98 protein-coding genes and 1 pseudogene (1 of these 99 running past the window's edge) are annotated in these 115,343 nt (G+C 71.2%); 66 read left to right on the top strand and 33 right to left on the bottom strand.

Annotated elements, in window-relative coordinates:
* From IH26_RS0120685 to IH26_RS0120545, 29 genes are all read left to right on the top strand, one after another.
* Positions 1–932, top strand: the 3' portion of a protein-coding gene (locus IH26_RS0120685; RefSeq protein ID WP_030437872.1) for an MBL fold metallo-hydrolase. The gene continues 661 nt to the left of window position 1, outside the view; 932 of the gene's 1,593 nt are visible here — the last part of the coding sequence; the start codon falls outside the window, past its left edge; the stop codon is at positions 930–932.
* Positions 933–1,177: 245 nt separating this feature from the next.
* A complete protein-coding gene (locus IH26_RS0120680; protein ID WP_169789786.1) occupies positions 1,178–2,275 on the top strand; it encodes a glycerate kinase family protein in 1,098 nt (365 codons plus the stop codon).
* Positions 2,276–2,365: 90 nt separating this feature from the next.
* Positions 2,366–3,280: an isocitrate lyase/phosphoenolpyruvate mutase family protein gene (locus IH26_RS0120675; protein WP_084598961.1), complete on the top strand. Its 915-nt coding sequence runs from the start codon at positions 2,366–2,368 to the stop codon at positions 3,278–3,280.
* Between the two features lie 11 nt (positions 3,281–3,291).
* Positions 3,292–4,800 carry a condensation domain-containing protein gene (locus IH26_RS0120670; protein ID WP_030437869.1) on the top strand — a complete coding sequence of 503 codons (1,509 nt, stop codon included), beginning with the start codon at positions 3,292–3,294 and terminating at the stop codon, positions 4,798–4,800.
* A complete protein-coding gene (locus IH26_RS0120665) occupies positions 4,794–5,483 on the top strand; it encodes a CDP-alcohol phosphatidyltransferase family protein (protein ID WP_030437868.1) in 690 nt (229 codons plus the stop codon). The genes IH26_RS0120670 and IH26_RS0120665 overlap by 7 nt, the downstream gene beginning before the upstream one ends.
* Entirely contained in the window at positions 5,480–6,703 is a 1,224-nt protein-coding gene (locus tag IH26_RS0120660; protein ID WP_030437867.1) for a pyridoxal phosphate-dependent aminotransferase, read from the top strand. Before IH26_RS0120665 ends, IH26_RS0120660 begins: the two co-directional genes overlap by 4 nt.
* Positions 6,703–7,449 carry a phosphocholine cytidylyltransferase family protein gene (locus tag IH26_RS0120655; RefSeq protein WP_030437866.1) on the top strand — a complete coding sequence of 249 codons (747 nt, stop codon included), beginning with the start codon at positions 6,703–6,705 and terminating at the stop codon, positions 7,447–7,449. The genes IH26_RS0120660 and IH26_RS0120655 overlap by 1 nt, the downstream gene beginning before the upstream one ends.
* Positions 7,436–8,173, top strand: a complete 738-nt coding sequence (locus IH26_RS55990; protein WP_051808340.1) for a thioesterase II family protein — start codon at positions 7,436–7,438, stop codon at positions 8,171–8,173. Before IH26_RS0120655 ends, IH26_RS55990 begins: the two co-directional genes overlap by 14 nt.
* 8 nt (positions 8,174–8,181) lie before the next feature.
* Positions 8,182–9,036, top strand: coding sequence for a TauD/TfdA family dioxygenase (locus IH26_RS0120645; RefSeq protein ID WP_245665340.1), 855 nt, complete (start codon positions 8,182–8,184; stop codon positions 9,034–9,036).
* The gene (locus IH26_RS0120640) at positions 9,033–10,163 is read left to right on the top strand and encodes an Ldh family oxidoreductase (protein ID WP_030437863.1); all 1,131 of its coding nucleotides are present in this window, start codon (positions 9,033–9,035) and stop codon (positions 10,161–10,163) included. Before IH26_RS0120645 ends, IH26_RS0120640 begins: the two co-directional genes overlap by 4 nt.
* Positions 10,160–11,275 (top strand): phosphonopyruvate decarboxylase, encoded by a 1,116-nt coding sequence (aepY, locus tag IH26_RS0120635; protein ID WP_051808339.1) that lies wholly within the window; start codon positions 10,160–10,162, stop codon positions 11,273–11,275. Before IH26_RS0120640 ends, aepY begins: the two co-directional genes overlap by 4 nt.
* Entirely contained in the window at positions 11,272–12,405 is a 1,134-nt protein-coding gene (locus IH26_RS53740; protein ID WP_051808338.1) for a phosphonoacetaldehyde reductase, read from the top strand. Before aepY ends, IH26_RS53740 begins: the two co-directional genes overlap by 4 nt.
* A 5-nt stretch (positions 12,406–12,410) precedes the next feature.
* A complete protein-coding gene (locus tag IH26_RS0120625) occupies positions 12,411–13,490 on the top strand; it encodes a pyridoxal-phosphate-dependent aminotransferase family protein (RefSeq protein WP_030437860.1) in 1,080 nt (359 codons plus the stop codon).
* Positions 13,487–14,389, top strand: a complete 903-nt coding sequence (locus IH26_RS55985) for a histidine phosphatase family protein (RefSeq protein WP_051808336.1) — start codon at positions 13,487–13,489, stop codon at positions 14,387–14,389. Before IH26_RS0120625 ends, IH26_RS55985 begins: the two co-directional genes overlap by 4 nt.
* Before the next feature lie 16 nt (positions 14,390–14,405).
* Complete coding sequence (locus IH26_RS0120615; protein WP_051808335.1) at positions 14,406–15,968, top strand: AMP-binding protein; 1,563 nt, start codon at positions 14,406–14,408, stop codon at positions 15,966–15,968.
* Positions 15,969–15,988: 20 nt separating this feature from the next.
* Positions 15,989–17,185 carry an ATP-grasp domain-containing protein gene (locus IH26_RS55980; RefSeq protein WP_169789784.1) on the top strand — a complete coding sequence of 399 codons (1,197 nt, stop codon included), beginning with the start codon at positions 15,989–15,991 and terminating at the stop codon, positions 17,183–17,185.
* Complete coding sequence (locus IH26_RS0120605; protein WP_157437288.1) at positions 17,182–18,243, top strand: GNAT family N-acetyltransferase; 1,062 nt, start codon at positions 17,182–17,184, stop codon at positions 18,241–18,243. Before IH26_RS55980 ends, IH26_RS0120605 begins: the two co-directional genes overlap by 4 nt.
* Positions 18,240–19,487, top strand: a complete 1,248-nt coding sequence (locus IH26_RS0120600; protein WP_030437855.1) for an MFS transporter — start codon at positions 18,240–18,242, stop codon at positions 19,485–19,487. Before IH26_RS0120605 ends, IH26_RS0120600 begins: the two co-directional genes overlap by 4 nt.
* A 125-nt stretch (positions 19,488–19,612) precedes the next feature.
* Positions 19,613–20,053 (top strand): GNAT family N-acetyltransferase, encoded by a 441-nt coding sequence (locus IH26_RS0120595; protein WP_030437854.1) that lies wholly within the window; start codon positions 19,613–19,615, stop codon positions 20,051–20,053.
* 190 nt (positions 20,054–20,243) lie between these two features.
* Positions 20,244–21,305 carry a 3-deoxy-7-phosphoheptulonate synthase gene (gene aroF / locus IH26_RS0120590; protein ID WP_030437853.1) on the top strand — a complete coding sequence of 354 codons (1,062 nt, stop codon included), beginning with the start codon at positions 20,244–20,246 and terminating at the stop codon, positions 21,303–21,305.
* A gap of 627 nt (positions 21,306–21,932) precedes the next feature.
* Positions 21,933–22,922, top strand: coding sequence for a ParB/RepB/Spo0J family partition protein (locus IH26_RS0120585; RefSeq protein WP_211268714.1), 990 nt, complete (start codon positions 21,933–21,935; stop codon positions 22,920–22,922).
* 297 nt (positions 22,923–23,219) lie between these two features.
* On the top strand, positions 23,220–25,682 hold the full coding sequence (locus IH26_RS0120580) for a helix-turn-helix transcriptional regulator (protein ID WP_030437851.1): 2,463 nt from the start codon (positions 23,220–23,222) through the stop codon (positions 25,680–25,682).
* 164 nt (positions 25,683–25,846) lie between these two features.
* Complete coding sequence (gene dpgA, locus IH26_RS0120575) at positions 25,847–26,950, top strand: 3,5-dihydroxyphenylacetyl-CoA synthase DpgA (protein ID WP_030437850.1); 1,104 nt, start codon at positions 25,847–25,849, stop codon at positions 26,948–26,950.
* A complete protein-coding gene (gene dpgB, locus IH26_RS0120570; protein WP_030437849.1) occupies positions 26,944–27,612 on the top strand; it encodes an enoyl-CoA-hydratase DpgB in 669 nt (222 codons plus the stop codon). Before dpgA ends, dpgB begins: the two co-directional genes overlap by 7 nt.
* On the top strand, positions 27,576–28,910 hold the full coding sequence (gene dpgC / locus IH26_RS0120565) for a (3,5-dihydroxyphenyl)acetyl-CoA 1,2-dioxygenase DpgC (protein WP_211268713.1): 1,335 nt from the start codon (positions 27,576–27,578) through the stop codon (positions 28,908–28,910). The genes dpgB and dpgC overlap by 37 nt, the downstream gene beginning before the upstream one ends.
* A complete protein-coding gene (dpgD, locus tag IH26_RS0120560) occupies positions 28,907–29,704 on the top strand; it encodes an enoyl-CoA-hydratase DpgD (RefSeq protein WP_030437847.1) in 798 nt (265 codons plus the stop codon). Before dpgC ends, dpgD begins: the two co-directional genes overlap by 4 nt.
* Positions 29,705–29,744: 40 nt before the next feature.
* Positions 29,745–31,103: a cation:proton antiporter gene (locus IH26_RS0120555; RefSeq protein ID WP_030437846.1), complete on the top strand. Its 1,359-nt coding sequence runs from the start codon at positions 29,745–29,747 to the stop codon at positions 31,101–31,103.
* Entirely contained in the window at positions 31,100–32,422 is a 1,323-nt protein-coding gene (locus IH26_RS0120550; protein WP_051808333.1) for an aminotransferase-like domain-containing protein, read from the top strand. The genes IH26_RS0120555 and IH26_RS0120550 overlap by 4 nt, the downstream gene beginning before the upstream one ends.
* Before the next feature lie 2 nt (positions 32,423–32,424).
* Positions 32,425–33,300, top strand: a complete 876-nt coding sequence (locus IH26_RS0120545) for a prephenate dehydrogenase (RefSeq protein ID WP_051808332.1) — start codon at positions 32,425–32,427, stop codon at positions 33,298–33,300.
* On the opposite strand, the gene IH26_RS0120540 is transcribed toward IH26_RS0120545, so the two are convergent.
* Positions 33,275–34,831, bottom strand: coding sequence for an MBL fold metallo-hydrolase (locus IH26_RS0120540; RefSeq protein ID WP_030437843.1), 1,557 nt, complete (start codon positions 34,829–34,831; stop codon positions 33,275–33,277). The genes IH26_RS0120545 and IH26_RS0120540 overlap by 26 nt on opposite strands.
* Before the next feature lie 60 nt (positions 34,832–34,891).
* Entirely contained in the window at positions 34,892–35,176 is a 285-nt protein-coding gene (locus tag IH26_RS0120535; protein WP_030437842.1) for a chorismate mutase, read from the bottom strand.
* Between the two features lie 267 nt (positions 35,177–35,443).
* Between IH26_RS0120535 and hppD the strand changes: the two genes are divergently transcribed.
* The 3 genes from hppD to IH26_RS0120520 are packed head-to-tail and all read left to right on the top strand — an operon-like array spanning position 35,444 to position 38,345.
* Positions 35,444–36,499 (top strand): 4-hydroxyphenylpyruvate dioxygenase, encoded by a 1,056-nt coding sequence (hppD, locus tag IH26_RS0120530; RefSeq protein WP_030437841.1) that lies wholly within the window; start codon positions 35,444–35,446, stop codon positions 36,497–36,499.
* Complete coding sequence (locus IH26_RS0120525; RefSeq protein WP_030437840.1) at positions 36,496–37,596, top strand: alpha-hydroxy acid oxidase; 1,101 nt, start codon at positions 36,496–36,498, stop codon at positions 37,594–37,596. The genes hppD and IH26_RS0120525 overlap by 4 nt, the downstream gene beginning before the upstream one ends.
* Positions 37,593–38,345, top strand: coding sequence for a thioesterase II family protein (locus IH26_RS0120520; RefSeq protein ID WP_051808331.1), 753 nt, complete (start codon positions 37,593–37,595; stop codon positions 38,343–38,345). The genes IH26_RS0120525 and IH26_RS0120520 overlap by 4 nt, the downstream gene beginning before the upstream one ends.
* Positions 38,346–38,373: 28 nt before the next feature.
* On the opposite strand, the gene IH26_RS0120515 is transcribed toward IH26_RS0120520, so the two are convergent.
* Entirely contained in the window at positions 38,374–39,603 is a 1,230-nt protein-coding gene (locus tag IH26_RS0120515) for a pyridoxal phosphate-dependent aminotransferase (RefSeq protein WP_245665329.1), read from the bottom strand.
* Between the two features lie 450 nt (positions 39,604–40,053).
* Here IH26_RS0120515 and vanA point away from each other — a divergent pair, with 450 nt between their 5' ends.
* From vanA to IH26_RS0120500, 3 genes are all read left to right on the top strand, one after another.
* Positions 40,054–41,085, top strand: coding sequence for a D-alanine--(R)-lactate ligase (gene vanA / locus IH26_RS0120510; RefSeq protein ID WP_030437837.1), 1,032 nt, complete (start codon positions 40,054–40,056; stop codon positions 41,083–41,085).
* 466 nt (positions 41,086–41,551) lie between these two features.
* The gene (locus tag IH26_RS0120505) at positions 41,552–42,763 is read left to right on the top strand and encodes an AI-2E family transporter (protein WP_084598956.1); all 1,212 of its coding nucleotides are present in this window, start codon (positions 41,552–41,554) and stop codon (positions 42,761–42,763) included.
* A gap of 451 nt (positions 42,764–43,214) precedes the next feature.
* Complete coding sequence (locus tag IH26_RS0120500) at positions 43,215–45,386, top strand: RICIN domain-containing protein (protein WP_030437835.1); 2,172 nt, start codon at positions 43,215–43,217, stop codon at positions 45,384–45,386.
* A gap of 35 nt (positions 45,387–45,421) precedes the next feature.
* Here IH26_RS0120500 and IH26_RS0120495 read toward each other — a convergent pair whose 3' ends face one another.
* Positions 45,422–45,916 carry a beta-class carbonic anhydrase gene (locus tag IH26_RS0120495; RefSeq protein WP_030437834.1) on the bottom strand — a complete coding sequence of 165 codons (495 nt, stop codon included), beginning with the start codon at positions 45,914–45,916 and terminating at the stop codon, positions 45,422–45,424.
* Between the two features lie 156 nt (positions 45,917–46,072).
* On the opposite strand from IH26_RS0120495, the gene IH26_RS0120490 reads away from it, so the two are divergent.
* Positions 46,073–47,125, top strand: coding sequence for an LLM class flavin-dependent oxidoreductase (locus IH26_RS0120490; RefSeq protein WP_030437833.1), 1,053 nt, complete (start codon positions 46,073–46,075; stop codon positions 47,123–47,125).
* Here the strand turns inward: IH26_RS0120490 and IH26_RS0120485 are convergent.
* Together IH26_RS0120485 and IH26_RS0120480 are read right to left on the bottom strand one after the other, a co-directional pair.
* Positions 47,068–47,472 carry a 4Fe-4S dicluster domain-containing protein gene (locus IH26_RS0120485; RefSeq protein WP_084598955.1) on the bottom strand — a complete coding sequence of 135 codons (405 nt, stop codon included), beginning with the start codon at positions 47,470–47,472 and terminating at the stop codon, positions 47,068–47,070. The two genes, IH26_RS0120490 and IH26_RS0120485, sit on opposite strands and share 58 nt — an antisense overlap.
* Positions 47,469–49,064, bottom strand: a complete 1,596-nt coding sequence (locus IH26_RS0120480; protein WP_030437831.1) for an FAD-dependent oxidoreductase — start codon at positions 49,062–49,064, stop codon at positions 47,469–47,471. The genes IH26_RS0120485 and IH26_RS0120480 overlap by 4 nt, the downstream gene beginning before the upstream one ends.
* Positions 49,065–49,347: 283 nt before the next feature.
* Here IH26_RS0120480 and IH26_RS0120475 point away from each other — a divergent pair, with 283 nt between their 5' ends.
* From IH26_RS0120475 to IH26_RS0120460, 5 genes are all read left to right on the top strand, one after another.
* Positions 49,348–50,298 carry a TauD/TfdA dioxygenase family protein gene (locus IH26_RS0120475; protein WP_030437830.1) on the top strand — a complete coding sequence of 317 codons (951 nt, stop codon included), beginning with the start codon at positions 49,348–49,350 and terminating at the stop codon, positions 50,296–50,298.
* On the top strand, positions 50,291–50,596 hold the full coding sequence (locus tag IH26_RS64540) for an ATP-binding cassette domain-containing protein (protein WP_084598954.1): 306 nt from the start codon (positions 50,291–50,293) through the stop codon (positions 50,594–50,596). Before IH26_RS0120475 ends, IH26_RS64540 begins: the two co-directional genes overlap by 8 nt.
* Positions 50,593–50,877 (top strand): hypothetical protein, encoded by a 285-nt coding sequence (locus IH26_RS0120470; RefSeq protein ID WP_030437829.1) that lies wholly within the window; start codon positions 50,593–50,595, stop codon positions 50,875–50,877. Before IH26_RS64540 ends, IH26_RS0120470 begins: the two co-directional genes overlap by 4 nt.
* Positions 50,878–50,880: 3 nt before the next feature.
* Positions 50,881–51,513, top strand: coding sequence for an MFS transporter (locus IH26_RS0120465; RefSeq protein ID WP_157437287.1), 633 nt, complete (start codon positions 50,881–50,883; stop codon positions 51,511–51,513).
* 83 nt (positions 51,514–51,596) lie between these two features.
* Positions 51,597–52,061 (top strand): SRPBCC family protein, encoded by a 465-nt coding sequence (locus IH26_RS0120460; RefSeq protein ID WP_030437827.1) that lies wholly within the window; start codon positions 51,597–51,599, stop codon positions 52,059–52,061.
* A gap of 193 nt (positions 52,062–52,254) precedes the next feature.
* On the opposite strand, the gene IH26_RS0120455 is transcribed toward IH26_RS0120460, so the two are convergent.
* Genes IH26_RS0120455 through IH26_RS0120440 form a run of 4 tightly spaced genes read right to left on the bottom strand, consistent with a single transcriptional unit; the run spans position 52,255 to position 57,414 of the window.
* Positions 52,255–53,853 carry a dipeptide ABC transporter ATP-binding protein gene (locus IH26_RS0120455; RefSeq protein ID WP_034215761.1) on the bottom strand — a complete coding sequence of 533 codons (1,599 nt, stop codon included), beginning with the start codon at positions 53,851–53,853 and terminating at the stop codon, positions 52,255–52,257.
* Entirely contained in the window at positions 53,850–54,839 is a 990-nt protein-coding gene (locus IH26_RS0120450; protein WP_030437825.1) for an ABC transporter permease, read from the bottom strand. The genes IH26_RS0120455 and IH26_RS0120450 overlap by 4 nt, the downstream gene beginning before the upstream one ends.
* A complete protein-coding gene (locus IH26_RS0120445) occupies positions 54,836–55,726 on the bottom strand; it encodes an ABC transporter permease (protein ID WP_030437824.1) in 891 nt (296 codons plus the stop codon). Before IH26_RS0120445 ends, IH26_RS0120450 begins: the two co-directional genes overlap by 4 nt.
* On the bottom strand, positions 55,723–57,414 hold the full coding sequence (locus IH26_RS0120440; RefSeq protein ID WP_030437823.1) for an ABC transporter substrate-binding protein: 1,692 nt from the start codon (positions 57,412–57,414) through the stop codon (positions 55,723–55,725). The genes IH26_RS0120445 and IH26_RS0120440 overlap by 4 nt, the downstream gene beginning before the upstream one ends.
* Positions 57,415–57,677: 263 nt before the next feature.
* Here IH26_RS0120440 and IH26_RS0120435 point away from each other — a divergent pair, with 263 nt between their 5' ends.
* Genes IH26_RS0120435 through IH26_RS0120415 form a run of 5 tightly spaced genes read left to right on the top strand, consistent with a single transcriptional unit; the run spans position 57,678 to position 61,818 of the window.
* On the top strand, positions 57,678–58,691 hold the full coding sequence (locus tag IH26_RS0120435; RefSeq protein WP_030437822.1) for an LLM class flavin-dependent oxidoreductase: 1,014 nt from the start codon (positions 57,678–57,680) through the stop codon (positions 58,689–58,691).
* Positions 58,688–59,596 (top strand): amino acid ABC transporter permease, encoded by a 909-nt coding sequence (locus IH26_RS0120430; protein WP_051808330.1) that lies wholly within the window; start codon positions 58,688–58,690, stop codon positions 59,594–59,596. The genes IH26_RS0120435 and IH26_RS0120430 overlap by 4 nt, the downstream gene beginning before the upstream one ends.
* Complete coding sequence (locus IH26_RS0120425) at positions 59,593–60,357, top strand: amino acid ABC transporter ATP-binding protein (protein ID WP_030437820.1); 765 nt, start codon at positions 59,593–59,595, stop codon at positions 60,355–60,357. Before IH26_RS0120430 ends, IH26_RS0120425 begins: the two co-directional genes overlap by 4 nt.
* Before the next feature lie 11 nt (positions 60,358–60,368).
* On the top strand, positions 60,369–61,289 hold the full coding sequence (locus IH26_RS0120420; protein ID WP_030437819.1) for an ABC transporter substrate-binding protein: 921 nt from the start codon (positions 60,369–60,371) through the stop codon (positions 61,287–61,289).
* A 13-nt stretch (positions 61,290–61,302) separates the two neighbouring features.
* A complete protein-coding gene (locus tag IH26_RS0120415) occupies positions 61,303–61,818 on the top strand; it encodes a flavin reductase family protein (protein ID WP_030437818.1) in 516 nt (171 codons plus the stop codon).
* A 231-nt stretch (positions 61,819–62,049) separates the two neighbouring features.
* Here IH26_RS0120415 and IH26_RS0120410 read toward each other — a convergent pair whose 3' ends face one another.
* From IH26_RS0120410 to IH26_RS0120370, 9 genes are all read right to left on the bottom strand, one after another.
* Positions 62,050–62,637: a TetR/AcrR family transcriptional regulator gene (locus tag IH26_RS0120410; RefSeq protein ID WP_211268712.1), complete on the bottom strand. Its 588-nt coding sequence runs from the start codon at positions 62,635–62,637 to the stop codon at positions 62,050–62,052.
* On the bottom strand, positions 62,622–63,188 hold the full coding sequence (locus IH26_RS0120405; protein ID WP_030437816.1) for a TetR/AcrR family transcriptional regulator: 567 nt from the start codon (positions 63,186–63,188) through the stop codon (positions 62,622–62,624). The genes IH26_RS0120410 and IH26_RS0120405 overlap by 16 nt, the downstream gene beginning before the upstream one ends.
* Positions 63,188–64,867 (bottom strand): purine-cytosine permease family protein, encoded by a 1,680-nt coding sequence (locus IH26_RS0120400; protein WP_051808328.1) that lies wholly within the window; start codon positions 64,865–64,867, stop codon positions 63,188–63,190. The genes IH26_RS0120405 and IH26_RS0120400 overlap by 1 nt, the downstream gene beginning before the upstream one ends.
* Before the next feature lie 90 nt (positions 64,868–64,957).
* Positions 64,958–65,641 carry an ATP-binding cassette domain-containing protein gene (locus IH26_RS0120395; protein ID WP_030437814.1) on the bottom strand — a complete coding sequence of 228 codons (684 nt, stop codon included), beginning with the start codon at positions 65,639–65,641 and terminating at the stop codon, positions 64,958–64,960.
* 1 nt (position 65,642) lies between these two features.
* Entirely contained in the window at positions 65,643–66,443 is an 801-nt protein-coding gene (gene urtD / locus IH26_RS0120390) for an urea ABC transporter ATP-binding protein UrtD (RefSeq protein ID WP_030437813.1), read from the bottom strand.
* Complete coding sequence (urtC, locus tag IH26_RS0120385; RefSeq protein ID WP_030437812.1) at positions 66,440–67,534, bottom strand: urea ABC transporter permease subunit UrtC; 1,095 nt, start codon at positions 67,532–67,534, stop codon at positions 66,440–66,442. Before urtC ends, urtD begins: the two co-directional genes overlap by 4 nt.
* Positions 67,531–68,415, bottom strand: coding sequence for an urea ABC transporter permease subunit UrtB (gene urtB / locus IH26_RS0120380; protein WP_030437811.1), 885 nt, complete (start codon positions 68,413–68,415; stop codon positions 67,531–67,533). The genes urtC and urtB overlap by 4 nt, the downstream gene beginning before the upstream one ends.
* 112 nt (positions 68,416–68,527) lie before the next feature.
* On the bottom strand, positions 68,528–69,820 hold the full coding sequence (urtA, locus tag IH26_RS0120375) for an urea ABC transporter substrate-binding protein (RefSeq protein WP_030437810.1): 1,293 nt from the start codon (positions 69,818–69,820) through the stop codon (positions 68,528–68,530).
* 528 nt (positions 69,821–70,348) lie between these two features.
* Positions 70,349–71,617: a hypothetical protein gene (locus IH26_RS0120370; protein WP_157437286.1), complete on the bottom strand. Its 1,269-nt coding sequence runs from the start codon at positions 71,615–71,617 to the stop codon at positions 70,349–70,351.
* A gap of 398 nt (positions 71,618–72,015) precedes the next feature.
* Between IH26_RS0120370 and IH26_RS0120360 the strand changes: the two genes are divergently transcribed.
* On the top strand, positions 72,016–74,034 hold the full coding sequence (locus tag IH26_RS0120360; protein ID WP_211268710.1) for a right-handed parallel beta-helix repeat-containing protein: 2,019 nt from the start codon (positions 72,016–72,018) through the stop codon (positions 74,032–74,034).
* 79 nt (positions 74,035–74,113) lie between these two features.
* Positions 74,114–75,211 (top strand): 3-keto-alpha-glucoside-1,2-lyase-like domain-containing protein, encoded by a 1,098-nt coding sequence (locus IH26_RS58050; protein ID WP_084598953.1) that lies wholly within the window; start codon positions 74,114–74,116, stop codon positions 75,209–75,211.
* Between the two features lie 93 nt (positions 75,212–75,304).
* Here IH26_RS58050 and IH26_RS0120350 read toward each other — a convergent pair whose 3' ends face one another.
* Positions 75,305–75,901: an HdeD family acid-resistance protein gene (locus tag IH26_RS0120350; RefSeq protein ID WP_030437806.1), complete on the bottom strand. Its 597-nt coding sequence runs from the start codon at positions 75,899–75,901 to the stop codon at positions 75,305–75,307.
* 434 nt (positions 75,902–76,335) lie between these two features.
* On the opposite strand from IH26_RS0120350, the gene IH26_RS62160 reads away from it, so the two are divergent.
* From IH26_RS62160 to IH26_RS0120330, 4 genes are all read left to right on the top strand, one after another.
* Positions 76,336–76,473: a hypothetical protein gene (locus tag IH26_RS62160; RefSeq protein ID WP_211268709.1), complete on the top strand. Its 138-nt coding sequence runs from the start codon at positions 76,336–76,338 to the stop codon at positions 76,471–76,473.
* Between the two features lie 299 nt (positions 76,474–76,772).
* Entirely contained in the window at positions 76,773–77,315 is a 543-nt protein-coding gene (locus tag IH26_RS0120340; RefSeq protein ID WP_034215760.1) for an SRPBCC family protein, read from the top strand.
* A complete protein-coding gene (locus IH26_RS0120335; RefSeq protein ID WP_030437804.1) occupies positions 77,312–78,487 on the top strand; it encodes a zinc-dependent alcohol dehydrogenase in 1,176 nt (391 codons plus the stop codon). The genes IH26_RS0120340 and IH26_RS0120335 overlap by 4 nt, the downstream gene beginning before the upstream one ends.
* Positions 78,488–78,695: 208 nt before the next feature.
* On the top strand, positions 78,696–78,971 hold the full coding sequence (locus IH26_RS0120330; protein ID WP_030437803.1) for an SDR family oxidoreductase: 276 nt from the start codon (positions 78,696–78,698) through the stop codon (positions 78,969–78,971).
* A 198-nt stretch (positions 78,972–79,169) separates the two neighbouring features.
* Here the strand turns inward: IH26_RS0120330 and IH26_RS55975 are convergent, their stop codons facing one another.
* Complete coding sequence (locus IH26_RS55975) at positions 79,170–79,760, bottom strand: methyltransferase domain-containing protein (RefSeq protein ID WP_051808327.1); 591 nt, start codon at positions 79,758–79,760, stop codon at positions 79,170–79,172.
* Between the two features lie 281 nt (positions 79,761–80,041).
* On the opposite strand from IH26_RS55975, the gene IH26_RS0120315 reads away from it, so the two are divergent.
* On the top strand, positions 80,042–80,446 hold the full coding sequence (locus IH26_RS0120315) for an ATP-binding protein (protein ID WP_051808326.1): 405 nt from the start codon (positions 80,042–80,044) through the stop codon (positions 80,444–80,446).
* Between the two features lie 589 nt (positions 80,447–81,035).
* Here the strand turns inward: IH26_RS0120315 and IH26_RS0120300 are convergent.
* Together IH26_RS0120300 and IH26_RS0120295 are read right to left on the bottom strand one after the other, a co-directional pair.
* Positions 81,036–83,663 carry a GH92 family glycosyl hydrolase gene (locus IH26_RS0120300; RefSeq protein WP_084598951.1) on the bottom strand — a complete coding sequence of 876 codons (2,628 nt, stop codon included), beginning with the start codon at positions 83,661–83,663 and terminating at the stop codon, positions 81,036–81,038.
* Positions 83,656–84,711 carry a Ca2+-dependent phosphoinositide-specific phospholipase C gene (locus IH26_RS0120295; protein WP_030437798.1) on the bottom strand — a complete coding sequence of 352 codons (1,056 nt, stop codon included), beginning with the start codon at positions 84,709–84,711 and terminating at the stop codon, positions 83,656–83,658. The genes IH26_RS0120300 and IH26_RS0120295 overlap by 8 nt, the downstream gene beginning before the upstream one ends.
* A gap of 361 nt (positions 84,712–85,072) precedes the next feature.
* Between IH26_RS0120295 and IH26_RS0120290 the strand changes: the two genes are divergently transcribed.
* The 5 genes from IH26_RS0120290 (at position 85,073) to IH26_RS59875 (ending at position 91,547) form a co-directional block, all read left to right on the top strand.
* Positions 85,073–86,485 (top strand): ethanolamine ammonia-lyase subunit EutB, encoded by a 1,413-nt coding sequence (locus tag IH26_RS0120290; protein WP_030437797.1) that lies wholly within the window; start codon positions 85,073–85,075, stop codon positions 86,483–86,485.
* A gap of 100 nt (positions 86,486–86,585) precedes the next feature.
* Positions 86,586–87,332, top strand: a complete 747-nt coding sequence (gene eutC / locus IH26_RS0120285) for an ethanolamine ammonia-lyase subunit EutC (protein WP_030437796.1) — start codon at positions 86,586–86,588, stop codon at positions 87,330–87,332.
* 26 nt (positions 87,333–87,358) lie between these two features.
* Positions 87,359–89,593 carry a propanediol/glycerol family dehydratase large subunit gene (locus tag IH26_RS0120280; RefSeq protein ID WP_030437795.1) on the top strand — a complete coding sequence of 745 codons (2,235 nt, stop codon included), beginning with the start codon at positions 87,359–87,361 and terminating at the stop codon, positions 89,591–89,593.
* A complete protein-coding gene (locus IH26_RS0120275; protein WP_030437794.1) occupies positions 89,590–89,946 on the top strand; it encodes a diol dehydratase small subunit in 357 nt (118 codons plus the stop codon). The genes IH26_RS0120280 and IH26_RS0120275 overlap by 4 nt, the downstream gene beginning before the upstream one ends.
* Entirely contained in the window at positions 89,943–91,547 is a 1,605-nt protein-coding gene (locus IH26_RS59875; protein ID WP_030437793.1) for a diol dehydratase reactivase ATPase-like domain-containing protein, read from the top strand. The genes IH26_RS0120275 and IH26_RS59875 overlap by 4 nt, the downstream gene beginning before the upstream one ends.
* Before the next feature lie 11 nt (positions 91,548–91,558).
* On the opposite strand, the gene IH26_RS0120265 is transcribed toward IH26_RS59875, so the two are convergent.
* The 5 genes from IH26_RS0120265 to IH26_RS0120245 are packed head-to-tail and all read right to left on the bottom strand — an operon-like array spanning position 91,559 to position 96,104.
* Positions 91,559–92,293 (bottom strand): GntR family transcriptional regulator, encoded by a 735-nt coding sequence (locus tag IH26_RS0120265; protein WP_030437792.1) that lies wholly within the window; start codon positions 92,291–92,293, stop codon positions 91,559–91,561.
* The gene (gene fabG, locus IH26_RS0120260; protein WP_030437791.1) at positions 92,293–93,054 is read right to left on the bottom strand and encodes a 3-oxoacyl-ACP reductase FabG; all 762 of its coding nucleotides are present in this window, start codon (positions 93,052–93,054) and stop codon (positions 92,293–92,295) included. Before fabG ends, IH26_RS0120265 begins: the two co-directional genes overlap by 1 nt.
* A gap of 10 nt (positions 93,055–93,064) precedes the next feature.
* A complete protein-coding gene (locus IH26_RS0120255; RefSeq protein ID WP_030437790.1) occupies positions 93,065–94,051 on the bottom strand; it encodes a phosphotransferase enzyme family protein in 987 nt (328 codons plus the stop codon).
* The gene (locus tag IH26_RS0120250) at positions 94,048–94,743 is read right to left on the bottom strand and encodes a hypothetical protein (RefSeq protein WP_030437789.1); all 696 of its coding nucleotides are present in this window, start codon (positions 94,741–94,743) and stop codon (positions 94,048–94,050) included. Before IH26_RS0120250 ends, IH26_RS0120255 begins: the two co-directional genes overlap by 4 nt.
* On the bottom strand, positions 94,740–96,104 hold the full coding sequence (locus tag IH26_RS0120245; RefSeq protein WP_245665327.1) for a class-III pyridoxal-phosphate-dependent aminotransferase: 1,365 nt from the start codon (positions 96,102–96,104) through the stop codon (positions 94,740–94,742). The genes IH26_RS0120250 and IH26_RS0120245 overlap by 4 nt, the downstream gene beginning before the upstream one ends.
* 125 nt (positions 96,105–96,229) lie before the next feature.
* Here IH26_RS0120245 and IH26_RS0120240 point away from each other — a divergent pair, with 125 nt between their 5' ends.
* Together IH26_RS0120240 and IH26_RS0120235 are read left to right on the top strand one after the other, a co-directional pair.
* A complete protein-coding gene (locus tag IH26_RS0120240; protein ID WP_030437787.1) occupies positions 96,230–97,819 on the top strand; it encodes an APC family permease in 1,590 nt (529 codons plus the stop codon).
* A gap of 84 nt (positions 97,820–97,903) precedes the next feature.
* On the top strand, positions 97,904–99,142 hold the full coding sequence (locus tag IH26_RS0120235) for an ROK family transcriptional regulator (RefSeq protein ID WP_030437786.1): 1,239 nt from the start codon (positions 97,904–97,906) through the stop codon (positions 99,140–99,142).
* On the opposite strand, the gene IH26_RS0120230 is transcribed toward IH26_RS0120235, so the two are convergent.
* The 4 genes and pseudogenes from IH26_RS0120230 to IH26_RS64230 all read right to left on the bottom strand — a co-directional run.
* Entirely contained in the window at positions 99,139–101,049 is a 1,911-nt protein-coding gene (locus tag IH26_RS0120230; RefSeq protein ID WP_030437785.1) for a glycoside hydrolase, read from the bottom strand. The two genes, IH26_RS0120235 and IH26_RS0120230, sit on opposite strands and share 4 nt — an antisense overlap.
* Before the next feature lie 104 nt (positions 101,050–101,153).
* Positions 101,154–104,201, bottom strand: coding sequence for a CHAT domain-containing protein (locus IH26_RS55970; protein ID WP_051808323.1), 3,048 nt, complete (start codon positions 104,199–104,201; stop codon positions 101,154–101,156).
* Between the two features lie 103 nt (positions 104,202–104,304).
* Positions 104,305–104,961, bottom strand: coding sequence for a response regulator (locus IH26_RS61335; protein ID WP_030437783.1), 657 nt, complete (start codon positions 104,959–104,961; stop codon positions 104,305–104,307).
* Between the two features lie 66 nt (positions 104,962–105,027).
* Positions 105,028–105,426 (bottom strand): annotated as a pseudogene (locus IH26_RS64230) (ATP-binding protein); the annotation flags it as partial.
* A gap of 234 nt (positions 105,427–105,660) precedes the next feature.
* Here IH26_RS64230 and IH26_RS0120215 point away from each other — a divergent pair.
* The 6 genes from IH26_RS0120215 to IH26_RS0120190 all read left to right on the top strand — a co-directional run bounded on the left by IH26_RS0120215 (position 105,661) and on the right by IH26_RS0120190 (position 114,558).
* The gene (locus IH26_RS0120215; protein ID WP_030437782.1) at positions 105,661–107,319 is read left to right on the top strand and encodes a tetratricopeptide repeat-containing diguanylate cyclase; all 1,659 of its coding nucleotides are present in this window, start codon (positions 105,661–105,663) and stop codon (positions 107,317–107,319) included.
* A 49-nt stretch (positions 107,320–107,368) separates the two neighbouring features.
* Positions 107,369–107,869, top strand: coding sequence for a beta-galactosidase trimerization domain-containing protein (locus IH26_RS0120210; RefSeq protein ID WP_030437781.1), 501 nt, complete (start codon positions 107,369–107,371; stop codon positions 107,867–107,869).
* A gap of 101 nt (positions 107,870–107,970) precedes the next feature.
* Positions 107,971–109,392 carry a GGDEF domain-containing protein gene (locus IH26_RS0120205; RefSeq protein ID WP_051808322.1) on the top strand — a complete coding sequence of 474 codons (1,422 nt, stop codon included), beginning with the start codon at positions 107,971–107,973 and terminating at the stop codon, positions 109,390–109,392.
* A gap of 184 nt (positions 109,393–109,576) precedes the next feature.
* Positions 109,577–111,031 carry an arabinofuranosidase catalytic domain-containing protein gene (locus IH26_RS0120200; RefSeq protein ID WP_051808321.1) on the top strand — a complete coding sequence of 485 codons (1,455 nt, stop codon included), beginning with the start codon at positions 109,577–109,579 and terminating at the stop codon, positions 111,029–111,031.
* An 8-nt stretch (positions 111,032–111,039) separates the two neighbouring features.
* Positions 111,040–112,500, top strand: coding sequence for a ricin-type beta-trefoil lectin domain protein (locus IH26_RS62970; protein ID WP_030437778.1), 1,461 nt, complete (start codon positions 111,040–111,042; stop codon positions 112,498–112,500).
* A 258-nt stretch (positions 112,501–112,758) separates the two neighbouring features.
* A complete protein-coding gene (locus IH26_RS0120190) occupies positions 112,759–114,558 on the top strand; it encodes an RICIN domain-containing protein (RefSeq protein WP_030437777.1) in 1,800 nt (599 codons plus the stop codon).
* A gap of 70 nt (positions 114,559–114,628) precedes the next feature.
* Here the strand turns inward: IH26_RS0120190 and IH26_RS0120185 are convergent.
* On the bottom strand, positions 114,629–115,343 hold a 715-nt coding region (locus tag IH26_RS0120185), incomplete at its 5' end, for an endo-1,4-beta-xylanase (RefSeq protein ID WP_030437776.1).

The following is a 115,343-nucleotide window of genomic DNA, read 5'->3' as shown; positions in this document are numbered from 1 at the left end:
AACTCGGCGACGCGGAGGCGAAGCGGCTCTCCGGCCTGCTGGTTCCGCAGCCCGCCCTCGCCGCCGACCGGCACGTCGCGGCCGGCGCCCGGATCCGGTACTGGGGCCACGCCTGCCTGCTCATGCAGACGCCCGAGGTCGCCATCATGACGGATCCGTTCCTCAGCGCGGACACCGACGCGACCGGCCGGTACACGTACAACGATCTGCCTGATCACCTCGATTACGTGATCATCACCCACGGGCATTCCGACCACCTCGTGCCCGAGACCCTGCTTCAACTGCGTGGCCGGGTGGGTGCCTTCATCGTGCCGAGGTCCTCGCGGGGCAATCTCTGCGATCCCTCGCTGGCGCTCTACCTCAGATCCTTCGGGCTGAACGCCGTCGAGGTGGACGACTTCGACGAGGTGAAGTTCCCCGGCGGCAAGATCGTTGCGACTCCGTTCTTCGGCGAGCACGCCGATCTCGACATCCGGGCGAAGTCGACGTACTGGATCAGTCTCGGCGGGAAGACCATCTATGTGGGTGCGGACTCGTCCGGCCTCGATCCGGTCCTCTACCGCTACGTCCGGACGCATCTCGGACCGGTCGACATCGCCTTCCTCGGCATGGAATGCGACGGCGCCCCCCTGAACTGGCAGTATCAGCCGCTGATCACCCGCCCGATGCCGAAGGCCATGAGCGACAGTCGCAAGATGTCCGGCTCCAACGCGGAGCAGGCGAGCGCGATCGTCACGGAGCTGGGTGTCGACGAGGTCTACATCTACGCCATGGGCGAGGAGAGCTGGCTCGGCCACGTCATGGCGACCAGCTACAACGAGGACTCCTACCAGCTCCGGCAGATCGCCGAGTTCGAGACCTGGTGCTCGAACAACGGCGTGAAGTCCGGCCACCTGCTGGACCGGCACGAATGGCACTGGTCGCAGCCCTGAAGATCGCCGAACCCGTAAGCACCGGAACCCGGACGGGTTCCGGTGCTTCTTTCATGAGGCCCGGTTGACCGTTAAGCGACGACGGCATATGTTCGAACGGTCGCGGTCATCGGCGTTAACAAATCTTGACCGCGACGTGGCGCCGGCGAATATCCATGCATTCGGGCAGCCCACCAGCCATCGATCACTTCGAATGGTGAATGACGCCGTCGGCCGACTACGGGGGATCCATGAAAGTCGTCGTCGTGACCAATTGTTTCCGCGGCACCCTGACCTCCGCCGTCGTCGCGCGGGCCGCGGCGGACGGTGCGCGAGCCGCCGGCCCGTCGGTCTCCGTCGTTGCGGTGCCGCTGGCCGACGGCGGCGACGGCAGCCAGGAACAATGGCTGCGCCTGGTCGGGGGCCGCGAGGTGCCGGCCCAGGCCCGGGACCCGCTGGGCCGCCCGGTCGAGGCCGGGTACGCCGTGGCCGAGGACGGCACGGCCTTCATCGAGATGGCCGCGGCCAGCGGGCTCCGGCTGCTCACCGGGGCCGCCCGGGATCCGTTGCGGTCCAACACGTTCGGCACCGGCCAGCTGATCCTCGCGGCGGCCGCGCGGGGCGCGCGCTGGATCGTGATCGGTGCCGGCGGCAGCGCCACCCTGGACATGGGCGCCGGCGCCCTGGCCGCGCTGGGCGTACGGTTCCTGGACGGATCCGGCCGCGCGAGGTCCCCGGTGCCGAGCGAACTGCACGAGATCGCCGCCGTCGACACCAGCCGGCTCAGCCCGCTGCTGCGCGGGGTCGAGCTCACCGTGCTGAGCGACGTCCGCACGCCCTTGGCCGACAACGCCCGGCTCTTCGGCCCCCAGAAGGGCATGGACCCGCGGACGGTGTCGCGTTTCGAGACCATGCTGCGAGCGCTGTCCGAACACTTGTTACCGGCGGGCTCCGCCGGCCTGTCTCGCCCGTGGTACGGCGCGGGGGGCGGCCTCGCCTCCGGCCTGAGCCGGATCGGCGCCACCGCCTCCTCGGGCAGCCAGTTCTTTCTGGCCCTGGCCGGGGTGGAGTCGCTGATGGGCGACGCCGACCTGGTGATCACCGGGGAGGGGCGGGTCGACCCGTCGTCCGCCGACGGCAAGCTGCCGCTGGCCGTCGCCGCCATGGCCGCGCGGCACGGCGTACCGTGCACCGTCGTCTCGGCGACCGCGGACATCCCCGGCCACCTGCTGCCGCCGGGCACCCGGTGCCTGCCATTGAGCGAGAACGGCTCGGAGGTCGGCGCCGCCGACATCCGGCGGGCGGCCGAGCGGATCGTGCGCGAGCACCACACCCGGCTCTGCGCCGATCCGGCTCCCCGGTGACGGGACCGCCTTCTCCCGGATCCACCTGCCGGCCTGCCCCTGCCCTGCCCGCTGCCGTCACCGGCGGCCGTCACGAAGGAGAACACCACCGTGGACATCAGTTTCGGGATCGGATCCAAGGCGGCGCACCTGCGGGACCTGTTGACCCGGCCCCGGGTCGCGCGCCTGGCCGGGGCCCGGGACGCCCTCACCGCTCGCCTGGTGGAGCGGGCCGGCTTCGACGGCATCTGGGCGTCGAGCTTCGAGCTGTCGGCCACCCAGGCGCTGCCCGACCTGAGCCTGCTGGGCATGTCCGAGCTGTTGACCGTCTCCGTGTCGATCGACGTCGCGACCGAGCTGCCCATGCTCGCCGATTGCGACACCGGCTTCGGCGGCCGGGCGAACATCGCGCACATGATCCGGCGGTACGAGGCCGCGGGCGTCGCCGGCGTCTGCATCGAGGACAAGGTCTTCCCCAAGCGGAACAGCTTCGTGGACGAGGGTCAGGTGCTGGAGGACATCGACGAGTTCGCCGCGCGGATCGAGCTGGCGAAGGGTTCTCAGCAGCGCGCCGACTTCGTCGTGGTGGCCCGCGTCGAGGCGTTCGTCGCCGGCATGGGCGTCGACGAGGTGCTGCGGCGGGCGAACGCGTACGCGGACGCCGGCGCCGACGCGGTCCTCATCCACTCGAAGCGGAACGGGCCGGAGGAGATTCGCGCGTTCCTGTCCCGCTGGCAGCGGCGGCGACCGGTCGTGGTCGTGCCCACGACCTATCCGCACTGGACCGCCGACCAGGCGGCGGCGGAGGGAGTGTCCATGGTCATCTACGCCAACCAGACGCTGCGCGCGTCGGTCCGTGCCACCCAGGAGGTCCTCGCCGCCATCAGCGCGGCCGATGGCTCGGCCCCCGTGGAGGGTGAGATCACGCCGATCAAGGAGATCTTCGATCTGGTGGACATGACCACGTGGACGGCGATGGACGAACAACCCGCCGGTGGCGGTCCGAAGCCTCGACTGGCGTCCTGAGGGTGGTGGACATGAATCAGCTGGACACACTCATCGACATCTGGCGGTCGGTACTCCAGGTCGACGAGGTCAAGCCGGACGACAACTTCTACGATCTCGGCGGCGATTCCCTGACCGCGGTCCGGATCTCGGAACTCGCGACCCGCGCCGGAATCCTGGTCGGCCAGGAAGATCTCATGCTGGCCGATAGCGTGGCCGAGCTGGCGGCCCGGGTGGGCCCGGTGACGCCACCCCGTCGGCCGGCCGAATCGGCGCGGGTGCCGCTGCTGCCCAGCCAGCTGCGCTTCCTTCATCAGGAGAACCGCTCGACCGAGCGCTACAACGGGGTCGCGTGGTTCCGGCCGGCCGAGGACCTGCCGGTGGACCGGCTCGTCACCGCGCTGACCGCCGTGGCCGAGCGTCACGAGGCGTTCCGGCTCGTCATCGGCCACGACGATGACGGCTGGCACGGGCGGGTCGCGGACCGGCCGGGCCTGCCTCCGGTCCTCGTCCGCGAGCTTCCGGCGGACACCACGGAGGAGACGCTCGGGCAGATCCTGGAGGAGACCCACCGCGAGGTCGGCCCGGCCGCCGGCGCTCTCGCCCGGTTCGTCGTTCTCGACTTCGCGGCGCCTCGCCGGCGGGAGGTGCTGATCGTCGTCCACCACCTGATCTACGACGTCTTCTCCTGGGCGACGATCACCGCGGACCTCGAGCGTGCACTGGCCGGCGCCGCGCTGACTCCGCCCACCATCTCCTACCGGTCGTGGGCCGCCCTGCTCGCGGAGGCGGCATCCGGCCCGCTGGCCGCCGAACGCGCCCGGTACTGGCGCACCCGGCCGTGGGACCGGCTCGCGGCGGTCCCGGTGGACCTCGACGGTGAGCGAACCTTCGCCAGTGTTCAGGTGGCCTCCCGCCGGTTGCCGGCCGCCCAGACGAGGCAGCTCCGCCGCTCGGTGTCCGGCCGGACCGCCCGGGACGTCTTCATCGGCACGCTCTGCGACGTCTGGCGAAGCTGGCTCGACACGTCGACGATCGCCGTCGACATGTACGGGCCGGGCCGGGAACTGCCCGGCTTCGGGACCGTGGGCGACATCGTGGGCTGGCTCGCCGCGATCGACCCGCTGGTGGTGGACCTCGGCGCGGTGAACGACACGTCCGGATCCGTCGCGGCGGTCGCCCGGGCGCGGGCCGCGATGCCGGGCGATGCCCTCGGGTTCCTGGCGTTGCGGTGGCTGGCGGATCCCCGGATCGCCGCTCAGCTGGCCGAGCTGCCGCAGCCGGAGTTGTACGTGAACTATCGAGGCGGACCCGCCGCCCCGCCGCCGGCCTCGATCGCGGAGGTCGACCGCGGTGCCGGGCTCTGGCGGCTACCGCACGGCCTGCAGCCCTACAATCTCGAGGTCACCGCCGATGTGGTCGACGGGGAGCTGGTGATCGGCTGGCACTACAGTCTCGCGGCCTACCGGCCGGCGACGGTCGACCGGCTCGCCGACCAGCACCTGCGGACACTGGCGACGTTCCTGGAGCGGCAATGGTGACCGCCCGGCCGATACGCCGTCTGGGTAAGCCCGCCACCGACGGCCCCTACAACCACTACCTGCACCGGCCGGTGTCCGCCCGGGTGTCGCCGCTGGTCGCTCCCCGGATGTCGGCCAACGCCGCGACCGGATGGGGTCTGCTGGCCGGGCTGGCCGCCGCGGCGGCCGCGGCCGCGGGATGGCCGATCGTGGCGGCCGTCGTGATCACTGCCTTCAGCGTGCTGTCGTGTGTGGACGGCGAGGTCGCGCGGTTGCGTGGCCAGACCAGCCGCCTCGGTGACTTCCTGGACACGATGGTGGACCGCATCGTGGAATGCGCCTTCGTGCTCGCCCTCGCCGTCGACCTGCGCCGGACGTACCCGCACTGGGGCCCGGCAGCCGGCCTGGTGCTGTTGGCCGCCGTGTTGTTGCTCGTCGTGTCGTCGGAGAAGTTTCGCAGCGCCTTCGGCCGCGGTTATCCGAAGCGGCAGGCGGACGGCCTGTTCTGCTGGCTCACGTCCGGCAGCGATGCCCGGTTCACGCTGCTCTCGCTCGGCTTGGTGATCGAGGGTGTCACCGGCCGCGCGGTGGTGCTCCTGGCCGCGGTCCTCGTCGTGGCCGGTGTGTCGGTGCTGAACCTGCTGTGGCGCCTGGTCGCCGTCGTCCGCCTGGCCGGTCGCGAAGCGCCGGGAGAAGCGCCGTGAACGAACTGCTCGCCCGGCTGCCGGCACATCAGTCGAGCCGGATCGCCGAAATGGTCGCCCGCGATCCCGGCATCGTGGATCTGACGATGGGTCTGCCGGCGTACGGGCCGCCGGACATCGTCCGCGCCGAGCTCGCGCTCACCCTGGCCGGGCAGGGCGCGGCGGCCGCCCGGCACGACCGCTACGCCCCGGTTCGCGGGGCTCCGGCGCTGCTGGCCGCCATCGCCGGGCTGTACGGACGCCAGGGCGTCCACGTCGACCCGGACGCCGACGTCGTCGTCACCCACGGTGCGGCCGGCGCGATGTTCCTCGCCGTGCTCACCGGCAGCGACGCCGGCGACGAGATCCTGCTGCCGGATCCGTGCTACATGCTCTACGAGCCGGTCGTCGCGGTGCTGGGCCGGGTCCCGGTACGAGTGCCGACGTACCCGGCCGACGGCTTCGCGCTCGACCCGGAGCGGGTCGAGGCCGCCGTCACGAGCAGGACCCGGATGCTGATCATCAACTCGCCGGCCAACCCGACCGGTGTGGTCTGTCCCGCCGATCTGCTCTCCCGGTTCGCCGACCTGGCCCGGCGGCGTGGCCTGCGGATCGTCTACGACGAGGTGCTGGAGAACTTCTCGTACGCGCATCGGCACGCGCACCTCCACGCCCTCGCACCCGACGTCGGAATCACCGTGAACAGCCTGTCGAAGCGGTTCGGCATGGCCGGCTGGCGGATCGGCTGGCTGATCGCGGCACCGGGCTTCGCCGCCGAGGCCGCGAAGGCGCACACCTTCGGGAACCTGGCGGTCAACCACGTCGTTCAACTCGCCTGCGCCTCGGCCCTCGCCGACCCGGACCTGGACACCCGGGTCGGCCGGCAGGTCCGGCAGGTACGGCACCAGGGTGAGGCGTTCGTCGCCGGCCTCGCCGAGATCCCGGGCATCGATGTCCGGTTTCCCGACGGCGGCTTCTACGCCTTCGCCGACGTGCGGGACCTCGCCGGCCGGCTGCCCGGTGGCGCGGCCGGTGCCGACCGGGCCGCCGGTGACCTGGTCGCGGAAGCCCTGCTCGAGCGGGCGCGCGTCGCCGTCGTGGCGGGTTCCGCCTTCGGCACCACTTCCCGAGACCACGTACGCCTGTCCTTTCCCGGCCGGCCGGAGCGGCTCGACGAGGCTCTGGGCCGGATCGCCGCGCTGGCGGCCGGGACAAGCAACCAGATACCCCGGAGGGCCTGATGCTCGCGATCATTCCGGCGGCCGGTCTCGGCTCGCGCCTGGCGCCGTTCACCGACACCATGCCCAAGGCGCTGGTCCCGGTCGACGGCGAACCACTGATCTGGCACACCCTGCGTCAGCTGGGACACGCGGGCGTGTCCGAGGCCGTCGTCGTCACCGGGCACCACCGCCGGGTGCTGGAGGATTCGGTCCGGCGGTGCCCGGAGCGGCCCGCCGTGCGATTCGAGAACAACGCCGACTACGCCGAGACCAACAGCATCGTCTCGCTGTGGCTGACCCGGCACCGCTGGACCGACGGCTTCTGCCTGGTCGACGGCGACGTCGTGGTCGACGCGGCCCTCGTCGGCCGGCTCCTGGAGGCCGGGGGCGATCGTCTCGCCATCGACGTCTCCAAGCCGTACGGCGCGATCGACATGAAGGCGGCCGTGACCGACGGCAAGGTGACCGGCATGAGCAAGAGCCTGCCGGTGGGCGAGACGGCGGGCGAGTTCTTCGGGGTGTCGTACTGGTCCGCGGAGGGCGCGACGAGGCTGGCCGAGGCGATCGGCCGCCGTCTCGACGCGGGCGGCCACCGGGACTGGTACGAGGAGGCCATCGTGGACCTGAGCGCGACCTACGACGTCCGCACCGTACCCGCGGACGAACGAGAGTGGGCCGAGGTCGACAGCCGGCCCGACCTGGCCGTCGCCGAGCGGCTCGTCCGGCGGCTCGCCGGCCGGCGGGAGAGCACCGATGCCGGGACGTGACCGCCGGTTCTACGTCGACTTCTTCGCCCGGCCGCAAGCGTCGATCAATCTCGTCTGCCTGCCCTGGGCCGGTTCCGGGGTCGCACCCTATCGAGCCTGGGCCGCCCGGTTTCCGGCCGACGTCGAGGTCTTCGGCGTCCGGTTGCCGGGCCGGGAGACCCGGCTCGCCGAACCGCCGCTCGACCGGATCGACGACGTCGTGGAGCGGCTGGTGGAGGACTTTCCCACGCTCCCCCGGCGGCCCACGGTCATGTTCGGGCGATGCATGGGCGCGCTTCTCGCCTTCGAACTGCTGCGGGCGCTGCGCGGCCACACCGCCGACTGCCGCGCTCTTCTCGTGGTCGACGGCACCCCGCCGGCCACCCACACCACGGGCGGCCCCGCTCCGGACATGGAGGAGGAGCTGCGGCTCTACCGGGCGGCGGTGCCCAATCCCCGAGCCTTCGCCCTCCTGCGGCCGGGCATCGAAGCGGACATCCGCCTGGTGAGCCGGTATGTGTACCGGCCGGGTGCCGTCCTGGACCTGCCGGTCACGCTCCTGCATCCGGCGGCCGAGCCGGTCGAGCCGGCCGTGCTGGCCGCCTGGGCGTCCGAAACCACCGGTGCGGTGACCGGATGGCCGGTACCGGGAGGGCCGTTGATCCCGTCCGCCGCGGGCTGGCCCGAACTGGCCGACTCGTTGGGGACCGTCCTGGCCCCCTATCGCAGCACCCGAAGGAGCTGATGGTGACCATGAACGATGCCTTCGATGCGCAGCGCTACGCCGTTCCGTCCTCGATGCGCTCGGCGCTGCTCGAGGACCGGGACATCGAGGACCCGGCCGACCGGCAGTGGCTGGGCGAACGCCTGCGGGAAAGCGTGGACGAGGGCGCCGGCATTCTCGTGCTGACCGGGTTCGACGCCGAGCCGGACCGACTCCGGGCGGTGTCCCGGCGCCTGTCGCGGCACCTCGGGACGATCATGCCGCAGGACGCGAGCGGGACACTCGTCCGCGACGTCACCGACCGGGGCACCCGCATCGGCGAGGGAGCGACCGCGCGGTACGCGGACTCCCGGTTCGGCGGCAGCCTGCACACCGACGGTGCCGAGCGTGCCTTCCCGCTGCCCGACTACTTCACCCTGCTCTGCGTGTCCCAGGCCGACCGGGGTGGTGCGCTGCGCGTGGTGCACGTCGACACCGTCCTGAAACAGCTGCACGACGTCCCCGACCTGGTGTCCGCGCTGCGTGAGCCGTGGCACTTCGACCGGCGCGGCGACCAGCCGGACGGCGAGCCGCCGACCCTGCGCAAGCCGGTTCTCTTCGAGGACGAGCACGGTACCGGCATCACGTATCTCCGTGACTACATCGACATCGGCCACCGGCACCCGGGCGTCGCCCCCTGCACGACGCGGCAGCGGGCCGCGCTCGACGCGCTGGACGCGGTCCTCTCCGACCCGGCCAACGGGATCGCCGGCAAGCTGCGGCCGGGCGAGTTCGCGGTGATCAACAATACCCGCGTGCTGCACGGGCGGACCACCTTCGAGGATTCCGCCGGCGGGGGCCGCAAGAGACTGCTCCTGCGCACCTGGATCCGGAAGAACTCATGACGACCCGCGCGGACACCGTTCCGATCACCGTCGCCGCCGACGAGCTCGTCCGGGTCGTGACCGAGTGCCTGACCGCCGTCGGGGTCGGCCGGGCGGATGCCGAGGTGGTCGCCGACGTCCTCGTGACCGCCGACCTCGGCGGCATCGACAGCCATGGGGTCAGCCGGCTGCGTCGCTACGTCGACGGCATCCGGCGCGGCACGATCGCCGCCGACAACCGCACCTCGATCGTTCGTGAGGGCCCGACCACGGCGGTGCTGGACGCCGGCAACGGCCTCGGGCAACCGGCGATGACGCGAGCCGTCGGGCTCGCGATCGACAAGGCCCGCGAGTACGGCACGGCCGCGGTGACGGTGCGCCGCTCGAACCACTTCGGTGTCGCCGGCTACTACGCCCGGCTGGGCGCCCGGGCCGGGCTGCTGACGATCGTCACCACGAACGCGACGCCACAGGTCGCGCCGACCAACGGGGCGGAACGGATGCTGGGCACGAACCCCCTGGCGATCGCGCTGCCGACGGCGGTCGACGAGCCTTTCGTCTTCGACGCCGCGACCAGCGTCGTTCCGCGTGGGCGGCTGGAGCGGATGGCCGGCCGGGGCGTGGGCGACATCGGCGCGGGCTGGGTGATCGACGGCGAGGGCCGCCCCGCCACCGACCTCCGCGACATCCTCGCCGGCCTGCGTCTTCCGGACCGGCACGCGATGCTGCCACTCGGTGGCGCGGGGGAGGACTTCGGCGGCCACAAGGGCTTCGGCCTCGGCATGATCGCCGACCTGCTCTGCGGTCCGCTCGCCGGCGCTCGGTGGGGCCGGCACGTCTACGGCTCGGACGGCGCCGGTCTCGGCCATTTCGTCCTGTGCGTCGACGTCGGGCACCTGACCACGCCCGCGGAGTTCCGTTCCGAGGCCGCCCGCATGTTCGCCGAGATACGCGGAACCCGCCCCGCGACCGGCGCGCCGTCGGTACGTATCGCCGGGGATCAGGAGCGGGCAAGCCGCCGGCACGGGCGCCGCTACGGCATACCCCTCGACGCCGACGTCGCCGCCGCGGTGGCCGCCCTCGCCGGCGATCTCGAGGTCGACCCGCCGCGCCGGGTGCGGGCACCCGATGAGGAGCAACCGACATGATCGACGGTGCAGCGTTCGTGGCCGCCCTGCGGTCGCGCGGCTTCCGGTTCTTCGCCGGTGTCCCCTGTTCCTATCTCGGCTCGGTCATCGACGAGCTGGGCGGCGAGTACGTGGCGGCCGCGAACGAGGGGGCCGCGCTGGGCATGGCCGCGGGCGCTCAGGTCACCGGCGGACGCAGCGCGGTTCTCCTGCAGAACTCGGGAGTCGGCAACCTCGTCAATCCGCTCACCTCGCTGGTCGTTCCGTACCGGATTCCGGTACTGCTCGTGGTCAGCATGCGCGGCTGGCCCGACCCCGCCGACGACGAGGTTCAGCACAGCGTCATGGGGCCGGCGACGCCGGCGATCCTCACCGCCTGCCAGGTCGCCCACCGGGTCCTCGATCCGGATCCGGCGCTGCTCCGCGACGCCCTCGACGAGCTCGACCAGGTTCTCCGGTCCGGGTCGCCCGCGGCGCTGCTGGTGGGCCGGCGAACCATGGCCAAGTCGGCCGGCGCGCCGGGCGGCGGTCCGGGCTGGACCCGGCGCGATGCGATCCGAGCGGTCGTCCGGCACGTCGATCAGGACCTGGTGTTCGCGACCACCGGCTACATCGCCCGGGAGCTGTTCGCGGTCGGCGACCGGCCGGGGAACTTCTACATGCAGGGCGCGATGGGTCACGCGCTGGCCATGGGCGTCGGCGCCGCCCGGACGACCGGCGAACGGGTGTGGGTGCTCGACGGTGACGGCGCGGCCGTCATGCACCTGGGCACCATGGTGACCACCGGCAGCGCCGGACTGCCCAATCTGGTCCACGTCGTGCTGAACAACGCGGCGTACGAATCGACCGGCGGGCAGCCGACCTGCGCCGGGCGGCTCGACTGGGCCCGGCTCGGGGAAGCAGCCGGTTACCGCACCAGCCACTGGTGCCGTACGCCGGAAACCGTCGAATCGGCTCTCCGGCGGGTCGCCGCCGAACCGGGACCGCACCTCGTCGTGATCGACATCGCGATCGGGCCGGCCCAGGCACCCCCGCGGGCGACCCGATCGCTCGAGGCGCCGGCGATCAGCGCGCGTCTGCGGGAGACGGTCAACGCCCGGCTCGCCGCCGCCCCCGGGCGCGGTGCGCTATGACAACCGGCGTCGATGTCACTCTGGGCGCCGGCTGCCTGCCGGTCGTCGCGGACCTCGTGCGCCGCTGGGCCCCGGACCGGGTACTCGTCGTCGGCAGCGAACGGGCCCGGGCACGGACCGGCATCCTGGACCTGCTGGGCGCGGTCGCCGTCGACACCTTCGACCAGTTCACCCCCAACCCGCGGTTGACGGACGTGCTTCGTGGCTGCGAGCGGGCGTACCGGCGCCGTCCGGGGTTGATCGTGGGTGTCGGCGGTGGATCCAGCATGGACGTCGCCAAGCTGATCCGAGTGCTCCCGCCGGGGGAGGCCGGTGCCCGGACGGTGGTCGGCGGGTCGGCCGACGATCTCCGCCGCCCGGGGCCGGGCCTGGTGCTGGTACCGACGACCAGCGGCACCGGCAGCGAGGTGACCCGGTTCGCGACCGTCTATCACGCGCAGCGCAAATACTCGGTCGACCATCACGCGGTGCTGGCGAACGCGGCCGTGATCGACCCCGAGCTCGCCGGAACCTGTCCACCGGAAGTCATGTTCAGCTGTCTTCTGGATGCCCTGGCGCACGCGATCGAGTCGTACTGGTCGGTGCGGTCCACCGTCGCGTCGCGCGCGCTGGCCGGCCAGGCGCTGGAACTGCTGGTGCCGCTGGCGAACGGCGGGGTGCGCGAGCTGACCGTCGAGGACCGGACCGGGCTGGCCTCGGCCTCCCTGCTGGCCGGCCGGGCGATCGATCTGACCCGTACCACGGCGGCGCACGCCTTCGCCTATCCCACGACCATGCGGCTCGGGGTGCCCCACGGACTTGCCTGCGCCCTGCATCTCTGCTGGCTGCTCGACTACGTCCACCGGCTGCACGGGCCGCTCTGCGCCGACCGGCGTGGGGCGGACTTCGTCGGTGCGCGACTCGCCGAACTGGCCGCGATGCTCGGTGCGGCCGGCCCGCAGGAGCTGGGGGCGCGGATGACCGCGATCGTGGCGTCGGTCGGTTTCGAGACTCGGATGCGTGCCTACGCGGCCTCCGGCCATGAGCTCGACGAACTCGTCGGCCAGGCGCTGAGCTCGACCCGCGCGGTCAACTCCCCGGTCCGGGTCGAGCCGGGGCCGGCCCGGCGGATGCTGCTGGCCCGGTGGTGACGGCGATGAACCTTCGTCTGACCGGACCGACTCCGCTTCCGCCTTCGGTACGCCGAGCCGGCGCCCGGCAGATCGTCGGCCACCGCTCACCCGAGTTCCGTACGATGCTGACCGGCATCAGCCGTCGCCTGCAACCGGTGTTCGGCTCGAGCCGCCCGGTTCTGCCGTTCACGACCTCGGGAACCGGCGGGCTGGAAGTCGCCGCCGGCAACGTCATCGCGCCGGGGGACGAGGTCGTGGCCGTCACCATCGGCTACTTCGGCGACCGCTTCGCGGACGTGGCCGCCGGGTTCGGCGCCGCGGTGTCCCGCCTCCAGGTGCCCTGGGGTGAGGCGGCGGCTCCGGATGCTCTCCGCCGTCTGCTGCGACGGCGCAGAGCGGTCAAGGCGGTCCTGCTCACGCACAACGAAACCGCTACCGGCGCGGTCAATCCGCTGCCCGAGCTGGCCGCCGTCGTGCACCAGGAGAGCGCGGCACTTCTCCTGGTCGACGTCGTGTCGAGCGTCGGCGGAATGCCCGTGGAGGTCGATCGGCACGGCATCGACATCGCCGTCGGCGTGACGCAGAAGGCGCTGATGTCGCCACCCGGCCTGGCTCTGGTCGCGGTCAGCGACCGGGCTCTGCGGGTCGCCGCCGCGAATCCCGGTTCCCGATGGTCGCTGGACCTGGTCCGGATGGCCGAGTCGGTCGACGCGGGTACCACCAGCTACACGCCCGCGGTCACCGTCCTGTTCGCGCTGGACGCCGCGCTGGCCGAGATCGAGTCCGAAGGCCTGGCGGCGGTCTTCGAACGGCACCGGACGCTCGCCGGCCGGCTGCGCGCCGGGCTGGCGAACCTGGGCGTCGTGGTGAGGGCGGAACCCGGTTGCCGCTCGGACACCGTGACGGCGGTTCGGATCCCCGGTCCCGGGGCCACCGCGGCCGCGGTCCGCCGGCGACTGGCCGACCACGGGATCGCGGTCAGCGCGGGCCGCGAGGACTGGCATGCCGACACCATCCGGATCGGGCATCTGGGCTGGGTCAGCGAGCCCGACATCGACGACCTGCTGGCCGCGCTGACCGAGATCGGGAAGGACTGGACATGACCCCGGAGGAGTGTGCGACCTCGTTCGTGCTGGTGCGCCACGGCGAGACCGATTGGAACCGGCAGGGGCGGTCGCTGGGGCAGACCGACGTCCCGCTGAACGCCACCGGTCGCCGGCAGGCCGCCGAAAGCGCGGGTGCGCTCGCCGGTGAACGCTTCGACGCGGTCTATTCCAGCGATCTCGCGCGCGCCATGGAGACCGCCGTGACGATAGCCGGGCCGCACGGTCTCCCGGTGCGCCCGGACCCCGGCCTTCGCGAGGTCGACCTCGGCGAATGGGCCGGCCTCACCGACGCGGAGATCGCCACGCGCTTTCCCGGGCGATGGCGGCGCTGGACCGCGGGCGAGGGCACGGGCTGGACCGCCGGCGAGCCCTACGAGGCCATGTCCGAGCGGGTTTGCGAGCGCCTGACCGAACTGGCCCGCGCGCAACCCGGACACGTGCTCGTCGTCGGGCACAAGGGCACCCTGATAGCGGCGCTGGCCCGGTGCGAGCGGGTGCCGGCCCACCGCTACTGGGCGCGGTACCGCCATCCCGGGCACACCGAGCCGGTACGGATCACGGTCGACGCCGCGGGCCGGTTCCGCCTGAGCGACGACCGACCGGAGGAGTCGCGCGGCGAAGACCGCGTCGACGGGAGCGATCGAGAGGGGTTCGTCCACGTGCACAAGGCGGCGGTCGCCGATGCGGTGCGACAGGAATGGTGCGACGTCCTAGGGCTGGACGAAGCGCACGGCGATGACGACTTCTTCTCGATCGGCGGTGACTCCCAGCTGGCGCTGACCCTCGCCGAGCGCGTCGAGGGACGGCTGGGAATCGCGTTCCCGCTGGAAGTGCTGTTCGTCGAGGGCACGCTCGACGCCGTGACCGGGGCGTGCGAGAGCGTGGCCGAGAAGTGAGCGGAGGCGCGCGGTCATGACCGACTACGGCTCGTTCGCCCCCGAGGTGCTCACCCTGGAGCGGGTCCTGCTGACCGCATCGAGGCATCCGCGCGGCATCGCGCTCGACACCGGTTCGGCGCGGCTGACCTACGCCGAGTTCGCCGGAGCCATCGGCGGCTGTGCCGATCGCCTGGCCCGGCTGCGGTTGCCCCGGCAGAGTCGCGTCGGCCTGGTCGGGGACAAGGTCCCGAGCACCTACGCCTGGTACCTGGCGTGCTGGCGGCAGGCCCACGTGGTCGTACCGTTGAACCCCGAGAATCCGGTCGCCGCCAACGTCGAGATCTGTCGCGCCGCGGGCGTCGCGGCGATCGTGGCCGACCCGCCGGCCCATCCCGGCCTCATCGCCTCGGTCCGGGACGCCGGGGTCGTCGTCGTGGACCCGGCGGATGCGGACCCACCGTCCCACCGGCCGGGCGACGAAGTGCGGCCCGGCGACCTGGCGTACATCATGTTCACGTCCGGCTCCACCGGCCGGCCGAAGGGCGTCCAGATCACGCACGGCAATCTCGTGGCCTACCTGGACGAGGCGGTGCCGCGGGCGGACGCCGGACCGGGTGCACGGCTCTCCCACACGTATGCGCTCACCTTCGACCCCTCGGTGCACGACATGTTCGCCGCTTGGACCTCCGGGGGCACGCTGGTCGTCCCCCGCGGTCGCGAGCTGCTCTCGCCGGCCTTCTACGTGCGCGAACGAGGCATCACCCACTGGTACTCGGTGCCGTCGATCGTGGCGTACGCGCGACGGTCCGGAAGGTTGCGTCCCGGCTCGATGCCGACCCTGCGCTACAGCATGTTCGTCGGCGAACCGCTTCCGCTGCATCTGGTCGCGGACTGGGTCGACGCCGCGCCGAACACTCGGATCCGCAACGCCTACGGCCCGACGGAACTGACCGTCACCTGCGTCGAGTACGAGTTGCCGGCCGACGTCACCGCGTGGCCCGCCACCAGCAACGGCACGGTCCCGATCGGCACCGTGCACCCGGGCGCCGACTGGTTCCTGCTGGACGGCGACAAGGCCTCGGCCGCCGAGGGGGAACTCTGCCTTCGCGGTGCCCAGCGATTCCGGGGTTATCTCGCGCCGGCGGACAACCCGGGTCGCTTCGTCCGGCTGACCGACGGCTCGGCGGAGGTACTGATGGACGAGCCCGGCACGGTTCCCGAGCAGTGGTGGTACCGCACCGGCGACCTGGTACGCGTCGTCGACGACGGCCTGCTGCACCTCGGCCGGGCCGATCGGCAGGTGAAGCTCAGCGGTCGTCGCGTCGAACTGGGCGAGGTGGAATATCAGCTCGCCTCCCACCCGGACATCTTCGACGCCGCTGTGCTGGCCCTGCCGGACGGGCGGGACGGGCTCTGTCTGCGGGCGGCGGTGATCGGCAATCCGCGACCGCTCGAGGAGATGAGGACCTACCTGCTCCGGCGGATGCCCCGTTACAAGATACCGACCACGGTGATCTGGCTTGACTCGTTCCCGGTCAACCGGAACGGGAAGGTCGACCACCTCGCTCTGCGCGAACTCCTGGCCCGGGCGTCATGACCGGGCCGACGCTGCTTGTCGTGCGGACACCCGGAACGGCCGGGCCGCGCGACGTGATCCGGGCCGGACACGGGCGGTACGAGATCGTCTTCGTCGGCGAGCCGGATCCGTTGCTGGAGCGGATGGCACCGGTCGTCCGGCCACCGGCCGACGCCGCCGACCTGATGGCTCTCCGGCGGAGGGAACCCGCCGGCATCGTGGCGTTCAGCGACGCGGCCGTGCCGCCGGCCGCCGACCTGGCGCAGCGGTTGGGCCTGCCCTTCCATACGCCACGAACGGCGCGGCTGCTCACCGGGAAGGTGGAGCAGCGGCGGGCGTTGAACGCCGCCGGCGTCAGCGTCACCCGGTTCGAGGCGGTGGCCGCGCCGACCGCCCTGCCGGCGGCCGCGGCCCGGATCGGGTTCCCGGCGGTCGTCAAGCCCGCCGTGAGTGACAGCAGTCGATGGACCCAGCGATGTGACTCGGCCGCGGACGTACGCCGGTTCGCCGCCGCGGCCGCGGCCGATCCGGGGAGCCCGGCCGACTGGATCGTCGAGGAGATGCTGGCGCCCGGCGTGCACCCGTACGGAGACGTGCTGGCCGATTTCGTCTCGGTGGAGTCCGTCGTCCAGGATGGAGTGCCGACCCACTTCGCCGTCACCGACCGGCTCGCGATGGCGCCGCCCTTCCGGGAGCGCGGCCTGCTCACACCGAGCCTGCTGGCCCCGGCCGAATGCGGCCCGCTGCGCGACCTGGCGACCGCGGCGCTCGCCGCCTTGGGCGTACGGTCGGGCCTCACCCACACCGAGATCAAGCTGACGCCGGACGGGCCGCGAATCATCGAGGTCAATGGCCGGCTGGGCGGCTGGATCGGCGATCTGATGCGTCGCGTCACCGATGTGGATCCGGTACGGTGGGCCATGGACGTGGCCGCCGGCCGTGCGGTCGAGGCCGAGGCGATCGCCTTTCGCGAGCATGCCGCGGTCCTGCTGGTGCAGCCGCCCGAGGGCCGGCATCGGGTCGTGGAGATGGCCGGCCCGCAGCTCTTCCGGAGGGAGCCCGGAGTTTGGCAGGCTTGGATGCGCGCCCGGCCGGGCGATCTGGTGGATTCCCGCGCGGGCTCCCTGCAGGCGCTGTACGCGGTGTTCGTCGAAGCCGATCGAGGGTCGATGGCTGCCCGGTTGCGGCGGCTCGACGCGGTGGCACGCACGGCGGCCGTGCTCGAGGTCCCGTCATGAGTGTGGGCGTCGCCATGACGGTGTCGGTGCGGGAGCAGGCCGACCTGCCACCCGGGCTGGCAGCCCGCCGGTGGTGGCAGATCTCCGCCGCATTGGCGCCGCAGGACCTGCTCCGGCGGGCACCCGACGCCCAGTGGGCCGTCTCCTGGGTGCTGGCCGAGTCGGACGGTGCGGTGGTCGGCCTGCTGCCGATGTGGCGCAGCATCCGGCCCCGTTTCGCGAGCGGGTTGTTCGATCCGCGGCAAGTCGCTCCGGAGATCTTCGGCTCCGGCGGGGACGCGCGGGACTACCTGCTGATCGGTGGGGCCGCCGACCTCGTCGCCGGCTACAGCGTGGCCGGGCAGCTGACCGGCGCCGAACGGCACCGGGTCGGAACGGCGCTGGTCGGGCGCGCCTTCGCCGAGGCCGGGGAGCGGGGCCTGCGGGGTGCTTCGCTGTACGTCCGCGAGGCTCAGCTGGATTCCTTCGTCGGCGCCGGGGCGGGCGGTCGCCGGGCCGCGTGTGCGGTGGACGAGTTCGCCGAGCTGGCGGTGCCCGCTCTGGGCATCGAGGCGTACCTTCGCGGGCTCAGCTCCGGGCGACGCTCGACCGTACGGCGTGACCTCGACGGCCTGCGGCGGCGGGGGCTGCGGAGCCGGACGGTGCCGGCCGCGGACGCGATCACGGAGTCGGCCGGCCTGGTCGCCGCGGTGAAGGCCCGGCACGGCATCCCGGACCACCCGCGACTCGCGGCCATGCGGCTGACCGGCTGGGCCAGTGCCGCGCTGGGCCGGCGGCTGGCCTTCACCGTCCGGGATCCCGGCGGCGAGCTGCTGGCGGTGTCGTTCGGATGCCGGCACGGCGACGTTCTCGAGCTCTACGAGATCGGGCTCGCGGAATCGGCGCACCGGCACTACGCGTACGTGGAGGCATTGGTCTACGCACCCCTGCGGTTCGCGATCGAGAACGGTTGCCGGCTCCTGCAGCTGGGCCTGGGCTCGAGCCGGCCGAAGATGTTGCGGGGTGCGACGCTCTCGTCCGTCTGGGCGGTCGGCGGTGACGCGGGCGGCGACCGATGAGCGCCGCCGGGCAGCACTGGACGGCGCCCCTTCGCGTTCCCGCTTTCCGTTATCAGTTCCTGGCTCAGGCAACTTCGATCTTCGGCAGCATGCTCAGCCCGGTCGCGCTGTCGCTGGGTGTGCTGAGCCTGACCCGATCGGCCCACGACTACAGCCTCGTCCTGGTGGCCAGCAGCGTTCCGACGGTCCTGTTCCTGCTCGTCGGCGGCGTCTGGGCCGACCGTCTGCCCCGCCACAAGGTCATGGTCGTGACGAACCTGGTGAGCGCCGCGGCTCAGGCCGCCATCGGAATCATGCTCGTCACGGGTGCCTTCCACCTCTGGATCGCCGTGCTCGCGCAGGCGTGCACCGGAACCGCCCTCGCGTTCTACTTCCCGTCGGTGAACGGGCTGACCGCCCAGGTCGTGCCGGATGAGCTGCTGCAACCGGCGAACGCGCTGCTGTCGCTGGTCCGGAGCATCGCCGGTAGCCTCGGGCCGCTTGTCGCGTCCGTGCTGGCGGTCAGTGGCGACGCGGGCGTCGCACTGTTGATCGATGCGTTCACGTTCCTGGTCGGTGGGTGGCTGCTGTCGCGGATCGACGTGCGGCCGGCGCCGCGCACCGACCGCACCTCGTTCGTCGCCGATCTCGCCGCCGGCTTCCGGGAAGTGATCACCCGTCCGTGGGTGTGGTCGACCATCCTCGGCTTCATGGTCGGGCAGTTGGCCCAGGCGGTCTTCCTGGTCGTCGGCCCGTTGCTGCTCCTGCAGCGCGCGGGTGGAGCTCTGATCTGGGGCGTCACCGTCGCGGCGATGAGCGTCGGCCAGATCGTCGGCGATGCCCTGGCGCTGCGGGTCCGGCCGCGGCGGCCGCTGGTGTTCTGCCGCCTGGTCGACCTGCTCGGCGCGCCGGTGCTGTTCGTCCTGGCCGTGCGTGCCCCGTCCTGGGTCGTCATCGTGGCGGCGGTGCCGGCCGGCATCGCCGTTACGCTGCCCGACTCGCTGTGGTTCACCGTGCTGCAACGTCAGCTCGCACCCGACGCGCTGTCCCGCGTGTCGTCCTACGACTGGCTGGGGTCGCTTTCGTTGCGGCCGATCGGATATTTCTCGGGCGGATTCCTCGCGACGGTCGTAGGAGCCGCGCCGCTGCTGCTCGGCGCGGGCACGCTGTATCTGGCCACGAAGCTGCTGACCTTGCTGCCGGCCGACGTACGGACGATTACCTTGTCATCGGAGCGAGTCGATTCGACGGCTGTTCCGGAATAGCACTCGGCCGGCTGGAGGTCGTACCGCCCGTTTCCGCGCGGCAAGCATCCGGCCCGGCGACGTGATCGACCGGTGGTGGCGCCGCTGCGGCGAGGGCGTCCGGGGCGAGGGCTAAACTGCCCCGCATGCCGTTGACGATTCGGACCGCGATGCCCGAGGACGCGCCGGAGATGGCGCCGCTGCTGGCCGAGCTGGGTTACCCGCAGCAGGTCACTACGCTGCCGGAACGCATCAAGCAGCTGGCCGACACCGACACCGACACCGTGCTCGTCGCGGAACTCGACGGCCGGGTCGTCGGGGTGGCATGCCTGCACGTCACGGTGTTCTTCCACGAGCCGGGCGCCGACCGGGCCCGGCTCACCGCGCTGGTCGTCGAGTCGGCGCGCCGCGGCACGGGCATCGGCGGCCGGCTGCTGCGCGCGGCGGAGACGGCGGCCCGGCAGCGCGGCTGCGCCAAGCTGGAGCTGACCAGCGCGGCGCACCGCACGGCGGCCCACCGGTTCTACGAAGCGGCCGGCTACCGGGTGGTGCCGCACCGGTTCAGCAAGGATCTCAATACCGTTTGAACGCTCGGCCCCGGCGTTGGCAAATGTTGGCCGGAATGCGCTGTGTCCGACTGCGCAAGCGTTCGAAAACCATTTCCGGCGCGTTTCCGCCGGTGTCTTCAAAATGGACAGTCGGACACCATTCTCGGGTCATCGGTCGTGCTTAGTATCCCCTTGTGCGGGCCGCGGACGCGAGAGGGGAGAAACTGTCATGGTCGTTGTGATGGCGCCGGAGGCCACGGCGGCGGAGGTGGAGGCGGTCGTCGGCCTCGTCCGGTCGGTGAGTGGACAGGCGTTCGTCAGCCGCGGGCTCTCCCGCACCATCGTCGGCCTGGTCGGCGACGTGACCGACTTCGAGGCGCTCAACCTGGGCAGCCTGGCGGGCGTGCTCCAGGTGATCCGGGTTTCGGTGCCGTACAAGCTCGTCAGCAGGGAGCATCATCCGGCGCGCTCGCAGATCCGGGTCGGCGGGGTGCCGATCGGGCCGGGCACGCTGACCGTGATCGCCGGACCGTGCGCCGTGGAGTCCCCGGAGCAGACGCTGGAGGCGGCCCGGATGGCGAAGTCCGCCGGCGCCTCGATGCTGCGCGGCGGTGCCTTCAAGCCGCGGACCTCGCCGTACGCCTACCAGGGGCTCGGCGAACAGGGCCTGCGCATCCTGGCCGACGTGCGGGCCGAGACGGGCCTGGCGGTCGTCACCGAGGTCGTCGACCCGGCGGGGGTCGACGTGGTGGCGAAGTACGCCGACATGCTCCAGGTCGGTGCCCGCAACATGCAGAACTTCGCGCTGCTCCAAGCGGTGGGTTCGGCCGGCAAACCGGTCCTGCTCAAACGCGGTTTCAGCGCGACGATCGACGAGTGGCTGAGCGCGGCCGAGTACATCGCGCAACGCGGCAACCTGAACATCGTGTTGTGTGAACGTGGCATCCGGACGTTCGAGACCGCCACCCGCAACACGCTGGACATCAGCGCGGTGCCGGTGGCGCAGCGGCTCTCCCATCTGCCGGTGATCGTGGATCCCTCGCACTCGGGCGGCCGCCGCGATCTCGTGGTGCCGCTGGCCCGGGCGGCGATCGCCGTGGGCGCGGACGGGCTTCTCATCGACGTTCACCCGAATCCGAAGTCGGCACTCTGTGATGGTGATCAGGCGCTACCCGAATCCGACATCCGGGAGATCGCCGACGTCGCAGCGAGTCTGTCGACGCTGATGGGACGTACGCTTGCCGCGCCTTCCGGCGAATTCGGACAAGTCGCCGCTGGGGTATCCCGCTGAGGATCACGACGATTTCGGTGCGACCCTCGCCAAGACGTGCTAGATGCCGCAAGGCGCGCATAGTCGGGTAGGGGGTGGCGGGTCTTAGGGGTGCGCACGCTCCGTAGGATAGGGGTTACGGTTCGCTCAGGGTCGATGTTAATTTCGGTCGGCTGGTAGATGATCCGGCATCGCGCCCGGCTGGAAAGCCGCGCGGCCGATTGGTAGCGAGCACGGGGAGAAGAGCGATGTCTTCAGGCTGATCCAAAGCGATCTTCCGGTCGGTCACCACCATGGTCGCGGTGGGCCGATCGCCGGTTCACCTTCTCAACGGAAAGCCAGAACGGCCGGGCACTCATTACCATTCGCCCGCCGGCCTTTCGTGCGGCCATTTCTGTGTCGCCCGCCGCGACGGACATCCCGGCCGGGCCGTACCGCCCTGCCCGGATTCGCCACGGCCGGTCGCCGGCAGCTCGCCTCGCACGGCCCGGACATCCGTCGCCGGGCGGCGCGCGACGTTGCTCGCGGCCGGAAGGCGCACAGCCAGATGAGCCAGTCGGGTCGGCTGTGCCCCATCTCACCGGGGCGCGTCGACTCACCTGCGTGCCGGTTGCGCGTCGAGCGCGCGTCACGAGTCTAGGAGTTGCATTGACGCCCGACGAAGAGGACATCAGCCACCAGCCGATCATCGAGATGGAGATCAGTTCACTCAGCCTCAGCGGGTCGCCCCGGCTCGCCGGCGCCGATCTGGTGCACGTGGAGGCGATGGTCGCGACGCAAGGGGAGTTGCCGCCCATCGTGGTGCACCGGCCGACGATGCGCGTCATCGACGGCGCCCATCGCGTCCACGCGGCGCTCCGGCGGGGGGAGGCGACGATCGCCGGACGGTTCTACGACGGCCCCGAGGACGACGCGTTCGTGTTGTCGGTATGGCTGAACATCTCGCACGGTCTTCCGCTCGCCCTGGCCGATCGCAAGCGTGCCGCCGAGCGCATCGCGGTCTCGCACCCCCAGTGGTCGGATCGCCGGGTCGCCGCGGTGACCGGCATCTCCCCGGGTACGGTCGCCGACATCCGCAGGCGGGTCGCCGGAACCTCGGCCCGCGACTCCAGCCGGATCGGACAGGACGGCCGGGTACGCCCGCTGGACTGCAGCGCGGGCCGCCTGCTCGCCGGGCGGCTGATGTCCGAGAACCCCCACCTGTCGCTCCGGCAGGTCGCCAAGGCCGCGGCGATCTCCCCGGAAACGGCCCGGGACGTCCGTAACCGGCTGCACAGCGGCGCGGACCTGGTGCCGACCCGGCGCGCCCGCGACGGCGCGCCCGCGACCGGGACCGCCCCGGACCGGGAGCAGCACCCATTGAACCTGGTCCGGCCCGGGAAACGGCCGGAACCGGTGCTCGACAGCTCCACCGTCAACCGGCTGATGAGCGACCCGGCGCTCCGGTACACCGACACCGGCCGTAACCTGCTGCGGCTTCTCTCCCTGCACTCCCGCTGGGCGAAGGAGTGGGAGGCCATCGTGGACAACGTGCCCCCGCACTGCGCCGACGTGGTGGCCGACCTGGCCCGTCAGCTGGCGGACCTGTGGTCGGATTTCGCCACCCGGGTCGGGCCGGGCGAGCGCATGGCCAGCTGACGGCGCGCCGCGACGGGTGCCTCTCGCGAACAAGCCCCACCGGCGGTGTCCAACTGCCGGGAACGGACAGTTGGACACCGCCGGCGAACCTGAGCTGGCAATACGCGGTAGTGAAGTTTTGAAGCGTGCGGTCGGCGCGCATTCACAGTCAACTCAGAGGTGGGTCCGCGCGCCGGATAACGGCCCTTGGCCTGCAATAAATGCCCTCTTGTCCGATGTGGACAGGCGTTTCCCTCAAAAGCTCCACTTCGTTATGCTTCGGCCGGTATCGCGACGGGAATGCCTGACGGGAGGCCCGTGACACTGACCGAACCTCTCCCGGAATTACTTCTGTTCGACCATGTCCACGAGGCGTCGACGCGCGACGAGGGTTCGGTGCTGCACATCAGCGGCCCGGTGGGCAGCGGGAAGACGGCCCTCCTGCAGGCGATGGCCGAGCGCGCCGGTCGCCGCGGTGGCTGGTCGTTCGTGGTCACCGGTTCGGCGCGAGAACGCGGCCACCCGTTCGGACTCCTGGATCGTCTGATCCCATCCATGTGTGCGGCCGGGATGGCGGAGCCCGTCCCCGGCGGCCGGGCGGACGGCCAGGATTTCTTCTTCATGATGGACCGGGTGGGCGCCGCGGTCCGGGAGTTCGCTTGCGGCCGGCCGGTCATGGTCGGCATCGACGACGTCCATTTCGCGGACGAGCAGTCGCTGCGGGCCGTCAGCTACCTCATCCGGCGGATCGAATCGTCCGGTGTGGTCGTGGTGCTGACCGAGAGCACGTCGTACGAGCGCGACATGGCGGGTCTTCGGGCCGAGGTGCTGCATCTGCCGTTCTGCCACCGGGTTCGGCTCACTCCGCTGGCCCCGGCCGAGATCGCCGAGCGGCTGCGGAAGCGGTGGGGCGGCGCGGTCGACGATGCTCTGGTGCAATTCTGCGCGCAGGTCACCGGGGGGATACCGCTGCTGCTGCAGGCACTGATGGATGATCTGGCCGCCGCGCCCGCCCCGGGCGCCGGCGAGCCGGGAGCGAATTTCCGGCAGACCGTCCAGCGCAGCCTGCACCGGTGCGCCCCGTCGACCGCCGCGGCTGCCCGGGCGATCGCGGTGCTCGGCGGCTGTGCGACTCCGGAACTGATCGCCGAGCTCGGTGCGGTGGACGTCGCCCTCGTCGACGAGAGCATCCGGGATCTGCGGGAGATGGGACTGCTCGAGGGGGAATGGTTCCGGCACCCGCAGACCCGGGCGGCCGTCCTGGCCGACATCCCGTTGCCGGGCCTGCCGGAACTGCACCGGCGGGCCGCGGAGCTGTTGCACCTGAGCGGGGCGCCGGCCGGCGCCGTGGCCGAGCAGTTGATCGCCGCCCAGGACGGCGGCAAGGCTCCGTGGCGGGTCGTCATCCTCTGCGAAGCGGCCCGCGAGGCGATGGCCGGCGGCGACGTCGAGAGCGCGGTGCTGAGTCTGCGGCACGCGGTCGAGGCGAGTTCCGATGACACCCAGCGCGCGCGGGCCGGTGTGCTGCTCGCCGAGGCGCAGTGGCACACCGATCCCAGCCGGGCCATGCGCCGCCTCGGTGAACTCGGCCGGGACGCCCGGGCCGGCTTGTTCACCGGCCCCGACATCGTGACCGCCGTCAACCACATGCTCTGGTGGGGTGAGTTCGCGGAGGCGGACGAGTTGTTACGTCTCACCGACGAACAGGGCGGTGGCGACTCGAGCCTCGCTCACCTCTGGGCGATCTTCGGCCGGGCGGGCGGCGGAACCGAGCCGGACGACGAGAACACCCTGCCCAGCGACTCGCCGCTCACCCGGTCCGGCCCCATGGCCGTGGTCACCTACCTCAGCTCCGCGGCGAGCCTGAAGTGCGGCGGCGTGAGCACCGATCGGGCCGATCAGATCTTGCTGGGCATCCGGACGGGCGCGCCGCTCACCCCGGCCCTCTCGGCCCTCGTCCTGTTGGTGCAGACGGGCCGGCTGGAGGAGGCGATCACCTGGTGTGAGCGGCTGCTGAAAGAGGAGTGGATCAGCCGGACGCCGATGCGCCGGGCCATGATCGAGACGATCGAATCGGTGGCCCTGCTGCGGGCCGGCGACAGCGCGAGAGCCCTGCAGTGCATCCGGGAGGTGCTCGAGGTCGTCCCGGCACCGGCCTGGGGCGTGGCGGCGGGCCTGCCGTTGTCGGTGGCGGTTCGCGCCAGCACCGAACTGGGCGACACGGATGCCGCCCGGTCCTACCTGGCCGTCCCGGTGCCGCCCGCCATGTTCGACACCCCGTTCGCCCTGCCGTACCTCCTGGCGCTGGGCGGATATCACCTGGCCATGGGCCACCCGGAGAGTGCTCTCCTGCATACCCGGTCCTGCCTGGAGCTGATCACGCGGTGGGGGGTCGAGGCCGGGCGGATCGCCGCCGGGCCACCCGAGCTGACCATGTCCCGGCCGGCGCCGGCGTCCGCCGTGAGCCGGCCGGATGCCGGCGAACCCTGCCTGCCGGGCGTCGGTGAGCCGGCTGCGCCGACCGTTTCGCGGCGGACCGGACCGGGCGGCCGCCGGCGCGCCGCGAAACACGACCGGGCCGCGGAACGCTCCACCGAGGACGGCTCTCAGCTCACCGACGCCGAACGGCGGGTGGCCGCCCTCGCCGCGGCCGGCGTCACCAACCGGCAGATCGCCGAGTCGTTGTTCATCACGGTGAGCACCGTCGAGCAGCATCTCACGAAGATCTATCGGAAGTTGCACGTGCGCAGCCGTTCGGGGCTGCGGCGATACGGTTACTGATCTTTCGCCGGGATCGGCGGTTGGACAGCCGTTTGACGGCGATGAATCTTCATCCATACCGTCACGGGGTCGGTTCTTCCGCATTCCCGGAGGTCGGAGATGTCTGTCGAGAAAGTCAAGGAACTGGTTCGCAGCAAGCGCCGGATGTGGGGATGGATTTATCGATGACTGCTATCCTCGAGCGCCTCTCCGCGTTGCCCGGTGTGCTCCCGCCGGCCATTTCCCGAATGGTGGGGGTGGGCACCGCCGTCACCGGAACCTCGATCTCCCAGACCGCATTGCTGGATCTTTTCGGAATCGACGACCCGAAGGTCCGGTCGATCTATCTGAACAGCGCCATCGACCAGCGCCGTCTCACCCTCCCGGAGCCCGACGCGACCGGCGTGCGCCGGCCCGAGCCGCAGGGCGCGCTGCTGGCCAAGCACAAGCGTCTCGCCATCGAGATGGGGGCTCAGGCGCTCACCGCCTGCCTGAAGACCATCGACGCGTCCCTCTCCGACCTGCGCCACCTCTGCTGCGTGACGTCGACCGGCTTCCTCACCCCCGGCCTCAGCGCACTGATGATCAAAGAGCTCGGCATCGACCCGCACTGCAGCCGGTCCGACATCGTGGGCATGGGCTGCAACGCCGGTCTCAACGCCCTCAACGTCGTCGCCGGCTGGTCCGCCGCCCACCCCGGCGAACTGGGGGTCATTCTCTGCACCGAGGCGTGCTCGGCCGCCTACGCTCTCGACGACACCATGCGCACCGCGGTCGTCAACAGCCTGTTCGGCGACGGCGCCGCCGCCCTCGCGCTGATCAGCGACGGTGCGCAGGAGCCCCGGCCGGGGCCGCGGATCCTCAAGTTCGCCAGTTTTCTGATCACCGAAGCGATCGACGCCATGCGCTACGACTGGGACGACGACCTCGCCCGCTTCAGCTTCTTCCTGGACCCGCAGATCCCGTACGTCGTCGGCGCCAACGCGGAGACCGTGGTCGACCGTCTGCTGGCCGGCACCGGCCTGCGCCGCAGCGACATCGCGCACTGGCTCGTGCACTCCGGCGGCAAGAAGGTGATCGACGCGGTCATGGTCAACCTCGGCCTGAGCCGACACGATGTCCGCCACACCATCCAGGTCCTGCGCGACCACGGCAACGTGTCCAGCGGCTCGTTCCTGTTCTCCTACGAGCGGCTGGTCGAGGAGGGCGTGACCCGCCCCGGCGACTACGGGGTTCTGATGACCATGGGGCCCGGTTCGACCATCGAAATGGCGTTGGTCCAGTGGTGACCGCGGCGGGCATCGGCGACCTGGTGTTGCGCGTCGACGGAAGCGAGCCGGTGTCGCCGGCGACCGTCGAGGCGGTGCTGGACCTCTGTGACCGAGCCGAGGACGGGTATACCCACGGCCTGCTCACGGTCTTCGTCTCCGGTGCCCCGCGCCCCGGCTGGACCACGGATGTCAGCGTCGGCCTCATCACCAAGTGGGAACGCGCCGTCCACCGGCTCGAACGGCTCGGCCTGGTCACCGTCGCGGTGACGGAGGGCCCCTGCGGTGGCACGGCTCTCGACCTGTTGCTGGCGGCGGACATCCGGATCGCCGTCGCGGGTACCAGGCTGGTCGTGCCGGTGAGCGGCGACGCGACCTGGCCCGGCATGGCGCTGTATCGACTGTCGCGGCTGGGCGTCACCGCCGGCATGCGCCGGGCGGCCCTGCTCGGCACGGCGATCGACGCCGAGCGGGCGGCCGCGGGAGGGTTGCTCGACGTGGTGGTGGACCGGACCGACGACATCCTCGCCGAGGTCGCCGCCGTGGCCGCCGGCCTCTCCGGCCGGGAAGTGGCGATCCGGCGGCAGCTGATGTTCGACGCCGGCGAGCGCAGCTTCGAGGAGGCACTCGGCTCCCACCTGGCCGCGTGCGACCGGACACTGCGCCGAGCGGCGGCATCATGACCGTGGCCACCGTGCCGCCGGGGCTCGGCTCCGATCGGAGGCGGCTGGCCGAGACCGCCGCGGACAGCGAACGGCGGATCGCGGCGTTGCCGCCGCCCCGCGAGCGGACTCCGGAACAGCGAGCCGAGGCGGCGGCCGCGCACGACGCGGCGCGCCGCATGCGGGCGCGGTTCATGAACACGTACGCCGACGGGGTCTACGACGAGCTCACCGACGGCCGGACCCGGCAGCTGCGGGTGGCCGAGCTCGCCACGGCCGCGGCGTACGCGTTCCCGGGTCTCGTGCCCACCCCCGAGCAGTTGCTCCAGGAGCGCTCGCGGGTCCAGGCCGACCAGGAGGGCCACGAGATCGACCAGGGCATCTTCCTGCGGGCGGTGCTGCGGTCGGAGCGTTCCGGCCGGCATCTGATGGCGGCCATGCTGCGGCCGACCGAGCGGGCCCTCCGGCTGCTTCCGGAGTTCCGGCGCACCGGCGTGCTGGCGACCGAGGCGGTCCGGCTGGAACGGCGCGACGGGGTGGCCCGGCTGACCATGTGCCGCCCGGAGTGCCTCAACGCCGAGGACGAACAACAGGTCGACGACATGGAGACCGCCGTCGACCTGGCCCTGCTCGATCCGGCGGTCCGGGTCGGCGTGATCCGCGGCGGCGTGATGAGCCACCCGCGTTATCGAGGCCGCCGGGTGTTCAGCGCGGGGATCGACCTCAAGGCGACCAGCGCGGGCCGGATCTCGCTGATCGGCTTCCTGCTCCGGCGTGAGCTGGGCTACCTGCACAAGCTCGTACGCGGCCTGTCCGGCGACGACCCGGACCGGTGGACCCCGCCGGTGCAGAAGCCGTGGGTGGGTGCGGTCGACACGTTCGCGATCGGCGGTGGCTGCCAGCTGCTGCTCGTCCTCGACCACGTGGTGGCCGCCGCGGACGCGTACCTCAGCCTCCCCGCCGCGGCGGAGGGGATCGTCCCGGGCGCCGCCAACCTGCGCCTCGGGCGGATCGCCGGAGCCCGGCTCGCGCGCCAGGTCATCCTGGCCGGCCGCCGGATCATGGCGGCCGAGCCGGACGCCCGGCTGCTGGTGGACGAGGTCGTGCCGCCGGAGGGGATGGACGAGGCGGTGGAGCGCGCCGCGGCCCGGCTCGCCGGGGACGCGGTCGTAGCCAACCGGCGGATGATCAATCTGGTCGAGGAGCCGCTCGACGGGCTGCGCGAGTATCTGGCCGAGTTCGCGCTCGAACAGTCCTTGCGCATCCACGCCGGTGACGTGATCGACAAGGTCGGCCGCTTCGCCGGCCGGGTCCGATGAGCGCGTCCCGGGTGCGCTACGAGAAGACGCACCACATCGCGCGGGTCACCCTCGACCGGCCGGACGTGCTCAACGCGATGGACCTGCGCATGCACGAGGAACTGGCGGAGGTCTGGGACGACATCGAGGAGGACGACGACATCCGGGTCGCGGTGCTCACCGGGGCGGGCGATCGCGCGTTCTCGGTGGGCCAGGACCTCAAGGAGCGTGCCCGCCGCGATGCCGCGGGCGTGCCCGCATCCACGTTCGGCAGCCGGGGCGGTCCGGGCTCGCCCCGGCTGACCGAGAGGTTCGGCTTCAGCAAGCCGGTGGTCGCCCGGATCGACGGGTACGCGCTGGGCGGAGGCCTCGAACTGGCCCTCGCCTGCGATCTGCTCATCGCCTCCGACCGGTCGGTGTTCGGGCTCCCGGAGGCGCGGCTCGGGCTGGTACCGGGCGCCGGCGGCGTGTTCCGGCTGATCCGGCAACTGCCGCCGAAGGTGGCGATGGGCTATCTGCTCACCGGCCGGCGCTTCGACGCGGCGACCGCGTACGGATTCGGTCTGGTCAACGAAGTGGTGCCGGCCGATCGGTTGGACGCTTGCGTGGACGGCTGGGTCGGTGATCTGGTCGCAAGCGCGCCACTGTCGGTCCGGGCGATCAAGGAAGCGGCGCTGCGCTCCGTCGACATGCCGTTGCCCGCCGCCTTCACCACGACCTACCGGTGGGAGGAACGGCGCCGGGTGAGCGCGGACGCCGTGGAGGGCCCGCTGGCCTTCGCGGAGAAGCGGGCGCCGGCCTGGTCCGGCCGATGACCCCGCGAGGCTTCCCTTCCCTGAAGAGGAGAGCTGCCAGATGACCCTCAAGATGCCGCCGGCCGCACTCGGCGGGCACGCGTTGCTCGTTTTCCTGGTCGCGGTCGGGACCCTGCTGCTCGTCGCCCATCTCCTCGCCCGCCTGGCGGAGCTGGTGCGCATGCCGGCCATCGCCGGCGAGCTGGCCGCCGGTGTCATTCTGGGACCGTCGCTGCTGGGCCACCTCCTGCCCGGCCCGACCGGCTGGGTCTTCCCGCCCACCGCCGAGCAGATGCACCTGCTCGACGGGGTCGGCCAGATCGGCATCCTGCTCCTGGTCGGGCTCACCGGAGCCCACCTGGACGTCGCCATGGTCCGGCGGCGCAAGGCCACCGCCGCCCGGATCAGCCTGGGCGGCCTGCTGCTGCCGCTGGCTCTCGGTCTGCTCGTCGGTTACCAGCTCGCGGACTGGCTCAGCGGCCACGACGTCCGGAACCGGCTGGTCTTCGCCGCCTTCATGGGGGTGGCGATGTGCGTGACGGCCATTCCGGTGATCGCCAAGACGTTCGCCGACATGCGGCTGCTCCACCGCGACATCGGCCAGCTGACGCTGGCGGCGGGCACGATCGACGACGCCGTGGGCTGGTTCCTGCTGTCCGCGGTCTCGATGGCTGCGACGACCGGGCTGACCATGGGACACGTCGCCACGGCCGTCGGCTGCCTGCTCGGCTTCGTCCTTGTCGCCCTGCTGCTCGGCCGGCCACTGGTCCGCGGTGCGATGCGTCTGGCGGACCGGGGCGAGGGGCCGGGCTCGAGCATCGTGACCGCCGTCGTGATCGTGCTGGCCGGTGCGGCGGTGACCCAGGCACTGGGCCTGGAGCCGATCTTCGGCGCCTTCGTGGCGGGCATCCTGGTCGGGTTGCCGCGGGCGGCCGACCACGCCAAGCTCGCCGCCCTGCGTACGGTCGTGCTCAGCCTGCTGGCGCCGCTGTTCCTCGCCATGGCCGGCTTCCGGATGGACCTGAGCGCACTGGCCCGTCCGGAGGTGGCCCTCGCCGCGCTGGTCGTCCTCGTCGTCGCGGTCCTCGGCAAGTTCGCCGGTGCGTATGCCGGCGCGCGCGCCAGCCGGCTGACCCGGTGGGAGGGCCTGGCGATCGGCGCGGGGATGAACTCGAGGGGCGTGGTCGAGGTGGTGGTGGCAATCACCGGGCTGCGGCTCGGCGTCCTGAACACGGCCACCTACACGATCATCGTGCTGGTCGCGGTCGTCACCTCGATGATGGCGCCGCCGTTGCTGCGCCTTGCGTACGCCCGCATCGCACAGAACGAGGACGAGCGCCTTCGCAAGATCGACCAGGACACCTGGAACGGTGTCCCGGCTGCTTCGCGGTCCCCATCGAGCGCTGGAGAACCCGCATGACCAACGTGCTGCACAAGTCGGAACTGCATGCGAGCGTTTCCGACCCGGTTCTGGACACGATGAACTTCCTCAACGAGGTGACCCTGCGCTATCCCGAGGCGATCTCGTTCGCGCCGGGCCGGCCGTACGACGGCTTCTTCGAGACCGAGGAGGTCCTCGCGCACCTCCGCCGCTATCTCGACCATCTCGCCGACGAGGGCGCCTCGCCCGCGCAGGTGCGCACGGCGATCTACCAGTACGGCCCGACCGCGGGCCAGATCCGGACCATCGTGGCCGACTCGCTGCGCCGGGACGAGGGGATCGACGTGCCGCCCGAGTCGATCGTGGTGACCGTCGGCGCGCAGGAGGCGATGATGCTGGTCGTCCGGGCGCTGATCCGGGAACCGGAGGACGTGCTGCTGGTCTCCAGCCCCTGCTACGTGGGGATCACCGGGGTGGCCCGGCTGCTCGACGTGACGCTCAGCCCGGTGGCCGAGTCGGCGCGGGGGTTCTCCCTGGAGAACCTGGCGGCGGTGATCCGGGCCGAACGGGCGGCCGGGCGCCGCCCGCGGGCGTTCTACCTGGTGCCCGATCACGCCAACCCGTCCGGTTCCACGCTCTCCGCCGCCGGCCGGGCGGAGTTGCTCGACCTGGCCGCCCGCGAGGACCTGCTGATCCTGGAGGACACGCCGTACCGGCTGGTCAGCCCGGGCGAGCCGGTGCCGACCCTGAAGGCGCTGGACCGCCGTCGCTCGGTGGTGCATCTCGGCTCGTACTCGAAGACGATCTTCCCGGGCGCGCGGCTGGGTTTCGTCGTGGCCGACCAGGCGGTGACCGGCGACGATGGCCGGAGCGGGCTGCTGGCGGACGAGCTCGCGAAGATCAAGAGCATGATCACTGTCAACACCTCCTCGCTGAGCCAGGCGGTGGTGGCCGGGGCGCTGCTGGCGGCCGGCGGCCGGGTCTCGGAGCTGAACGCCAAGGCGGCCGGCCACTACGGCGAGGCCATGCGACGGGTGCTCGACCGGCTCGCCGACCAGTGGCCGGAACCGCGCCGCGCCGAGCTCGGCGTGCGGTGGAACGAGCCCAGCGGCGGCTTCTTCCTCAGCCTGACCGTGGGATTCGAGGCTGACGAGGCGGCACTCACCCGTTCCGCCGAGGAGTTCGGTGTCATCTGGACACCCATGCGCTACTTCCACCCGGACGACGGTGGCCGGCGCGCCATCCGGCTCTCGGTCAGCTACCTGTCGCCGGAGGAGATCGACGAAGGCGTCACCCGGCTGGGTGCGTTCGTCGAGGCCGAGACCGGCCGCCATCGTGCCGGCGCGAGCGTGGCCTGACCGTGGTACGCACGCTGCTCGTGATCGGAACCGGCCTGATCGGCACCTCGGTGGCGCTGGCCGCACGGCGCGCCGGCGTGGCGGTCTTCCTCGCCGACCGCGACGCCGCCACGGCCCGCGCCGCCGAGGCGCTCGGTGCCGGCCGGGCCGAGCCGCCGGGCCGGCCGGTGGACCTCGCGCTCGTCGCCGTCCCGCCCGGCCAGGTCGGCACGGTGCTCGGGGACGCGCAGGCCCGCCGGACGGCGCGCAGCTACACCGACGTGGCGGGGGTCAAGGGGGAGCCGGAACGCGACGTGCTGCGGCTGGCGCCCGATCCGGCATCCTATGTCGGCGGGCACCCGATCGCGGGCCGTGAACGCTCCGGCCCGCTGGCGGCCAGGGCCGACCTGTTCGACGGCCGGACGTGGGTGCTGACACCGCACGAGCGGTCCGGCGTCGCGGCGATCGAGCGCGCCACCGCACTCGCCGAGATCTGCGGGGCGACGCCGGTGCGGATGGACAGCCCGACCCACGACGCCGTGATCGCATTGACCTCCCACGTTCCTCATCTGATGGCGAGTCTCACCGCCGCCCGCCTGCGGCCGGGACCGTCCGCCACGGAGACGCTGGCCGGCCAGGGCGTTCGCGATGTCACCCGGATCGCGGCCGGCGACCCGGCACTGTGGACCGACATCGTCCGGTCGAACGCGGCGGCGATCGCCGCGGTACTCCGCGAGGTCCGCGACGACCTCGCGTCGCTCGTGGCCGCGGCCGACATCCTGGCGCAGCCGGATCCGGCCGGCCACGCCGAAGCCCAGCGGGTGATCACCGACCTGCTCCAGCGGGGCGTGGCCGGCGCGGCCCGGACCCGGCCTACCAGCGCCACTCCCGCCGGTTGACCAGGCGCTCGGCGGTGATGCCCCGCTCGTGGCACCAGCCGAGGAACTTGTCGACCTGGTTGGTGTGGTCCGGGTCCTCGTCGTACGCGGTCTCCAGAACGTGGCTCTGCCAGCTCTCCCCGCCCATGTCGTAGAGGTAGGCCTCGTCCGCCCCCAGCTCCCGCACGATCGCGGCGGCCGGTTCGGCGTCGGAGCCGGGCATCCGGACGGCGCGGCCGCAGTCGTGCCGGAGCATCGGCGGGGTACCGCCGCCCAGGCCGAGAAAGGCGAGGTCGACGTCGCCGAGGTGGCTGCGGAGGTAGCGGTACCGCGCCGGATCGACGCCCGACGAGTTCGCGCCGATCAGGAAGGTCGCCCCGGACAACCGGATGAAGTACGTGGACTTGGCGCTGACGGCCAGGTCGGCATGGTCGCTCAGAAACGGTGTGGCGACCACCTTGCCGCCCGGGAACGGCACCTCGTCGAAGTCGTCCACCTCGATCACCGGGAACGCCAGCGCCCTGAGGTAGCGGCCGATCGACGGGTCGCACAGGTTGCCGGGTGCGGGCCGTGGTACCACCACCGCACCGATCCGTGACCGCAGCTGCAGCAGCGTCTCCAGGACGACGTGGTCTCGGCCGCCGTGCGTGATGACCGCCAGATCGATGCGGTCCGGCAGGTCGGCGAGGGTGTATCGGTCGGCGTGCCGGTTGCCGGTGCTGATGAACGGGTCGGTCAGGACGGCGCCCTGCGGCGTCTGCAGCAGCAGGCAGGCGTGACCGAAGTAGCGGACCCGGCCGCCCGACCCGATATGCCGGTCCGGCGCGGCCGCGGGCTCGGTGTCGAGCAGGGTCCGCAGCTGGGCGGTCTGCCGGGCGTCGAGCCCGAGCGCCTCGCGCAGCCGCGAGATCGTGGTGGGCCGCAGGCGGGCCGCGAAAAGCTCGTCCAGCCCGCCGTGCCGGAACGGGACCGCGAGGTCGAGCACCCCCGGCCGGGGGAGCCGTGGCGTGCCGAGGATGCCGGGCCGCTCGCCGCCGTCGTCGAGCGACAGCTGCACCGACTGCCGGTGCTCGTCGTAGTACCGGCTGGTGTAGGCCAGCGACTCGAGGTACCGGCTCACCGGTTGGCCGCTCGAGTCGTAGGTCAGCTCGACCAGGCCGTTCAGCGCCGCGGGCAGTCTCCGGTAGAGCGGCGTGAGGTCGTCGCCGGGGGTGGTCCGCCGGAGCATCTCCTCGGCCTCGGCCATGGCGGCGGCGAACCCGAGCATGCCGGCCCGGTCGGCGCGGATGGCGTCCAGCAGTGCGGCGATCTCCCTGGCGCGAGGCCCGTCGATGTCGGCCGAAGACCGGTCGCGCGGTGCCGGGCCGTGGCCGGCCGCCCGCCGTACCGGCGAATGCCCCAGGCACGATTCCAGGAGCGGCACCTGAAAGCCGGCCAGGTTCCGGGCGGCCGGAACCGGTGCCACGAGGTGCATCCAGGCATAGAAGCGGTCGACCAGCGGCTCGATCAGCACGTTGGAACGGAGATGGACCGTCTCTTCACGGACGCTCATGGGCCCTCCTCGAGTCGGAGTCACTGTCCGACTGACACGGATGCGCGGTTGTACGCCGTTTCAGAGCCGCCCCCGGCCGGCCCGCAACAGCAGAAGCGCGAGCTGCGTCCCGTCGCTGCCGATGGCGTCCCGGAAACGGTGCAGGACCTCGGCCTCGCGGGACAGGACAAGGCGTGTTCCGCCGTTGGCGAGCCGGGTGGCGCCGATGCGCCGGGACAGTTCGGCGCGCTCGTGCCACAGCTCGATAATGGCCATGTCGATCTCGTCGATGCGCATGCGCATGCGGGGGATGGACTCGGCCGGAAGCAATTCCAGAGGGTCGATGATCGTCTCTTCCGCGGCCATCCTGATCTCCCATGGACGGACGGTGCCCGCCTTCGGCGGTCAAAAATCACCCGGAGATTAACAAGGATTCCGGCTGTCCAGGTGACGCCCCGATTAAGCGGTTCGGGCCGGTCGGTTGGACGCGGTTGTCGCCGGTCGGTGCCCGTGCCACCCTGATCGGCAGCGAAGGACCGTGCTGAATTGCCTTCCCGTCGAAAGGAAAAGTCCGTCGAGAAATCCTTTCGAGGACGAGCATGACCGCAATTCCGTACGAGCGGAGGAGTCACGATGACCGGTCATTTCCAGAACCTCACCGTCGATCACGTACGCATCTATTGCGAAGAGCTCGACCCGTTGATCGCCCAATTCGGCTGCTACGGTCTGGACGTGCGGGCCGAGGGCGCCGGACCGGGTGCGGAGCAATCGATCGTCCTCGGGCACGGCGACATCCGGCTGGTGCTGACCCAGCCGGGCACCGGGGATCACCCGGGCGCGATGTACACGTCGCAGCACGGCCACGGCGTGTCGGACATCGCGCTGGGCACGGACGATGCGGCCGGTGCCTTCCACGAGGCCGTCCGGCGGGGCGCGCGGCCCATCGTCGCCCCCGAGCGGAACGCCGGCCTGGTCACCGCCTCGGTCGGCGGCTTCGGCGACGTCATTCACACCTTCGTCGAGCGCGAACCCGGAGGGTCGTGGTCCCTGCCGGGGCTCGTCCCGGTGCAGCGGCCCGGTACGCCCGGTGTCAATCTGCGGTTGATCGACCACTTCGCGGTGTGTGTCGAACCCGGCCGGCTCGAGGAGGTCGTCGAGCACTACGAGCGCGTGTTCGACTTCTCGATGATCTTCACCGAGCGCATCGTGGTCGGCGAGCAGGCAATGGACTCCCAGGTCGTGCAGAGCGCCGGCGGGGCGGTGACGCTCACCGTGATCGCGCCGGACACCACCCGGCGGCCAGGCCAGATCGACACCTTCCTCAAGGACCACGGCGGCGCGGGCGTTCAGCACGTCGCGTTCGAGACCGATGACGCGATCCGTTCGGTCGGCGTGATGAGCGAGGCCGGCATCGGATTCCTCCACACCCCCGCCTCCTACTACGAGCTCATGCGTCATCGGCTGCAGCTCACCCGGCACAGCGTCGCCGAGCTGAGCAGCCTCAACGTGCTGGCCGACCAGGACCACGACGGCCAGCTCTACCAGATCTTCACCAAGTCGACCCATCCGCGGGGCACGCTGTTCTTCGAGATCATCGAGCGGGTCGGGGCCCGGACCTTCGGTTCCGGCAACATCAAGGCACTGTACGAGGCGGTGGAGCTGGACCAGTCCGCGGCCGACGGCCGATGACGACCGCACTGCTCCGGCTGGAAACGATCGACGACTTCCGGGTACGCGCCGAGGCCGCGCTGCCGGCCCCGGTCCGCGACTTCGTGGCGGGCGGCAGTGAGTCGGAAACCACGCTGGCCGCCAACCGGGCGGCGCTGGACCGGGTGACGATCGTCCCGCGAGTGCTGACCGGGGGAGACAGCACCGATCCGGGCGCCACGCTCGCCGGGACCCGCAGCTCCCTGCCGCTGGCGGTGGCGCCGATGGCGTACCAACGGCTGCTGCACCCCGAGGGTGAGCTGGCGGTCGCCCGTGCCGCGGCGGCCGCCGGTGTCCCGTTCGTCACCAGCACGCTCAGCAGCGTCACCGTCGAGGAACTGAGCACCGCCGGTGGCGCGCAGTGGTTCCAGCTGTACTGGCTGAACGACGACCACAGGACGTTGGACCTGGTCGGCCGAGCCGAGGACGCGGGCTGCCGGGTGCTGATGGTCACGGTGGACGTGCCCATCATGGGCCGGCGCCTCCGGGACATTCGCAACGAGTTCACCCTGCCGCCGGAGGTGCGCGCCGCGAACATCCGGTCCGGGGCGCCGAGCTCGGCGCACGACCGGACCGGCGGCGGCTCGGCCCTGATCGCGCACACCAACGGCGAGTTCCACCCGGCGCTCGGCTGGGCCCACCTGGAGATGCTCCGCTCCCGGACGTCCCTGCCGATCCTGGTCAAGGGCATCCTGGACCCGCGGGACGCCCGCCGCGCGGCCGAGATCGGTGCGGCCGGCGTGGTGATCTCCAACCACGGCGGCCGTCAGCTGGACGGCGCGCCGGCCAGCGTCACGATGCTGCCCGCGGCCGTCGACGCCGTCCCGGACACCTGCCAGGTGCTCGTCGACAGTGGCTTCCGCAGCGGCACCGACATCCTGCGCGCCCTGGCCCTCGGCGCGGACGGCGTGCTGATCGGGCGGCCGCTGCTGTGGGGCCTGGCCGCGGGTGGGGAGGCCGGCGCGACCGGAGTGCTGTCCGTGCTCGACACCGAACTGCGGGCCGCGATGCGGCTGGCGGGTTGTACCGACATCGCGACGGCACGCGAGTTGACCGCCGTGACGGGGGCGTCGATGTGAGCGTCTGGTTCAGCACGCCGGCTCCGCTCACGGCCCCGCGGTTGCGCCTGGTCTGCTTCCCGTACGCCGGCGGGAGTGCCAGCGCCTATCATCCGTGGGCCAGGTTGCTGCCCGCCGGAGTGGAACTGGTCGCCGCCACGCTACCCGGCCGGGGTGCCCGTCAGCGCGAGCCGGCCATCGCCGATCTGGACGCGCTGATCTCCCCCTTGGTGGCGGCCGCCGGTCCCGTGCTCGGTCGCGCTCCGTTCATCCTGTTCGGCCACAGCTGGGGCGCGGCCGTCGCGTACGAGTTCTGCCGCGCCTTCGCCGCGAAATCCGGCCGGCTGCCCGCGGCCCTGCTGGTTTCCGGCGCTCCGGCGCCCTCCGTGCGGCGGCGGAAGTGGGGCCGCTACCTCTCCGACGAGGAGCTCGAACGGATGCTTCTGCACCGCACCGATCTCCCGAGTGGTTGGCTGACTCCCGAGCTGAAGCCGCTCATCTTCCCGACCATGCGGACCGACCTGCGGATGCTCGACGGCTATCGCTGGTGCCCGGGTCTCCTTCCGGCTGTGCCGGTCGTGGCCTTCGGCGGTGACGCCGATCCCGCCGTGTCCGTCGCCGATCTCGACGCATGGCAGCAGTGCACCTCCGGTCCTGCCCGTACCCGCCTGCTGGCCGGCGACCACTTCTTCATCACGCAACCACCGTTTCGGCGCCTGCTCGCCGACACCTTGCGCGAATTCACCGCTCGCCCCGGCCAGGAGCCATAGGTGGCCCGGCAGTCGAAGCCGCGGCCGGCTACTGGTGGTAGGTCTCCAGGAAGATGCTCAGGCGGTCGGTGGCGTCATCGAGGACTTCGTGCGGGGCGAGGAAGACCAGGCGTAGGTGGTCGGGTGTGTCGAGGTTGAAGCCGGTGCCGTGGGAGAGCAGCAGGTGCTGCTGCTCCAGGAGGTCGATGATCAGCCGTTCGTCGTCGTGGATCTTGTGGATGGCCGGGTCCAGGCGGGCGAACAGGTAGAGCGCGCCCTGCGGGCGTACGCAATCGACCCCCGGGATCGCGACCAGCTTCTCCCACGCGTGGTTGCGCTGCTCGTACAGCCGGCCGCCCGGCCGGATCAGCGCCTCGATGCTCTGATAGCCACCCAGGGCCGTCTGGATGGCGTGCTGGCCGGGAACGTTGGGACACAACCGCATGTTCGCGAGCAGCTGCAGGCCCTCACGATAATCGCCCGAGTGCCCGGTGAAACCGCTCAGCGCCAGCCAGCCCGACCGGAAACCAGCCGCCCGGTAGGTCTTCGAGAGCCCGCCCATGCTCACCATCGGAATGTCCGGGGCGAGCGCCGCGGCCGTGTAATGCGTCTGCCCGTCGAACACGATCTTGTCGTAGATCTCGTCGGTCAGCACGAGCAGCCGGTGCTCACGAGCCAGCTCCAGCATCCCCAGCAGCGTCTCGCGGGGATAGACCGCCCCGGTCGGATTGTTCGGATTGATGATGACCATGGCGCGGGTGTCCGGGCCGATCCGGGCGGCGAGATGCTCCAGATCGGGAACCCAGCCCGCTGCCTCGTCACACCGGTAGTGCACGGCGCGACCACCGCACAGCAGTACGGCACCGGTCCAGAGCGGATAGTCGGGGCTCGGCACGAGCACCTCGTCACCGGCGTCGAGCAGCGCCTGCAACACCATCACGATCAGCTCGGAAACACCGTTGCCGAGCATGACATCCTCAGGCTGCACATCCGTGACGCCCTGACTCTGGTAATACTGCGCGACCGCAACCCGCGCCGAGTAGATACCCCGCGCGTCGCTGTAACCCTGCGCCGACGACAGGTTGTGCACCATGTCCGCGACGATCGGCTCCGGCGTCGCCAACCCCCACGGCGCCGGATTACCAAGATTCAGCTTCAGGATCTGATGTCCCGCGTCCTCCAACTCTTGCGCCCGCCGCAACACCGGACCGCGAATGTCATACCGGACACTCTTCAACCGCTGTGCCTGCTTCACCAAGCCAGTCTCCCGCCCGGCCACACACCTACCACGTCCTGGGCCCCACGCGTCCCACCCCTTGGCAACCTGAACGACTAGCCTGGTGCCGGCTCGTCCTCGCCGCCAGGCAATCGGCTGATCCGGAGGGTTTCGGACAGCTCGACATGGACAACGTGAGGGCGACACTCCGTTCCGCGGACGTCCACCTCACCTCATCGGAGGCACTGCTCTTGGCGAACCTGATCTTCTTCCGGGGTCGTGACTTTGCCGACGAGACGGGGCATTCTGAGCCGGGCTGCGGGAGGCGTCCCCTCGGCTCATTCTGCACGCGGGGGCGGCCGCCGGTCGTACGAAATGACACCGGCGAGCCGTCGCGGAAATGGTCGGACGTGCTCGTCAGCCGCGTTGCGCCTATCCCGCGGAACGCGCTCGAAACGACATGTTTTAGAATGCCTCATCCACAGCCCGGAATACGAAAGCGAGATGATCAGTATGGCCCGATTGAAGCTCGGCATCATCTTTGGCGGCATCTCCGAAGAGCACCCCGTCTCGCTCAAGTCCGCACGCGAGGTCGCAAAATACCTCGATCTCCAGAAATACGAGCCGTTCTACATCGGCATCACGGAGAACGGTGAATGGAAGCTCTGCGACGGCCCGCACGAGAACTGGGAGAGCAACAGCCGCCCGGCCGAACTGTCGCCGGACCGCGGTGTCCACGGACTGCTCGTGCTGGACGACGGCAAGTACGAGGCGATCCGGCTGGACGTCGTGCTGCCGGTTCTGCACGGCAAGCTCGGCGAGGACGGCGCGATCCAGGGCCTGTTCGAGTTCTCCGGCATTCCGTACGCGGGCTGCGACATCCCGAGCTCTGCCCTGTGCATAGACAAGTCCCTCACCTACCGGGTCGTCAGCAGCGGGGGGATCGCCACGCCGTACTTCCGGATCGTCTCGGCGGACGAGGAGGTCGATCCCGACCAGCTCAACTACCCGGTCTTCGTCAAGCCGGCCCGTTCCGGGTCGTCCTTCGGGGTCAGCAAGGTGACCAGCGCGGAAGAACTGTCGAGCGCGCTGGAAGCCGCACGGAAGTACGATTCGAAGGTGCTGATCGAGGAGGGTGTGGTCGGCAGCGAGATCGGCTGCGCCATTCTCGGGAACGAGGGGGAGCTATTCGTCGGCGAGCCGGACCGGGTCGCGCTGACCCATGGTTTCTTCCGAATTCACCAGGAGGCCACGCCCGAAACCGGATCCGAGAATTCGTCCTTCATCTGCCCCGCGGACATCTCGGCCGAGTCGCGTGAACTCGTCCAGGAGACGGCCAAGACCATCTATCGCCTTCTCGGCTGCCGGGGACTCGCCCGGGTGGACATGTTCCTGAAGGAGGACGGCACGGTGGTGCTCAACGAGGTGAACACCCTGCCCGGACTGACCTCGTACAGCCGCTACCCGCGAATGATGCAGGCCGCGGGACTGCCGTTCGGCGAAATGATCGACCGGTTGGTGTCGCTGGCGCTGGCGGCCAGATGACGATGCACGCCGATCTCGCTCTTGGGCGGATGAGGTGTGCCCGCACCACGTGCGGGCTTGATGGCGGGTTCCGGGTGGTGAACTCTGCCGGTCGTCGGTCCGGATGACCGATGCGGGGCAGGGTGTGACCGGCTCTCCGCCGCCGGGCTGCTGGGGGCGGAGCGCCGGGCCGCCGCCCCGCGGAACCGACGCCTGCTGATGGTGTCGGCGCGGCGAAACGGCTGGTCGGTTGAGTCTGGTGCCGCGGGAAGGGCACCCCGTCCGGTACGTCCTGCGGGATCGTGCCGGTGATCAGGCGAAGCCGCTGCCGGCCGGCCACCCAAGCAGGCTGTATATGGCCACCGTGCCCGTGAGCCGGCCGCCACCGGCGCGGGCGGATGCCGCGATTGGCCGGGCCCGGCATCGGGTACGCCGAGCGCAGTTGGCGTTCTGTCCTTGGGGCGCCTGTCGACGTGAATGGACTCTCATGGGCCAGGACCAGGCGCCGCGACCGGACGCCGGGGAGCGTGCGTCGCTTTCCACCGCTGAGCAGGACTCTCGGGCTCTGGCCGGCGAGGTGACCGATGCCGGGGCGGGCGAGGAGTTGTTGGCCGCTGCCGAGGAGGCTGCCGAGGCTGCCCGGACGGAGGAGGCGCCGCTGGGCAGGCCGGGCCGGCCGATCAACCGGCGGTCGCCGTTCGTGGTGGGCATGCTGGGGGCGGCGGGCGTCGCGGTGACGTACGGCGTGATCAAGTTTCTGGCCGCCTCGAGCGAGGTTCTGCTGCTGGTCGGGGTGGCGTTGTTCCTGGCGGTCGGGCTGGAGCCGGCCGTGCGATGGGGCGTCCGGTGGATTCCCCGGGCCGCCGCCGTCGTGGCGGTCATCGTGGTGGTGCTCGGTGTGGTGGGCGGTTTCATCGCCGCGGCCGTTCCGCCGTTGGTGGCCCAGAGCACCCAGTTCATCCATCGGCTGCCGCAGTACGTGGGTCAGTTGCAGGACCGCAGTTCGCTGCTGGGCCGGCTGAACGTGCAGTTCCACGTTCAGCAGCGGGTCGAGGCGCTGCTGTCGGGCAATGGCCAGAGCATTTTCGGTGGTCTGCTCGGCGCGGGGCAGATGGTGCTCAGTGCGACCGCTGCCGTCGCGACCGTACTGGTTCTGACGATCTATTTCCTGGCGGATCTTCCTCGGATCCGGCAGCTGATCTATCGGCTGATGCCCAACAGCCGGCGCCCGCGGGCCATTCTGATCGGTGACGAGATGTTCGCCAAGGTGGGTGCTTTCGTCCTCGGCAATCTGGCGACATCGTTGCTGGCCGGGGTGAGCACGTTCGTGTGGCTGCTGGTTTTCGGGGTGCCGTACCCGTTGCTGCTGGCCTTGATGGTGGCTCTGCTCGATCTCATCCCGATCGTGGGGTCGACCATCGGCGGGATCATCGTGTCGCTGGTCGCGCTGAGTGTTTCCGTTCCGATTGCCATCGCGACCGCATTGTTCTACGTGGTGTTCCGGCTTCTCGAGGACTACCTGATCGTTCCGAAAATCATCGGCAAGGCGGTCGAGGTACCGGCGACCGTCACGGTGGTGGCGGTGCTGTTCGGCGGCGCGGTCCTGGGGATAATCGGTGCCCTGATCGCCATCCCGGTCGCCGCCGCGGTGCGGATTCTGCTGATGGAAACCGTCTTTCCTCGACTCGACCGCTCCTGAGCCCTCCGGACGAGCGTGGCGCGTTCGGGTCGCCCGCGGGCAGGTCGGCGGTCGATCACGTGCCCGGCAGTGTGGCGCCGCACGATGGGCTCGAGGATCGGGCCGCCTCCCCGGTGGGCGGCGCGCAGGGCTTCGGCGTAGTGCGCCCCTGCGCTCCGGCGCGGTCGTTGCGGACGGCGCTGTGCGCGATCAGCCGCCGGGGAGGAGCCGGACATCGGGCCGGCGTTTGAGGGCGCGGGAAACGAGGTGGCGTCGGGGGCGTCGTACGAAATGAGTGTTTTGTAGGCGTCGGAACCGCTTCCGGGAGCGGTACCGGCAGAGAGCGCTCTCTTGTTCCGGAACCTTTAACTAAGCCTTAAGTCAAAGGTTCGTCGCTTGACCCGGCGGATATCCGGCGAGAACGGTTAGGGGACTTTCCGGTTTCCCCTCATCCCCTCCGGGAGGCATCCCCATGCGATCTCGCAAGTTCATGGCCGGCGCCATCATGGCCTGCGCGGTAGGCGCGCTCGGCCTCGTCGGCGTCACCACCGCCTTCGCCTCTTCATCCGGCACGCTCGTGTCGTCGCTGAACGGCAAGTGTCTCGACGTCACCGACGGGTCGACCGCCAACGGCAACCAGCCGCAGATGTGGACGTGCACGCCGGGCAACCCGAACCAGCAGTGGACCCTCGCCGACAACGGTTCGGTGCAGGGCCGGGGCAAATGCCTGGACATAGCCAACAACTCGACCGCCAACGGCGCCGTCGTGCATTTTTGGGACTGCTACGACACGGTGGCCACTCAGAAGTGGACGCTGAGCGCCGCCGGTGACCTTGTCAACAACGCCGCCGGGAAGTGCCTCGACGTCAAGGACAACAACACCGCGGACGGCGCCAAGCTGCAGATCTGGGACTGTGCCGGGACAGCCAATCAGAAGTGGACCTTCTCCGGCGGCACGACCACGCCCCCGACGACCGTTCCGACAAACCCGACAAATCCTGACCTCGGACCGAACGTCACGGTCTTCGACCCGTCGATGTCGGCGTCGACGGTGCAGAGCAAGCTGACCAGCGTCTTCAACGCACAGGTCAGCAACCAGTTCGGCGACGCACGGTACGCGCTGCTGTTCAAGCCGGGCACCTACAACGTCGATGCCAACGTCGGCTTCTTCACCCAGGTCGCCGGTCTCGGTCTCACCCCCGACCAGGTGACCATCAACGGTCATGTGCACGTCGAGGCCGACTGGTGGCCGGACGGTTCGCAGAACGCCACGCAGAACTTCTGGCGCTCGGCCGAGGGCCTGTCGGTCACGCCGGGCGATGGCCTCGACCGATGGGCGGTCTCCCAGGCGGCCCCGTACCGGCGGATGCATCTGCGCGGCAGCCTCGCCCTCTCGGACGGGGGCTGGTCGTCCGGCGGCTTCATCGCCGACTCCAAGATCGACGGGCAGATCCAATCCGGCACGCAACAGCAGTTCCTCACCCGCAACACGCAGATGGGCAGCTGGACCGGCTCGAACTGGAACCAGGTCTTCGTCGGCGACCCGGGTGCGCCCGCGCAGAGCTTCCCGTCCCCGCCGTACACCACCGTCGCGTCGGCCCCGGTCATCGCGGAGAAGCCTTACCTGTACGTGGACGGCACCGGCACGTACCAGGTCTTCGTTCCCGCCCTGCGGTCCGACACGAGCGGCACCACCTGGGCGAGCGGATCACCGGCCGGCACCTCGCTGCCGATCGGCACGTTCTACGTGGTGAAATCCGGCGACACCGCCGCGACGATCAACGCGGCCCTCGCGGCCGGTAAGAACCTGCTCGTCACGCCCGGTGTCTACCACCTCAACCAGACACTGAACGTGACCCGGGCCGGCACCGTCGTTCTCGGTCTGGGCCTGGCGACCTTCGTGCCGGACGGCGGGGTCGACGCCATGCACATCGCCGACGTCGACGGCGTACGGCTGGCCGGTCTGCTCTTCGACGCCGGCACCACCAACTCGAACATCCTGCTGCAGGTCGGCCCGGCCGGGTCGAACGCCTCACACGCGGCCAACCCGACCCTGCTGTCCGATGTCTTCGTCCGGATCGGCGGCGCCATCGCCGGCAAGGCGACCGAAAGCGTCGAGATCAACAGCAACAACGTGATCGGCGACCACGCCTGGATCTGGCGGGCCGACCACGGCAACGACGGCACCGTGGGCTGGACGATCAACACGGCCCGCAACGGCCTGATCGTGAACGGCCAGAACGTGACCTTCTACGGCCTGTTCGTCGAGCACTACCAGCAGTACCAGACGATCTGGAACGGCAACGGCGGGCGGACCTACTTCTACCAGAACGAGATGCCGTACGACCCGCCGAACCAGGCCGCCTACCTGAACGGCTCGACCCAGGGCTGGGCGGCCTACAAGGTGGGTGACTCGGTCACCTCGCACGAGGCCTGGGGTCTGGGCAGCTACTGCTACTTCAACGTCAACTCGTCGGTGGTCAACGCGCACGCGTTCGAGGTGCCGGCGAACTCCGGGGTCAAGTTCCACGACCTGGTGACGGTCTCGCTCGGCGGCACCGGCACGATCAGCCACGTCATCAACAACACCGGTGCGGCCGTGAACAGCGGCCACCAGGTGACCAGCATCGTCAGCGGCCCGTGACCGGGCCCGCGCGCGCGTGAAGTCTCTGACCAGGCTCAGATCGTGACCTCGGCCAGCTTGCCCGTGGTGACGTCGTAGACGAAGCCGCGCACCGAATCCTTCACCGGGATGAACGGGTCCGCGAGAATTCGCCTGAGCGACTGGCGGACGTCCTGGTCGAGGTCGGTGAAGGCCTCGGCGGTCCATGGCGGCTTGATGCCCACCTCGCGCTCGATGCTGCCGCGGAATTCGTCGTCGGTGAAGGTGAGCATGCCGCAGTCGGTGTGGTGGATCAGGATGATCTCGGTGGTGCCGAGCAGGCGCTGGCTGATCGCGAGGCTGCGGAGCTCGTCGGCGGTGATCACGCCGCCGGCGTTGCGGATCACGTGGGCGTCGCCTTCGGCGAGACCGAGCAGGCCGTACGGGTTCAGCCGGGCGTCCATGCAGGCGACCACGGCGACGTGTCTGGCCGGCGGCAGGGCCAGGTCGCCCTTGTCGAAGGCGGCGGCGTAGCGCTCGGCGTTGGCGAGCAGGTCGTCGGTGGCGGTCATCGTGCACTCCCTTCGGCCCGTTCCCACGCTGCGGGGCCGGGATGGACGGATCTCCGATCGGAATATACTCCTAAACCTATAGACCAACTAGACTTATGGGGACTTGTGCCGTTGCGCAGCTCGGCGGCACCTCACCACCCAGAAGGGACCCGGGGTGTGAGTGCGGAGCATTTCTGGTACGTGCCGAACCAGGCCGAGCCGGGCCACCGCGGCGACGATGCGGTGGCCGGGCACAACAGCTTGGCGACGTTGACCCGGCAGGCGCTGGCTCTCGAAACGTACGGCTGGGGTGGGGCCCTGATCGGTACGGGGTGGGGCCGTCCCGACACGTTCACCCTCGCGACGGCACTCGCCGCGCGCACCACCACGTTCCGCCCGCTCGTCGCCGTGCGGCCGGGCTACTGGCGGCCGGCCCAGTTCGCCGCTGCCGCGGCGACCCTCGACCACCTCTCCGGCGGCCGGGTACTGGTCAACATCGTGTCGGGCACAGACGACTTGGCCGCGTACGGGGACGGGCAGAGCGATCCGGCCCAGCGGTACGCGCGGACCAAGGAGTTCATGCGTCTCGTGCGCCGGCTGTGGACCGAGGAGCATGTCACCTTCCACGGCGAGCATTTCCGGGTGAACGGCTCGACGGTCGTGCCGCGTCCCCTGGTCCGGCAGCCGCTTCTCTACTTCGGCGGCGCGTCCGAGGCGGCCGAGCGGGTCGCGGCCACCGAGGCGGACGTGCAGCTGTTCTGGGGTGAACCGCTGGACGACATCGCCGAACGGATCGACCGGCTCCGCCGGCTCTCCGCCGAGCTGGACCGCGACCTGCCGCCGCTGGAGTTCGGCCTGCGGGTGACGACCGTGGTGCGGGACACCACCGGTCAGGCGTGGGCGAACGCCGAGGCGCGCGTGGCCCGGATGGCCGGCGGCGCCCAGGCGGCCGATCGCGACCCGCGCTGGAACGCCGCCGTCGGCCAGCGGCGCCTGCTCGACCTGGCCGAGCGCGGCGAGGTGCTCGACGACAACCTCTACACCGTGCCGGGGCGGTTCGGCGGTGGCGGGGCGGGCAGCACCTGGCTGGTCGGTTCGGCCGAGGACGTGGCCCTCGCCCTGCGTAAGTACCGCAGCCTCGGCGTCACGCATTTCGTCCTGTCGGACACGCCCTACCTACCGGAGATCAGGCGGCAGGGCGAACAGCTCCTGCCGTTACTGGCGGCCTGATGAGAGCTCTCCTTGTGGGGTGTGAGGTCGGGTCCGACGGCGAGGCGGGATCCGGGTGTGCGGCCGTGGCCCCAGCCGAGGCCGGTGCGGTAGCTGCCGAGAAGTCCGGTGGCGACGAGGTGGTCCTCGTTGCGCAGCGGATCGCCGGTCGGTAGCGGGGTCACGGTGGGTGCTACGAAGAGGGCGTCGGTGGGGCAGTACGCCTCGCACATGAAGCAGGTCTGGCAGTCGGACTGCCGGGCGATCACGGGGATGCCGTCGGCGCCGCGGTCGAAGACGTTGGTGGGGCAGGCCTCGACGCACCGGTCGCAGGTGACGCACCGGTCCTTGCTGACCAGTTCGATCACGAAGCCACCGCCAGGTCGAGCGGGGTGTGCGGGCGGACCGGGTCGGCCTTGGTCCACAGTTCGTCGAGGCCGCCCACCAGGAGTCGGTGCCGGCGGGTCGGATCGGTGTCCGGGTAGTCGAGGCGTTTGTGCATGCCGCGGGACTCGGTGCGGGCCAGGGCGGCGGTGTACATCCAGCGAGCGTGCGCCACCATGGCGGCCGCCTGCCGGCCGCCGACCGGATCCGGGCCCCGGGTGTGGGCGCTGGTGTACGTCCAGAGCTCGTCGAGGGTGGCGAGCGCCTCGGCCAGCACGTCGCCGTGGCGCAGGTAGTTCTTCTCGTACGGATGGGTCTCGGCCTGGACCGCCCGCACGACGTCGTGGTGGGTGCCCAGCTGCGCGCCGGTGGGGCGCAGTCCCGCCTGGCCGGTGGCGATCAGCCGGCGCCGCTTCGCCGCCGGCCCCAGGGCCCGCGCGTGCCGGGCGGCGGCGGTGCCCGCCCAGGTGCCCGACGACATGGCCCAGGCGGAGTTGTGCGAGCCGCCGCCGGTGAAGCCGCCGCAGATCAGCTCGCGGGTGGCGGCGTCGCCGGCCACGTAGAGGCCGGCCACGCCGGTCGAGCAGTCCTCGTCGGCCACCCGGACGCCGCCGGTGCCCCGGACGGTGCCCTCGAGCAGCAGGGTGATGGGGAACCGGTCGGTGAACGGGTCGATCCGCATCCGGTCGAAGGGCAGGAAGAAGTTGGGCTGGCCGAGCCGCATGGCCGCCCGCACGGTCTCGCCGGCGAGGTCGAGCCGGGCGAAGACGCGCCCGGTCAGCAGCGCGCGGGCGATGACGGAGCGGCCGCGCTGACTGCCCGCGCCCTCGAGGACGGTTCCGTCCTCGCGGTAGAAGGTGGCGTAGTTGTAGTAGGCGGTCTTGGTCACGGTGGAGAACTCCGGGGCGATGGCGTACGCGTTGGAGAACTCCATACCGGAGAAGGCCGCGCCGACCTCGGCCGCGAACAACGCACCGTCGCCGGTGTTGACGTCGCACCCCAGCGCCCGGGAGAGGAAGGCGCAGCCGCCGGTGGCGAGCACCACGGCGCCGGCCCGCACCCGGTAGGGCTGGTCGAGCTGCCGCCGGTGCCCGGCCACGCCCGCGACCGCACCGGCCGGATCGGTGAGCAGTTCCAGGACCGGGCTGTGGTCGAGGATGCGCACGCCGGCCCGCTTGAGCCAGGCGCGCATCCGGCGCATGTATTCCGGTCCCTGGACGCCACGGCGCAATTCGGAGCCGTCGTCCAGGATGGGGAACGGGTACCGGCCGGCTGTCGCCAGCTCGTTGATGTTGGCGTAGGTCTGGTCGAGGACGCGGGCCATCCAGCGCCGGTCGGACAGGTGGCCGTTGAGGTTCTCCCGGCTGGCCATGGCTGCCTCGCGGGCCTCGGTCTCGGGTTCGACGTACCAGACGCCGGTGCCGGCGGAGGCGGTGGCGCCGCTGGTTCCGAGATATCCCTTGTCGACCAGGATGACGTCGGCGCCGGCCTGGGCGGCCTTGAGCGCGGCCCAGGCGCCGGCCGGCCCTCCGCCGGCCACCAGCACGTCGGCGGTCAGGTCCAGGATGTCGATCACAGATCCTCCAGGGTTCCGGTGGCAGCGGTCACTGTGCGGCGGGCCGAGCCGCTCGGCGCGGCGGTCGGGCAGTGGGGCGTTCACCCTTGTGAGGCTAGGGCGATCCGCGTCCCAAATCCATACTTGACATATAGGAGTTAGGGATATTTGATGTGCGCTATGACCTGCGCCGCCTGTCGCTGAGCGCTCTCTTTCTCCCGCAACACCCGCCGTGCACACCGGTGTGCTCGGCGTGGCCGCGCGGGCCCATCACCGCCGTCAGCCCTTCCAGGGAGGCAACGCCATGTCCACCGTCCGCATCGACCGGGTCGCCGGTCACATCGGCGCCGAGATCACCGGCGTCGACCTGTCCGCGCCGCTGTCCGAAGAGGACGTCGCCGCGATCCGGGCCGCGCTGCTCGCCCACAAGGTGGTCTTCTTCCGTGGCCAGCACCTCGACCACGGCCGCCAGATCGCCTTCGCCCGCCAGTTCGGCGAGCTCACCCACGCCCACCCGCACGAGGACGCCCCGCCGGAGGAACACCCGGAGATCCTGACCATCGACCCGCGCCGCTACGAAAAGCTGTACGGACTCGACCGCAAGCAGCAGACCCGCCGCCAGTATTCCTACTACTCGGGCTGGCACACCGACGTCACCGCGGCGGTCAACCCGCCCGCCGCGTCCATCCTGCGCGCCGAGACGGTGCCCGCCTTCGGCGGCGACACCGCCTGGAGCAACCTCGTCGCCGCGTACGAAGGGCTGTCCGAGCCGCTGCGCGCCCTAGCCGACGGCCTGCGCGCCGAGCATCGCTTCCTGGCCGGCAGCGAGGCCGACGAAAGCGGCCGCTACGCCGAGCGCATCAACAAGAACCTGCTCGTGGCCGTCCATCCGGTGGTGCGGGTGCATCCGGAGACCGGGGAGCGCGCGCTGTTCGTCAACCCGGGATTCACCAAGAAGATCCTCGGCCTGTCCGCCGCGGAGAGCCGGCAGATCCTCGACCTGTTCTTCGGACAGATCGCCCGGCCCGCGTACACGGTGCGGTTCCGCTGGCAGCCGGGCGACATCGCCTTCTGGGACAACCGGGCCACCGCCCACCTGGCCCCGGAGGACCTCGAACACCTCGACGTCGAGCGCACACTGCATCGGGTCACCCTGATCGGTGACCGCCCGGTCGGCCCGGACGGCTTCACCTCCGAACTGATCTCCGGCGTCGAGTTCCGGGCCCAGCGCGAACCCGCGGTCTCCGGTGTCTGACACCCACCGCGTCAAGGTCAGCGCGCGCGGCGCGACCAAGGTGTTTCCCGCCGGCGGTGCTGCCGCCGGCGGGTACACCGCGCTGAAGGACTTCGACCTGGAGGTCCGCGACGGCGAGTTCCTGGTCCTCGTCGGCCCGAGCGGGTGCGGGAAGTCCACGGCGCTCAAACCTGCTCGGCGGCCTCGACCGGCCGACCGAGGGCACCCTGCTGCTGGACGGACGGCCCATCACCGGCCCGGGCCTCGACCGCAGGATCGTCTTCCAGCAGTACGCCCACGCCGCTCGCCGGCCCGGTGATCGGGCCGCTGTCGTACCACTGGCTGTTCTGGCTGCCGGCGGGGCTGGCGCTGGCGGCGGGGCTGGCGCTGGCGGCGGGGCTGGCGCTGGCGGCGGCCGGGGCCACCCTGGCATTCGCGCCGGAGACCGGCCGCACCTGCGCCGGGCGGGTCAGCGTGCCCGGCGTCCTGCTCGCCACCTGGTTGACGACGTTGCTGCTGGCCGTCACGGAGATCCCGGCGGGCCGGCCGGTGGTGGTGCTGGGGCTGCTCGGGCTCACGCTCCTGGCCGCCGCCGGATAGGTGGTGCGGGAGCTGCGCACCGCCCGTCCGATGGTCGGCCTGCGCACCCTGTGGCGGCCGGAGGTGCGGGACACGAACCTGGCGACGCTACTGCTCGGCTTCGGGATGTTCGCCGCCTGGATGATCGTCCCGCTGCTGGTCCAGCAGGACCCGCGGACGGGGGCCGGGTTCGGGGCGCCGGCCGCCGCGGTCGGGCTCTACCTGTTGCCGACCGCCGCGGGGACGTTCGCCGTGACCCCGTTGGTGGGCCGGATCGCCGAGGCGTCCGGGCCGCGTTCCCCGCTGTTCCTGGGCGGCCTCGCGGCGGCCGTCTCCTACGGCTGGATGGCAGCGGCCCACGGCAGCCCGGTCAGCCTGCTGCTGGCCCTGCTGGTGGAGGGCGCCGGCATCGGCCTGGCATTCGCGGCCGTGGCCGTGCGCACCGTGCGGTCCGTGCCCGCCGACCAGGCCGGGGTTGCCGCCGGCGTCAACACCATCATGCGTACGGTCGGCGGCACGCTCGGCACGAACCTGGCCGGCACCGGCCGCCTACACGATCTGTTTCGCCGTCTTCGGCGTGTCGCTGCTCGCGGTCGCGATCATCGGCTGGCGGTCCGGATCAGCTCGGCCGGTGCCGGGCGAGCGGTTGGAAGATAAAACGACGCACATAACGACGCAACTGATTGAACCGTCCGACGCCGGGTATCCCACCTTCACGTCCAAGGTGAGGAGAGACAGTCGTGACCAGCGTGACCGAATCCGTCGACGTGAACGTGCCGATCAGGACGGCGTACGACCAATGGACCCAGTTCGAGGACTTTCCGCAGTTCATGGACGGAGTCGAGTCGATCACCCAGACCGACCCTACCCACACCCACTGGGTGACTGAGGTCGCCGGGCAGACCCGCGAGTTCGATGCGGAGATCACCGAACAACATCCCGAAGAGCGGGTCGCGTGGAAGAGCACTGGCGGTGACACCAGGCACGCCGGCGTGGTCACGTTCCACCGCCTCGGCGACAACCAGACCCGGGTGACCATTCAGCTCGACTGGGAACCCGAGGGCCTGGCCGAGAAGGTCGGCAGCGCCGTCGGCGTCGACAGCCACCAGGTGAAGGCCGACGCCAGGCGATTCAAGGAGTTCATCGAGAGCCGCGGCGATGCCTCCGGCTCGTGGCGGGGAGAAGTGACACGCCCCGACGCCTGAGCGACGGTCCCGGACTGCAGTGGCCGACAGCATTCGCAAGGCCGTCGGCCACTGAGCCGTCCGCGTCGCACGAGGGCGGTAAACGGGTTCGCGCCGAGTTGCCGCTGTGCCCTGGCGGCGGGGTGCCCGCGGGTGGCACCAGCCGGACGGAGCCGGCATGATGCTCAGCACACGCGAGGACGAGAACGCCGATTCACCTTTGTGGCGAGGTTGTCTCGGGTTGGGGGTCGAGCGAGCGCCGCAGGGCGCGCAGCCGTCGCGCCTCGGCGGGATCGGCGACCGGCACCGCGGCGAGCAACTCCTTCGTGTACGGGTGCTGGGGCGCCGCGTACACCTGGGCGGTGTCACCGATCTCGACGATCCGGCCGTCGGCGAGCACGGCCACCCGGTCGGCGATCTGCCGGAGCACCGCGAGGTCGTGCGAGACGAAGACCATGGTCAGGCCCAGCTCCTCGCGGAGGTCCTCGAGCAGGGCCAGCACCTGCGCCTGGGTGGTCACGTCGAGCGACGAGACCGGCTCGTCGCAGATGATCAGCCGCGGGTGCGGAGCCAGGGCGCGGGCGATGCCGACGCGTTGCCGCATGCCGCCGGAGAGTTGGTGCGGGTAGCGGTCGTACTCGCGGTGGGCCAGGCCGACCCGCTCGAGCAGGTCCTCGACGCGCGGGCGCGGATCGCGTACGCCGGAAAGGCGCAACGGATCCGCGATGCTCTCGCCGATGGTCCGTCGCGGGTTGAGCGACGACAACGGGTCCTGGAACACCATCTGCACCGAGCCGCCGCGCCGCCGGGCGATGTCCACCCCGTCCAGGGTGATCGTGCCGGCCGAGGGCGTGAGCAGCCCGGTCATCAGCCGGGCGAGGGTGGTCTTGCCGGTGCCGGACTCGCCGACGATGCCGAGCGTCTCCCCGGACCGCACGTCGACCGACACGTCGTCGACGGCCTTGACCGGTTCCCTGCGGCGTTGTTTGAAGTGTTTCCGGACGCCGCAGAGCCGCAGTAGCGGCTCCCCGGCGATCTGGCGGGGCGGTGTCGGGTGGGGCGCGGCTTGGAGCAATTCCCGGGTGTACGCGTCGGCGGGCGCACCGAGCACGGCGGCGGTCTCGCCCTGTTCGACCGCGATGCCGCGGCGCATGACCACGACCCGGTCGGTGGACCCGGCGACGACGCCGAGGTCGTGGCTGATCAGCAGCAGCGCGGTGCCGGTGGTCTCGCGCACCTCGTCGAGCAGGTCGAGGATCTGCGCCTGCACGGTCACGTCGAGAGCGGTGGTCGGCTCGTCCGCGACGATCAACTGGGGACGGCAGGCCAGCGCCATGGCGATCAGCGCCCGCTGCCGCATGCCGCCGGAGAACTGGTGCGGGTAGTTCGACGCCCGGCGGGCCGGGTCGGGGATGTGGACCTGGCGCAGGACCTCGACGGCCCGCTGCCGGGCCGCCTTGCGGGAGGCGCCGGTGTGCAGCCGGTACACCTCGGCGATCTGGTCGCCGATGGTGTGGAACGGGCTGAGCGCGGTGAGCGGCTCCTGGAAGACCATGGCGATCCGGGCGCCGCGCACTCGCCGCCACCGTTTGTCGTCCAGTCCGGTGAGGTCGAGGTCGCCGAAGCCGATCCGGCCCTCGATCGTGGCGCTGGTGTGCAGGCCGAGCAGGGCCAGCGCGGTGGCGCTCTTGCCGGAGCCGGATTCGCCGACGATGCCGAGCGTGCCGCCGGCCGGCAGGGCGAAGGAGAGGCCGTCGACCGCGACCGTGTCGCCGAAGCGGATGCGCAGGTCCTCGACGGTCAGCGTGCTCATCGCAGCTCCACTCGGGGGTCGACGGCGCGGTACAGCAGGTCGGCGACGGTGTTGGCGGCGACGATCAGCAGGCCGGCCAGCAGGGTGACGCCGACGACCACCGGCAGGTCGATCTGGTTGACCGCGCCGACGAGCAGTTGGCCGACGCCGGGCAGGCCGAACATCGTCTCGGTCAGCACCGCGCTCGTCATGACCGCGGCGAGGTCGATCGCGGTCAGCGTGACCAGCGGCAGCAGGGCCCCGCGCAGCGCTCGCCGCCAGATGATCCGGCGCTCCGGCAGGCCGTAGGCCCGGGCGGTGCGGATGTGCTCCTCGGCGAGGGTCTCCTGGATGCCGGCGCGGGTCAGCCGGGCGTACGCGGCGGTCTGGATGACGGCGAGCGCGACCCAGGGCAGCAGGAGGTTCTGTGCCCAGGCCAGGGGATCGGTGGTCAGAGGCACGTAGCTGGGGAAAGGCAGCCATTGCAGCTGCACGCAGAACAGCAGGAGCAACAGCAGGCCGACCAGGAAGACGGGCACCGCGTAGCCGGCCAGCACGAGTCCGTTGACGATCCGGTCGAGCCAGCGGTAGCGGTGTAGCCCGGAGAGCACGCCGGCGCCGATGCCGGCGGTCAGCGCCAGCACCTCGGCGCCGAGGGCGAGCGACGCCGAGACGGGCAGGCGGTCGAGCAGCAGCCGGGTCACCGGCTGGTCGGTCTCGAAGGAGTAGCCGAGGCAGGGCGCCGGGCAATGCCGGGTCGCCGGGCCGGCCGGGTAGTCGCGCCCGCCGACCAGGCCACGCACGAAGTGCGCGTACTGCGTGGCGGCCGGTTCGTCGACGCCCATCGCGTGCCGCACCTCGGCGAGCCGGTCGGGGGTGCAACCCTTGCCGCAGGTGAGGATCGCCGGGTCGGAGGGTGCCAGGTAGAACAGTCCGTAGAGCAGTAGGGAGAGTCCGAACAGCACGAGCACCGCTCCTCCGAGCCTGCGGACGAGATAGCCGATCATCGAAGAACCTCGCTCTGTCGCGGGTCGAGCGCGCGGCGCAGCCCGTTGGCGACCAGCACGAACGCCAGCAGGGTCAGGAACAGCAGCCCGCCCGGGACGAGCACGTACATCGGGTCGGCGCGGAACCAGGTGGTCGCGGTGGACAGCATCTGGCCCCAGGACGGGGTCGGCGGCCGCACCCCCACGCCGAGGAAGGAGAGGCCGGCCTCGGAGATCATGTTGGTGGGCAGGAGCAGCGCCGCGTAGGTCAGCACCGGTGCGGCCAGGCCGGGTGCGATCTCGCGCCGGGCGATCCGGAACCGGCCGGCCCCGGACAGGCGCGCCGCCGCCACGTAGTCGCGGGTGCGCAGGCTGAGCGTCTCGCCGCGGGTGATCCGGGCGGTTCCGCCCCAGCCGAGGATCGCGATGACCGCCGCCAGCAGCAGCGGGCGCGGCCAGTCCGTCGGGACGATCGCCAGCAGCGAGATGGCCAGCACCAGGCTGGGTACGGCCAGCACGAGATCGACGACGCGGGTCAGGGCCGCGTCGGCCCAGCGGCCGCCGAGCCCGGCCGCGGTGCCGACCAGCACGCCGAACAGGACCTGCAGCAGGGTGGCGCCGACCGCCACGCCCAGCGACACCCGGGCGCCGTAGACGACTCGGGCGAACAGGTCGCGGCCGGTGGCCGGCTCGACGCCCAGCCAGTGCTCGGCGCCCAGGCCGCCGAACCGGCCCAGCGGCACCCCGCCGCGGGCCGAGTCGAGCAGGTTGTCGTGGTAGGTGGTGTAGTCCTGGCCGGCCGCCGCGGCCAGCAGCGGGGCCGCGACGGCGACCAGCACCATGAGCAGGGCGACCACGGCGCCGGCCAGGAAGCCGCGGTCGCCCCGCAGTCGGCGGAGCACGGTCACTTGACCGAGATCCGCGCCAGGTCGTAGGTGCCGCGCCAGCCGTCCGGCACGGCGTTCTTGACGTTCTTGCCGAACAGGTAGACGTCCTTCTCGTAGGCGAGTGGGACCGTCAGGGCGAGTTTGCCGATCTTCGCGTCCAGCGCGCCCCACCGCGCCTGCGCCTGGGACTGGTCGGTGAGCGCGTTGATCGCATCGATCTCCGCGTTGACCGCCGGGTCGTCGTACTGGGCGAGGTTGAAGTTGCCGCCGGCCTTGATGATCTGCCGGCCGTCGAAGATCGGGATGAGGAACGGGCCGCCGGACGGCCAGTCCGCGCCCCAGTACTGCAGGGACAGTCCGGGCTGGGTGGCCGGCTTGCCCGTGACGTCGCGATAGGTGGCCGCGTCGATCGCGGTGAGCTTGACGGTGATGCCGGCCTGCTTGAGCGCCTCCTGGACGGCGGCGGCGACCTTCGGGCCGAGGCCCTGCGAGTCGTCGTTCTCGTGGGCGAGCTCGATCGTCAGGTTGGTCACGCCGGCGTCGGCGAGCGCCTGCTTGGCCTTGGCCGGGTCGCCGTTGTCGCCGGCCGGGAAGTAGTCGTAGGGCTGGTGGCCGAGCGTCTTCTGCGGCGGGAGGAAGGTGGTCGAGGGGCCGGCCACGGTACTGCCGCCGAGCGCGTTCACGACGGAGGTGCGATTGACCGCGTACGAGATGGCCTCGCGCACCTTCTCGTTGTCGAACGGCGCCTTCTTGGTGTTGAAGGCCAGATAGTAGGTGGCCGGGAACTCGCCGCGCGCGACCTGCTTGTCCAGCGGGCCGCCGTTGCCGAGCTGGGCCAGCTGCTCCGGTCCCACGACGGCGTCGGTGGTTACCGCGTCCGCGTCCGGCCCGGCGCCGCTGACCAGGCGCTGGTTGATCACCGCAGCGTCCAGGCCGCTGGTCACCTCGATCCGGTCCGGGCAGGCGTAGCGCAGAGAATCGATCTTGCCCGACCAGTGCGGGTTACGGACGAGCGCGAGGGACTTCTTGGGCTGGTACGACTCGACCATGTACGGACCGGACGAGATCGGATGGGCCTCGTAGCCGACCCCCTTGTCCTTGGCCTTGGGCACCGGGGCGAACTGGGTCGCGGTCGCCAGGTACGGGAAGTCGCCCTCGGGCTTGCGCAGCTTGAAGACGATGGTCTTGTCGTCCGGCGTCTCGATCGCCTTGATGCCCTCGGGCTGTTTGTACGGGCCCTGGTAGTCTGCCGCGTCCTGGAGCCAGTCGCGCAGGTAGGGCGCGCCGCCCGGGAGCTCCGGGGCGAATGAGCGCTCGATGCCGTACTTGATGTCGGCCGACGTGATCGGCGTGCCGTCCTCGAAGAAGATGCCGTCGCGCAGCTTGTAGGTCCACGTGCGGGCGCCGTCCGACGGGGTGCCGAGGTCGGTCGCCAGGTCGGGGGCGGGCTTCGCGCCGGCCTCGCCCGGCTGCCGGTTGCGCGTGGTCAGCGTGCGGAACAGCAGCGACGGGATGTTGCCGCCGCCGGAGGTGTAGAGCCGGGCCGGGTCGAGGTGGCTGATCCCGCCCTGGTTGAGCACCGCAAGGGTGCCGCCCTGGCAGGTCGCCGGGTCGAAGGCCGCGCTCGACGACGTGGCGCCGCCACTGCCGTCGCAACCGGCGGCGAGCAGCAGAGTGCCCGCCATGACGACGGGCGCGATCCTGCGCATTGACACTCCTAGAAGTCTATGGAATTTGTATGCTACCGGTATATAGCATTCCCATCGACCCGATAGGTGACCGATCGCCGTGAGGCTAGCCGACGGGCCCGCCGTGGCGCCGCCGGCTGTAATGATCGTCACGGTGCCATGGCCTTACGTCGTCGTGAGCGCCGAATTTACCTGTGTGCCGGCGGTGCCGGTCTTGCCAAATTCCTATATCTCATATAGGAAAAGAGTATGTCCTACGTATCGCACGGACCGCTGGCCCCGGCATGAAGTTCCTGCTGCTCACCCTGATCACGCACACCGACCCGGCGCGGTCGGCCGCGCAGCGCCTGCGCGAGGTGGTCGATACGGCGGTGCTGGCCGAGGAGGTCGGCTTCGACGGGTTCGCGGTCGGCGAACGGCATGAGCGCCCGTTCATCTCCTCCGCCCCGCCGGTCGTGCTCAGCCACATCGCCGCTCGTACGTCGCGGATCGAGCTGTGGACCGGGGTGACCACGCTGAGCCTGCTCGACCCGGTGCGTGCCTTCGAGGACTACTCCACCCTGGACAACCTTTCCGGCGGCCGGCTCACGCTGATCATCGGCAAGGGGAACGGCGCCGCCCAGGCCCAGCTGTTCCACGTCACGGTGGACGACCAGTGGGACCGCAACCGGGAGGGCTACGAGCTGTTCCGGCGGCTCTGGCGGGAGCCCCAGGTCACCTGGTCGGGCCGGTTCCGGCCGTCGCTCACCGACGCGGAGACCTGGCCCCGGCCACTGCAACAGCCGATCACCGTGTGGCACGGCAGCGCGACCAGCCGGGAGTCGGTCGACCTCGCCGCCGAATTCGGCGACCCGCTGTTCTCCGCCAACGTGACCAACCCCATCGAGCCGTACGCCGAACTGGTCGACCACTACCGGGAGCGCTGGGCGTTCCACTGGCACGACCCGGCCGGCGTCCGCGTGGGCGCGGGCAGCGCGGGCTTCTACGTGGCTCGCACCTCACAGGAGGCGATCGACACGTACCGGCCGATCTTCGAGGCCCGGCTGGCGACCTTCCGGCGGCTGGGCGCCGAGCCGGTCTTCCTGACCCTCGAGGACGCCATCGAGCGAAGCTCCATCCTGGTCGGCAGCCCGCAGCAGCTGATCGACAAGATCCACCGCTACCACGAGCGGCTCGGCCACGAGGTGATGCACCTGCACGCCGACGCCGACGGGCTCACCGACAAGCAGCACCGCACCGCGCTGGAGCTGTTCCAGAGCGAGGTGGCCCCGGCCGTACGTCCCCTGGAGGGCCGATGACCGTCGTGCGGAAGCCCTCCGCCGCCGCGCTCACCGACGACGAACTGCTCGCCGCCCGGGTCGCCCGGCCGCGGCGGATCGGGCAGTGGCTGGCCGCGGCCGTCGCCGCGGTGCTGCTGGCCATGCTGGTGCACACCGTGCTGACCAATCCGCGCTTCCAGTGGGACGTGGTCGGTGATTACTTCACCAGCACGGCCATCCTCCGCGGCCTGGTGCTGACGTTGTGGCTGACCGCGGCGGTGATGGCCGGCGGATACCTGCTCGGCACCGGGCTGGCGGCCATGCGGCTCTCCCGCAACGTGGTGTTGCGCTCGGTGAGCTTCGGCTACGTATGGCTGGTCCGCTCGATTCCGCCGCTGGTTCTGCTGTTGTTCTGGTACGAGCTGGCCTCGCTCTACCCGCGGCTCTCGCTCGGGGTGCCGTTCGGGCCGGAGTTCGTGACGGTCCGGACCGCGCACCTGTTCACCGGGATCGTCGCCGCGCTGGTCGCGCTCACCCTGGACGTGGCGGCGTTCTCCGCCGAGATCATCCGGGGTGGCCTGCTGGCGGTGCCGGCCGGGCAGACCGAGGCGGCCCAGGCGCTCGGGCTCGGCCGGTGGCGGATCTTCCGGCGGGTGGTGTTGCCGCAGGCGATGCCGGCCATCGTGCCCGCCTCCGGCAACATGCTGATCAGCATGCTGAAGGCGACCTCGATCGTCAGCGTGATCGCGGTGCAGGATCTGCTCTACTCGGCCCAGCTGATCTACAACCAGAACTTCCAGGTGATCCCGCTGCTGCTGGTCGCCACCCTGTGGTACGTCCTGCTGACCACGGTCCTGTCGATCGGGCAGTACTACGTGGAGCGCCACTACGGGCGCGGCACGCGCCGCAGCTTCGGGCGGATCTGGCTGGGCGGCCGCCGGTGACCGCCCCGCTGGTGCACGTCCGCGGGCTGGTCAAGAGCTTCGGCTCGCACCGCGTCCTGGAAGGGGTCGACCTCGACGTCGCGGCCGGCGAGGTGGTCGTCGTGCTCGGGCCGTCCGGCTCCGGCAAGAGCACCCTGCTGCGCTGCCTCAACCACCTGGAACGCCCGGACGCCGGCTTCGTCCAGGTCGGCGGCGAGCTGATCGGTTACCGGTACGCCGGCGGCCGGCTGCACGAGCTGCGGCCCGCCGCGATCACCCGGCAGCGGGCCCGGATCGGCATGGTGTTCCAGCAGTTCAACCTGTTCCCGCACCGCACCGTGCTGGCGAACCTGATCGAGGCGCCGGTCGCGGTGCGCGGCCTGCGCCGGGACGAGGCGGCCGGCGTCGCGCGGGAGCTGCTCGACCGGGTCGGGCTGGCCGGGCGGGAGGACGCGTACCCGGGCCGGCTCTCCGGCGGCCAGCAGCAGCGGGTGGCGATCGCCCGGGCGCTGGCCATGAACCCGCGACTGATGCTCTTCGACGAGCCGACCAGCGCGCTCGACCCGGAGCTGGTCGGCGAGGTCCTGTCGGTCATGCGGGACCTGGCCAGCAGCGGGATGACCATGATCGTCGTCACCCACGAGATCGGCTTCGCCCGTGAGGTGGCCGACACCGTGGTCTTCCTCGACCAGGGACGCGTCGTCGAGTCCGGGCCGCCGGCCGACGTCCTGTCCCGCCCGCGACACGAGCGGGCCCGAGCCTTCCTCGCCGCCGTGCTCTGAAAGGAACCCTCGTGAAGAAGCTTCTCCTCGCCCTCGGCGCCACGGTCGTGCTGGCCGGCTGCGGCTCGGCCTCGGCCGGGGCGGCCGCCGGTCCGTCCGCGACGCCGAGCTATCCGACCGCGGACGTCGTCTCGCCGGTCACCACCGACGCCAAGATCGCGGCCGAGTTGCCGGCCGCCGTGCGCAGCCGCGGCACGCTCATCCTCGGCACCACCAGCACGCCCGGGCTCAATGGTCTGCCGCACGCCGGGCAGCCGGCGGACGGCACGAACATCGGCGTGGACGTCGACCTACGGGAGGCGGTCGCGAAGGTGCTCGGCGTCAAATGGGACGTGCAGAACGGCACGTTCCCGACCATCATTCCCGGCGTGCAGAACGGGAAGTACGACGTCGGCATGGACAACTTCGGCGTCACCGCGGCCCGGGAGAAGGTCGTCGACTTCGCCACCTACCTCACCGACGGGCAGTCCTTCCTCGCCCCGGCGGACAGCGACCTCACCCGGGTCACCGCCATCACCGACCTGTGCGGCAAGACCCTGGCGACCAGCCCCGGCTCGACCTTCCAGCAGATCCTGGAGAACTCCAAGGCCAAGTGCGCCCAGGCCGGCAAGCAGCCGTACGCGGTGCAGTACTTCGCCGACAACGCGCCGATCTGGCTCGGCCTCGCCAACGGCAAGATCGACGTGTATTTCGGCCCGACGCTGAGCCTCAAGTACGACGCCACGCACATCCCGAACACGAAGTTCCTGAGCCAGTTCAGCTCCACCCCGGTCGGCTTCGTCACCGGCAAGGGCTCGCCGATCGCCCCGGCGCTGCGCGACGCCGTCAACAAGCTCATCGACTCCGGCGACTACGCGAAGATCCTCGGCAAGTGGGGCGTCACCGACTCCGGCATCCAGCAGTCGGCGATCAACCCGCCATCGTCGCTGTGACGAGGGGACACCGATGACCGATCTCAACACCCCGTCGTTCCCCACCAACCAGGACCTCGACCCGGTACGCCTGCGGCAGGCGTTCGGCATCTTCCCCAGCGGGGTCGTCGCGGTCGCCGCCCAGGTCGACGGCCGCCTCGTCGGCCTGGCGGCCAGCTCGTTCACCTCGGTGAGCCTGGACCCGCCGCTGGTGTCGTTCTCCATCGCGAACGCCTCCAAGACCTGGCCCGACCTGCGCCGCGCCGCGCATCTGGGCGTGACCATCCTGGCCGACCGGCACGGCGGCCTGGCCCGCCAGCTCGCCGGGCCACCCGGGTCCCGCTTCGCGAGCGTCGAGGTGCTGCTCAGCGAGCACGGCGCGGTCACCCTGCCGGACGGGCTCGCCCAGTTCGACACCACGATCTACCGCGAGGTGGAGGCCGGCGACCACACGATCGTCCTGCTCCGCCTGCACGCCGTCCGGCACGCCGACCACTCGCTGCCGCTGGTCTTCCACCGCAGCGCGTTCGGCCTGCGCGGCGATCGCTGACCGATACGGTGACCTCGGCTTCGTTCATCGCCTGACCTGCGGCCCGGGGTGGGAAGCACGAGCTTGTACCCGGCCTGCCGTCTGGCCGAGGTCGGTGAAGGCCGCCGAGCATCCCGTACCGGTTCACATGCTCGGTAACACCTCGGAGGCATGATCTCCGAGCCGGCCGATGTTGCCGGCGATGTCCCTGGGGACTGGTTCACTGTCGCTTGTCAGAGCAAACGCTGGCGACTACGGGGCGACGCGGTCGCGGATGCCGTCGAGCACCGCCTCCGCCGCCCACGCGGCGGCGTCGGCGATGTCGCGCCGGTCCATGCCGAACTCGCGGCGAAACGTCACCCAGGTCGCGGCGGAGTCGAGGTGGGACAGTGCCACGACGACTGCCCTGCGCTGCGCCGCGTCGAGGGATGGCACCTCGGCATCCAGCAGCCGCTCGAGGTGCGCCCGGCCGGACGACGGCGCCGCGCCGTTCACGCCGCGCATTTCCGCCTCGGCGACGACGTGCGCGAGTTCCGGCCGCGCGTCGTACCGCTGCATCGCGTCGCGGATCGCGAGGGGGATGTCGAAGATCGAGTGCGACTCCTCACGGGCGAACACCGTCGCATCGATCCACGCTGCGGTCGCCAGCAGCAGATCGACGCGCGTGGGGTAGTTGCGGAACACCGTGCGCTCGGCGATACCGGCCCGGCGCGCGACGAGCCGGAACGAGACGTCGTCGCTGCCGACCTCCTCGATCAGCTCGGCGTAGGCGGCGAGGATCGCCGCTTGCGTGCCGCTCAGCGCCGGGGCAGCCATCGACCCGCTCACGGCTTCGCCCACGTCGCGTCGAGCAGCCTCGCGAGCACGGTGCCCACGGCGCGATCGAACGCGTCGCAGATCTCGCCGGCATCCAGGTCGAAGCCCGTGCGCAGTCGCGCCCAGAACATCGCCGACGAGAAGTAGCGAAGGGACGCCGCGACCCGCCGCCGATCCCGTCGGTTGAGCGTCGGCGCCGCCACCTCGAGCATCGCCTCGATCGCCCGCGTGATGTAGGCAGGCTCGGCGTCGAGCGTCAGCGAGATCGCGGACGCCCGTGCGCTGACGTACGCGTACGCGGGCGACGCGTCGAAGGCGCGGAAGCGCTCGTGCACGGCGTCGCGGAAATCGGCCAGGGTCACGAACGGTGGGAGCGGGAAGCGGGTCTGCTCGATCCAGTTCGAGAGTGCGGCGAGCAGGTGCGCACGGGTGGGGTACTGCCGGTAGATCGTGCGCTCCGAGATGCCGACCTGGTCGGCGACGGCACGATAGGAGATGTCGTCGAACGTGTGCTCACGCAGCAGACTCGCGGCGCTTGCGAGAATTGCGGTCGCGGTGTCGACCGACTCCTCCATCACGTCCCCCTGCCTCGAGCGGTCGCCCTGTGCGGGGGTCCGGTGACTTCCGGTGGAAGCACGTAGCGATCGGAATCGTCGAGCGTGAGCGCCAGCGACGAAACATATTGCACCTCGCCGAGCGGTCCTCGCTGGGCCGAGGCCAGCATATCCGGCCGCTCGAACGTATATCCGGTGACATGACAACGGAGCCGCTCGCCGGAGGGGTTGCCGTCGTCGTCCAAGAGGGGGGAGTCGATGCCGTCGGAGTGGCGGCGGAGGTAGTAGCGGCCCCGCGTGACGACGGCCATGACCGGTGTGGCGACGAGCGCGACCCCGATCGCGATGACCACGGAGAACGGCTTGACGGCCGGGCCGAGCAGCCCGGCGAACGCGAGCAGCGACAGCACCGAGGCGAGCCCCACCGACACGAGCCCCACCGGGTTCCAGTCGTGCAGCATGCCGCGGCGGAATTCGGGGAAGCGCGGCGAGATGCGCAGCACCCACTTGTTGATCGCGATATCGGTGGCGATCGTCACGAGCCACGCCATCACGACGTTCGCGTAGAGGCTCAGCACGAAGGAGATGACGGTGAAGATGTCCAGCGTCATGAGCAGGTACGCGATGACGAGGTTGAGCAGCACGAAGATGGTGCGACCCGGGTAGTGCTTCGCCACCCGGGTGAAGACATTCGACCACGCGAGCGAGCCCGAGTACGCGTTCGTCACGTTGATCTTCATCTGCGCGACCACGATGAGGGCGACGGCGAGGACGATGGCGAGCCAGTCGGGGATGAGGGTCTGGTACATGCCGACGAACTGCTTGACCGGTTCGGTCGCGTGGTGCCCGAGGGTGGGGTCCACCTCCACGAGGAGGTAGACGGCCAGAAACACGCCGATCACCTGCTTGGTGCCGCTGAAGACGACCCAGCCCGGGCCGGCGAACGCGAACGACGTCCACCACGAGCGGGCGTTCGACGGCGTGCGCGGCGGCATGGCGCGGATGTAGTCGATCTGCTCGGCCAACTGCGGGGTGAGGGCGAAGCACACGGCCGCGCTCGAGACAACCGCGCCGAAGCTGATCGAGCCGTCGGAGTTGCCGGTGAATGACGTGAAGGCGCGCACCGCCTCGGGGTCGGAGACGAGGATCCACAGCAGCGGCAGCAGGGCGAGGGCGAGCCACAGGGGCGTGGTCCAGAAATGCAGGCGTTCCAGCGCGCGCATGCCGTAGATGACGATCGGGATCACGACCACGGTCGAGATGAGATAGCCGAGCCACAGCGGCAACCCCGTCGCCACCTGCAGTCCCTGCGCCATGATGGCGCCCTCCAGGGCGAAGAAGATGCAGGTGAAGCCCGCGAAGACCACGGTCGTGATCATCGAGCCGTAGTAGCCGAATCCCGAGCCACGCGCGATGAGGTCGAGGTCGAGGTTGTACCGGGCGGCGTAGTAGGCGACGGGCACGCCCACGATGACGATGACGACCGAAGCGAACAGGATGCCGAGCACGGCGTTGGCGGTGCCGTGGTCGATGCCGATGCTCGCGCCCATCGAGAAATCGGCGAGGAACGCGATGGAGCCGAGGGCGGTCGCGCCGACGGAGGCCGCGCTCCAGCGCCGGAAGGTGCGCGGCACGTAGCGGAAGGCGTAGTCCTCGAGGCTGTCCTCCGCGGCCGCGCGCGCGTTGCCTGTTCTGCTCACCTCGGCATCCCCTCAAGCACCTCGCGTGGGGGGATCCTCCGGGTCCGGTGTTACGACAGCATTGCGGGCCTGGAAGCCGGTCATGTCGGCTCAGATCGCCATGGCGGCTCGCACGGTGGAGGTGGCCGCCGAGCCCCCCTCGTCGGTCCGTGTGACGAAACCCGAGGCGAGTACGACGTAGCGCTCGGCGGCCTCGAGGGCGAAGCCGATGTGCTGCTCGACGAGCAGCACGTGGATGCCCTCGTCGGCGAGCTGCATGATGGTGTGCTCGATCTCGGCGACGATCGTGGGCTGGATGCCCTCGGTCGGCTCGTCGAGGATGAGCAGCTTCGGCTCGGTGATGAGGGCGCGAGCGATCGCGAGCTGCTGGCGCTGCCCGCCCGAGAGCAGGCCCGCCCTCCGGGCCGCGAACTTCTCCAATGCGGGGAAGCGAGCCAGCTGCGCGTCGATGAGGGCCCTGCCGCGCCGGCGCCCGTCGGCGACGAGCTGCAGGTTCTCGAGCGTCGTGAGCTGGCCGAACGCCTGCTGACCCTGCGGCACGTACGCCATGCCGCGAGCCACGCGCTTGTTCGGGGGTAGCGACACGATGTCTTCGCCGTCGAACAACACGCGGCCCTTCGACGGCTTGATGAGCCCGATCGCGACACGCAGCAGCGTCGTCTTGCCGGCGCCGTTGTGGCCGAGCACGGCCACGACCTTCCCGGCCGGCACCGTCACGCCGTGCAGCACCCGCGTGCGCCCGTAGCCGGCCTCGATGTCGGTGAGCTCGAGCATCTCAGTCCTCCTTCCGCTGCGGCGTCCCGGCCGCTTCCGGCACGACCGACATGGCGGCCGTGGTCGCGGCTCCCGCGGTGCCCAGATAGACCTCCTGCACCTTGGGATCGGCCTGCACCTCGGCCACCGTGCCGTCCGAGAGCACCTTGCCCTGGTGCAGCACCGTCACGCGGGTGGCGAAGCGGCGCATGAAGTCCATGTCGTGCTCGACCACGAGCACAATGCGCTTCGCCGCGACGCGCTGCAGAAGCCCGCCGGTCGCGGTGCGCTCGTCCTGGCTCATGCCGGCGACGGGCTCATCGAGCAGCAGCACCCTCGCGTCCTGCACGAGCAGCATCGCGATCTCCAGCCACTGCTTCTGGCCGTGCGACAGGATGCCGGCCGGCGTGGCGAGCTCGCCGGCGAGTCCGGTCTCCTCCAGCGCCTGCTCGATCGACGCGTCGACGCCACGCCGGGTCCGCAGCAGCGAGGCCGCGGGGCGGTGGCGTCCGGCGGCGATGTCGAGGTTCTGCAGCACCGAGAGCTCGTCGAAGACGCTCGCGGTCTGGAACGTGCGGCCGACCCCGAAGCGGACGATCTTGTGCACCGGCCTGCCGAGCAGCTCCCTCCCGCCAAGCCTCGCCGATCCGGTGGCCCTGGACAGCCCCGTGATGGCGTCGATGCACGTCGTCTTGCCGGCGCCGTTCGGGCCGATGAGAAACCGGACCTCGCCGAGGTGCGCGTCGAAGGAGACGCCGCCGACCGCGACGAAGCCCGAGAACTCGACGCGGAGGTCCGTGACAACGAGCGAAGCGTCGGTCACGACTGCACCGCCTCGAGCTCCGGGGCGGCGGTTCCCGCGGCGGGCTGTTCGCCCGGGCTCCGGCGCGCTGCCGTGAACCTGGGGAGCAGCGACGACAGGCCCTTCGGCAGGAAGAGGATGACGACGATGAACAGCAGGCCGACGATGTACGTCCAGCCTTCGGGCCAGGCCGAGCCGAGGCTCGACTGCCCCCATCCGACCGCCATCGCGCCGAGCGCGGGGCCGAAGAGCGACGCGCGGCCGCCGAAGGCGACGCCCGCGATCATGAGGATCGAGGCGGCGGCGCCGATCTCGGCCGGAGTGATGATGCCGACGATGGGCACGAACATGGCTCCACCGATGCTTGCCATCAGTGCGGCGAGGACGAAGGCAACGAGCTTGACGGTGGCCGGGTCGTAGCCGAGGAAGCGCACGCGCTCCTCGGCGTCCCGGGTGGCGACGAGGAGCTCACCGAAGCGGCTGCGGTAGAGCTGCCATACCACGAGCAGGCATACGACGAGCAGCGCGGCCGCGATGAGGTACACCATGACCCTGTTCGCCGGGTCCTCCAGCACGAAACCGAAGAAGTACTTGAAGTCGCTGAGCCCGGTGTCGCCGCCGGTCTCGCGGATGGTGGAGCTGATCAGGGTGGCGAGCGCGACGGCGAGCGCCTGCGACAGGATCGCGAAGTACGCGCCCTTCACGCGGCGCTTGAACAGCGCGTAGCCGAGGAGGCCGGCCACGATCACCGGGAGCAGCACGATAGCCAGCAGGGTGAACGCCGCGCTTCGGAACGGCTCCCAGAACGCCGGGAGCGGCGCGAGCGGGTCGTAGAGCACCATGAACCCCGGGACCCCGGCACCGGCGGTCTCCAGCGTGAGGTGCATGGCCATCGAGTAGGCACCGAGGGCGAAGAACACCCCCTGCCCCATCACGAGCATCCCGCCTCGGCCCCACGCCAGGCCGATGCCGACGGCGGCGATCGCCCAGCAGCAGTACTTGCCGAGGTTGCTGAGCCAGTGATCGGTGAGCACGAGGGGAGCGACCACGAGGAGCAGCACGGCGAACACGCCGATGCCGATGAGGGAAAGCCGTGGCTTCAGCTTCGTCATGCCAGACTCCTGGTTCGCACAGTGAACAGGCCCTGCGGGCGTACCTGCAGGAAGACGATCACGAGGATGAGGGCGAGCACCTGCGCGAGGCTGCCGGTCGTCCAGTAGGCGAAACACGAGAGGGCGACGCCCACCGCCCACGCGGCGATGACGGTGCCCTTGAGCTGGCCGATGCCGCCGGCGGCGACGACGAGAAAGGCCGGGATGATGTACTGCGCGCCCATCTGGGAGTTCGTGCCGCCGATGAGCGACGCGGCCACTCCGGCGACCCCGGCCAGACCCGACCCGACGAAGAAGGTCAGGCGGTCGACGGTGCGTGTGGAGATCCCCGCGGTCTCGGCGAGGTCCCGGTTCTGCACGGTCGCCCGGATGCGGCGGCCGAATGAGGTGTACTTGAGCCAGGCCGACAGGATGGCGACGCAGGCGGCCGCGAGCACGATGGTGAACGACTGCCGCAGCGGCCAGCTGTAGCCGAGGATCGTCAACTGCCCGTCGAGCCAGCCGGGCTGCTTCACCGGGACGCCCTGGGCCGGGAAGGTCTGCAGAGCCGCCTGCTGCAGGATCAGGCTGACACCGATCGTGACCAGCAGGGTGTCGAGGGGCCGGCGGTACATCCATCGGATGATGCTGACCTCCAGCAGGAGGCCGAGCAGACCGGCGACGACGAACGCGACCGGCAGCGCGACCGGGATCGACAGGTCGCTGGAGTCGATGACCTGCTGGACGAGGTAGGCGGTGAAGGCGCCGATCATGAGGAACTCGCCGTGGGCCATGTTGATCACGCCCATCTGACCGAAGGTGAGCGAGAGACCGAGCGCGGCGAGCAGGAGCAGCGCACCCTGTGCGGTGCCGTTCAGCAGCGGTGGGACCAGAGCGTTCACGTGCTCTCGCTCTCTGTGCGGGGACCGGCGGTGAGGGGAATTCGGATCCGGGTACGCGGGGCTACCTGCCGCGGGCGACACGCAACCCCGCGTCCGGGTGGGGGTGGGGCGATCAGCCCGCGGCTTTCACGAGTTGGTCGCGGACGTTCGCCGGGAACCAGTCGTAGCCCTTGAGGAACGGATCGGGGGCGATGAACTTGTCGGAGGACCAGACGATGTCGAACTGGTTGTTGGCGTTGATCCGGCCGATGTGACCCGGCTTGGAGATGTGATGGTTTTCGCCGTCGAGCGTGACGGTGCCCTCCGGTGCGGCGAACGTGATGGTGTTCTTCTTCGCCGCGGCATTCACCGCGTCGACGTCGAACGAGCCGGCGGCCTCGACGAGGGCCTTGTACAGGTACAGCGAGATGTAGGCGGCCTCCATCGGGTCGGAGGTGACGCCGCTGCTGTTGGGGTAGGCCTTCCAGCTCTTGATGAACTTCGGGTTGGTGTCGGTCTTGAGCGACTCGAAGTAGTTCCAGGACGCGTATTGGCCGGTGATCTCGTGGCCCATGGCCGGCGCCTCCTCCTCGGCGATCGACACCGAGATGATCGGTGTCGTCGCCGCGGTGAGGCCGGCGTCGTAGTAGGCCTTGATGAAGCCGACATTCGACGAGCCGTTGATGGTGTTGAAGATGAAGTCGGGCTTGGCCGCCACGATTTTCGCCACCTGGGTGGTCCAGTCGTCCTTGTCGAGGGGCACGTACTCCTCGCCGACGATCTGGATGCCGAGCTTGGCCGCGTAGAGCTTGATGATCGCATTCGCGGTGCGCGGGAAGACGTAGTCGCTGCCGGCGAGGAAGAGCCTCTTCACCCCCTTGGAGGCGAGGAAGTCCATGGCCGGGATGATCTGCTGGTTGGTGGTCGCACCGGTGTAGTAGATGTTCGGCGACGACTCGAGGCCCTCGTACTGCACCGGGTAGAAAAAGAGGCCGTTGTGCTTCTCGACGACCGGCTTGACGGCCTTACGGGAAGACGAGGTCCAGCCGCCGAAGATCGCGGCGACGCAGTCCTGGGTGAGCAGCTTCTCGGCCTTCTCCGCGAAGGTGGGCCAGTCGGTGGCACCGTCTTCCTGGATGTACTTGATCTTCTTTCCGAGGATGCCGCCGCCGGCGTTGATTTCGTCGGCGGCCATGTGCAGCACGTTGGAGACGGTCTTCTCAGAGATCGCCATGCCGCCGGTGAGCGAGTTGAGGAAACCGAGCTTGATGGTGTCGCCGGAGGTGTCGACGCAGCTGGGTGCGGCGGACTCGGCGCCGGGCGTGCCGTCGCCGGCGCGGGCGCCGCAGCCGGCGAGCGCGAGGGCGACGGTCACGATGGTGCCCGTGGCCACAAGCGTGCGGAGCCGCCTGCTGAAGGTGGACATATGGGGGAACTCCGTTCCTGGTAAAGGAGCTGGGGTCGCGGCACAGCGGATGGTGTGGAGGTGCATGTCCTATGCCGAGCCGCCGGCGTCCCGAGCGCCTCGCCAGGAGGGTGCAGCCGGCTGCTGCAGGTGAGAGCAGATTGATCCCGTGTCATTACTCTGACATTTCTCGACCGTTCCAGCTCTGTAACAGTCGCTTCGATTGAGGTGCCTAGACCTCAAGATGCAGGGAATATGGCAGACCGACGATGTCAGAGTTCTGTCACTCCGGGATGGTCTACGGCGAGCGCGACACATATCTGACATCCGGCTGCGGCATGCGGAGACGACCCGCCGCCGGACAAGACACGGAGCGGTGGCGCCGAGCGAACGGCGCTTTCCTCGCGCTACCGCCGGGGGGTGAATCGATCGGTCAGGGCGCGGTGTACTGGGTCATGGTTGGCCCGTAGCCGCGCAGCACTGCCTCGTGGCGGGCCATCAACGCCCGTTCGGCACGGCCGGCAGTCCTCCGTGCGTAGCCGGCCGTGCTCACCGGAGGGCGGCCAGGTCCCACGCGGCGGGACGTACGGTTCCGGCGCTGTCGTGGACGTTCGCAACGAGCAGGCCGGCATCGGTCAGCTCCACGACCGAGGTCACGGTCCACCCGTCAGGGGTTGCCAGTGGCGTGCTGACGCCGCTGTGCCATAGCGACAGCCGGCTGCCGTCGTCGCCCACGGCCTGGATCACCATCCGGCCACCGTCGGCGACAGCGACTCCGGTCGCCGACCGTTCGCCGGCCGCAAGCGGGACCACGGTCACGCCGCCGGCGGCGTTCCAGAACGCGGCGCGCTGCACACCGGCGTCGGAGACGAAACCGCCGATGCCGCCGTCGTCCGCAAGATTGTCGGCGACTCCGGTCGAAGCGCAGCTCAGGCCGCCGACCGGTGGTCCCGCACCGGTGACCCGGTTCAGCACGACGTCGGTACCCGGAACCCCGCCGACATGCCGCAGTAGCAGGTAGCTCACCGCGCCCGACTCGACGGCGTAGCCGCTGGCGGCAACGCTCCCGTCGGCCAGCACCCGGGAGACGCAGGCCGGTCCGGCGAACGCTGAGTTGATCACCGGCAGCCGCACCGTCGCGCCGTTCTGCCAAAGCACCGCCCGTGCGTTGGTGGCCCGGCCGACGCCGTCGACCACCCACACGAGGGCAAGGCCGGGGCCGCCGATCGACGCCACGGTACGGCGATAACCGGCGTCGAGCTCGGCCGTACCGCTCAGCGGCGTGCGAACGCCGGCCCGAGTCACCAGCTCGGAGCCGCCGGTGAGCACGATGGGTCCACCGCTGCCGGTGAAGACGCCCCACGGTCCGTGCGGGCCGACCGCGCTGACCTGGCTGCCGGCGTCGCCGATGATTGTTGCGGACCGGCCGTCCGCCGACCAGCGCGCGGCCCGCGTTGTGCCGGCGACGGTGACGGTGCCAGCCACTTCGCCGCGATCGGTGAGCCCGGTCAGGGTGCCCGAGCCCGCGCCGGCCGGGAGCGCGACCCGCTGGCGCAGCCAGCCGAGCCGAGGAATCCGCACCCACCGCTGCGGAATGTCCGATGTCGACTGTGTGCCGTCCGGGTTGGCGGTGACGACATGGGCGGTGCCGGCCACCACGCCCGACGGCGAAACGTCGACCGCGGTCACGGTCAGCTGGTCACCGGGCGCGACGGCCGGGACCGGCAGCAGTCGACCCCGCACGAATTGGCCGGCCGAGGCCGCGCCGGCCGAGGCGGGCAGGACGACGCCGAGCACGCCCACGAGCAGCACAGGCATCAGGACGGAGATTCGCTTACCGCTGCGCATCGGGTATCGCCTTCTTGTCCGGGTCCACGACGGCGTACGAAGTAGAACGAGTTCTCGCAGCTCTTATCAGCTCATCATGCCTCAGTAAAGGAGTTCACGGTAGGTCAATAGAACAGGTTATACGACCGTGCACCCAGCGAGATCACGTGGCCGCCGGGCTGGCCGGCGCGCTCCATCGTTCGCAACACCTCCGGCGGATGCGAGGCATCTGCCACCTCTAAGATCATATCTATACGAACGGATTGACCGTTAATTTCGCCTTTGTTCCAACATTCTCGAGCTTGACATCCGATGTATCCCGGCCTAGCGTTCGCGGGAGTTGACGCATAGAAGTTCGTCACTTCGTTTGGTCTGGGGGATGGGTCCGCGTGTTCAGCTTGTTCAGTCGGCGCCGCCGGTCGCTGGGGTTTGCCGCCGTGGCGCTGCTGGCCGCCGTGGCGGTGCTTCTCGGTGCCCCGCTCGCCCGGGCCGCCGTGCGGGCCGTGATCTACGTGTCGCCCGCCGGCGACGACGCCAATGCCGGGACCGCGACTGCCCCGGTCAAGACGCTGCAACGGGCGCAAGCCCTGGTACGCGGCCTCAACCAGGCCATGTCCGCGGACGTGACGGTGATCCTCGCCGACGGCTTCTACCGGATGTCCGCGCCGCTCGCGTTGACCGCGGCCGACTCCGGCACCGGCGGCCACAACGTGGTGTGGACGGCGGCGGCCGGCGCGCGGCCGGTGCTGGCCGGATCCGCTGGGGTGACCGGCTGGAGCCGGGTCGCCGCGAACAGCCCGATCTGGGTCGCCCAGGCGCCGGCCGGCCTGCGGACGCGCCAGCTCTACGTCGACGGCGAGCGGGCCGACCGGGCGCACGGCGCGCTGCCCGAGGCGCTGACCGGGCGGAACTCCACCGGGTACACCGGCGGCGGCACCACTTTGGGCGGCTGGCGCAACCCGAGCGGGGCGAAACCACAGCTGGAGTTCGTGTACCGGGGCGGCCTCGGCGCCTGGACCGAGCCGCGCTGCCCGGTGGCCTCGATCAGCGGCGGCGCCGTCACGATGGCCCAGCCGTGCTGGCGCAACTCCACCACCCGGGCCTGCTGTTTCGACGACGGCCGGGCCTACAACCTGGTCGGGCGCGCGTCGATCACCGAGCAACCGACCACTGTGGAGAACGCGTACCAGTTCCTGTCCGCCGGCACGCCCGGACAGTGGTTCCTAGACCAGGGCGACAGCAAGCTCTACTACGTGCCGCGGGCGGGGGAGAACCTGGCCACCGCCGACGTGGAGGCCCCGGTGCTGGAGAAACTGGTCGACGGCGGCGGCACGGCCGGCGCACCGGTGCACAACATCGTATTCAAGGGCATCCAGTTCTCGTACGCCACCTGGCTCGGCTCGTCGACCGGCGACGGGTTCTCCGAGATCCAGGCCGGCTACCAGGTGACCGGATCCGACGGCGCGGCCGCGCAGGGCCTCTGCCACGTTCCGCCGTCCACCTACACCCAGGGCCGGTGCCCGTTCGGCGCTTGGACGCAGATCCCGGGCAACGTCTCGCTCACCTACGACCAGGAAATCCAGTTCACCGGAGACGCGTTCGTACACCTCGGCGCGGCCGGCCTCGCCCTCGGCGACGGCACCCAGCACGCGCTGGTGAAGGGGAACGTGGTCACCGACGTGTCGGGCAGCGGCATCGAGATCGGGAACGTGGACCTGCCGACCGCCACCGGCTCCGCGCAGACGGTCGGCAACACCGTCTCGGACAACCACGTCTTCGACGTCGCGGCCGAGTACCACGGCGGGATCGGCATCGACAGCGGATACACGGCCGGCGACACGGTCAGCCACAACCAGATCGACAACACCCCGTACACCGCCATCTCCCAGGGTTGGGGCGGGTGGCCGGACAAGGAAAAGGAGGCGCCGCAGCCGAACTTCTCGCACGACAACGCGATCGCCGACAACCTCATCTTCGACCACCTGAAGCTGCTCAACGACGGCGGTGCGATCTACACGCAGGGACTGACCGGCACGTCACTCGCGAACGGCGAGAAGGTGACCGGCAACGTCATCCACAACCAGACCGGCAGCGGGCACGCCATCTACACCGACAACGGTGCCACTTACGAAACCATCAAGGGCAATGCGGTGTACGACAACACCAGCGCCCAGGCGTGGGCGTCCCGCCACACCGACTACCACCCCGGGCACACCACGAAGTACGACCCCACCGACGTGGAGAACAACTACTTCGAGAACCCGCCCGGCTACTCCAGCGGCAACGGCGTGACCGTCGCCGGCAACACCACCATCACCGGCGCGTCCGGGGTACCGGCGGCGATCATGAACGCGGCCGGGCTGGAGAGCGCCTACCGAGGACTGCTGGACTGGGTGCCGGCGGGGTGACCGTCGACCGACCGCCGGCGCGCGTGCGAGCTCCCCCTCGACAGCCATGTGTGCAAACCCTTGGAGGTAGGTCAGCTTGATGAGACTACGGACCCTGCGTACCGCACTGATCGCCGGCGTCGTGGTCGCCGCGATGACCGCGGCCCCGGCCCACGCCGCGACGTCCGTCGCGTACGAGGCCGAGAACGGCACCTGCCAGGGCACCATCGACACCAACCACGCCGGGTACACCGGCACCGGCTTCTGCAACCTCACCAACGCGGTCGGCTCGTACCTGGAGCTGACCATCACCGCGCCGGAGGCCGGCAGCGCCACCCTCACCTTCCGGTACGCCAACGGGACCACCGCCAACCGGCCGGCCGACATCACGGTCGACGGCGGGGCGGCGACCCGGGTCAACTTCCCGGGCACCGGCTCGTGGACCAAGTGGACCGGCGCCTCGCTGTCCGCCACGCTGGTCGCCGGCGCCAACACCGTCCGGCTGACCTCGGCCGTCGCCGCCGGCGCGGCGAACATCGACTCGCTGACCGTCGTCACCTCCGGCGGCGGGGGCACCGGCCCGTTCGGCGACCCCAACCTGGTGTCCATGTTCAACGGCACCGACCTCACCGGCTGGACGTCCTCGGCCGGCGGACTGTGGACGGTCACCGGCGGCGCCATCCACGGCAACGGCACCGCCCGCGGCTGGCTCTACTACAACCACCAGGTGGGCACGTTCCGCTGGATCTTCGACGTCCGCCAGGTCAGCGGCAACCACCAGCCGACCGTGCTGATCTGGGGCACCACCACCCCGATCCGGGACGCGCTGAGCGCCATTCAGTTCCAACCGCCCAACGGCGGGCACTGGGACTACCGGCCCGGCCACAACAACGGTGGCAGCGGCCTGTTCACCCAGGTGCCGCACACCAAGCTGGACGTGCACCAGTGGGCGCAGTGCGAGCTGATCGGCAACATGGCCACCGGCGTGGCGAAGATGGCCTGCGGCCAGCTGACCGGCGGCGCGACCACGACCTGCAACGCGGTCGAGGTGCTCGACTTCAAGGACGTCACGGCCGGCCAGGTCGGGCCGCTGGCGATCCAGGTGCACAACAGCGGCATCCACGACGAGTACCAGGGCCTCTACCTCGAATCCCCGGTGGTGACCGCGCCGGACCAGTTCATCACCACCCGCTGCTGATCGATCTCGATACCGCTCGGGCGCCGATCGCGTCGGCGCCCGAGCACGGGGACGTCCGTCCGTCACTGGTCGTGATCGTGGGTAGGTGTCGCCTCAGCTCAGTAGTTGGTCGGCACGTTTGCCGGCCTCGCGCAGGGTGAAGGCCGCGAAGATCTCGCTGACCCCGTGGAAGATGGCCCACACCCCGACCAGGGTCAGCAGCGTGAACAGCGACCGCTGCCAGGAGTGCACGGCCCAGATGCCCAGCACCAGCTCGGCGATGCCCAGCAGCAGCCCGGTCCACCACCACGAGATCTTCGGGCCGGCCAGCGAGGCGATGATGTGGAAGACCCCGAAGAAGACCAGGTACCAGGCCACCAGGATGGACACCGCGTACAGGGTGATGCCCGGCCAGGCGAAGGTGACGATCCCGGCGATGACGCCGAGGACGCCGGTCACGATGTAGAGCCAGCGCCAGTCCCGGATCCGGCTTGCCACCACCAGCTGCGCGACGCCGCCGAACAGGAAGGCCACGCCGATCAGCGCGGCCACGAAGCCGAGGCTGCCCGGCCGGTAGGTCAGCACGTACATCCCCAGGCCGGTCCAGAGGATGCCGAGGATCAGGAACCACCACCACGCCCCGGTCACGGCGCGGGTGCCGGCTCGGGTTGTTTCTCTGAACGCGTGCGCCGGATCAGCGGTACTTGCCATGAGAGCCTCCTCCTCGGTATCGGCCCGTCGCTCCACGACGACAGCCGTTGAAGTCGGTTGAGCTGGTCACCAGCCTGACCCCGGACCGGCTCCTCCCGCGCCCGTGAAGCCCCTGGTCCAGCCCCGGGCGTTCGCCGGTCGAAGGCCACGCCGATGAGTTTCAGCGGGCCCGGGCCGCCCCGCCATGGGGCAGCACCCCGTGCGCCGAGGCATGCGTGCGCCCGAGCAGGGAACGTTGATCCGGGATGGCCGGCCAGGGGTGAGGAGCGCGGATGACAGACGGCGAACGGTATCGCGGGGAGATCGTCGTCGGGCTGGTGGCGACCCGCCGGACTACCCGGCGCGGGTGACGGCACGGCTCACCGCCGAGTTCGCCGGCCGGCTCGGCGAGCGGGTCGGCCCGGGCGTGCGATGGATCGTACGGGAAGCCTGGGGTGAGGTGGGCGCCGCGCCGGGACGGGGGTGTGGAGGCGCTGCTTGACGATCTTGCGGAGAACGAGGAGTCGGTGCGGGCCGCCGCCTACGGCTGCCATCCCGAGCCCGCCGGCTGGCGCGACGAGACCGGCGGGTAGCTCGGTGACCAGCCGCGGTGACGGTCGCCGCTTCACTCTCAGTGCCCGTCCCACCAGGCCGCGGCGAAGCGTGTCGGACCCGAGCGGTGCGGTACGCCCTTGCCCGGGTCGCCGGTGCATCCGCTGCTGGCCACCGGCCGCCGTCCGGTCGCTGGACCACGCCTTGTACCTCCCGCCTCAGCTGGCCTGCCCGGACGGTTGACTCCCTCGTGCCAGTTGCGTGGTGGCGTGCCGGTTTCGATGACATCGCGGTGGGCACCCGGGACCTGGGACAGCGGCTCCGCCCGCAAGGAGGACACATGGACCTGACGGCCACGACAACCATCCGCAAACCCGCCTCGGAGGTGTACGCGTTCTGGCGCGACCTGCGGAACCTGCCGGCGTTCATGGCGCATCTGGAACAGGTCCGCACCACCGGCGACCGGACGAGCCACTGGGTCGCCGCCGCCCCGTTCGGCAAGGACGTCGAGTGGGACGCGGAGATCATCGACGAGACGCCGGCGGAAAAGGTCGCGTGGCGTTCGACCGGTGACGCCGACGTGCCCAACGCCGGGACGGTCCAGTTCGTGCCCGCTCCCGACGGGGTGAGCACCGAGGTGTACGTCTCGCTGGTGTACGAGATCCCGGGCGGCGCGGTGGGCAAGGCGGTCGCGAAGTACTTCGGGGAGGAACCGCATCAGCAGCTCGACGACGACCTGCGCCGGCTCAAGCAGGTGCTGGAGACCGGCGAAGTGGTCCGGTCCGACGGCGCTCCGTGGGGCAAGCGGGCCCGCAAGGAGTTCCCGCAGCGTCCCGCGCAACCGCTGTCGGACGCCGAGCTCGAGAAGGGGGCGGACGCATGAGGGCGAACACCTGGGCGGGGCGCAACAAGGTCGAGGTCCGGGACGTGCCGGACCCGAAGATCCTCAACAGCCGCGATGCGATCGTACGGATCACCTCGACCGCGATCTGCGGCTCCGACCTGCATCTGGTCGACGGGTATGTACCCACGATGCAGGACGGCGACGTCATGGGTCACGAGTTCATGGGCGAAGTGATCGAGGTCGGCTCCGGAGTGCCCGGGGACAAGTTGCGGGTCGGTGACCGGGTGGTCGTGCCGTTCCCGATCGCCTGCGGCGCGTGTGCCGCCTGCGCGGCCGAGCTGTACTCGTGCTGCGAGAACACCAACCCGAACGCGGGGATCGCCGAGAAGATGTTCGGCCACCCGGTCGCCGGGATCTTCGGCTATTCGCATCTGACCGGCGGTTTCGCCGGCGGTCAAGCGCAGTACGCACGGGTGCCGTTCGCCGACGTCGGCCCGCTGAAGATCGAGTCCGACCTGACCGACGAGCAGGTTCTGTTTTTGTCCGACATTCTGCCCACCGGCTATATGGGTGCCGACATGTGCGACATCCAGCCCAGCGACGTGGTGGCGGTGTGGGGCGCCGGCCCGGTCGGCCAGTTCGCCATGGACAGCGCCCGGCTGCTCGGCGCCGCCAAGGTCATCGCCATCGACAAGGAACCGTACCGGCTGCGGATGGCCGAACAGGCCGGCCACACCCCGGTGAACTTCGACGACGTCGACGTACGCTCGACCTTGCTCGAACTGACCGGCGGGCGCGGACCGGACAAGTGCATCGACGCGGTCGGCCTGGAAGCCACCCACGGCAGCGCGCACATCGCCGCGTACGACCGGGTCAAGCAGGCCGTACGCGCGGAGACCGACCGCCCCCACGCCCTGCGCCAGGCGATCCTGTCGTGCCGCAGCGGCGGCGTGGTCTCGGTGATCGGCGTGTACGGCGGCCTGCTGGACAAGTTTCCCGCGGGCGCCTGGATGAACCGGTCACTGACCCTGCGCACCGGGCAATGCCACGTGCAGCGCTACATGAAGCCGCTGCTGCAGCGCATCGAACGCGGCGAGCTCGACCCGGCCCGGATCATCACCCACACCCTGCCGCTGGACGAGGCCGAACGCGGCTTCGACATATTCAAGAACAAGCAGGACAACTGCGAGAAGGTCGTCCTCAAGCCCTGATCGTCGGCCCGCACAAGGCCGCCGCGGTGTTCGTCATGGACGAGCACCGCGGCGGACTTGTGGGTCAGGTTCATCCGCTGATCGTGATGAGGTTCTCCACTTCCGGTGACACCGGGTGCCGACCAGGCGACGCTCGGCCTCGCGACGCTCGGCCCACGAACGTACGCTCCCACGCCTCGGTGTCAGCTTCCCGCTCGACAACGGCCATATGGCCCAACTCAACCCGGCATACAACGGTCTGCGCCAACGCCTCGGCCAGATCGCCGGCAGCAAGCCCGCCGGTGACCCGGTCGCCGCGGCCCAGACGCTCCTCAAGATTGTCGACATGGCGGAACCGCCACTGCGGGTGCTCTTCGGCCAGGGCTTCCACCAGATGATCGAGCAGGTCTACACCGACCGGCTCAAGAGCTGGACCGACGGGCAGGACCTCTCGATCACCGCGCACGGCACCCTCGACCAAGCAACCGCGAACCCGCAAGCCTGAGAACAGCCTTCGCCGGGAGTCCGGATGGCCGAGCACAAGGCCGGCGAACAGGTCGTCGGCGGTGACAATGCGATGGTCGCCACCGACCGCGGCAAATCCGCTCGGCCACAGGAGGGCCCGGCGAACGGACGGTGACCACCGCGGAGTCGTCGGCTGTTGAGTCAGGTTCCGCCCCTGGCGGGCTCGGTCTCCAAGTGCTCAGCGCCGGCCTTGGTAGAACGTCACGTCGTGTTCCCAGCCGGTGCGGTCGCGGGACAGGCGCTCCCCGCCGTCGAGCCACGGCTGCTCCTGGAACACCTCGTCGTGTGTCGGGTTGGCGTAGGTGATCCGCAGGTCGCGTCCGCGCGTGTCCTCGGCGATCCGCTCGAGCGCCGACCGGAGTGTCGCCGCCCCGAACGGGTCGAACAGGAACAGAACGGTCGTATCGGCGTAGTTGTACTTGTCGGCCAGGATGTTCTCCACCGTGATCGGCGCTCGGCGACCCCGCAATTGGTCGGCGTTCTCGCGGGCCTGCCGGCACAGTTCCGCCGACAACTCCACGCCGACGACCCGCCGGACGGACCTGCGGGCAGCGCAGCACAGGACCCGCCCCTTGCCGCTGCCGACGTCGACGAACACGTCCGACGATCGCAGGTCGAGATGGTCGAGGATGCCGTGGATCGTGCGGTACGCCATCGTGCCGTAGTGCACCGAGTCCGGGTGGTCGGTGGGCACGATGCCCCGGGTGGAGATTCCCATCCGGCGCTCCCACCAGATGTTGTCCAGCCGGTCGAACAAGGTCTTCCGCACAGCAGGCCCCCCGGGTGCTTGGTGAGTCGGATGGCTCGGGGCGGTCGCCCCAAATCCATCTAGGCAAGACCGGATTTGGACGGCAAGGACCGTTCGGCTGGCTGTCCCCTCCATAGTAGACAGTAGCCGTGGGTCCTCTCGGTTCGGACATTCCCGGCATCTCAGGTGTGCGGCTCTCGCCAGGAGGGTCTCGGACATCGCCGGCAAAGAGTTGTCCTTCGGCGGAGTATCCAGCCGGACCCGCGGGTAGAAGCACTGCAGAGATCCGGACGAGGACGGCGATGAACGACGACGAGCAGCGAACCTTGATCGACGACGTAGTCACTCTGCCTGAGATGCAGCGACTGCGCCATCAGTTGACGCGGCTGGCCCGCCAAGCAGGACTACCCGATGACCGAGCCGAGGCGTTCGTCATCGCCGTGCACGAGGCCGTCATCAACGCCATCCGGCACGCCGGCGGACGCGGCGAGGTGGCAGTGGTGCAGGACGACCAGCGCCGCCTCATCGCCGAAGTCAGCGACGCCGGCCCTGGAACACCATGCTCCGTCACCCTCACCATGCCCCCACCGACCGCCCATGGCGGACGCGGCCTGCCACTGGCCGGTGAACTCGCCGACGGCATCGAGGTCCACAGCGATCGGCACGGCACCACGGTCCGCCTGGAAATGTACCTGCCCCCATCCTGAGGCCGCCGCGCGTGTGTTCCTCGATGGGCGGCCGGCGCCGTCATCCGACCGCACGCGGTGGCCACGTCGACGGGTCGCCGGTGTTCGGGCTGGGCTGCAGCCGCTCGGCCAGCCGGCGCGCGTCGTCCGGCCGGAGCCAGCCGCTGTCGTGAGCGTCCAGCGCGGTGATGAACAAGTCGATGGGGCCGAAATCGGGGATCCACAGACCGGTACCGGACGACCCGCCGTTCAGCCACTGCGCGGGATAGCCGTCGATCGTCCGGTCGGCCTTGAACGAGGCGGCATGGCCGGCGCCGCGCCGCCCGTCCGCCCAGATGTAGATCTGCTTCCCGTCGGCCCGGTGGTCGTCGCCATGTCATGGCAGAGAGTCCCCGTGACCGCCGATCTGTTGACAGCCGCCGCCCACAACTTCGGGGCCCAGAATCTCGATCACCACATGTCGGGTACGCGGAAGCGGGCGCTGACGTCGATGACTTTCGACCGTACGGCGTGAGCAAGCAATAGGGATCGCCGCGGGTGATCGGAGCTCTCCGGCGCGTACGGCCGGCGATGCCCAGGCCGTCCCGTCGGCCTGGGCATCGCTGTCTGCTCAGGAGGGCAGCGTCCAGCTCTGCCCGGCGGCGCCGGTGCAGGTGGTGATGGTCAGTTCGGTGTCCTTGGTGGCGTTGGCGCTGGGATCGGTGAGGCAGAGGCCGGACGCCGGGTTGACCAGTTCGCCGGCGGCGTTCGGCCGCCACTGCTGCGCGCCGGTGCCGTTGCAGGTGTGCAGTTGCACGGGGGTTCCGCTGGTGGTGGCGCCGTTCTGAACGTCCATGCAGTCGGTCAGGACCTGCAGGGTGCGGTCGGGCACGACGGTCCAGGACTGTGCGTTGGTGTTGTTGCAGGGGTGCATCTGGATGGCGGTGCCGTTGGACGTGCCGGCGCCCCGGTCGTCCACGCACTGCCCGGTGGCGGTCTCGGTGATCGTGCCGACGGGTTGGGCGACACCGGTGCCTGGGGTGCCGTCGTAGGAGGGCGGGGCGTCCGCGGTGGCCGTGCCCCAGGAGGAGGGCGAACTGCCGAGGGTGAAGTCCAGTGTGGTCGGGCCGGCGACCGGCGGTAGGTAGGTCAGCGCGTACGCGGTGCCGTTGACGGCCAGGCTTTGCACGTACGGTGTGCCGTCCGCGGCTGCCGGGGCGTTGACGGTGAGCGTGCCGCGCCCGGTGGCGACGACCGCGGTGGGGAACAGCGGGCTGCCGATGGCCAGGTCGGCCGTGCCGGGGATCCCCGGGTACAAGCCGAGCGCCGACCAAACGTACCAGGCGCTCATCTCGCCCAGGTCGTCGTTGCCCGGTATGCCGCCGGGCGAGTCGGACCAGAGCCGGTCCTGCACGGCCCGTACCGTGGCCTGGGTCTTGGCCGGTGCGCCGAACCAGTCGTACTCCCAGGGCAGCTCGATGCTCGGCTCGTTGCCCAGGTTGGCCTGGGTGCCGATCACACTGGCCAGGCCCTGGTAACTGCCCAGCGCGTGGTCCAGGTAGCTGACCATCGCGGCGTTCCCGCCCTCGAGCGAGGCCAGCCTGGCCAGGTTGAAGGGGATGTCCGGGGTGTAGGTGAGCGCGTCACCCTCGGCGAAGTCGTTGCTCTGGGTGCCGGTGATCAGGGCCGGGGTGAAGCCGTCCATCCACCGCCCGTTGGAGTGCCGCGGCTGCAGGTAGCCGCTGGAGGTGTTGAAGATGTTCGCCCAGTCCTGCGCGCGGTCGCGGAACCTCGCCCGCGTCGTGGTGTCGCCCAGGGCGCCGGCGAAGGCCGACAGGGCGAAGTCGTCGGTGTCGTACTCGATCTGAGTGGAGGTGGTGGCGTACTGGTGACAGCAGCCGTAGATGCTGTTGGTCGGCAGATAGCCGAAGCGGTCCAGGTACGTGACGCCGGGCGTCACGTTCGTGTCGGTCGTCTGCTCGGCGATCATCGCGGACAGCGCGGTCGAGGTGTCGAAGCCGGTGGCGCCGAAGGCGTAGTAGTCGGCCAGCACCGGAACCGCGGAGTCACCGACCATGATGTACGTCTCGCCGTTGTTCATGCCCCACTTGGTCAGCGTCCCGCCCTGCACGTAGTCGTCGACGATGGACTGCGCCATGTCGCCGGCCGCCGCCGGGTCGAGGAACGCGGTGAGCTGCGCCTGGGAACGATAGATGTCCCAGGTGGAGAAGTCGGCGTACTCGGCTTGGTGGCCGGCGCCGACCAGGTGGACGGCGCCGTCGAAGCCGCGGTAGCCGCCGTCCGCGTCGCTGATCACGCTGGGGAACAGGTCGGCGTGGTACAGCGCCGTGTAGAAGCCGGTCTGTTCGGCGGTGGTGCCCCCGCCGATGGCTATCTTGTCCAGCGCGGTGGTCCAGGCAGTGTGCGCGGCGGCCCGCACCTGGGCGAAGCTTCGGCCGGCCACCTCGGCGGCCAGGTTGGCCCGCGCCTCGGCGACCGAGGTGTACGAGATGCCGACGCGCGCGTCGACCGAGTTCGCGCCGAAGGTGGCGTAACCACCGCCGCCGTACGTCCCCGCGGCGGTGAAGGCCTGATCGAACGAGATCGCGAAGTACAGCGTGAAGACGTTGCCCGCCTCGCAGAACCCGCTGCTGGTGACCGAGCCGGTCACCTGGTTGTTCCCGGCGGCGTCGAAGGTCGAGCCGACGTACGTGTTCTGTGGCTTGCCGAGCTTGAACAGCAGCGAACCGCCCGTACCGGCGAAGGTGAACCGGCCGATCCCGGCTCTGGTCGTGGTGGTCAACGCGACCGACGTGCCGTTGCCCAGCGACACCGAGTAGAAGCCCGGCGACGCGGTCTCCGAACTGTGCGAGAAGGACTCCGAGTCGGCGCCGGGGTTGCTGTCCAGCGCGCCGGTGACCGGCAGAATCGGGACGTCCCCCGCCGCGGCGCAGCCGGGCCCGTCGACGTGGGTCAGGCTGAAGCCGGTGATCGCGTTGTCGGCGTAGTTGTACCCGCCCCCGGACGGGCGCGAAGTGGTGTCCGGTCCCCACTGCAGCATGCCGTGCGGCAGATCGGCGCCGGGGAACGTGTTGCCGGCACTGAAGTCGCTGTTCGAACCGGTACCCACGAAGGGATCGACCAGCGCGGCCGGGTCCGCCGCCAGGGCGGCGGCGTGCGCCGAGCCGACGACCGCCAGCTGCGACAAGGCGACCGCCAGCACCGTTGCGACGGACAGCCGCACCAGCGGCCTAGCCACGGAGGAGCACCTCGCTCAGGACGGCGTCGGCGGGTGCGGTGGTCCAGTCGGTGCTGATGTACGACGCCCCGGCCGCGGCCAGTTGGGCCACCCGGGCGCGAGCGTCGGCCAGGGACGGGGCGGTGGAGCTGAGCGCCGGGGCGACGTCGTAGGCGTCGGTGACGACCGCGAGGTAGTGGTTGGTGTCGTACCACTGGGTGGCGCCGTCGTTGACCCAGGCGCCCGCGTCGCCGTCGAACACGACGAACCAGGGCCGCAGCGCGGTGTTGCCGTACCGGATGCGCGGGTCACCGGCCTGCGCGCCGAGCACGGACGGGAAAACCGCCGCGTCCGCGATCCGGCCGCTGTCGTACAGGTCGATCAGGTGCTGCGCGTACACCACGTCGACCCACGTGCCCGCGGGGGACACGGACTGCTCGAAGGTGCCGGGAATGATCTCCACGATCACCTTGCCGGCCAGCGAGCCGTACGTCGCCCAGTTGTTCGCCGTCGCGGCGGCGTCCAGCGTCGGGTACCGGGTGCCGTCCGGCTTGCTCAACAGGTCCGCGGGCGTGTACAGCGTGCTGCCCAGGTGCGCCTTCACGTACGAGTCCAACTCCGTGGGATTCATGCCCAGCGTGTTGTAGAAGCCGTTCTTCATCTCGAGCTTGACCATGATCGGCCCGTGTGCCGGGTGCGCCTGCATCCAGATCCGGACGTCATCCAGGCAGCTGTCCAGGTTCTGGTTCCGGTTGCCGGTGTAGAGGTCCGCCGCGCTGCCGGCCTGGACGCAGTTGTTGTCGCTGGCCAGCGGGTTGCCGTGGCTGACGTCCCACTTGCCGTTGAGCACGTTCGCCCAGGTGTCGAGCTCGATCAGCGAGGTCCCGCTGTCCAACGCGTCGGCCAGGTAGGTGTAGTCCGTCTTGTCGTTGTAGGTGTTGTGGATGCCGACGCCGCTGACTCCGGCCAGGCCGGACGGCCGGACGTCGTCGGCATGGGCAGCCGGCGTGGCGGTGAGCGCGACGGCGAGCGCCGCGGCGGACACGGCGACGCCTGTGGGTAGGCGCATCGTGGGCCTCTTTCGTGCGTGCGGGTGTGGGCGCGGTCTCGTGGGCAGGGCGTCAGCGCTGCCTTGGTACGCGGGAGTGGGGGCAGCGTCGGAGGACCGCGGCACCGCATAGATGGTTACCAGTGAGTAGCCATCAGCGCAATGGTCAATTTCGCCGGTCGCCGGTGGTACAAGGGCTGAGAATCGGTTGGGAAACGCCCGATCCGCGGCCCCCGGGCATTTCCGGCCAGTCAAATCTGGGTTGCGTCTGCCGGCGCTCGTTGACTTCCGCAGGTCCGGCCAGGTTCGCTGGAACGATCAAGCGGCCGCCGGCCCGCACCGCTGATCCGGCACGGCTCGGCGCACACAGCGAGGAGACCCAGTGCGCTACCGCCAGACGCTGCACGGCCGCACGTACGAGTTCGACGGCCTGGTCGAGCTGATGGCGAAGGCCACCCCGCTGCGCTCGGGCGACGTCCTGGCCGGCTGTGCCGCGCACACCGACGCCGAGCGCGCCGCCGCCCGGTGGGCCCTGGCCGACGTGCCGCTCACCGCGTTCCTCGACGAGCCCGTCGTGCCGTACGAGTCGGACGACGTCACGCGCCTGATCCTCGACGGTCACGACCGCGCCGCCTTCGCCCCGGTCCGGCACCTGACCGTCGGAGGGCTGCGCGAGTGGCTGCTGGCGACCGCGGCCGAGCCCGGCGCCGCCGAGGTGCTGGCCGCCCTCGCGCCCGGGCTCGCCCCGGAGATGGCCGCGGCCGTCTCGAAGCTGATGCGCAACCAGGACCTGGTCGCCGTGGCCGCCGCCACCCAGGTCGTCACCGCATTCCGGACGACGCTGGGGCTGCCCGGCCGGCTCGCCACCCGCCTGCAGCCGAACCATCCGACCGACGACGACGCGGGTGTCGCCGCCGCCATCCTCGACGGGTTGCTGCTCGGCTCGGGCGACGCGGTCATCGGCATCAACCCGGCCTCGGACAACCCGCGTACGGTCGCCCGGCTGCTGCACCTGATCGACGAGGTCCGCGAGCGGTACGCGATCCCGGTGCAGTCGTGCGTGCTCACCCACGTCACCACCACGATCGACCTGATCGGCCGGGGCGTGCCGGTGGATCTGGTCTTCCAGTCGATCGCCGGAACCCAGCTCGCCAACGCCGGCTTCGGGGTGGAACTGTCGATGCTCGCCGAGGCGAAATCGGCGGCCGAGGCGCTGGGGCGCGGCACCGTGGGCACGAACCTCATGTACTTCGAGACCGGCCAGGGCGCCGCCCTCTCCGCCGACGCCCACCTCGGCTCCGGCGGCCGGCCCGTCGACCAGCAGACCCTCGAGGCCCGGGCGTACGGCGTGGCGCGAGCCTTCGACCCGTTGCTGGTCAACACCGTGGTCGGCTTCATCGGCCCGGAGTACCTCTACGACGGCAAACAGATCATCCGGGCCGGGCTGGAGGACCATTTCTGCGGCAAGCTGCTCGGCGTCCCGATGGGCGTCGACGTCTGCTACACCAACCACGCCGAGGCCGACCAGGACGACATGGACACACTGCTGACCATGCTCGGCGTCGCGGGCTGCAGCTTCGTCATCGCGGTGCCCGGGGCGGACGACGTGATGCTCGGCTACCAGTCGACCTCGTTCCACGACGCCCTGTACGTCCGTAAAGTCCTCGGCAAACGCCCCGCCCCGGAGTTCGAGGAGTGGCTCGACCGGGTCGGGTTGCTCGCCGCCGACGGCGGGGTGCTGCAGATCGACCCCGCGTCCTCGCCGCTGCGCGCGATCACCGGTGTCGCGGCATGAGCGCCTGCACCGAGCGGCCCCGCACTGACTGGCACAGCCGCAATCTGCCCGCTCAGGCCGCAGGCGAGGGCCAGAAGCGCATGCCAGAGGACGGCACCGCGTGAGCAACACGTTCTGGACGCCGCTGCGCCGGCTGACCCCGGCCCGGATCGGCCTGGCCCGCACGGGCAACGGCGTGTCGACGCGCGCGGTGCTCGAGGCGGGCGCCGCCCACGCCCACGCCCGCGACGCCGTCCACCTCTCGCTGGAGCTCGCGCCGCTGCTGGCCGAGCTGGGTGAGCTGGCCGCCGAGCAAGGGCTGGCCGAGCCGCTGCACATCGCCTCCGCCGCCGCTGACCGGCGGACCTATCTGACCCGGCCCGACCTGGGCCGCCGCCCGGCTGCCGGCACCCGCTTCCCCGAGCATCCGGTGCCGGCCGACCTGCTCGTCGTGGTCGCCGACGGGCTGTCGGCGAGCGCGGTGCGGCGGCACGCCGTCCCGCTGCTGCGGCAACTGCTCACCGAGCTGCCGCCGGGACTGACGGTGGGGGCGCCGGTCGTCGCGACCCAGGCCCGGGTCGCGCTCGGCGACCACGTCGGCGCGGCGCTGCACGCCCGGATGGTGCTGGTGCTGATCGGGGAGCGGCCCGGGCTGTCCTCCGCGGACAGCCTCGGCGCCTATCTGACCTGGCAACCCCGCCCGGGTGTCGCCGACTCCGCCCGGAACTGCGTCTCCAACATCCGGCCGCCGCACGGGCTCACGTACGCGACCGCCGCCCGTACGCTCGTGAATCTGATCGCCGGCGCGCGCGAGATCGAGGCCACCGGCATCCGGCTCAAGGACACCAGCGGCGAGCTGCGGCCGTAAAGACGCAGGTCGGGTAGGGTGTGATCATGGTGGATGAACCCGTCGGGCGGATCCGGTTCATGGATGAGCAGCGGGTCAACCTGGACGGTTTCGCGCGGGAGGATCCCGCGCTCGGCCTGGTCGCGCTGCACAGCCCGGCCGACCCCGAGCCGTCGCTGCGCGTGGTCGACGGCGTGGTCGTCGAGCTGGACGGCAAGGCGCGGGACGCGTTCGACACGATCGACTCCTATGTCGCCGCGCACGGGATCGACCTGAGCGTCGCCGAGGAGGCCATGGCGCTCGGGGAGGTGGTGGCCGCACGGCTCTTCGTCGACCCGGCCGTGCCGCGGGGCGAAGTGATCCGGCTGGTGGCCGGGATGACGCCGGCGAAGCTGGCCCGGGTGGTCATGCTGCTGCGGCCGCCCGAGCTGATGATGGCGATGACGAAGCTGCGCGCCCGCCGTACGCCGAGCAACCAGGCGCACGTCACCAACCTGCTCGACGATCCGCTGCTGCTCGCGGCGGACGCGGCGACGGCCGCGGCGTACGGCTTCCGGGAGCTGGAGACGACGGTGCCGGTGCTGGCCGACGCCCCGTCGAACGCCGTGGCCGTGACGATCGGCGCGGCCGTCGGCGCGCCCGGCGTGCTCGTGCAGTGCGCGGTCGAGGAGGCCATGGAGCTCGAGATGGGCTTGCGCGGCCTGGTCTCGTACGCGGAGACCGTGAGCCTCTACGGCACCGAGAGCGTCTTCGTGGACGGGGACGACACCCCGTGGTCGAAGGCGCTGCTCACCTCGGGCTACGCGAGTCGCGGGATCAAGATGCGGGTGTCGAGCGGTGCGGGCGCCGAGGTGCTGATGGCCGGCGCCGAGGGTCGCAGCATGCTCTACCTGGAGTCGCGATGTGTGTCGCTGGCCCGGGCGATCGGCGCGCAGGGCGTGCAGAACGGCGGGATCGACGGCGCCAGCGTGGCCGCGTCCGTGCCACGCGGCGTACGGGAGCTGATGGCCGAGAACGTGATGGTCATGGCCCGCAACCTCGAGTCCTGTTCGGGCAACGACGCGCTGATGTCGGAGTCGCACGTCCGGCGCACGTCGCGCACGCTGCCGATCCTGCTGGCCGGCAGCGACTACATCTGCAGCGGTTTCGGGTCGGTGCGGCGCTACGACAACATGTTCGGCCCGTCCAACTGGAACGCCGAGGACATCGACGACTGGCTGGCCCTGCAACGCGACTGGGGTGTCGACGGCGGCTTGCGGACGGCGAGCGCGGATACCGTACGCGACCTGCGGCGGCAGGCGGTCGAGGCGGTCCGGGACGTGTACCGCGCGCTGGGGCTGGGCGACTTCACCGACGAGCAGCTGGCCGCGGCGGTCGACGCGGCCGGTTCGATGGACCTGGCCGGCACCGACGCGCTGGCCGTGCTGGCCGCCGCGCAGACGATCCGGGGCGCCGGGCTGACCGCGCTGGACGTCGCGCGGGCGCTGCACGAGACCGGCCACGACGAGGCGGCGCGGCGGGTGCTGGACATGGCCGTCGCACGGGTGCACGGCGACCACCTCCAGACCGCCGCGATCTTCGACGAGGACATGCGGGTGCTGAGCCTGGTCACCGACCCGAACGAGTACGCAGGCCCGGGCACCGGCTACGAACCGGCGCCGCGGCGGCAGGCCGAGATCGACGACATCCGGCAGGCCCGCGGCGTGGCGGACCTGCGCCGTACCCAAGCCGCCGACAGGACCGACAAGCTGCAAAAAACCGGAAATGCGGGTTTCGGTACGGATCCCCGCGAGGTCGTCATCGGCGTCTCGCCGGGCGTAGGGCGCACGGTGTGGCGCACCCTGAGTGGCCTGCTGGTGCAAGACGTCCTCCAGGAGCTGCTCGACGGCCTGGAGGAAGAGGGCTGCCTGGCCCGGATCGTGCGGGTCAACTCCACGATCGACCTTGGCATGGTCGGCCTGACCGCGGCACGCCTGGCCGGCTCGGGTATCGGGATCGGGCTGCAGGGCAAGGGCACCGCGCTGATCCATCGCCGCGACCTGCCGCCGCTGGCCAACCTGGAGCTCTACAGCATGGCGCCGACCCTCACCGCCGAGATGTACCGCGCGCTCGGCGCCAACGCCGGCCGCCACGCGAAGGGCGCGACCCCCGTGCCGGTGCGCAATCCGTACACCGAGGAGGCGATCGAGGCGCGTTACCACACCAGCGTGATCGCCCTGGTCGCGCTCGAACGCGACTGCGCCGACCCCGAGGCCGCCCCCGAGGAGCTGTCGTTCCGATGAGCAACGCCTACTCGGGCAAGCCCGCGGCAGAGCTGACCATCGACGCGCTGGTGCGTGACGAGTTGGCCGCCGACGACGTACGCATCCACCCCGACACGCTCGAGGCGCAGGCCAGGGTCGCCGAGCGGCACGGCAACCCGCAGCTGGCCGAGAACTTCCGCCGGGCGGCCGAGCTCACCCGTTTCGGCGAAGCCGAGATCCTCGCCCTCTACGAGGCGCTGCGCCCGCGCCGGTCCACCGCCGGCGAGCTGGCGGCGCTGGCCGCCGATCTCGCGGCCCGCGACGCCCCGCGCTGTGCCGCGCTGGTCCGGGAGGCGGCGGCCGCGTACGCGCGGCGCGGGCTGTTGCGGTGAGAGCCGGCATCGACGTCGGCAACTCCACCACGGAGGTGGTGCTGGTCGAGGGCCGCGAGGTGGTCGGCGCGGACCGGGTGCCCACGAGCGGCCCGAAAGGTGGTCCGGCCAGCCTTGCCCGCGCGGCCCGGCTCACGAAACGGCTCGTCGCCGCGTACGGCGGGATCCTCGAAGGTGCCGCGGTCGCGCCGCTGCGGCCGATCGCCACGACGACGGCCACGCTGCCCGAGCCGCCGGCCGGCACGGGACGTCTGCGAGTGGGCACGCCGGGTGCGTCCACGCACGGTGCCGGTGTCGGCTCCGGCACGCCGTACCTGATCGGCTCAGTGCGGCCGGACGGTCCCGTTGTCGCCTTGGTGCCGGCCGATCGGGGTTTCCGCGAGATCCTGGGGGAGCTGCGCGAGCTGGCCGGTCGTGGCCTGCTGGCCGCCGTGGTCCTCGAGCGGGACGAGGCCGTGCTGGTCGCGAACCGCCTCCCCGGCATCCCGGTGGTCGACGAGCTTCCCGTGGCCGGCCTCGCGGGCGCGTCGGCCGTGGCGGTCGAGGTGCGCGCGCCGCTACGGTCGCTCGTCGATCCCTTGTGGCTGACCGCGCGCCTGGGCCTGGCCGATCACGAGCGGGCGGACGCGGCCCGGGCGGCGGCGCGCCTCTACGACCGGTCCAGCGCCGTGGTCGCGGTGCTGACGGAGCCGGCCGAGGCCGGGGCCGCGCCCGGCGGCGCGGAGATCACGCTGGCGGACGGGACAACCCGGCCGCTCGCGCCGCCCTACCCGGCCGGGCTGATCCGGTCCTACCGGCTGCCCGGGGAGCCGGCGCGCCCGGTGGACGACCTGTTCGCAGTGGACCTCGCCACGCTCGCCGACGGGCTGACCACACGCGCCGGGGCCACGGCCTCGCGTACGGTCGCGCTGGCCGCCATGCACGCCGAGGTCCCGTACGCGGATCCGGCGCCCGCGTTGTCCGACCTGCTCGGCGTGCCCGTGCGGACCGCGCCGAGCGAGGCCGGGGCCGCCCGCCTGGGTGCCCTGTCGACGCCCGGGGCCCCGCCGGACGCGGTCGTGGTCGACCTCGGCGGCGGCACGATCGACGTGGTCACGGATGCCGGCGCGCGGGTGCTGGCCGGAGCGGGTGAGCTGCTCACCACGGCGGCCGCGGCTGTGCTCGGCACCGCACGCACGCCGGCCGAGTGGGCCAAGCGCGGCCCGTCGCACCGGGCCGAGGCGCCGCAGCTGCTGCTCGGCGAGGACGGCTCGCGGACGTTCCTGGACGCGCCGATCCGGCCCGACGCGCTCGGCTCGCTCGTCGCGCCGGGCCCGGCCGGATGGCTGCCGTTCGACCGGCGGCTCGCGCCCAGTGAATGGCGGGCGCTGCGGCTGCGCCTCAAGGCGGAGGTCCTCGGCGCGAACCTGGCCCGCGGCCTCTCCGGCACGCCGGGCGCCGTGCTCGTGGTGGGTGGCCCGGCCGGCGACGACGAGGTGCTGGGCTGCGTGGCCCGGGCGCTGCCGCCCGGCACCCCGGTCGGCCGCGGCGACACGGCCGGTGTGCTGGGCCACCGGCACGCGGTCGCCTACGGTCTGGTCCTCGTGGCGTACGCGACGTAGCAGACGGGCCCTCACGGCGTGCGGGAAGTGACCGTGATCGTGACGCGGTCGCTGCGGAAGAGGTCGTGGGAGTACTCGAAGGGGGCGCCGTCGGCCGTGTAGGCCGTGCGCGTGATCGAGAGCAGGGGAGCGGCGACCGCGACGTCCAGGACGGTCGCCTCCGGCCGGCTCGCCGGGACAACTTCGATGTGCTCGACCGCCTCGGCCGGCCGGACCCCGTAGTGCGCCTCGATCAGCTCGTAGAGCGACCCGCCGAGCGGCAGTTCCAGCAGCCCGGGGAAGCGTTCGGCGGGCAGCCGCGTGTGCTCGTAGGAGATCGGGATACCGTCGGCGAGCCGGATCCGCACGACGTCCTGCACATACGCGTCCGCCGCCAGCCGTAACGCGGCGCGGACCTCGTCGTCGGCGCGCAGCAGGCTCGTGCCGAGGACCCGGGTTCCGGCCGTGAGGCCCTGCTGGCGCAGCAGCGCGGGCAGCCCGACGATGCGCGACAGGTCCCGGTCGATCTTCGGCTGCCCGACGAACGTGCCGCCGCCGCGTCCCGGGATGCGCCGGACCACGCCGGCGCGTTCCATGGCGGACAGCGCCTGCCGCACCGTGGAGCGGCTGACGCCGAGCACGCGGGCGAGGTCGCGTTCGCCGCCGAGCTTCGCGCCCGGCCGCAGGCCGTCGGCCCGGATCCGTTCGAGCAGGCGGCGCCGGGCCTCCTCGGCGGCCCGCCCGACGGGTTCCGGATGCTCGCTCATCAGCCGGCGAGCGCGGCCGGCGACTCGGGCAGGACCTGGCCACCGTCGACCACGAGCGTCTGCCCGGTGATGTATCCGGCCTCCTTGGTGGCGAGGAACAAGCAGGCGTTGCCGATGTCCTCGACGTCGCCGAGCCGGCCGAGCGGGATCGAGGCCTCCATCGAGGCGCGGTACCCGGGGCCGAGCTCGTCGATGCCCTCGGTGGCGATGTTGCCGGGCAGTACGGCGTTCACCGTGATGCCCTGGCCGGACAGCTCGATCGCGGCCGTGCGCAGGAAGCCGAGCTGGGCGGCCTTGCTCGCGCCGTAATGGGTCCAGCCCGGGAACCCGGTGATCGGCCCGGTGATCGAGGACGTGAGGATGACCCGGCCGCGGCCGCTCGCGGCGAGCGCGGGCACGCACGCCTGGACGCTGAAGATCGTGCCTTTCACGTTGGTGCCGAACACGTCGTCCACGTCGGCCTCGGTGAGCTCGGACAGCTTGGCCCCGGGGAAGATGCCGGCGTTCGCGCAGAGCACGTCGATGCCGCCGAACCGGTCGATCGCCGCCCGCGCCGCCCGGGCGCAGTCTTCCGGCCTGGCGACGTCGGCCGCGACAAAGGCGGCGCCGAGCTCCCCGGCTGCCCGCTCGAGGGACGAGGCATCCCGGCCGGTGATCGTGACGTTGGCGCCGGCCCGCGCGAACACCCGCGCGATGCCCCGGCCGATGCCCTTGCTGCCGCCGGTGACCAGTACCGACAGTCCCGCGACCGAAGTGAACATGACTCTCCTGTCAGCCGTACGTGCGCAGATATTCCTCGGCGAGCGCGCAGCTGCCCGCCGTGTAGCCGGCCCCCATCGAGCCGGCCAGGTCGGTGCCCGCGTGCGAGCCGATCCAGGCGACCAGCAGCAGCCGGCGCATCAGGACGAAGGTGGGGATCTCGGCCTCGTCCTCGGCGGACAGCGGCCGCACCGTGCGGTAGCCGGCGACCCAGGCCGCGACCAGCTCGGGCACCCGCGGGTCGTCCTCGATGAAGCTGAGCGCCGCGCCCAGGTCGTAGAGGAGCCAGCCCCAGCCGCAGTCGTCGAAGTCGATCACGTACGTGTCGGCGTCGTGCACGAGCAGGTTGGCCAGGCGCAGGTCGGCGTGGATCAGCCCGTACCGGCTCGGCCCCTGGCCGAAGGCGGCGAGCCGGGCGCGCAGCACGTCGTCGAGGCGGCCCAGCACCGCCCGCTCGGCCGGGCCCACGCCGATCCCGTCCTGCCAGCGGCCCCACCGGGCGACGCCGCCGAACGCGCCGTCGTAATCCCAGGCGAAGCGGTCGAACGCCGCGGGACGCCGCCAGCCGGTGCTGTGCTCGTGCATCCGGCCCGTGATCGCGCCGAGCGCGCCGAACGCCGTGACCAGGTCGTGGTCGGGCGGCTCGGTGCCGGGCAGCCACTCGAACAGCACCGCGTGCCGGGGTTCGCCACCGGGGTCGAGGTCGACGATGCGGCGGCCGCCGGGCGCGGGCAGAACCTCGGGCGTACGGATGCCGGCCTCGGTCCGCAGCGCGTCGAGCCACGCGAGCTCGGCCGCGATCTGCCGCTCGCCGTGGTAGCCGCGCCGGTGGACGCGCAGCACGGTCCGCCCGCCACTGGCCGGGTCGCGGACCAGGAAAGTGGCGTTCTCGCTGACGTTGAGCAGGGTGCACTCGACGTCCTCGGGGAGCCCGTACGCGCGTACCGCCCGCGCGGCGAGACCCTCCGCGGAGCCGGCGGCGAAGTCGTGGGTCGTCATGGCGCCTCGTTGGAGGCGCGCGGATAGGCCGGGACCGGACCGCCCGGCGCGGCCCAGGGCTGATCGCCGGGAAGCCGGTCGAGGCCGACCCGGACCCAGGTGAGCATGCCGTCGGGCGAGGGCGGCGGCATCGCCCCGTCGCCGATCGCGACCCGGGTGACCGGCAACGCCGCGGCGAGGTGCAGCGCGACGCCCGGATCGCTCGCGTGGACGCGGATCCGATCGCTGCCGGTCTCGCGCAGCGCGGCGCGCGCGGCCCGGACGGCCTGCCGGGGCCCGGTGAACGAGATACCTGGAAGATCAAGACCGGCCGCGACCAGTACGATCTCCGGCGCTTCCGGTTCCGGGACAGGCCCGGTCAGGTCGGCGAGCTGGAGGATGCCCGCGGGAGCGCCCGCCTTCTCGGCGAGCGCGGCCAGGTCGCGCACCCGGTCGGCGGCCGCGGCATCGGTGACCAGCAGCGCGTTGCGGGTCAGCAGCGCGAGCCGCACCACCTCGCCGGTCGCGCGCGGCACGGTCACCACCCCCACCGGCCGCGGCACCACGACAACCCCGCCGGGGTCGACCCGGGCCGACACGTAGTCGGGCAGTGGCCCCGCCCCGGTGACCTCGGTAGCGATCCGGTGCGTGGTGGCCAGGTCGTAGCTCGCGAACGCATCTGCCGCCCACGCGGCCAGGTCCCGGGCGGTCACAGCGCCGCCGCCACGTCGTCGCGGGAGAGGGCCACGGCGGTCTCCGTACGGTCGAGAATCTCGTCGGCGAGGGCCGGGGTGACCAGAATGCCGGGTTTGAACTGCAGTACCCGGGGGTCGAGCGTGGAGAAGATGGCCCAGATCCCGTTCTCGTACAGGCGGCGCATCACCGCCCGCGCGCCCGTCGGATGGTCGAACTCGAGGCCGATGACCAGGCCGTTCTGCCGGATTCCGACAAGCCAGTCCGGGTACGCGTCGCGGATCTCGGCCAACCCTCGCCCGATCCGGTCGGCGAGGTAGTGCACCTGCGCACGTACCGACGGCTGGTTGGTGAGCCGCAGCGTGGCCAGCGCCGCCACGCAGCCCAGCTCGGCCCCGCCGAACGTGGAGATGTGTCCGAACCCGTCCTCGGTGAGCCAGCCCGCGGCCCGCTCGCCGAGCAGCACCGCCGCGATCGGGTAGACGCCGCCGGACAGGCCCTTGCCGGTGATCAGGATGTCCGGCGCGATGCCGTGCTTGTCGATCGCCCACAGCTCGCCGGTGCGCATCAGGCCGGTCTGCACCTCGTCGGCGACGTACAGCGCGCCGTGGCGGTGGCAGAGCTCGTGCACCGCCTCGAGATAGCCGGGCGCGGGCAGCGGAAACCCGTACGTGGCGGGGATGGTCTCCATCAGCACGGCCGCGACGTCGCCTTGCTCGAGCTCGGCCTCCATCGCGTCGAGGTCGTTGAACGGCACGTGCGGGAAGTCGCCGGGCTGGCCCGAGTGGAAGAGGTCGGCGAACCGGTCGTCGCCGGCCGCGAGGGCGAGCCCGGTGTGCCCGTGGAACGCCTTCACGATCGAGATGATCCGGCGTCTGCCGGTGGCGTGCCGGGCGGACTTGAGCGCGATGTCGACCGCCTCGCCGCCGCCGCTCGCGTAGACGACCTTGCTCATCCCCGGCGGGCCCGAGGCGACCAGCGTCTCGGCGAGCGCGGTGCGGGCCAGGGCGGGGAAGTGATGGTTGCCGATGTCGAAGCGGTCCATCGCCGCGCGTACGGCCGCGAGCACGTCGGGGTTGCGGTGGCCCAGGTTGTACGTGCCGCCGTTGAGGTGCACGTCGATCAGCCGGGAGCCGGACATGTCGTACAGAAAGTAACCCTCGCGCCGGTCGATGACCAGCGGCACCCCGGCGTCGCTCCAGAACCGCGTCTTGCCGGGGTTCCAGTAGTGCCGTGCCTGGTCGAGAACCTGGTCCTTGGAGCCGAAGGCGAACTCGCCGTAATCGAAGATGCTGACCGCCCCCTTATTTGGTCCGATTCGGTCTACCAGCGGCCGAGGGCGCGGGTCAATCGGGTCGGCGAGGTTTAACGAGGCCGACACAACAGATGCTTGTGGGGCTACCGGACCGGGTGTCAGCCTCCTCTGCAAGCAGGTGAAGAGATCACGAACCAATTCGGTCCAGACCGATGCGGCGGTCGATACCGACGGAATACCGGAGTGTGCGCATGACAACCGAGGACCTAGCCCCCGAAGCGATAGCCGACGCACCAGTCCCCCGCGCCACCAACACTCTCAAGGCGGGCGCGGTCGGTCTGGCCGGCGTACTTTTCATGGCGGTCGCCAACGCGGCACCGATCACGGCCATGACCGGCAACGTGCCGATCGCCGTCGGCTACGGCAACGGCAACGGCGCCCCGGCCGGCTTCCTGGTCGCGACCGTCGTGCTCACGCTCTTCACCATCGGGTACGTGTCGATGGCCCGGTACATCACCACCGCCGGGGCGTTCTACGGCTTCGTCACCCACGGGCTCGGGCAGCTCTGGGGCATGGCCACCGGCTGGCTCGCCACGATGGCGTACGTCGTCTTCGAAGGGTCTTTGATCGGTATTTTCGCGTACTTCGCGAACTATGCTCTCAAGGACTGGTTCGGCTGGAACGTGAACTGGCTGCTCATCGCGGTCGTCGGCATCGCGCTGATCGCGGTGCTCGGCTACTTCGACATCTCGATCGCGGCCGCGGTGCTGGGCTTCTTCCTGATCTGCGAGGTCGTGCTGCTCGCCGCGCTCGCCTTCTCCGTGCTGTTCAAGGGCGGCGGCTCCGACGGCCTGATGGCCTCCTCGATCAACCCGGTCAACGCCTTCAAGAACCTCACCGAGGGCGGCGGCCTCGGGGCCAAGACCTCCGCCGGTACGCTCGTCGCCGCCGGCTCGGGAGCGCTCGGCCTCTTCTTCGCCTTCTGGTCCTGGGTCGGCTTCGAGACCACCGCGGTCTACGGTGAGGAGTCGCGCAACCCGCGGCGCATCGTGCCCCGGGCCACGCTCATCGCGGTGATCGGCCTCGGCGTCTTCTACACCTTCGTCTCGTGGATGGTCATCGCCGGCAACGGCGCGAAGAGCTCGATCGAGTTGTCGAACAACGACTCGATCGGCATGTTCACCCACCTCGCCGCGGCCAACCTCGGCGGCCAGTGGGTCACCTACGTCTACATCTTCCTCATGGTGTCGGGTTCGTTCGCCTGCGCGCTCGCCTTCCACAACGCGGCCTCGCGCTACCTGTTCGCGATCGGGCGCGAGCTGCCCGCCACGGTCAAGTCGCTCGGCGCCACCCACGCCAAGCACAAGTCGCCGCACATCGCCTCGGCCATCCAGTCGGCCGTCACGCTGGTGCTGACCGTCGGCTTCTATTTCCTCACCGTCGGTGGCAGCGACCCCAACCGCGGCGGCTACATCTACCTCTACGGCCTGCTCGCGCTGCTCGGCACCATGGCCATCCTGATCGTCCAAGCGATCACCTCGGCCGCGGTCATCTGGTACTTCCACGTGCGGAAGGCCCATCCGGGCAACTGGCTGACCACGGCGCTCATCCCGGCCCTCGGCGGCATCGGCATGCTCTACGTGGTCTACCTGCTCTTCTCCAACATCGATTTCGCCGGCGGCGGGGCGGCCGGTTCGCCGTTCTTCAAGGCGATCCCGTACGTCGTCGCGGCGACCTTCGTGGGCGGGCTGGGTTTCGCGTTCTATCTGCGCACCAGCAAGCCCGAGCTGTATGCGGCCGTCGGCCGCACTGTCATGGAGGAGACTCACGAGCGGGTCTGAGGGTCATCCGTTGCGGGCCGGGCCGGTCGGCCCGGCCCGCTTTCGTGCATTACCTAGAGTAAACAGTCCAGGGGGTGGCCATTGATGAAGCGCACGTCCCGCGACATCCGGGTCGCCAACCGTTTCGAGGTGCTCCGGCGCATCCTCGGCGCCGGCCCGGTGGCCCGGCAGGAGATCGCCGCCGACACCGGCCTGAGCCTGGCCACCGTCTCCAACCTGGTCGGCGAGCTCCTCCAGGCCGACCTGCTCGAGGAGGTCGGCTACCAGGACTCCGGCGGCGGGCGGCCGCGGGCCCTCGTCGCCGTGCGGCGGTCCGCCGGCATGCTGGCCGGCGTCGACGTGGCCGAGACGTACGTGCACGTCGAGATCTTCGACACCGCACTGCGGGTGCTGGCCAGTGTGGAAGAGCCGCTGCACCCGAGCCAGGAGAGCAGCCCGGCGCAGATCGTCGCGCACATCGTGTCCAGCCTGCGCGCGGCGGCCGACCGGGCCGGGGTCGGTCCCGAAGGGCTCATGGGCGTCGGGGTCAGCGTTCCCGGCCAGATCGACCGCGCCGGCGGCGTCTCGGTCTTCGCTCCCAACTGGGACTGGCACGACGTACCGCTGCGCGCCCAGCTGGCCGAGCACATCGGCGTGCCGCTCTACCTGGACAATCCGCTGCGCGCCGGCGTGCTGGCCGAGCTCTGGTTCGGTGCCGGCCGGGGCCGCGACGACGTTGCCGTGCTCACCCTGGGCACCGGTGTCGGTGCCGGCCTCGCCGTGCGCGGCCAGCTCTACCGGGGCGCCACCAACAGCGCCGGCGAATGGGGCCACACCAACCTGGTGATGGACGGACGGCCGTGTCGCTGCGGCAGCCACGGGTGCGTCGAGGCGTACGTCGGCGCCCCCGGCATCATGGCGCGGCTGCGGGAGATCGCGCCGGACAGCCCGCTGCTGCGTCCCGGCGACCAGACCGCCACGATCGACGCGCTGGCGAGCGCCTACCACGCGGGCGACCCGGTGGCCACGGCCGTGGTGGCGGAGACGGCGCGCTACCTGGCCGTCGCGATCGCCGATCTGATCAATATCCTGAACCCCGAGGTGGTCGTCCTCTCCAGCTGGGTGGCGGCCAAGCTCGGCGAGCCGCTGCTGGCCCGGGCGCGGGCCCTGCTGGGCCGGCACGCCCTGAGCCGGCCGCTGGCCAACACCGAGATCGTCCTCTGCCGGATCGAGGGCAACCCGGTCAGCCTGGGCGCGGCGACCTTCGCGCTGGAGGGCTACCTCGAGAGGATCGGCGGCCAGGTCACGGCGGCCGCGACCCGGCCTCGAGGACACCGGCGCTAGTTGGGCCGGCTCCAGCTCTGATTGGCGCCGCTGTTGCAGGTGTAGAGCTCCAGCAGCGTCCCGTTGGCCGTGCCCTGCCCGGTGGCGTCCAGGCACAGGCCCGACTGCACGCCGCGGATCTCACCGCTCGCGGCCAGCGTCCACTTCTGGTTGATGCCGCCGTTGCAGGTGTAGAGGATGATCGCGGTGCCGTTGGACGTGCCCTGGCCGGAGGCGTCCAGGCACTTGCCGAGGACCCGCAACTCGCTCGCCGAGGTATAGGTCCACAGCTGGTTGCTCGCGCCACCGCAGGCGTACAGCTGGATGGCGGTGCCGTCGGTGGTCGAACTGCCGGTGTCGTCGGCGCACTTGCCCGACTGGCTGCCCACCAGCTCGGCGGCGCCGGTCTTCACCGCCGATCCGCCGTTCTGCGCGAAGACGTACGTGGTGACGCTCTGCGCCGGCAGGGTCAGCGACGCGGTCGCGCCCGAGACGGTCGGCAGCGAGACCGAGGCGATGTTCTCGGTCGCGCTGGTGCGGTAGGCCGAACCGGCCGCGATCGTGTTCAGCGCGTTGAAGTGCACGTCGAAGCTCTGTGCGCTGGTGCCGGTGTTGGTGACGACCAGGGTCCAGCTGCCGTTGTTCGAGGTCGCGAGCACGTCGACCCCGGACGGCGCCCCGGTGACCGGGAAGCGCACCGACCCGGGCCGGACGAACTTGCTGTACTGGCCCATCACGTAGTACCGCTTCGTGACGTACAGCGCCTGATTGCCGTTGGTCGCGTAGTTGGGGTCGTAGTAGATCAGGCCGTCGTTCCAGCCCGAGGTGTTGGTCGCCGTGGCGCAGGTCGAGCTGGTCGACGGGGCACAGCCGAGCACCTTGGACAGCGCGGTCCACCAGTGGAACTGGGTGTCGCCGGTCACCGCGAAGTCGCGGTACATGAGGTGCGCGAGCGGCAGCGCGCCGGTGATCGTCGGGTCGTACTGCGCGGCATACCCACCGGACAGGCCGGTGTAGCAGCAGATCTCGCTGGCCCAGGTCGGCACCCCGTACCGGCGTCCGAGGCTCTGGTAGTTGGTCATCGTGCCGTCGCTGGGCCAGTCGTACGTGTGGTGGGCCAGCGCCGCGACGTACGGTGAGGTGCCCGAGACGCCCATCCAGGACGGCACGTTGGACAGCGCCGTGCTGGTGCTGCTGGACTCGTCGGGGGTGACGCCGGTCGACAGTCCGCGGGTGGCGAAGGTCGAGCCGATGGCCTGCGCGATGGTGGCCCGCTGGCTGGTGCCGACGGACATGCCCTCCTGGCCGCAGCCGCTGAAGCTCGAGTCGGGCTCGTTCATCGGGCTCAGGTAGTTGATGGCGACCCCCTGCGCCTTGAAGTGCGCGACGATGTCGGCCAGATAGGTGGCGTACGCCGGCTCGTCGCCCGAGATCAGGCTGCCGCCGCAGCTCTTGCCGTCGGTGGTCAGCCAGCTGGGCGCGCTGTTGACGAAGCCGATCAGGTTCGGCACGCCGTCCCGCGCGGCGTACGTCAGGAAGGTGGTGCCGCCCGGGTCGCGGCTCCAGTCGTACGTGCCGGACGCGGTGGCCAGGCTCTGCGGGGCCCGGTCCGACGTGCCGGTGACGCCGGTCCCGCCGCCGCCGATGTTGTAGCGGTAGGCCGACATCTGGATGCCGCTCGTGGTGAACAGCATGTCGGCCACGGCCTGCTGCTGCGTGCTGCTGAAGTTGGCCAGGTCGTTGACCCACCAGGCGCCGGAGGCCCCGATGCCCTGGATCGACTGGGCGGCCCAGCTGGAGACCTGAGCCGTGGTGGTGGCGGCCCGCGCCGAGGTGCCGTTCCCGGCGACGACGGCCGTGCCGGCCACGGCGAGCAGGGCGGCGGCCAAGATGGGCGCGCGCCGGGTGCGGAGCGGAGCTGGACTCATGGGGATGCCCTTCCGGGACGGGGCGCCGGGAGTTCACAGTGTTTCGAGGTGATTAACTCTGCCCCTTTTCCGAACCCCTGTAAATAGTCCACCGTCGCTGCCGCTCAGCGGCCCAGGTGCACGAACGCCGCCCAGCTCCGGGGCCCGGCCGGGCCGGCCGTGGACAGCTCCGGCGGCAGGTCCGGCAGCGGCTCGCGGGCGGGGTCCAGCATGGCGAGCTGGGCGAGGCGCAACGCGTCCACCGGCGGCCGGCCTCGCACGCTGAGCTGGTGGTGCAGCGCGTACATGAGCCTCGCGGTGTCCGCGTCCGGGACCGCCCACAGCGAGCCGAAGACGGTGTGCGCCCCACCGGCCAGGAACGCGGTCGCGAGGCTGATCGCCTCGTCGTGCAGCGAGCCGCCCGCCCCGGTGGAGCAGGCGGAGAGCACCACCCGGTCGAGGTCGAGCCCGGCCGAGCGGGCCCGGGCGAGCAGCCGCAGCACCGGCAGGTCGCCGCCGGCGAGGGCGAGGTGGGCGTCGGCCGGACGGTCCCGGTCGACGTACCCGTGACAGGCCAGGTGCAGCAGCGACGGGCCACGGCCCGGCTCGGCGATCCAGTCCAGCACGTCGTCGGCGGTGGCGTGGGGCATCAGCGTGCCGCCGGGATGGAAGTCGCGATGGACCGCGTGGGCCTCGTCGGCGGCGTGCGGCAGGTCGCCGCCCGGGTTGCCGACGATGAGCGCGGACCGCGGCGAGCGCAGTGGCGTTCCGGCCGAGGCGCAGAACATCCGGGCGGAGACACCGTACGAGAGGACGAGCCGCTCGATCGCATAGTGCCGCCCGTCGTGCGCGGCGTGCCAGGGCACCAGGCCGAGCGCCCCGGTCGGCACGAGCACGAGCCGGGCGGGCCGGCGCAGGTGCCATCCGTCGGTGAGCTCGGTGAGCGGTCCCATCGCGGCCGGCCACGCCCACCGGCACACCTCGTCGAAGGCGTCGCCGCCGGCCGGCCCCTCGTCCCCGGCCGGGCCCAGGTCCCTCGCGGCCCGGGTCCATCCGGTGGGCGCGCGCCCGGCCCGGAGCTCGGGCAGGGTCAGGACGCGTACCCGCCCGGCGACCGGCACGACCACGGCCAAGCCGGGCCGGGTGTCGTCGGCCGGGACCAGGTACACGAGCGCGTCGGCACCGGTTGCCGTCAACGCGCGGCGGATCTCGGCCGGGCCGGGCGTGGTGAACACGTCCGAGCCGGCGGTGAGCGCGTGCAGGGCCCGTACGCGCAGGTTGTCGTCGGGTGCCGCACCCACACCGGCGGTGGCCCGCCACTCCTGCGCGAGGCCGGGGTGACCGGCCGCGGTCAGCCGCTCCGGCATGGACCGCGAGGCGGTGGCGGCGTTCAGCGCGAGCCCTCGCCCCGCGTCGAGGACCGCCACCAGGTCGTCGTCGGCGGCGGGATCGCCGGCGTCCTGGGCGCACCAGGCCACGACGGTACGGACGTGCCGCCCGGCCGCGGCCACCGCTTCGAGGGCGCGCCCGGTGTCCGCCTGGACCAGCGCCTGCCAGGTGAGGGCGACCAGCGCGGACCGGCCGGTCGCCCGGCTGCGGGCCGGATCGGGCCGGTTCCCCAGTCGCAGGGCGTGCCCGTGGCCGATCGCCAGCTGCGGCCAGAGTGCGTGGTGTGGCCCGCCGGCCAGCGCGCACGCCGCGGCGAGATGGGCGGTGGCCCGTGCCGCGGCGGCGTGGTCGGCCGGGTCGCGGCGGGCCACCTCCAGCTCGGCCGTCCCCGCGGTGCTCATCGCGGGGATCTTGAGCATCGGATAGTCATCGGGGATCAGGCCGGCAAGCGGGCCGGCCGCGGCGGCGAGCCGGCGCAGCGTGGCGATGTCGCCGCGGCCCGCCGCCGCGCGCACCTCGGCGGCCAGGGCGGTGACGCGGACGGCGGCCGCGGCGGGTGTGTCGCCCGTGCCGGGGGACCGGTCACCGGTCAGGTGGGCGAGCATGGCGCCCAGCATCGCCGCCGCCGGGTCGTCGCCGGGCAGCTCCCGCTGGGCGCGGGCCAGCGCGGCGGCGGCCGCCGTCTCGTCGCCCGCCTCGGCGAGCCGCCCGGCCTCGCGGACCGACGTCAGCGCCGCGGCCAGGCCTCGCGCGGCCGGGTCCGGCCCGGTGCGGAGCTGCTCGATGGCGGCGGCGAGGGCGGCGAGGTCGCCCTCCTCGACGGCCCGGCCGGTGCGCATGAGGGCGGCATGCGCGGCGATCGTCTCGCGCTGTTCGGGGGAGAACCGGCCGGACGCCGCGAGCCGGCCGACGGCGGCGACGCCGCGGTCGAGGTCGCCGCTCGTGCCGGCGAAGTGGTCGAGCTGGGCCTGGGCGCCGTCGAGCTCGGCCCGCAGGTGCGGGTCGGGCAGCTCGACGTCGCGGTACCGGGCGACAAGGGCACGGCACCGGGCGAAGTCGTGGGGCCGGCCCTCGGGCACGGCGGTGCCGATCTCGACCATGGCCAGGGTTCCGGCCAGCAGCGCCTGGTTGGGCAGGGCGGCGTCGCCGGGCGCGTCGAGCACGGCGTGTCCGCGCTCGACCAGGTCGCGGAACTCCGCCCGGCCGAGCCGGCCCTCCCCGTACCGGGTGAAGGCGGCGCGCAGTTGCTCACGGGTGATGACGCAGCGGAGGTTGTCGTCGGGGCCGCGGCGCAGTGCGGTGCCGAACCGGCGCAGCGCCTCGGTGAGGCCGTCGGGTTGCCCGCCGCTGAACGCGCGTACCAGATGGGCCCAGCCGGACAGGTACCAGGAGTCGGCGTCGTCGAGCGTCCGGGTCGCGAGGTCGCCGAGCCGTACGGCCTCGGCCATGTCGCGCGGGTCGCGGGTGCGCTCGGCCCGGAAGGCCAGGAGCCGGCCGCAGAGCTGGGCGGCGAACCCCTCGCCGGGCCGGTCGTCGAGAACGCGCCGCCAGAGAGCGATGGCCCGGTCGGCGTCGTCGAAGTGGGTGCGGTCGCGTTCCCAGCGATCCTGATAGGCGACCGCGAGCAGGCGGCGCTCGAGGTCCCCGCCGGCACCGGTGTCCACCTTCCGCCGGCCCTGCTCGATCGCGGCGTCGAGGCCGGCGCGGTCGACCGTCTCGCCGGCCGCCGTCCGCTCCCACCATCGTCGCAGTGCGTCGTCCGCGCCGTTCTCCGCCATCCGCATGCCCTTCCTGCCGGGTTCCGTCGCCGCTGTCTGACGGACCGGGTCCCTCGTCCGGGGTCGGGCCCCGCACGCCGGCGCGGCGGGTTTCCCGGCCGCCCGGGCGTCAGCCGCCGGCTCGGCCCAGGCCCGCGTCGCGGCCGCGGACGATCGCTTCGGCGCGGTCGCGGACCCGCAGCTTGGCGAAGATGCTCGAGACCCGGTTGCGGACCGTCTTGGGGCTCAGGCCCAGCCGGGCGGCGATCTCCGCGTTCGGGTGGCCGGCGGCGATCAGGTCCAGCACCTGGCGCTCGCCGGTGGTCAGCTCCGGGAAGCTCTGGCCGGCCGGCGCGGCGGTGGTGGCGAAGTACGCGGTCAGCCGCTGGGCCAGGGCGGTGCCGAAGACGGCGCCGCCGGCCGCGACGACGCGTACGGCCTGCAGGACCTCCTCGCCGTCGGCGTCCTTGAGCAGGTAGCCGCGGGCGCCCGCGCGCATCGCGGCGAAGACCGAGGCGTCCTCGCCGAACATGGTCAGGACGAGCACGGCGGTGCCGGGGCTGGCCTCGACGACGCGGCCGGTCGCCTCGATGCCGCTGCCGCCGGGCATCTGCACGTCCATCAGCAGCACGTCGGGGCGCAGCCGGGCGGCCAGCTCGACGGCGGCCGCGCCGTCCGCGGCCTCGCCCACCACCTCCACATCGGGGTGGCCGTCGAGCAGCGCGCTCAGGCCGGCGCGGAACACCGGGTGGTCGTCGACCAGCAGCACCCGTACGCGTCCGCTCATGGGCGTGCCTCCTGCAGCAGGCTCCGCGCCAGCGGGAGGCGCACCTCGATCCGGGGTGCCGCCCGCCGGGCCCGGGCCGATCTCGCAGCTGCCGCCCAGCTCGGCGGCGCGTTCCCGCATCGAGGCCAGGCCGACCCCGGGCCGGCGCCGCTCCGGCAGGCCCCGGCCGTCGTCGGTGATCTCGATGTGCAGCGCGTCGTCGGTGCGCAGCCGGACCGTGCAGGTGCGGGCCGCGGCGTGCCGGACGACGTTGGTGATCGCCTCGGTGGCTATCCGGTAGGCCGCCACCTCGACGGCCAGGTTGGCCAGGGCCCGCGACCAGCTGCCGGGGTGGTGCACCGGCGGCAGCAGCTCGACGACCGTGACCAGCGCGCCGGCGTAGGCGAGGCAGCGGATCTGGGCGCGCTCGATGTCCCGGGCCCGGCGGAACCGGCTGATCAGGGCGGCGGTCACCGCGCCCACCATGAGCGGGAACCCGCCGAAGACCACGAGCAGCACGCCGTGCAGGGCCCGGGTCGCCCCGGCGGGCAGCGGGACGGCGTGAGCGCGCGACCATGACCGAGCCGACCGCACGAGCTCAACGGGGGCGGCGCGGTCCGCGACCACCAAGGAGGTTCCGAGCAGGGCTGAAGACTCATGTCGACCCCGGCCCGGACGAAAGGACATCTCGACCGTCCACGTCCAGGGAGAGGGCTCCGGATGAGCGAGACCAGCCTGGCGCCCGCCGGGATCGGGCGGGAGTGGCCGGCGTCGGACATCGCGGCGCTGCTCGCGGCCGCCGAGAAGCACCGGCTGGCCGGTGACTACCGGGCCGGCTCGGTGGCCGCCCGGGAGGCCGCCGCCCACGCCGAGGCGGCCGGTGACCGGGCGGCCGGGGCCGCCGCCTTGCGGCTGCTCGCCGCCCAGCTGATGCGGCTCGGCGCGCTGGAGGAGGCGGTCGTGGCCGGCCGGGAGGCGGCCGCCGTGCTCGAGGCTCTCGGCGACGACGGCGGCGTCTGCCAGGTGCTGACCGAGGGCTCGCTGGCGCTCAACGACCTGGGCATGCACGAGGAGGCGCTGGCGGCGCTCGCCGACGCGCGGGACATCGCGCAGCGGCTCGGCGACCGCGGCCTGCTCTACTGGGTGCACAACCGCACCGGGTGCGTGCACGGCACGATGGGAAATCGGGAGCTGAGCGCGGCCTTCCTGACCAAGGCGCTCACCATGACCGACGGCCTGGACAGCGACGCGCGGTTCTGCATTCTCAACAACCTGGGCGACAACGCCGTCTACGAGGTGGCCCGGCTCCGTGAGGTGGGGCGGGCGGAGGACGCCGAGCGGGCGCTGTCGGAGGCACTCGGGTACATCACCGAGGCGCTCGGGCTGGCCCGCGGCTCGGGCAACCCGTTCCGGGAGGCGATCGCCCTGGACAACTACGGCATGCTGCTCGGGCTGGCGGGCGACTTCGAGAGCGCCGAAGGGCTGATCGAGCAGGCCCGTACGATCGCGGAGCGGCAGGGGTACGACTCGCTGGAGTCCTCGACCTGGGAGCACCGGGCCCGGATCAGGCTGATGCGTGGCGACTACCGCGCCGCGATCAAGAAACTGCACGTCGCGCTCGACCGGGGGCTGGCCATCGGCGAGAAACCCAGCGTGATGGAGATCCACCGGCAGCTCTCCTCGGCGTACGAGAAAGTGGGTGACGCCGCCTCGGCGCTCGCCCACTACCGGCTCTTCCACGACCTCGAACGGGAGGCGCGCAACGACGTCGCCGCGGTGCGGGCGCGGATGGCCGTACACAGTTTCGAGCTGGACAACGCCCGCCTGGACGCGGACACCGCGCGGATGGAGACGGAGCAGCATCGCCTTCGTGCCGCCGAGTTGGAGGCCGACAATCTCAGCTGGCAGCGGCAGGCCACCGAGGACGCGCTGACCGGCCTGCCCAACCGGCGCTTCGCCGACCTGCGTCTGCCGCAACTGATCGCGGCCGGGCCGGTATGCGTGGCGCTCGCCGACGTCGACCTGTTCAAGGGCGTGAACGACCGGTACGGGCATCCAGTCGGCGACGAGGTGCTGCGGCGGATCGCGGTGCTGCTGCGGGACGACGTCCGGGAAGGCGACCTGGTGGCCCGGTTCGGCGGCGAGGAGTTCCTGATCGCGTTGAGCGCCATCGGGACGGACGACGCGTGGGCCCGGTGCGAGGCGCTGCGGGCGGAGATCGCCGCGTATCCGTGGGCGCAGGTGCAGGACGGGCTCTCGGTGACCATCAGCCTCGGGCTGGCGGCGGTCGACGCCGGCGTCGACGCCGCGCTCGCCGTCGCCGACGAGCGCCTCTACGAGGCGAAGCGGTCGGGCCGCAACCGCGTGGTGGCCGGCTGACTGACTCTCCGGGCGCGCATTCATAACGAATGCATAACGGCGCCTTGACGTGGACTTTGACTGCCGGGCGGTACCGGCTCCGGACGGCATCGCGCCGCTGAGCCTGGACAGCGCCGCCGATGCCACCCGGTGGATCGAGGGACTCACGGCCACGACCGCCGAGGTCATCGCCCACTACGACGACCGGCACCTCGGGCGCTGGCCCGCCGTGACGACCCGGGCCTACGGTGCCGGCCGCATCACCACCGTCGGCACCGTGCCCGGACCCCGGCTCGCCCGGGACCTGCTCCGCTGGTGCGACGCCCGGACCGGCCGGTCACGTCACTGGCGCCCCTCGCACCCGGCGCTCACCGTCACCTCGGCGGTCAACCGGCACGGCACCCGCCTGCGCTTCGTGCACAACTGGTCATGGGATCACGTCCCGTTCACGGTGCCGTCCGGCGCGATCGATGTCCTCTCCGGCACCCCGCTCGGAGTCGGCGAATGCCTGCGGCTCGGACCCTGGGACGTCCGGGTCCTCGCCGAGGACCCGCCCGAGACTCCCGGCTGACGCTCGCTCAACTCGCGCCTGCTGCTGCCGATGTCGTACGACGTAGTCAGGCGCGGCAGGATGGGGCGAGCGCGATGCGTGGTTGGCGATGCCCGGCGTGGGTGGCCTATTTGGTGGTCGCCGGGGTGGCGATCGGGGCGTATTTCCTGATTCCGGTGCCCGCGGTGAAGACCACGCTGTACGGGCTGCTGGGGCTGTCGTCCGCGGCGGTGACCGTGCTGGGCGTACGCCGGAACCGGCCCGTGGTGCGGTGGCCCTGGTATCTGATGGCGGCCGGGCGGGTCTTCTTCACGGCTGGCGACGTCTCGTACTGGGTGCAGTCGGAGGTGTTGCACCACGACGCGTTCCCCACCTATTCGGATGCGCTGTACCTCGTGTACTACCCGGCGCTGGCGATCGCGCTGCTCGGCCTGGTGCGCGCCCGCCGGCCCGGCAAGGACCTGCCCGGCCTGCTGGACGCGCTGGTGCTGTCGACCGGCGCCGCGATGCTGTCGTGGGTCTTCCTGATCGTCCCGTACGTCCGCGCGGCGGACATCTCACCGCTGGCCCGCGTGGTTTCCCTGGCGTACCCGGTTGCGGACATCCTGGTGCTGGCCGTGCTGGTGCGGCTGGCCACGGGCCGCGGCGACCGGCCGTCGGCCTACCGGCTGTTCGTCGGCAGCACGCTGGTCATGCTGGTCGGCGATGTGATCTACGCGCTGCTGGAGCTCACGATCGGCTATCAGCCGGGCAACCTCGTCGACGTCACCTGGCTGGCGATGTACGCGCTGGCCGGGGCGGCGGTGCTGCATCCGACGGTGGCCGCGATCTCGCGGCCCGCTCCGCCGGTGGCCGACGGCGAGGTGAAGGTGAGCCGGCTGGTCATGCTCGCGGTGGCCAGCATGATGGCGCCCGCCGCGCTCGGGATCGAGTGGCTCCGCGGCATGGCCATCGACGTGCCGGTGATCGTGGCCGGTTGTGCCGTGCTGTTCCTGCTGGTGATCACCCGGCTGCACGGGCTGGTCCGGCTGCTGTCGCAGACGCTGCGGGTGGTCGAGGGCCAGGCGACCACCGATCAGCTCACCGGGCTGGCGAACCGCCGCCGGTTCCACGACCGGTGGCAGGCCGCGCTGCGCGACGGCGTCGGGCCCACCGCCCTGCTGTACCTCGATCTGGACGGCTTCAAGCCGGTCAACGACGGTCTCGGCCACGACGCGGGTGACGCGGTGCTGGTCGCCGTCGCCGAGCGGCTGCGTACGGTGGTCCGGGCCGGCGACGTCGTGGCCCGCCTGGGCGGCGACGAGTTCGCGGTCATCCTGCCGTGGACCGGCGACGACCAGGCCCACGCTCTGGCCCAGCGCATCGTCGAGGTGCTGGGCGAGCCGTTCGACGCCGGGGCCCGTCAGGTGTTCATCGGCGCGAGCGTCGGTGTCGTCGTCGCCGCCCAAGGGGCCGACCCGGAGCACGAGTTGCGGCGCGCCGACGCGGCCATGTACGCGGCCAAGACGAGCGGCCGCAACCGCGTCCACCAGGCGGTCGCCTGAACCGCGCACCCCGGCTGACCTAGTCCTGAGAGCGCTAACAGCGACTGCTTGAGGTTGTCCCGGATAACACTTGTTCAGATGGATGATCGGACCAAATCGCGGTCGAATTGCGACGTTGACTAGCCTGTGACTTTGCCGTAACAATCGACTGTCATCGCTAGTTAACGTTCACAAGCGAGGTCCCATGCCCCCCATCTCCGGCCCTCGGCGGAGGGTCCTGCTGGCCGTGACCGGCGCCGCCACGCTCGTCGCCGGCGTCCTGGCCGCGGTGACGCCGGCTCAGGCCGCCACCACCGGCCCCTGCGACATCTACGCCTCCGGCGGCACCCCCTGCGTTGCCGCGCACAGCACGACCCGCGCCCTGTACGGCTCCTACACCGGCCCCCTCTACCAGGTGCGACGCTCGTCGGACAACACGTACCGCAGCATCAGCCCGGTCAGCGCGGGCGGCTACGCCGACGCGGCGAGCCAGGACTCGTTCTGTGCCGGGACGACCTGCCTGATCACCCGCATCTACGACCAGAGCGGCCGGGGCAACGACCTCACCCAGGCCCCCGGCGGCGGCGCGGCCGGCGGCCCGGACAACCTCGCCGACGCCACCGCGGCGCCGGCCACGCTCAACGGCAACCGGGTGTACGGCGTGTACGTGGCACCCGGCACCGGCTACCGCAACAACAGCACCAACGGCATCGCCACCGGCGACGCCGCCGAGGGCATGTACGCGGTCTTCGACGGCACGCACTACAACGGCGGCTGCTGCTTCGACTACGGCAACGCCGAGACCAGCAGCAACGACACCGGCAACGGCCACATGGAGGCCATCTACTTCGGCAACATCAAGGTGTGGGGCTACGGCACGGGCAACGGCCCGTGGGTCATGGCCGATCTGGAGAACGGACTCTTCTCCGGGGTCAACGCCGGTTACAACGCCAACGACCCCAGCGTCAACAACCGTTTCCTGACCGCCATCGTCAAGGGCCAGCCCAACCAGTGGGCGATCCGGGCCGGCAACGCGCAATCCGGCGGGCTGTCGACCTACTACAGCGGCGCCCGGCCGAACGTCTCCGGCTACAACCCGATGCACAAGGAGGGCGCGATCATCCTGGGCATCGGCGGCGACAACAGCAAGGGCTCCGCCGGCACGTTCTACGAGGGCGTGATGACCTCGGGCTATCCGTCCGACGCCACCGAGAACTCGGTGCAGGCCAACATCGTCGCGGCCGGCTACAGCACGTCGAGCGGCGGTGGTGGCGGCGGCAAGGAGCTCGTCGGCGGCCAGTCCGGCCGGTGCGCGGACGTCCCGAACGCCTCCACCACCAACGGCACCCAGGTTCAGTTGTACGACTGCTGGGGCGGCAGCAACCAGCTGTGGACCGCCACCTCGAGCAAGCAGTTGACCGTCTACGGCAACAAGTGCCTGGACGCCAGCGGCAAGGGCACGACCAACGGCACGGCGGTCGTCATCTGGGACTGCAACGGCGGCACCAACCAGCAGTGGAACGTCAACTCCAACGGCACGGTCACCGGCGTGCAGTCCGGCTTGTGCCTGGACGCCACCGGCGCCGGCACGGCCAACGGCACCAAGCTGATTCTGTGGGCCTGCAACGGCCAGTCCAACCAGCAATGGTCACTGCGATAGGAGCAAAGGTGAATCTTTACCGGATCCGGCCGCGGCGACTTCTCGTGGCCGGGATCGCCCTGATCGTCGCCCTGGCCGGTGTCGCCGGCCTGCAACTCGGCGACGCCTCGCCGGCGCAGGCCGCCACCAGCCAGTTCCATGGCGTGAACTGGGCCGACCCGAACGACAATTTCATCACCCGGCCGAACGTCCCGGTCGGCCTGTCAAGCTCCGACAGCTACGCCACCGTGTACGCCAAGGCGACCGCGATTCTGAAGGGCTTCCAGGCGCTCGGCGCCAACACGGTGCGCATGGGCATCAACACCTGGACCACCTCGTCCACCTGGTGGAACAGCCTGGTCGGCGCCTACGACGCGGCCGACGCGCTGGGCATGAACGTCGTGCTCGCCCCGTGGCTGCAGGGCGGCAAGATCAGCGACACCAACGCGTTCAACGCGATGTGGGACACTGTCGTCAACAAGTACGGCGGCAAGTCGAACTTCTACTTCGACATGATGAACGAGCCGTACGGCTACAACGCCGCCGACCTCACCAACGCCGAGGCGGCGTGGGTCTCCCGCTACCCGCAGGTGCCGCGCGGCCGCCTCATCCTGCCGGGGCTGTACAGCGACACCAACCTGTGTGCCGTCGGCGGCGACTCCCGCCTCTCCGGCACGCTGCTGTCGCTGCACATCTACGGGATGTTCGGTGACTCGCACACCACCGAGTCCGGCTGGGTCACCGATCTGCAGAACAATCTCTGCGGGTACGCCGGCCGCACGGTCATCACCGAGTTCGGCGTGCCCATGACGACCGGCGTGGACTACAACGGCCCCAAGGACGGCAACAACGACCGCTCCTACCTCTACGGCGTCACCGACACCGCGCGCGGCCAGGGCATCGGTACCCTGCTGTGGGTCGGTGTCAAGGAGACTGGCCAGACGTACGGTCCGGGCCCGTGCGAGAACGTCTCGTGCGCCATCACCACGGTCAACGGCAGCGGCACCAACCTGTCGCTCTCGATCAACAACCAGTCCGGCCTGGACCGCCTGCAGTACGGCTGGGGCCAGACGAACAACTCCGGCGGCAACGGCACCGGTGGCACCGCCTTCGCCTTGCGGTCCACCAGCGCCGCCCGATGCCTCGACGTCCCCGGCCAGGCCACCGCCAACGGCACCCTGACCGAGATCTGGGACTGCAACGGCGGGGCCAACCAGCAGTGGACCTCGCTGTCCAACGGGGCCCTGCAGGTGTACGGCAACAAGTGTCTCGACGTGCCTGGCCACGCCACGGCCGCGGGCACGAGGGTCGAGATCTGGGACTGCAACGGGGGCGCCAACCAGCAGTGGACGATCAACGCCGACGGCACCGTCGTCGGCCGCGAGTCCGGGCTGTGTCTCGACGTCTCGGGGGCCGGCACCGCCAACGGCACCGCCGTCGACATCTGGACCTGCACCGGCGGCGGCAACCAGAAGTGGGCCCGCCAATGACCGCCGGGCGGCCGGCAGCCCGCTGACCCGTACCACGAGGCGCGCCGGGGGTCACCACCGTGACCCCCGGCGCGTACTGCTGACTCCGGCCGGGCCGCGAACCGATTCGACGCATCGATTCGCCGAACTCCTCGCCTCGTTTAGGCACACCGTTGACATCGACGACGACCACTATCTACCGTGTTGACGAATCGATTCGACTGCGCTCCACCGTCCCGGAGCCAGCTCCACCTCATCGACTCGCCACCGGAGGCCCCGATGCACCAGAGAAGAAGACTCGGCCGGTTCGCCACCAGAGCCGCCATCGCGATCGGCATGATCCTGGCGGCCGCCGTCCCGCTCGGCGTGGCCGACGCCGGCCAGGCGGCCGCCGCCGAGGCGCTGAGCGTCGACCTCGCGTCCAGCCGTGGGACGTCCACGCTGGTCGGCGAGGGCGTGCTCTACGGCATCAACCAGGACGCCACCCTGCCGGCCGACCAGTTCATCCAGCCGCTGAAGCTCAACGCCTTCCGGGGCGGAGGGTGGTTCTCCGGCGGCTGGATCAAGGACAACTACCAGTACGGTTCGGCCACCCAGGCCGACATCACCTCGATCATCGCGCAGGCCCGGCGGTTGAACCAGGTCGGCAACCACCCGCAGTACCAGGTGCTGCTGAGCGACCTGTACGGGCTGAACGGCGGCCAGCCGGCGAACACGGTCTACCCGTGCGACAACGGCAACTGCGCCAACTGGGCCACCTTCATCGACACCACCGTGGCGGCGCTGCAAGCCAGTGGACTGCCGTTCGCGTACGACATCGACAACGAGCCGGACATCTCGATCTTCTGGAAGGCCGGGGTCAACAGCACCCAGTACTTCCAGATGTGGGACACCGCCTACCGGGAACTGCGTAAGGTGGCCCCGGCCGCGCAGATCGCCGGCCCGTCGTTCGCCTACACCCCGCAGGCCCGGGCCTCGCAGTGGAGCACCTTCCTCAACCATGTCAAGGCGGCCGGCACCGTGCCCGACTGGATCACCAACCACGACGAGGGCGACGTCGACGACCCGGTCACCGTCTCGCAGGCGCTCAACAGCCAGCTCGCCGCCGCCGGCATCCCGGCCCGCCCGCTGTCGGCCAACGAATACCAGCCCGCCGACCGGCAGACCGCCGGGGTCACCGCGTGGTATCTGGCCCGGTTCGCCCAGTCCGGCTACGCCAACGCGATGCGCGGCAACTGGGTCTGCTGCATGACCCCCAACCTGACCGGCATCCTGACCCAGAGCAACGGCAGCTGGACCACCAGCGGCAACTGGTGGGCGATGCGGTCCTACGCGGACCTGACCGGCACCCTGGTCAACACGTCCGGGCAGGTCGGCAGCACCGCGATCGCCGCCTCGATCGACAGCGCCAACCGGCGGGCCGTCGCCATCGTCGGCGACAGCAACGGCTACACCGGCAGCGCCACGGTGACCTTCAACGGCGTGTCGGCCAACAGCTGGCTGGCCGGCAACGGCAGCGTCAACGTCGTGGTCGACCGGATCCCCGACCAGGCGACGCTGAGCACCCCGCAGGTCGTGCTCAACCAGACCATGACGCTCTCCGGCGGCGCCGTCACCGTGCCGCTGACGTTCCAGGCCTCGCACGACGCCTTCGCCGTCTACCTGACCCCGGCCTCGACCGGTGGCCAGCAGGGTGTCGAGCTGGTCGGCGGACAGTCCGGCCGCTGCGTCGACGTGCCCGGCGGCTCGACGGCCAACGGCACGCAGACCCAGCTCTTCGACTGCTCGGGTGGCGCCTCGCAGCGGTGGACGTACACCTCGGGCAAGCAACTGCAGGTGTACGGCAGCAAGTGCCTCGACGCGAACGGTCAGGGCACGAGCAACGGCACCGCGGTGATCATCTGGGACTGCAACGGCCAGGCCAACCAGCAGTGGAACGTCAACGCCAACGGCACGGTCACCGGCGTGCAGTCCGGCCTGTGCCTGGACGCCACCGGCGCCGGGACGGCCAACGGCACCAAGCTGATCCTCTGGTCCTGCAACGGCGGCGCCAACCAGCAATGGAGCACGCGCGCCTGAGCTACGGGCCTCAGCGGCGGTGGTTGCCCGGCCGATGGCCGGCCGGGCAACCACCGGCCTGTCCGGCCGGTCAGGGGCTGTCGCAAGAGATGGTGCCGGGCGCCCCGGTTCCCCCGTTCACCACGAAGCCGAAGCTGGTCGAGGCGTTCGGGCCGAGGGTGCCGTTGTACGCGGCGTTCCGGACGGTCACCGCGCCGCTGGTGCCGGTATTGGTGCCGTTCCAGACGTTGACGAGCGTCTGCCCGCCGGCCAGCGTCAGGTGCACGGTCCAGCCGTTGAGGGCAGCGGAGCCGTTGTTCGCCACGGTGACCTCGCCCTGGAAGCCGCCGGGCCAGTCGCTGACCATGCGGAACGTTGCCGTGCAGGCGCCCGGCTGCCCGGTGACCGGTGGCGTGCTAGGCGGCGTCGACGGCGGCGTGCTCGGCGGTGTCGAGGGCGGCGTGGACGACGGCGGCGTGGTGGGGGAGGCCGCGTTGAGGGCGTTGAGGACGGCGGTGTACGCGGGCTTGGGGTTGCTGTTGGCGTCGAACAGCAGCGGGTGCTCGCTGCCCCGCCAGGAATCGCTGTCCCGGATGCCCCACGTGGTGATGCCGACGCAGCGGGGGACGTTCACGCACGCCCTGGTCAAGCCGGCGTACTGGGTGGGGTCGGCGTTGGTGACGTCGGCCTCGGTCAGGGCGACGTCGACGCCGAGGGCGGCGAAGCTCGACAGGGTGGTCTGGAAGTTGCCGGGCAGTGAGCTGCCGCCGGTGAAGTGGGTCTGCAGGCCGACGCAGTCGATCGGG

This window comes from Actinoplanes subtropicus, from assembly GCF_000721705.1.
GTDB lineage: Bacteria > Actinomycetota > Actinomycetes > Mycobacteriales > Micromonosporaceae > Actinoplanes > Actinoplanes subtropicus.
The sequence above is the reverse complement of the archived record's forward strand: the minus strand, read 5'-3'. Positions and strand labels throughout refer to the sequence as shown.

What these genes read in the sequence shown, in the direction of transcription:
- IH26_RS0120265 (WP_030437792.1), bottom strand. Translation starts at nt 92,293, where the DNA reads ATGAGCGAGCATCCGGAACCCGTCGGGCGGGCCGCCGAGGAGGCCCGG.
- IH26_RS0120555 (WP_030437846.1), top strand. Translation starts at nt 29,745, where the DNA reads ATGACCCTCAAGATGCCGCCGGCCGCACTCGGCGGGCACGCGTTGCTC.
- urtA (WP_030437810.1), bottom strand. Translation starts at nt 69,820, where the DNA reads ATGTCCACCTTCAGCAGGCGGCTCCGCACGCTTGTGGCCACGGGCACC.
- IH26_RS0120550 (WP_051808333.1), top strand. Translation starts at nt 31,100, where the DNA reads ATGACCAACGTGCTGCACAAGTCGGAACTGCATGCGAGCGTTTCCGAC.
- IH26_RS0120435 (WP_030437822.1), top strand. Translation starts at nt 57,678, where the DNA reads ATGAAGTTCCTGCTGCTCACCCTGATCACGCACACCGACCCGGCGCGG.
- IH26_RS53740 (WP_051808338.1), top strand. Translation starts at nt 11,272, where the DNA reads ATGACAACCGGCGTCGATGTCACTCTGGGCGCCGGCTGCCTGCCGGTC.
- IH26_RS0120240 (WP_030437787.1), top strand. Translation starts at nt 96,230, where the DNA reads ATGACAACCGAGGACCTAGCCCCCGAAGCGATAGCCGACGCACCAGTC.
- IH26_RS55990 (WP_051808340.1), top strand. Translation starts at nt 7,436, where the DNA reads ATGCCGGGACGTGACCGCCGGTTCTACGTCGACTTCTTCGCCCGGCCG.
- dpgA (WP_030437850.1), top strand. Translation starts at nt 25,847, where the DNA reads ATGACTGCTATCCTCGAGCGCCTCTCCGCGTTGCCCGGTGTGCTCCCG.
- dpgD (WP_030437847.1), top strand. Translation starts at nt 28,907, where the DNA reads ATGAGCGCGTCCCGGGTGCGCTACGAGAAGACGCACCACATCGCGCGG.
- IH26_RS0120200 (WP_051808321.1), top strand. Translation starts at nt 109,577, where the DNA reads ATGCCCCCCATCTCCGGCCCTCGGCGGAGGGTCCTGCTGGCCGTGACC.
- IH26_RS0120335 (WP_030437804.1), top strand. Translation starts at nt 77,312, where the DNA reads ATGAGGGCGAACACCTGGGCGGGGCGCAACAAGGTCGAGGTCCGGGAC.
- IH26_RS0120670 (WP_030437869.1), top strand. Translation starts at nt 3,292, where the DNA reads ATGAATCAGCTGGACACACTCATCGACATCTGGCGGTCGGTACTCCAG.
- IH26_RS0120430 (WP_051808330.1), top strand. Translation starts at nt 58,688, where the DNA reads ATGACCGTCGTGCGGAAGCCCTCCGCCGCCGCGCTCACCGACGACGAA.
- IH26_RS0120215 (WP_030437782.1), top strand. Translation starts at nt 105,661, where the DNA reads ATGAGCGAGACCAGCCTGGCGCCCGCCGGGATCGGGCGGGAGTGGCCG.
- IH26_RS0120525 (WP_030437840.1), top strand. Translation starts at nt 36,496, where the DNA reads ATGACGACCGCACTGCTCCGGCTGGAAACGATCGACGACTTCCGGGTA.
- IH26_RS0120230 (WP_030437785.1), bottom strand. Translation starts at nt 101,049, where the DNA reads ATGAGTCCAGCTCCGCTCCGCACCCGGCGCGCGCCCATCTTGGCCGCC.
- IH26_RS0120455 (WP_034215761.1), bottom strand. Translation starts at nt 53,853, where the DNA reads ATGAGCACGCTGACCGTCGAGGACCTGCGCATCCGCTTCGGCGACACG.
- IH26_RS0120665 (WP_030437868.1), top strand. Translation starts at nt 4,794, where the DNA reads ATGGTGACCGCCCGGCCGATACGCCGTCTGGGTAAGCCCGCCACCGAC.
- IH26_RS0120280 (WP_030437795.1), top strand. Translation starts at nt 87,359, where the DNA reads ATGGTGGATGAACCCGTCGGGCGGATCCGGTTCATGGATGAGCAGCGG.
- IH26_RS0120595 (WP_030437854.1), top strand. Translation starts at nt 19,613, where the DNA reads ATGCCGTTGACGATTCGGACCGCGATGCCCGAGGACGCGCCGGAGATG.
- IH26_RS0120625 (WP_030437860.1), top strand. Translation starts at nt 12,411, where the DNA reads ATGAACCTTCGTCTGACCGGACCGACTCCGCTTCCGCCTTCGGTACGC.
- IH26_RS0120475 (WP_030437830.1), top strand. Translation starts at nt 49,348, where the DNA reads ATGTCCACCGTCCGCATCGACCGGGTCGCCGGTCACATCGGCGCCGAG.
- IH26_RS0120495 (WP_030437834.1), bottom strand. Translation starts at nt 45,916, where the DNA reads ATGACCGCCACCGACGACCTGCTCGCCAACGCCGAGCGCTACGCCGCC.
- urtC (WP_030437812.1), bottom strand. Translation starts at nt 67,534, where the DNA reads ATGACGAAGCTGAAGCCACGGCTTTCCCTCATCGGCATCGGCGTGTTC.
- IH26_RS58050 (WP_084598953.1), top strand. Translation starts at nt 74,114, where the DNA reads ATGAGACTACGGACCCTGCGTACCGCACTGATCGCCGGCGTCGTGGTC.
- IH26_RS0120535 (WP_030437842.1), bottom strand. Translation starts at nt 35,176, where the DNA reads ATGGCCGCGGAAGAGACGATCATCGACCCTCTGGAATTGCTTCCGGCC.
- IH26_RS0120370 (WP_157437286.1), bottom strand. Translation starts at nt 71,617, where the DNA reads ATGCCTGTGCTGCTCGTGGGCGTGCTCGGCGTCGTCCTGCCCGCCTCG.
- aroF (WP_030437853.1), top strand. Translation starts at nt 20,244, where the DNA reads ATGGTCGTTGTGATGGCGCCGGAGGCCACGGCGGCGGAGGTGGAGGCG.
- IH26_RS0120405 (WP_030437816.1), bottom strand. Translation starts at nt 63,188, where the DNA reads ATGGAGGAGTCGGTCGACACCGCGACCGCAATTCTCGCAAGCGCCGCG.
- IH26_RS0120450 (WP_030437825.1), bottom strand. Translation starts at nt 54,839, where the DNA reads ATGATCGGCTATCTCGTCCGCAGGCTCGGAGGAGCGGTGCTCGTGCTG.
- IH26_RS0120640 (WP_030437863.1), top strand. Translation starts at nt 9,033, where the DNA reads ATGACGACCCGCGCGGACACCGTTCCGATCACCGTCGCCGCCGACGAG.
- IH26_RS0120190 (WP_030437777.1), top strand. Translation starts at nt 112,759, where the DNA reads ATGCACCAGAGAAGAAGACTCGGCCGGTTCGCCACCAGAGCCGCCATC.
- IH26_RS0120415 (WP_030437818.1), top strand. Translation starts at nt 61,303, where the DNA reads ATGACCGATCTCAACACCCCGTCGTTCCCCACCAACCAGGACCTCGAC.
- IH26_RS0120235 (WP_030437786.1), top strand. Translation starts at nt 97,904, where the DNA reads ATGAAGCGCACGTCCCGCGACATCCGGGTCGCCAACCGTTTCGAGGTG.
- IH26_RS0120315 (WP_051808326.1), top strand. Translation starts at nt 80,042, where the DNA reads ATGAACGACGACGAGCAGCGAACCTTGATCGACGACGTAGTCACTCTG.
- IH26_RS0120255 (WP_030437790.1), bottom strand. Translation starts at nt 94,051, where the DNA reads ATGACGACCCACGACTTCGCCGCCGGCTCCGCGGAGGGTCTCGCCGCG.
- IH26_RS0120395 (WP_030437814.1), bottom strand. Translation starts at nt 65,641, where the DNA reads ATGCTCGAGCTCACCGACATCGAGGCCGGCTACGGGCGCACGCGGGTG.
- aepY (WP_051808339.1), top strand. Translation starts at nt 10,160, where the DNA reads ATGATCGACGGTGCAGCGTTCGTGGCCGCCCTGCGGTCGCGCGGCTTC.
- IH26_RS0120540 (WP_030437843.1), bottom strand. Translation starts at nt 34,831, where the DNA reads ATGAGCGTCCGTGAAGAGACGGTCCATCTCCGTTCCAACGTGCTGATC.
- IH26_RS0120505 (WP_084598956.1), top strand. Translation starts at nt 41,552, where the DNA reads ATGGGCCAGGACCAGGCGCCGCGACCGGACGCCGGGGAGCGTGCGTCG.
- vanA (WP_030437837.1), top strand. Translation starts at nt 40,054, where the DNA reads ATGGCCCGATTGAAGCTCGGCATCATCTTTGGCGGCATCTCCGAAGAG.
- IH26_RS61335 (WP_030437783.1), bottom strand. Translation starts at nt 104,961, where the DNA reads ATGAGCGGACGCGTACGGGTGCTGCTGGTCGACGACCACCCGGTGTTC.
- IH26_RS0120605 (WP_157437288.1), top strand. Translation starts at nt 17,182, where the DNA reads ATGAGTGTGGGCGTCGCCATGACGGTGTCGGTGCGGGAGCAGGCCGAC.
- fabG (WP_030437791.1), bottom strand. Translation starts at nt 93,054, where the DNA reads ATGTTCACTTCGGTCGCGGGACTGTCGGTACTGGTCACCGGCGGCAGC.
- IH26_RS0120350 (WP_030437806.1), bottom strand. Translation starts at nt 75,901, where the DNA reads ATGGCAAGTACCGCTGATCCGGCGCACGCGTTCAGAGAAACAACCCGA.
- IH26_RS0120600 (WP_030437855.1), top strand. Translation starts at nt 18,240, where the DNA reads ATGAGCGCCGCCGGGCAGCACTGGACGGCGCCCCTTCGCGTTCCCGCT.
- IH26_RS0120275 (WP_030437794.1), top strand. Translation starts at nt 89,590, where the DNA reads ATGAGCAACGCCTACTCGGGCAAGCCCGCGGCAGAGCTGACCATCGAC.
- IH26_RS0120295 (WP_030437798.1), bottom strand. Translation starts at nt 84,711, where the DNA reads ATGCGCCTACCCACAGGCGTCGCCGTGTCCGCCGCGGCGCTCGCCGTC.
- IH26_RS0120440 (WP_030437823.1), bottom strand. Translation starts at nt 57,414, where the DNA reads ATGCGCAGGATCGCGCCCGTCGTCATGGCGGGCACTCTGCTGCTCGCC.
- IH26_RS55985 (WP_051808336.1), top strand. Translation starts at nt 13,487, where the DNA reads ATGACCCCGGAGGAGTGTGCGACCTCGTTCGTGCTGGTGCGCCACGGC.
- IH26_RS0120340 (WP_034215760.1), top strand. Translation starts at nt 76,773, where the DNA reads ATGGACCTGACGGCCACGACAACCATCCGCAAACCCGCCTCGGAGGTG.
- IH26_RS0120500 (WP_030437835.1), top strand. Translation starts at nt 43,215, where the DNA reads ATGCGATCTCGCAAGTTCATGGCCGGCGCCATCATGGCCTGCGCGGTA.
- IH26_RS55970 (WP_051808323.1), bottom strand. Translation starts at nt 104,201, where the DNA reads ATGCGGATGGCGGAGAACGGCGCGGACGACGCACTGCGACGATGGTGG.
- IH26_RS0120655 (WP_030437866.1), top strand. Translation starts at nt 6,703, where the DNA reads ATGCTCGCGATCATTCCGGCGGCCGGTCTCGGCTCGCGCCTGGCGCCG.
- IH26_RS0120615 (WP_051808335.1), top strand. Translation starts at nt 14,406, where the DNA reads ATGACCGACTACGGCTCGTTCGCCCCCGAGGTGCTCACCCTGGAGCGG.
- IH26_RS0120645 (WP_245665340.1), top strand. Translation starts at nt 8,182, where the DNA reads ATGAACGATGCCTTCGATGCGCAGCGCTACGCCGTTCCGTCCTCGATG.
- hppD (WP_030437841.1), top strand. Translation starts at nt 35,444, where the DNA reads ATGACCGGTCATTTCCAGAACCTCACCGTCGATCACGTACGCATCTAT.
- IH26_RS0120330 (WP_030437803.1), top strand. Translation starts at nt 78,696, where the DNA reads ATGGCCCAACTCAACCCGGCATACAACGGTCTGCGCCAACGCCTCGGC.